Source organism: Hyphomicrobiales bacterium, assembly GCA_002869065.1.
Taxonomy (GTDB): Bacteria; Pseudomonadota; Alphaproteobacteria; order Rhizobiales; family Rhodobiaceae; genus Rhodobium.
On sequence record PKTR01000002.1, the window covers coordinates 1268776 to 1382973 of the forward strand.

Sequence of the window (114198 nt, forward strand, 5' to 3'; positions counted from 1 at the left end):
TGCGGTTCGCCGAAACGTTCGCGATCGATGCCGCGGTCCTGCAGACAGCGGTCAAGTTCGCTCAAGGCCCCCGAAACGATGGTCGCGTGCGCGGTCATTCCTCGTCGATCCGACCTCCTGCCGATATGCCCCTGCCGGCGGTGCTGATTTGTCCGAAATGTCAGTCCGTTTGAGCGCTGGTGCGAACGCCATTATGTTGCTGCCGCATTTTTCGGCAGACAAGGCCATTGTTCGCTGATTGTGCAAATTCGGCAAAATCTGTCGAGAAATGCGCTCTCCCCGCGTCGTTTACTCTTTGCGACATTCCGCCACAGGCATGATCTTCGGCGAAATTCGGCAGCCGGTCAATTGCCTCACTGTGCGGGTGCGAAGAGGGGAAATCGCGGGGTTTGTCGCATGGGCGCGACCGGACGGGACGCAAACGCGTTCGATATCGGTGTTGTGGGAGGTGGACCGGCGGGGTCATTCGCCGCGCTCCTCTTTGCGCGCGCCGGCCGGTCGGTGGTGCTGATCGATAGCGATACGGCAAAGCCGCGCATCGAGGGTCTGTCACCGCGCGTCGCCGCCCTCTTCGCCCGCCACGGCCTCGACCCGCAGGCGCTCGGTATCGGGCCGCGGGTGACGCGGCGTTCCTTCTGGAGCGGCACCGCGGAAACCGGTAATGGCGAGCATCTGGTCGAGCGACAGGCCTTCGACCGGGCGCTGCGGTCGGCGGCGTCACAGGCTGGCGCGCATTTCATTGCCGCACAGGTGAAGACCATCGAGACCGGCAATGAGGGCTGGCGGGTTCTTTGTCTCGACGATGGTGAACAGATTGCGGTCCGCCGGGCGATCGACGCGCGCGGCCGCCGCGCCCCGATGGCGTCGGAACGGGTGCGCGGGCCGGCGACGCTGACGGTCGGCGGCTGGCTTTCCTCGGACGCGGCATCGGCTGCGACGACGACGGTGCCGTGCCGCGACGGCTGGTTGTGGCATGCCGATTTCGGCGACGGCCGGGCCTGGCTGCAGGCCTCGTTCGACGGCAAGGCGGAAGCCGGCGGCGTCGACCTTGCGGCCCGTGTCGAGGCCATGCTCGGCAGCGACGAAGCGCGTGCCGCCTTCGGCCGTCGTCTCTCCTGTCCCGCCGATCTTCTGGCGCGCAACGCCGACACGGTGCTTGCCGCGCCTGAACTCGATCCCTCGCATATCCGTATCGGCGATGCCGCCGTCGGCCTCGACCCGCTGTCGGGCCACGGCATGTTCTGGGCGATCTCGTCGGCGCTCGCCGCCGTGCCGGTGATCGCTGCGCTCGACGAAGGCACGCCCGAGGCCATCGATCTTGCCAAACGCTTCTACGCCGAACGCATCGCCGACACGTTCTGGCGCCAGGCGCGGGTCGGGCGCGATTTCTACCGGCTCGAGGAGCGCTTCGCCGATGCGCCGTACTGGGCGGCTCGGCGGGCGTTCCCCGACGATCTGCCGTCGCACGCGGAGGGCGCGGGGCTCAGCATCGGCCGCGCCGTCATCGTCGAGAACAACCGGCTTTGCGAGCGCGCGGTGGTGCGCACCGAACAGAACCCGGCCGGGGTCGCCTTCGTCGCCGGCATCCCGATCGTTCCGGTGATCGAGGAGATTGGCCGGCGCGGCGCGTGCGGCGCGGGGCTCGAAGATTTGCAGAAAACCTGTTTCCCCGAGGCGTCGCGCGATCAGGCGGCGGCTCTTTTCGGTTGGCTCGACAGCCAGGGATTGATCGCAAGGAATTCGGATCACTCATGAACGGAGGGCGTGAGGAATGAAAGAACTGAAGAGTTTGACTGCAGGGGCCGGCCGGCCCGGCTTCGCCCGCTGGGCGGGGGCGGTGCTCGGCGGCGCCTTGCTGCTGGCCTTGCCGGCGGCACCGGCGAGCGCCGAGGACGGGTTGCTCAACCGGCTGTGCGCGGGCTGCCACGAGGCCGATGCCAATGGCGGGCTGTCGCGCATCAAGGGGCAGCGCAAGACGCCGGAAGGCTGGCTGATGACCATCGTGCGCATGCGCCTGTTCCACGGCCTCGACATCACCGGCGATGAACAGCGCCAGCTGGTGCGGGAATTGTCGGAGACCAATGGTCTGGCGCCGTCGGAAACGGCGGATTTCCGCTATATCCTCGAACGCAATCCCTCGACGGTCGAAGCGCTCGACCAGCAGATGGGCGAGATGTGCGCGCGCTGTCACTCCGGTGCGCGCGTCGCCCTGCAGCGGCGCACGGCGGAAGAATGGTCGCTGCATGTCGACTTCCATGTCGGGCAGTGGCCGACCATCGAATATCAGGCGCTCGGCCGCGACCGCGAATGGTTCAAGATCGCCAAGACCGAAGTCGCGCCGAAACTCGCCGAAGCCTATCCGTTCGAAACGGATGCCTGGACGGCCTGGAAGATGGCGCCGCGGGCCGATGTGCGCGGCGACTGGGTGTTCACCACGCGCCTGCCGGGTGTCGGGGAAACCTATGGCCGCATGACGGTGTCGGGCGATGCCGAGCCCTATACGGTGATCGGTTCGGTCGTCGGGGCAAACGGCAACTGGACGCCGATGCAGGGCAAGGTGTCGGTCTACACGGGCTATGAATGGCGCGCGGCCGTCACCATCGCCGGCGAGAAGTTCTCGCAGGTGTTGATGCTCGGCGACAAGGGCGGCAGCCTCACGGGCCGGCAATTCCTGACCGATGAGGATCCGCTCGGCGGCAGCTTCCAGGCGGCCAAGGTTGGCGCCGGTTCGCGCGTGCTTGGTATCGTGCCGTCGGCGGTGCGCTCGGGCGGCACGGCGACCGTACAGGTGGTCGGCGCCGATCTCGCCAATCCGACGGTGACGGGTCCGGTGCAGCCGGCCGGTATCGGCTTCAACAATTTCGGCTTCGCGCTCAATCTGCAGTCGGCGCCGGGCGCGAACGCCAAGGTGGCGGTCTCGGGCGCGGGCTGGACGACGGACCTCGCGGTCTATGGCAAGGCCGACGTGATCAAGGTCGAGCCGGGCTACACGATCGCGCGCGTCGGCGGTGGCGGCGGACGTACCCCGCCGGTCAAGGCGATGTTCATGGCGGTTGGCTACTGGGCCGGGCCGGATGGACAGCCGGGCACGCCGGACGACATCCGCATCGGCGAAGTGCCGGCGAACTGGGCGGTCGAACCGTTCGACGCGACGGCGGAAGAGCTCAAGGACGTGAAGTATGCCGGCACCATGGACGCGGTCTCGGGCATCTTCACGCCGGGTCCCGCCGGTCCCAATCCCGAGCGGCCGTTCTCGACCAACAATGCGGGCAATCTGAAGATCGTGGCCGACAGTGGCGGCATGCGTGGCGAGGGACAACTCATCGTCACCGTGCAGCGCTGGAACGATCCGCCGATCCGCTAGGGAGAATGCATCCATGGGCATGCTTGTCTTTCAACCCCAGAACGCGCATCGCGTGAATGTGGACGGCCGTGACCTGCTGTTCCACGTTCCCACGACGTCGCTGTTCGAGATCGACGCCCTCGACGGACAGGTCCTCGACCTGCTTGCCGAGCGCGGATCGGTCAGCCAGGGAGATGTGCGCGACCGCTTTGCCGACCGCGCCGATCCCGGCACGGTCGCGGAACGGCTGCGTTCGTTCCTCGACCTCGACATCGTCACCGACGGACGGCCGCCAAGCGCGGAACGCCCGCCGGTGACCATCGAGAACTTCCCGCTGACGACCATCGTTCTCAACGTCAACACGGGCTGCAATCTGTCCTGCACCTATTGTTACAAGGAGGATCTCGACACGCCGAGCGCCGGCAGGCGGATGGCGTTCGAGACGGCGAAGAAGTCGATCGAGCTGCTGCTCAAGGAGAGCCCGGACCGGGACCGCTACAACGTCGTGTTCTTCGGCGGCGAACCGCTGTCCAATCTCGGGCTGATCCGCGAGGTCGTCGCCTTTGCCGAGGAGCGCTTCGGTGATCTCGGCAAGAAGGTCGACTTCACGCTGACCACCAACGCCACGCTGCTGACGCCGGAGATCGTCGACTGGCTCGACGCGCACCGCTTCGGGCTGACCATCTCGATGGACGGGCCGAAGGCGCTGCACGACAAGAACCGTAAGACGGTCGGCGGCAAGGGCACCTATGACGTGGTGGCGGCGAAGGCGCGGATGCTGCTGGAGCGCTACAGCTCACGCCCGGTCGGGGCGCGGGTGACGCTGACCCACGGGGTCACCGACGTGATCGCGATCTGGGATCACCTGAAGAACGGGCTCGGCTTCGCCGAGGTCGGCTTCTCGCCGGTGACGTCGGGCCCGATGTCGGCCTTCAACCTGACGGGCGACGAGCTGAGCGATGTGTTCGAGCGCATGAAGGCGCTTGGGCGGATCTATCGCGATGCCGCGCTCGAAGGGCGCAATATCGGCTTTTCCAACATGCACCAGCTGATGACCGACCTCTATGAGGGCCGGTCGAAGGCGCTGCCCTGCGGCGCCGGGCTTGGCATGCTGGCGGTCGATCACGCGGGCGAACTCAACCTCTGCCACCGTTTCACCGGCTCCGACATGGAGACCTACGGCTCGGTGGACGAGGGGATCGCCAAGGCGCGGCTGTCGCGGTTCCTGGAGGATCGGGCGGAGCGCGGCGACAAGGGCTGCGAGACGTGCCGCATCCGCAATCTGTGCGCGGGGGGCTGCTATCACGAGTCCTACGCTCACTTCTCGGACCCGACCAAGCCGACCTACCACTATTGCGACCTGATGCGCGACTGGATCGATTTCGGCATCGAGGTCTACGGCGATCTGATTGCCGGCAATCCGGCTTTCTTTACCGACACCATCATGCCGCGGAGGGCTTTTGGCAAATGAAACACCTGAAGGCACTGAACCAGAAAGCCGACCGCGTCAAAAAGGCGGTCGAAGAAGAGAAGATGGACGAAGTGCGCGCGATGCAGACCATCGTCGCGGGCTGCGCCTCGACGCTCGATCCGGGCTGGGAGGTCGATCCGTTCGGCGGTGTGGCCGCGCTCTGCCAGCCGATGGAGGCCGATCTGTATGGCTGTTCCGATCCGTGCTGGTGGCCGGCGCAGGTGCCCGACACCATCAACTCCTATCCGGACTGGAACGCCAAGGCCGACAACGCCGCCAAGGACTGGCGCGCGCTCGGCACGGTGTTCCCGGACGACAGCGACGTTTGAGCGGCAAGGAGATATCCATGAAACTTGTGAAAACCCTGTTCCTTGCCGCCTCCACGCTCGCCGTGGCGGTGCTGCCGGCGGCGGCCAAGGACTACCTCGTCACCATCACCAAGCCGGGCAATCTCTATGTCATCGACGCAGCCGACCGCTCGGTGACCAAGGAGTGCAAGCTCGACTTCAACGTCATCCCGGCGATCATCGCGATGTCGCCGGACAACAGCATCGCCTACATCCTCGGCGATCGCTGGGGCGGCGTGTTCGGCGTCAACATCGACAGTTGCGAGACGGTGTTCTCGGCCAACCAGTCGTATGACGACGTGCGCTCGCGGGTGATCGGTTCGCTCGCCGTCTCCAAGGACGGCAAGGAGATCTACACGATCCGCAACCGGACCCGCATTCTGGTCGACCGCTATGAGGTGCTCGATCCGGAACTGGTGGTCTACGATTCCTCGGCCGGACTCGACGCCAAGCCGATCCGGACTTTCCCGGCGCCGCGCCGCATGACGATCATGGCGACCGACCGCAAGGGCAAGCTCTATGTCGGCGGTCACGAGCTCTACGAGATCGATCCGGCAACCGGCGCGACCTCGGTGAAGATCGCCAATGCGTCGTGGGATCGGCCGACCTATTCGCCGCCGGATGTGCTCGCCTTCTGGCCGGTCGGCACGCAGAACGACGAGTTCCTGCTGCTGTATTCCGCGGCGAAGTTCGCCAACGACAAGCGTGAGGAAATCGCCGACTTCGTGTGGGGCTACGAGAGCGTCAACCTGACCACCGGGGAATCGCAGATCGCCGACTTCGCGAGCTTCGAGGTGATCATGTTCTCGGCGGTGCGCAATCCGAAGGCGCCGAACGAGCTCTATGGCGTCTATACCCAGCTCTCCAAGCACGATCTCGAGAAGAACGAGTTGGTGAAGCGGGTCGACCTGCCGCACACCTACTACTGCGTCAACATCTCGTCCGACGGCAAGGAGATCTACGTCGGCGGCACCAATGACGACATCGGCGTCTACGACGCGTCGACGCTGGAGCGGATCGGCGAAGTGCGCCTGCCGTCGGGCGGCGACATGGCGGCCGGCACGATGCATGTGATCTCGCGCGGCGGGTAGAATCGCTGTGAGACGACAAGGGGCGGTGCCGCGACATGCGGTGCCGCCCTTTTTCGCGCCTGAAACGGCGCTGATACCATGCCGTTTTCCGTTTTTCCCCGCGTGCTTTATCCTCCGTACATGACTGCATCGGCTTCCCCTTCCGGCCAATCGACGGCCTCGCCCGGTTCCGGTTTCCTCGGAACGGTGCTTGCCGTGCTGTTCGGGTGGCCGGCGGCCACCTGGCTGACACCGCTGATGCGGCCCTATCTCGGCGCGCTCGGTTTTCTCTTCGCGCTGGCCGTTGTCTCGGCGCTTGCCGCGCTGGTGCCGCCCTATCTCACCAAGCTCGTCATTGACGAGGGGCTGATGGCGCGCGACGCCGAAAAGCTCATCCAGTGGTCGGCGGCGTTCTTCGTTTTCGGTCTTGCGGCGATGGGGCTCGGTGCCGCCAACAGCATTCTGCACATGCGGTTCTCGGTGCGCATGCTGGCCGATATCCGCAGCGCCGTGCTCGACAATATCCTCGCCCAATCGCCGCGCTGGCATGCCGGGCGGCGGATCGGCGAGACGCTCAGCCGGTTCGATGCCGATGCCGGCGAGGTGCAGCAATTCGCCTTCAATGCGCTCTTGAGCGGCACCGGCAATGTGCTGCGGCTGATTGGCGGGGCGGCGATGCTGTTCGTGCTCGAATGGCGGCTGGCGGTGATTGCGCTTCTACTCGCACCGCTCGAATTCCTGTTCTTTTCCTGGGCACGTCCGAAGACGCAGGAGCGCGCCCGCGAGGTGCGCGCCGCGCGCGGTACGCTGGCGAGCCGGGTTGCCGAAACCGTCGCCGGTCTGCCGGTGCTGCAGGCGTTTCGCGGCGAGGATCAGGCGCGCGCGGCCTTTCATGGCGAGCAGGGACGGCTGATCGACGCGCTGCAGCGTTCGCAGGTTTGGGGCGAGGCGACGCGGGCCGTGCCGACCGTGCTGACCGCGTTGGTGCGGGCGGCTGTTTTCATTCTCGGCGGGCTTTGGGTGATCGCCGGCGATTGGCCGCTCGGCTCGCTGATCGCCTTTTCCGCCTATCTCGGTTTCCTCATTGGGCCGATGCAGGCGTTGATCGGGCTGTGGCACGCGCAGGCGCGGATGACCGCGAGCCTTGAGCGGCTGATGGCGCTGGCGATCGCGCCGGCCGACATCGTCGACCCGGCTCTGCCCGTGCCGCTGCCGGACGGACCGGGCGAGCTTCGTCTCGAAGTGGTCTCGGCAATGGTGCCGGGGCGCGAGCGGCCGCTGTTCCACGATCTCGACGTCACGTTCCCGGCCGGCGCGCGCATTCATCTGACCGGGCGCTCCGGTGTTGGCAAGTCGACGTTGATCGCGCTTTTTCAGCGCCATCTCGATCCGAGCGAAGGACGGGTGACGCTCGACGGCGCCGATCTTCGAACGCTCGCTCTTGCCGAGTTGCGGTCGGCGATCGCGGTCGTGCCGCAGGCCGGTTTTGTTTTTCACGGAACGGTTGCGGAAAATCTGCGCATCGGTTCGCCGGACGCTTCCGACGATGCCCTGTGGGAAGCTTTGCGGGCGGTCGAACTCGCTGACGCAGTCGAATCCCGGGGAGGGCTTTTGGCGCCGATCGGCGAGCGCGGTCTCGACCTTTCCGGCGGCCAGCGGCAGAGGCTTTCGCTGGCGCGGGCGTGGTTGCGGCCGTTTCGGGTCCTCGTTCTCGACGAGAGCCTGTCGGAGGTCGATACCACCACGGCTGCACGCATAGTTGCGAATTTCGACGTGCGCTTCGTAGACAGAACCCGGATCATCGTGACTCATGGCCCGGTCGACGGCTACGGGGGCTTTGACCGAATCGTCGATCTGGATGTTCTTGCCGGGGTTACGAACTGATGACTGCTACGGTCACCGTCGGGCTTATCGACGGGGCGATGGAGGAAGACTCTCCCGCCCTTATTGGACAGCACTGGATTATCGAGGAAACGCGCGAGGGCCACGGGCCGGCGCACGCCGAGGCGCTGGCGCAGACGATCCGCTACCACGCCTCGTCGGTGCGCTTCATCAACGCGGTGGTGTTCGGTGGCGGGCTGACCTGCAAGCGCGCCGACGTGATCGCGGCGATCGACAAGCTGCTCGAGGACCCGCCGCGCATCATCCATTGCAGCTTCGGGCTGGCGGAAAGCGACGACGAACTCGCGGCTGCCTTCGCCCGCGCGGTGAAGGCCTGCGACGCGGTCGTCGCCTCGGTTCCGGCGCGCGGGGAAAAGACTTTCCCAGCGGCCTATCCTGGCGTCATCGCGGTGCAGGGCGATGCGCGCTGCGGACCGCGCGAACTCTCCTATCTGGCGACCGACCGGGCCGGTTTCGGCGCCCATGTGGTTGCCGTCGGCAACGAAATCGTGCGCGGATCGAGCGCCGCCGCCGCCCATGTCACTGGCAAGATCGCGGCGATGCTGGCCGCTGGCGCCGACATTCGCGACACGCTCGACACGCTACGCCTGACGGCGGCCTATGTCGGTCCGGAACGGCGGAGCTGACGTCCTTTTTATCTGTTGACGCTTCCCCTTCGCCGCGGCTTGACCTAACAAGTTGGCAGGGGCGGATCGTGCGGTAGATGCCGCAAGACCGGGAGAGCGCGATGGGCAAAAGTTCGTATCCTCAAGGGTCGGACGGTGTCGGCGCAGGCGGCGGCCTATGGTCGTTCGCGGCGCGCGCAACGGCCATGCTCATCGTTTTTCTCGCCCGTCTGGTCACCGGCGTTCAGGCCAACTGGATTGGCACGCGGCCGGATCCCTGCCGGCGGGTCTATTTCGCCAATCACACCAGTCATGGCGACTTCGTGCTGATCTGGACGGTGCTGCCGCCGGCTCTGCGCGATCGTACGCGGCCGGTCTCCGGCGCCGATTACTGGCAGACCTCGGCGCTGCGCCGCTTCATCGGTACGGACGTGTTTCGCGCTGTGCTCATCGAGCGCAACCGTGGCGCGGTGCGCGGCGATCCGATCGGCCAGATGGCGGCGACGCTCGATGCCGGCGACTCTCTGATCCTGTTTCCTGAAGGCACCCGCAACATGAGCGACGAACCGCTGCTGCCGTTCAAGTCGGGGCTGTTCCGGCTCGCCACCGCCCGCCCCGAGATCGAGATGGTGCCGGTGTGGATCGACAATATCTCGCGGGTGATGCCGAAGGGTGAGTTGCTGCCGATCCCGATCCTGTGCGGGGTGACCTTCGGCACGCCGTTGACGTTGTCGCCGGATGAGGAAAAGAGCGAATTCCTCGACCGGGCACGCGACGCGCTGCTCGCGCTTGCGCCGCATTACGGGGAGGACAACGTATGAGCGCCGCGTCCCAGACGCTCGCCCTCTTTGGCGGCATCTTCGCCCTTCTGGTGATCGCCTCGGCGGTCGGTTTCTGGCTCGATCGGCGCCATGACGGCCCCGATCCGGTCGTCGACAATCTGAACGCCCGCATCCGTGCCTGGTGGATCATGGTGGCGACCATCGGCATTGCCTTCCTGTTCGGCGCCGGCGGTGTGGTGTTCCTGTTCTTCTTCGCCTCGCTGACGGCGCTGCGCGAATTCGTGACGCTGACGCGCACACGGCGAAGCGATCATTGGGCGCTGGCGGTCGCCTTTTTCGTCATCCTGCCGCTGCAGTTCTGGCTCATCTATATCGAGTGGTACGGGCTCTATTCGGTGATGATTCCGGTCTATGCCTTCCTGCTGCTGCCGATCCTTGCGGCACTGCGCGGCGAGACAACCCATTTCCTGGAACGCATCGCGGAGACGCAATGGGCGTTGATGATCGCCGTGTTCTGCGTGTCGCATGTGCCGGCGCTGGCGACCCTCACGATCCCCGGTTACGAGGGCCGCGAACTCTTGCTGATCGCCTATCTGGTGCTCGTCGTGCAGATCAGCGATGTACTGCAATATGTCTGGGGCAAGCTACTCGGCAAGCGCCGCATCGCGCCGAGCCTGTCGCCGTCGAAGACCTGGGAAGGCTTTGCGGGCGGGGTGGCGAGTGCCGTCGTCATCGGCACGCTGTTGTGGTGGATCACGCCGTTCTCGCCGATGCAGTCGGCCGGGATGGCGCTGATCATCACGCTGATGGGGTTCTTCGGCGGGCTCGTCATGTCGGCGATCAAGCGCGACCGCGGCGTCAAGGACTGGGGCCGGCTGATCGAGGGCCACGGCGGCATGCTCGACCGGCTCGACTCGGTCGTCTTCGCCGCGCCGGTGTTCTTCCACGTCACCCGATATTTCTTCGCGCTCTAGATTCACGCGTATCCTTGTCCGAAAACCGGTTCCCACTTTTCGGGGATACGCTTTGTCCTCCTCACGACGACAGTGCATGAAAAGTGTCGCTGCGATCCACCCTTGCGGGCTCGCGTGTGGCCCCGTAAACCTGATGGCGGATTTTTCAGGGCTCCGTTCGGCCCGATATTTGATGACGACATGAGGCGTGGCATGACGAAATCGGTTTTGGGCGTGATCGGCGGATCGGGCATTTACGAGCTTCCCGGGCTCGAAAACGCGCATTGGAAAAACGTCGAGAGCCCGTGGGGGACGCCGTCCGACGAGCTGCGCATCGGCGAGATCGACGGCATGACCGTCGTCTTCCTGCCGCGCCACGGACGCGGTCACCGCTATTCGCCGAGCGACATCAACTACCGCGCCAATATCGACGTGCTGAAGCGTGTCGGCGTCACCGACATCATCTCGGTGTCGGCCTGCGGCTCGCTGAAGGAGGAGCTGGCGCCCGGCACCTTCGTGCTCGTCGACCAGTTCATCGACCGCACCTTCGCGCGCAACAAGAGCTTCTTCGGCAAGGGCTGCGTCGCCCATGTCTCGATGGCCAATCCGATCAGCCCGGGGCTCGCCGACCGGATCGAGGAAGCGGCCAAGGCGGAAAACCTCAGCTACACGCGCGGCGGCACCTATCTGGTGATGGAAGGGCCGCAGTTCTCGTCGCTGGCCGAAAGCCACCTCTATCGCTCGTGGGGCTGCGACGTCATCGGCATGACCAACATGCCGGAAGCCAAGCTCGCCCGCGAAGCGGAGATCTGCTACGCCTCCGTCGCGATGGTGACGGACTACGATTCCTGGCATCCCGACCACGGCGAGGTCGACGTCACCGCGATCATCAAGGTGCTGCACGACAATGCCGATCACGCCCGCCAGCTGGTGGCGCGGGTGGCGCGCGATTTCCCGCGCGAGCATCCGGCCTGCCCGATCGGCTCGGACACGGCGCTCGAATACGCCATCATGACGGCACCGGAGATGCGCGATCCCGAATTGCTCGCCAAGCTCGACGCGGTCGCCGGCCGGGTTCTGCATCAGCGCGGCTAGATTTGGCCGCACCCTTCCTCGTCATTCGAAATCAATCTGCCAAAATCTGGAGTACGGAAGCATGGAACTGCGGCGCGGTCTGGACCTGAAGGCGCTCGTGCGCACCATTCCCGACTATCCGAAGGCGGGCGTGATGTTCCGCGACATCACCACACTGCTCGCCGATCCGGCGGGCCTGCGGGCGGCCGTCGACGAGCTGGTGTGGCCGTTCTTCAAGGCCAAGGCGCAGATCGACATGATCGTCGGTATCGAGGCGCGCGGCTTTATCCTCGGCGGCGCGGTGGCGCACGAAATGGGCCGTGGATTCGTGCCGATCCGCAAGAAGGGCAAGCTGCCGCACAAGACCATCGGGCAGGACTACGAGCTCGAATACGGCGTCGACACGATCGAGATCCATGCCGACGCGATCCAGCCGGGCGACCGGGTGCTTTTGATCGACGATCTGATCGCCACCGGTGGCACGGCGGTCGCGGCCATCGACCTGATCCACCAGTCGGGCGGCGAGATCGTCGCGGCGGCCTTCGTCATCGACCTGCCGGATCTCGGCGGCGCGGCGCGCCTGCGCGACAAGGGCGTCGCTGTCCACACGCTGATGGAATTCGAAGGCGACTAAACCCCAAGTCCCTCACGCCGCGGTTTCGGCCGGGGCGTCGGGTTCTTTTGCTTCCGACTTCTTGCAGCGCTTGCCGAAGCCGGCCGGGCGGAAACGGTCCGGGACCAGGCAGGCGATCTTGTCGACTGCGCGCAGCGCACGCTGGCCGCGGTTCAGTTCGCGGTCGAGCGCCGCCATGGTCTTCGGCAGGTCCGGGTCTTCCTCATCGAGCCACACAGCGACCACACGGGCGAAGCCGACGGCAAGGCCCTGCGCCTTGATCAGGCCGCTGGTGCCGGAGGAGTCGATCCCGGCGGCAGCCAGCATCCAGCCCTGCGAGACGACGGCAATGCGGTTGAAGGCTGCGGCCAGCATCGGGTCGCGCTTGGCCGCGCACATCAGGTTGCGCAGTGCGTCGCGATAGGGCGCGAGGTGATCGAGGCGGGTCATCAGCACGTCGAACAGGCGGTCGCGAGCCGGCTCCCCGGCCATGTCGTCGGAGCCCTGTTTCAGAACCGCGGTGTCGATGCGCCGGGCGAAATCCTCGACGATCTTGATGCGGCCGTCATAGGCATCGCGCAGCGTGGCGAGATCGACGCCGGCTGCTTCGGCGACGACCGGCAGGGTCATCTCGTCCCAGCTTTTCGCGGCGGCGAGCGTCATGAAGGATTCGACGATTTTCTTGCGGGTCTTCTCGGTGGCCATGCTCGGTCTCCCTTTCGCACTCTCGATAGAAGATAGGGCGCGAAAGGGGCAAGCAAAAGGCACGGAACCGTGAACGGGCTCCGCGCTGCAATCATGGTTTGCGAGAGATTATTCGGCCGGCTGGTCTGCCGGCTGGCGCGAGAAGATGAAGACGCGCAGGCCGAGATAGCGCCGCGTCACCCAGTAAAGCGCGGTTGCCTCGAACACCATGGAGAAGGCGGTGGCGACGGCGGCGCCCATCAGCCCGAAGATCGGGATCAGGATGAAGCACAGCGTCGCGTTGAGCAGGAACGTGCCGCCGTACACCGAGGCGGCATAGTTCTGCAGATGCGCCATGGTCAGCAGCGATTCCACGGGTCCAAGCGAGGCGCGGGCCAGAATGCCGATGACCAGCACGAACAGGAGCATGTAGCCGTCGGTGAAGCCGGCGCCGAACAGCGACAGCAGCGGCTTGCCGGCGACCATCAGCATGGCGGCGAGCGCCAGCGAGGGCCAGAAGGTCCACGACACGGAATCGCGCACCATGCGGGCGAGCCCGGCCGTGTCGCCGGAATGGTAGAGCTTCGAGAAGCGATGGGCGGTTGCGACGCGGACCGAATAGTGGACGAAATGTACCAGCGCCAGCGTCTTTGCAGCAGCAAAGTAGACGGCGACCTGATCGTGCGAGACGAGCTGGCCGAGGATGACCACGTCGGTGCTGGTCAAGAGGATGAAGAAGCCTTCGACGAACAGGATCGGCACCGAGATGCGGATCCATTCCATCGCGTGATACTCGCGCGGGCCGGGGTCGATCTGCTCGCGGGTGCGGCCGCGCAGCATGAGAAGCTGGGCGACGGCTGTGAACCAGGTCGCGCCGATGGCGGCGACGCAGGCCGTGGTGGCATCGAGGTCGGCGCCCATGAGGCCGGCCACGAACATCAGCGACAGGATCAGAACCGGACGCCAGAGATAGGTCGGCGCGAGCGCCAGATCGGTCCAGTTGAAGGCGCGGCAGATGCCGTCCTGCACTTCGCTCAGCGTGAACAGCGGCAGGCAGACCGCGGCGAGATAGACCGGCAGCACGTAGTGACTGGAGATCACGTTCTCGAACAGGTAGGCGCCGAGGATGCCAAGTCCGGCGACGACGGTCGCGAACAGCACGGCGATGACCCGGCTGCCGACGAGCAGGCCGCGCAACTGGGAGAGTTTCTCGGTGGCGAGAAATTCCGGAATGAGCCGGATCACCGAGGTGGCAAAGCCGAGATGGACGAGGGCGCCAAGAATGAGCACCCAGGTCCAGACCACGACGAAGATGCCGTATTCGAAGCTGCCCATCCAGCGGGCGAGGAAGATCTGCGAGAGGTAGGCGATGGCCGCGCTGGCCACGCGCACGGAAAAGGCGACGAGCGCCATGCGCCCGGCTGCCGACCGGTCGTCGGTGTCCGGCGACGTCGGTTTGATCACTTGCAGGAGCGGAGCGATGCGCTCCAGCACAGGCGAAGGGATCAACCGGCCTGCCGCAGCAGCCAGCGATGAACGCATTCCGAGCTCCTCATGGCCTCCCGTTGTCGAGGGGACCATCCCATAGAACCTTTAAGATTCCGTGCGCGGATTGTTTCTGAAAATTCAGCCTATTGCGGCCAGTCGCCGCTACAGGACGCCGGGCAGACGGTGGAGCGGAATGCGGCCGAGCGGGATGATGCCGAGCGAGACCGCGCCGTCGACGACCTTCACGGGCAGCTCGACCTGGGTTTTCCCGGCAACCTCCGAACGCTTGCCGAAACCGCTCACGGCGCCGGCGATGCTCTTGGCGAGCGGGCTGTCGGGCGGCAGCAGGCGCGCGAGAAGGGGGGCGAGATGGTCCGGGTCCTCGACGATCAGGTCCAGTTCGCCATTGACGCCTGTCGCGGCATCGGCCGTGAGCGTGCCGCTCACCGACAGGCGCGTCGTGCCGTCGGTCAGGGTCGCGCGCTCGATGGTGAGTTCGCGCGGCTCGGCGGTCAGCATCAATGGTGTGCCTCCGGCCCGTTCCGGGTCGGCGAGCCTGATCAGCACTTCACCATCGAGCGGGAATCCGTCGTCGCCGGGGCTGAGTTCTTTGGCGACCAAAGCGACATCGCGGCGGCGGTTGGCGCCTTCGCCGACGTAGCGGGTGTGCGCCTCAAGGACTTTCGACGTCAGATCGGCGTTGAGGCCGAGCGCGGCGAAGCCGTCCAGATGGGGGTTCTCCAGTGCGACGGAGACGGCATGGGGATCCTCGACGCCGAGTTTGATGCTCGCCTGGGCGAGTTTCCATTCCGCCCGGCCGTCGGGCGTCAGTCCCAGCGGATTGATCGTGGCGGGACCATCGGCTTCAGCGATGATGTGCTGCGGCTGATAGATCAGGGCGACGGCGCGGGCGGCCTTCAGCGACAGGCGGCTGCCGTCGGGGCGGGCGATCTCAAGCGGTGCACAGGCGACGCGGATCTTGAACGGCCAGCCGCCGATCGAGCGGTTGCCGCAGGTGATCGTCGTTCCTTCGGCCGCCTGGCGGGCGATGACATCGTCGAAACCGGCGTCGACAAGATCGGCGCTTATCCACCAGAAGGCCGACCAGCCGGCAACCACGACAACGATGGCGATCAGAAGCCCGCGCATGCCGCGCGCGCTCTTGGCCGGCTTTTCGGTTTCGCTGTCGGTCACGTCTGTTCTCCTGGCGGTTCTGGCCGTCTATCGCGATTTGCATATCCCGTTCGGGCATCGGGGGATAGCATTTCCCGGTCCGCATGGTCTATGACGTGGCCGTCACGAAACGGGTGCGGGCATGCAGGATTTGTGGGTTTTCGGATACGGGTCGCTGATGTGGCGGCCGGGATTTGCCTTTGAAGAGGCGGTTCCCGCGCGCGTGCACGGCCTGCATCGCAGCCTCTGTGTCTATTCGTTCCACCATCGCGGCACGCCGGAAAAGCCCGGCCTCGTGCTCGGTCTCGATCAGGGCGGTTCGTGCCGCGGGCTGGCGTTCCGTGTCGCGCCGAAAGATCGCGAGGAAACCATCGCCTATCTGCGCGAGCGCGAGCAGGTCACCATGGTTTATCGCGAGGTCGAGCGCCGCGCCCGGCTCGACGATGGCAGCGGGCGGGCGATCACCGTGCTGACCTATGTGGTCAATCACGGCCACGAGCAATATGCCGGCGTGTTGCCGCTCGAGCGGCTGGTCGAGATGGTGGCGCGCAGCGCCGGCCAGTCAGGGCCGAACCGCGATTATGTGTTGAACACCGCGGCGCATCTCGACGAACTCGGCATCCACGATCCGACCTTGTCGGCGGTCGCGAAGCACCTGCCGGAATAATCCGCTGCAAGCGTTGGATTAGCCTTCCGACTTGCCGCCTTCGAGCTTGGCGAGGCGTTCTTCGAGTGCCGCAACGCGTTCGGCAAGGTCGGAGGCTTCGGCGCGGGCGTTGGCGGCGAGTTCCTTGACGGCCTCGAAATCCTCGCGCGGCACCAGATCCATGTCGGCGACGAAGCGTTCGAACTGGCTGCGCGCCATGGTGCCCGCCTCGCGCTTCATGCCCTGGGCGACGCCGGCGGCATCGTTCATCAGCTTGGCGAATTCATCGAACAGGCGATTGCTGGTCTGGGTCATCGTCGGTCTCCCGGTCGGGTCGAGCCGGCTTGGAGCCCGGCCGCGACCGCTTCGTTTGTCCCCGCAGATCAAACCGTGCGGGCTCGCAGAACAGGTAAGCCGGTTGCCGGCGAATTTCAACCAAGGCGGTTTGTCGCCGAGGCTTGACGGACGCCGGCCCTGCGGCCAAGGTCGCCGCGGTTTTCAAGAGGTCGCCGATGCCAACCGCCATCCTGCCCTATCCGGCCATCGATCCGGTGCTGATCGAGATCGGCCCGCTGGCGCTCCGCTGGTACGCGCTCGCCTATATCGCCGGCATCATGATCGGCTGGTGGTATGCGCGCCGGCTGGTGATGAACGATCGTCTGTGGGGGGCGGTCAAGCGGCCTACGGTTCTGCAGATCGACGACTTCGTGTTGTGGGCGACCATCGGCATCGTGTTCGGCGGCCGGCTCGGCTATGTGCTGCTCTACAAGCCGGCCTACTACGCGGCGAACCCGCTCGACATCGTCAAGGTCTGGGAAGGCGGCATGGCGTTCCATGGCGGTATTCTCGGCGTCACGGTTGCGATGACCCTGTTTTCGCGGCTGCGCGGGCTCACCGCCTGGACGCTGTTCGACGTCATCTCTGCCGTCGTGCCGATCGGCCTTTTCTTCGGGCGCATCGCCAATTTCGTCAATGCCGAACTCTATGGCCGGCCAAGCGATGTTTCCTGGGCGATGGTGTTCCCGACCGACCCGCTCGGTCTGCCGCGCCACCCGAGCCAGCTCTACGAGGCCGCGCTCGAGGGGCTTTTGTTGTTCGCCTTTCTCGCCGTGCTGACCCATATGCTGTTGCGGTTTCGCCGGCCCGGTTTCGTCACCGGCGCCTTCGTTGCCGGATACGGCGTGGCGCGCATCGTCGCCGAGCTGTTCCGCATGCCCGACGACCATCTCGGCTTCCTCGCCGGCGCTCTGACCATGGGCATGGTGCTGTCGATCCCGATGGTGATCGTCGGTGCCGCCGTCATGTTTTTCGCCGCCCGCCGGGGCGGCCAGTCGTAAATACGGGAGCTTCCCAAAATGTCCGCACCGCTCAGCGTTCGTATCAGTACCCAGATCCGCGCCGCCGGGCCGATGTCGATTGCCGCATATATGGCGATCTGTCTCGGCGATCCGGAGGAGGGCTACTACATGAGCGGCGATCCGTTCGGCAAGGAGGGCGATTTCGTCACCGCGCCGGAAGTGAGCCAGATGTTCGGCGAGCTGATCGGCCTGTGGAGCGTCACCAACTGGCTGGCCATCGACAGCCCGTCGCCGGTCAATGTGGTGGAGCTGGGACCCGGCCGTGGTACGCTAATGGCCGACTTTCTGCGCGCCGCCTCGCTGCGCCCGGATTTCATCAACGCCGCCGACGTGCACATGGTCGAGATGAGCCCGGCGCTGAAGGAGATGCAGCAGCGCACGCTCGACGGCGCGCCGATTCCGCCGCGCTGGCACGAGAATTTTGACGACGTCCCGGACGGGCCGCTGGTGCTGGTCGCCAACGAGTTCTTCGATGCGCTGCCGATCCATCAGTACGAGATGCGCGACGGTGTCTGGCGGGAACGGGTCGTCGGCTTCGATGATGAGGGCGAACTGGCCTTCGGGCTCGGTGCCGGCACACTCGATGCCGCAGATGTGCCGCCGCTGCGCGGTCCGGTCGGCGAGGGCAGCGTCATCGAGACGCGCCCGGCGGGGACGGCCATCATGCAGCAGATCGCCGCGCGCATCGTCGCCCATGGCGGCCTTGCGCTGATCATCGACTATGGCCACGCGGAAAGCGCGCCGGGCAACACGCTGCAGGCGGTTGGCGAGCATGAATACGCCGATCCGCTGGAAAAGCCGGGCGAGGTGGACCTCACCGCGCATGTGGATTTCGGCGCGCTGAAGCGGGCGGCGGAAGCCGCCGGTGCCGCCGTGCACGGACCGCTGGTGCAGGGCGAGTTCCTGCTTCGCCTCGGGTTGCTGGAGCGTGCCGGTTCGCTCGGCGCGAAACAGGAGGAAGAAGTGCAGAACAAGCTGCGCGCCGAAGTCGAGCGGCTTGCCGGCAGCGAGCAGATGGGCACGCTGTTCAAGGTCATGGCCGTTTCGCGGCCCGGTCTTGCGCTGCAGCCGTTTGGCGGCTAGTCGCCTGAAAGAAGCGCGCGGGACGGCAGGCTTTGCGTAACCCGCGCGAGGGGAGAACCGATTTGATCACCGCATCCGAACTGGCCGCGCTTGCCGGCGTCCGGCACGGCTTCTTCACCCGCGATGGCGGCGTGTCCGAGGGGCTTTATGGCAGTCTCAATATCGGCCTTGCCTCGAACGACGAGCCGGCGAATGTTGCGGAAAACCGGCGCCGCGTGGCAGCCGCGCTCGGTGTCGAGGCCGAACGGCTGGTGATGCCCAATCAGGTGCATTCGCCCGATGTCGCGGTCGTCGATGCTCCGTGGGCCGAGGGTGAGAAGCCAAAGGCGGATGCGGTGGTGACGGCAACGCCCGGTCTTGCCATCGGGGTGACCACGGCGGATTGCGGACCGGTGCTCTTTGCCGATGAAAAGGCGCGCGTCGTCGGTGCGGCGCATGCCGGCTGGCGCGGTGCGGTCGGCGGGGTGCTTGAAGCGACCATCGAGGCGATGGAAAGTCTTGGCGCCAAACGGGCGCGCATCGTTGCCGTGCTCGGGCCGACGATCTCTGGACCGGCTTATGAGGTCGGGACGGAGTTCCTCGACCGGTTCCTTGCCGAGAGCCCGCTCAATCTGCGCTACTTCAAGCGCGGCGAGCAACAGGGCCGCAGCCTGTTCGATCTGCCGCGTTACATCGTCGACCGGCTGACCAATGTGGGCGTTCAGGGATCGAGCCTTGGCCTGTGCACCTATGGTGACGAGGCACGCTTCTTCTCCTACCGCCGCATGACGCATCGCGGTGAGGCGGACTATGGCAGGCTTGCCTCGGCCATCGCTCTCAATGACGAGACGCGATAGACTTTTTCAAACATCATTTTCAGGAGGCACAGATGGCACTGCATTTTTCGCCAGAGGAATTCGCCGCACGCCGTGCAAAGGTCGAGGCAGAGATGGCCGAGCGCGGTCTCGATGCGTTGCTCGTCTTTGCTCAGGAGAGCATGTACTGGCTCACCGGCTTCGACAGTTTCGGCTTCTGTTTCTTCCAGTGTCTGGTGGTGCGCCGCGACGGCAAGCACGTGCTGGTGACCCGGGCGCCGGATCTGCGCCAGGCGCAGCACACCTCCAACATCGCCGATATCCGGGTGTGGTCGGATCGCGGCAGCGCCAATCCGGTCGACAGCCTGAAGGACGTGCTGCACGAGCTCGACCTGCTCGGCGAAACCCTCGGCGTCGAATACAACACGCACGGGCTGACGGCGCATAATGGCCGCCTGCTCGATACGGGTTTGGCGAGTTTCGCGAAGCTGACGGACGCGTCCGACCTGATCCCCACGTTGCGCACGATCAAGTCGCCGGCGGAAGTCACCTATGCCCGCGAGGCCGCGCGCCTTGCCGACAACGCGTACGAAGCCGGCCTTGCCGAAATCCGCGAAGGCGGCGACGAGGGCCGCATTCTTGCGGCGATGCAGAGCGCCGTGTTTGTCGGCGGCGGCGACTATTCCGGCAACGAATTCATCATCGGCTCTGGACCGGACGCGTTGTTGTGCCGGTCGAAATCGGGACGGCGATCGCTGTCGGCCAGCGACCAGATCACGCTCGAATTCGCCGGCGCCTATCGGCGCTACCATGCCGCCTTGATGCGCACCGTCATCATCGGCGACCCGACCGACCGTCACCTCGAACTGCACGAAGCGGCGGTCGCCGCGCTCGCCGAGGTGGAAGGTGCCATGCGGCCGGGCAACACGTTCGGCGATGTCTTCGAGGCGCATGCGCGGGTGTTCGATCAGCGTGGGCTGGCGGCGCACCGGCTCAATGCCTGCGGCTATTCGCTTGGCGCGCGCTACGCGCCGTCGTGGATGGATGCGCCGATGTTCTATCGCGATAACAAGACGCCGATCGAGCCGAACATGACGCTGTTCACGCACATGATCCTGGCGGATTCCGACAGCGGTACGGCGATGACGCTCGGCCGTACCTATCTGACCGGCGAGGGCGCGCCGGAACCGCTGTCGCGTCTCGATCTCGATCTGACCGTGCGATAGGGGCAGAGGCCGCCCGGCGCGGCGGCTTTGTGGATTTGGCAACCTATATTGGCTAGAAGAAAAGCGGGGCCGGTCCGAAATTGCCGTAGGTTTTCGGCATCGCGGGCGTTGTGGAAGGACGGGACATGACGGAATTCACGGCACAGCTTGGCTTGCACCGGTCGCGTGCGCGGCGCGCGGCGGGGATCGTGCTTGCCGTCGTCTCCCTGGGATTGCTGGCGGCCAGTTGTTCGGGCGGCTGAACGCCGAGCCCGGCGGGTCTGTCGGGCATGAACCGGCCGGTCACCGTGCGGCCGAGCGTGTCGGCGGCGGATGCGACGTTTGCCTTCGAGCCTTTTGTCGGCGTGCCGGGCAATACCGCTGACGAGCTGTCCCGCTCGATCGGCGAGAAGGCCAAGATCGAGGGGCTGAACCTCGTTCGCCGGCTCGACGCGGAGGCGACCTATCGGGTGCGCGGCTATCTGACGGCGGCCGGCAGCGATGGTTACACCACGGTTGCCTATGTGTTTGACGTGTTTTCCGGCGAGCAGCGGCTCTACCGTTTCAGCGGTCAGGAGACGGCCGACGGCTCGCGCGGCGACCCGTGGGCAAATGTCGACGATGCGGTGCTGGCAAACATCGCGACGCGCGCCGTTCTCGCGCTCAAGGCCTGGCTCGGGCGCTGATGCCGTCCAGCGGGCCACGCCGCGGGCGCCGGTAACCGAGCTTCATGGGAAATCGCGGCGTGCTATTGTGCACGCCGTGCGTCGTTGCTAATACCGGGACGCCGCGCGGGGCGGGCTCTGGTTGCCGTGGCCGGTCGCTCTTCCCTGTTTTGGATCCGAACCCCTTCAGCAAGAGACGCGTAGCCCCATGAAGATCGTCGCCGGAAACTCCAACCGCGCGTTGGCCGAGGAAATCTCCGCCTATCTCGAGGTGCCCCTTTCGAAGTGCCACGTTCGGCGGTTCGCCGATCAGGAAATCTATGTCGAGATCATGGAAAACGTCCGCGGTGAGGATGTCTTCGTGGTCCAGTCGACGAGTTATCCGGCCAACGACCATCTGATGGAACTGCTGATCATCATCGACGCGCTGCGGCGGGCCTCGGCGCGGCGGATCACGGCGGTGCTGCCCTATTTCGGCTACGCCCGTCAGGATCGCAAGCAGGGGCCGCGCACGCCGATCTCGGCCAAGCTGGTGGCCAATCTGATCACGCGCGCCGGTGCCGACCGGGTGCTGACCATCGACCTGCATGCCGGTCAGATCCAGGGCTTCTTCGATATTCCGACCGACAACCTCTATGCCGCGCCCGTGATTACCCGCGACATCAAGGAGCGCTACAACTGTGCGAACCTGATGGTCGTGTCGCCGGATGTCGGCGGCGTGGTGCGCGCCCGCGCGCTCGCCAAGCGGATCGACGCGCAGCTGGCCATCGTCGACAAGCGGCGCGAGCGGCCGGGCGAGTCGGAGGTCATGAACATCATTGGCGACGTCAACGGACGCGACTGCATTCTGATCGACGACATCGTCGATTCCGGCGGCACGCTGTGCAACGCCGCCGACGCGCTTCTGAACAAGGGCGCGGAATCGGTCACCGCCTACATCACCCATGGCGTGTTGTCGGGTGGCGCGGTGGCGCGGATCACGGCTTCCAAGCTGAAGGAGCTGGTGATCTCGAACTCGATCCAGTCAACGGCGGCGATCGAGGCGGCGCCCAATATCCGCGTGCTGTCGATCGCGCCGCTGATCGCGGAGGCGATCAACCGCACGGCGCACGAGCAGTCGGTATCGAGCCTGTTCGATTGATCTGCCGGCCGGACCTCGCGTCCGGTGCCCGAACAAAAACGGCGCCTGCGAGAGACCCGCAGGCGCCGTTTTTTGTTGTTCGCCCGGTGTGATCAGGCGGCGTTTTTCGACGCGGCCGTCTGCACGAATTTCAGGCTGCCAAGGCCGACTCCGCGCTCGTTGTTCCACACCACGGTAGCGCGATAGAGGTTGCCGTTCTCGCGTTCCAGCGTGACGTTGAGGCCCGGGGCGAGCCCGGGGACCGGACGCAGCCCGACTCCCTCGTCGGAGGTGTCGGTGATGGCGACGTCGTAGACGTTGTCTCCGGCGGTCAGGCGGGCCGGCTCGTCGCCGGCGCTGCGCCGCAATGCCCGGCGGCGTTCCTCGACATCGCGGGTCATGTCGGAGAGGAAGTCCTCGACCGTCTTCGAAAGTTTTTCGGCAACCGCCTTCACGTCGCGCGACATTCCGTCGACGGAGCGCGCTTCCTCGAGCGTCTGGCGGATGGCGTCGCTGACACTGGCCACGTTGGACGAGGCCTGTTCGGCACCGCTCGCCGCGCGCACGATGCTTTCGCTGATTTCGCGGGTCGCCGTGCTTTGCTCGTTGACGGCAACGGTGATCGCGGTGGTGACGTCGCGGACATCGCCGATCGAGCTGGAGATATTGCGGATCGAGTTGACCGCGTTTTCCGTCAGGCCCTGAACGGCGTTGATCTGGTTGGCGATCTCTTCGGTTGCCTTGGCGGTCTGGTCGGACAGCTCCTTGACCTCGGAGGCGACGACGGAGAAGCCGCGCCCGGCTTCGCCGGCCCGTGCGGCCTCGATGGTGGCGTTCAGCGCGAGCAGATTGGTCTGCTCGGCGATGTCGCGGATGATCTCGACCACCGCGCCGATCTTCTCGGCGGCCTGGGCGAGGCTCGAGACGTTGGCGTCGGTTTCTTCAGCGACCTTGGTCGCGGAGGAAATGATCGACGTCGCGCGATCCGAGTGGTTGAGGATTTCGTTGATGGCGCTCGCGAGTTCTTCGGCGGCGGCGGCGACCGTCTGGACGTTGTCGGCGGTCGAATCCGATGCCGAGTGGGCGGTGTCGCTGGCGTCGGACGCCATCGCCGAGATTTCGGTCATGCGTTCGGCGCTCTGGGTGAGGCCGTTGGTCTTGTCGTCGACCGCGGCACTGACCTCTTCGATCATGCGGCGGAACCCGGCGATGATCTTCTCGACATGGTGCTGACGCAGCCCCTCCTTCTCGCGTTCCTTGTCGGCGCCTTCCTCCAGCACGGCGCGGCGGCGGGCGTTTTCCTGGAAGACAAGACCGGCGCGGGCAAGGTCACCGATCTCGTCCGGACGCTCGGTCATGGGGATGACGGTGTCGGTGCGGTCCTGGGCGATCAGGGTGAGGTTGTTGCGCAGGGTGCGCAGGGCGCAGATGATGCTGCGGACCTGCCAGGCGACAATTGCCAGTGTGATCGCGACGATGGCAATGACTTCGCCGATGATCCAGGCCATGTCGGTGCGGGCGGCGGAGATCAGCGACTGGATTTCGGCCTCGGCGCGCTCCAGCAAGCCAAGTGAGGCATTGCGGATCAGGTTGAGGCGCTTGGTTGCGGCGGCAAACCAGACCGAACCGTCGATGCCCTTGCCGTCGCGGGTCTCGGGCAGCTTGGCAAGCACGTCGCGCCAGGCCATGACCTGATCGACGTCGGCGCCCTGTACGGTTTTGTCGTAGAGCACGACCTGCTCCGCCTTGGCGGCGCTGCGAAAACCGGTCAGAAAGGCGGACTCGGCGGCGAGCCGGTCGTGATATTTCAGGAACAGCGGGAAGTCGAACTCGCCGGCGGCGGCAGAGGTGAACAGCTTGGCACCGATGGCGCGCTCCAGGCCGCCGGCTTCCTTGGCTTCGGTCAGCGAGATGAAGGGGAGCATCTCGGCGACGACGCTCTCGGCGCCGGCCGTTTCGGCAACTACGTTGACGAGATGAAGCAGATGGCGGATCCGGGCGGAATAGAACGCCAGATTGGCGCCACCGGCAACATTGCGTCCATCGACGGCGGACCGATGGGCGTCTATGCCGCCGAGATCGGCGAGCGTGTTCTCGACGTCTTCCTGCAGGCGCGGATTGGCGAGCGTCAGCGTGGCGCCGAATTCCTTGATCGCGGCGAGTTCCACGTTGGAGAGCTCGCGTTGCGCGGCAACCTTGGCGACGGGTGCATCGGCGTAGCCGGTGGCGATGACGATGCCGGTAAGGCCGCGTTCCTTCTGCAATTCGTGGATGACCTTTTCGGCGAGCCCGGCAAGCTGTGCCAGCGGTGCGAGATCCGAAAGCCGGTTCAGTTCGGCGTTTTTCTGCCCGAGTGCGATCACGTTCGAGATTACGATTGCAAGGAGCGGGATGATGGCAAGCAACAGGATTTGTCTGCGGATCGAGTTCAACATCTTTGTACCGGTCTCTGGAGGCCTCTATGCTTTGCGTCTAGAATCTCCCCGTTCGGTTACCCATTTCTTAAACTCCGTGTTTCGTGCAAGTATTCCCAATTGTTTGCATGAATTTATTCTCTTTTCGTAGTGTGACCCCCGAAATTTTGGGGGTATTTGACTGTGTATTCGGAAATAAATACGTATGCGCACTGTTTCTTACGAAACTTCCTCTACGTAATTGCGGGGTGCGCGGCGGGTTTGAGGCGGCATCGGTCAACTCGGCGAATGTGTCCTGGCGCACCTGAAACGAAAACGGCGCCTGCAGGTGTCCTGCAAGCGCCGTTCATTGTCTGTCGTGATGACGGGGGTCAGGCGGCGCGCACGTCCGCGAGGAACCGCTCCACCTTCGCCTTCAGTTCGTCGGCCTTCATGTTGAGGTCGCCGGCGACGCTGGTGACCTGCGAGGCCGCCGCGCCGGTTTCACTCGCCGCATGGGTGACCTCAACGATGTTGGTCGAAACCTCCTGCGTTCCGATCGATGCCTGCTCGACATTGCGGGCGATCTCACCGGTCGCCGCGCTCTGCTCCTCGACGGCGGCGGCGATGCCCGCGGCGATGTCGTTGACTTCCTTGATGATGGTGCCGATCGACTGGATCGCGGTCACGGCTTCAAGGGTTTCCGACTGGATGCTGCCGACCTGCTGGCTGATTTCCTCGGTCGCCTTGGCGGTCTGGGTGGCCAGGTTCTTGACCTCGGAGGCGACGACGGCGAAGCCCCTTCCCGCCTCGCCCGCGCGGGCGGCCTCGATGGTGGCGTTCAGCGCCAGCAGATTGGTCTGTTCGGCGATGGCGGAGATCAGGCTGACCACCTCGCCGATGCGCTGGGCGGCATCGGCCAGGCCGCGCACCTGACCGTCGGTCTGCTCGGCCTGGGTGACCGCGCGGCCGGCGATTTCGGCCGACTGGCTGACCTGCCGGCTGATCTCGTGGATCGATCCGGTCAGTTCCTCTGTTGCCGAAGCGACCGTCTGAACGTTGGTCGAGGCTTCCTCGGCGGCGCTGGCAACCGTCGTTGCCCGGTGGTTGGTGTCGTTGGCAATCGTCGACATCGAACTGGCGGTGTTTTCCATTTCGGTGGAGGCGCTGGCGACGGCGCTGAGCAGTTCGGAGACGCCCGAATCGAAATCCGACGTCAGCGCTTCGATACGCTTTGCCCGCGCATCGCGAATGCCCGCTTCGCGGGTTTCGCGCTCGGCCATCTCGTCGGCCTTGATCATGTTTTCCTTGAACACCTGAACCGCGCTTGCCATGGCGCCGATCTCGTCCTTGCGGTCGAGGCCGGGTATCGCGGTGCTCTTGTCGCCGCCGGCGAGCGTTTTCATTGCTCTGGTGATCATCTGGACCGGCCCGGAGATGCCGGCTCCGATCAGCCATGCGGCCAGAATGCCGAGCACAAGGCTGATCCCGGCGGCACCGGCGGTGATATAGACCGCGTTCTCCATCGCTGCGCTTGCCTGCGGGCCAAGCGTATCCTGTTCTTGTTTGATGGCGAGCTTGAGCTCTTCCATCTCCGCGGCGATCTTCGGACCGATCGTCGAGAGCGTGCCGTGGTAGATGGTGTTTTCCTCGACGACCGAGGTGTACACGCTTTCATAGGTCTGGAAGTAGGAGGCAAGCAGCATGTCGACCTTGTTCAGGGCTTGCTGGTCTTCCGGATTCTGGAGCTTTTCGCCGAGATCTTCGATGTGTTTGGTTGCGGCTTCTTCTTCCTTGAGTACTTTCGCGTGCACGTCCGGGTCGTTTTCGCGGATGAAGCGGCTGATGTGGAGGCGCATGATCATCAGGCTTTGCAGCACTTCGGCCGTGTGGAAGGCGGTTGTCATGTCGCCTCGCGCCTCGGCGCCGGACATGATGCCGTTGAGCGTCTTGACGATACCGGGGCCGATCTTGTTCAGGCCCGTCTTCACGAGTTCGGTGCGCTCGGCACGAAGCTTGGTCAGCTGATCGAAGGCCTTGAGGTACTCGCCGAGTTCCTCTTCAGCGTTGGCGACGATCGCCTTCTTTTCCGGGCTGTTGACCATTGCGGAAAGTGCTTCGGCGAGTTTGAGTGTCGTCTCGCCGCGTTCGGTAACCGCTGTGACCGCGTCCTGCGAACCTTCCTGCATGAACTTCATTGCGGCAAGCCGGGCCTCGAGAAGGTTCGCCTGCACCTCGCCAGCCTGATTGGTCTGCAGTGCGATCGCCCGATAGCGTTTGAAATCGGTGTTGCCGTTGTTCAGGTTGAGCCCGCCTGTCAGGCTGATCACGATCAGCAGCAGCAGTACGATGCCGAAGCCGCCGAATATCTTGGCGGAAATCCTTGCGTCTTTGAAGAAATGCATAAGGCGCTCCTGCGTCTTTCTTCCCGGCCGCTGTGCGCGCTGACTCAAGGTTAGCCGGGTAAGAATAGAGCCTTTAAAACTATGGCGGTCAGAGGAATTTCTTCACATGACCGCCCATTGCTTCAGTACGATCTGATTAATTCGGGTAATAATTGGTTAAAGCCATGTGCTTCGAGTAATAATGCGGATTGCGTGCCATTGTCGCAGGCGTGAGCTTGCAACGGTCCTGCGTCGCGTGCCGGCGGATGCGGGATGCGGGCGGCGGATCGAAACCCCGGCTGCTCCCCGCGTTTCCGGCGGTTTGCCGCGCCGAACGGCTTGTTTGATCGACCAAGTTCCCTTATAAGCCTGCCACGGCGTCCGCACCCCTGGAGGGGGCGCCGGTTGAAGGCGTGCGTTGAGCCGCCTTTTTTGATGCCGATCCGCCGGATGTCGGAATACTCCAGCCGACCTTGAACCCGGCGATCGTTTTTGACCTATCGGAGCACCTTTCAGCGGCCATACCGGGCCGACGGTGCTTCCCTATCAGGAGAGAGTTTCATGGCCGAGACCTATACCATTGTGGCCACGAAGCGCGACCGGGTTGGCAAGGGGGCCGCTCGTGCGTTGCGTCGTGAAAGCAAAACACCCGCCGTTATCTATGGCGACAAGAAGCCGCCGCTGCCGATCGCAGTGGACACCAAGGAAATGTTCCTGAAGCTGCATGCCGGCGGCTTCCTGACCAGTGTTGCGAACATCGAGGTGGACGGCGAATCCATTTCCGTGCTGCCGCGCGACTATCAGCTCGACCCGGTGCGCGACTTCCTCGTGCATATCGACTTCCTGCGGGTTTCGAAGGGCGCGCGCATCACCGTCGAAGTTCCGGTGCACTTCGAGAACGAAGAAGCCTCGCCGGGCATCAAGCGCGGCGGCGTGCTCAACATCGTGCGCCACTCGGTCGAACTGGATTGCCCGTACGACGCGATCCCGGATGCGCTGATCGTCGACCTGACCGGTAGCGACATCGGCGACTCGATCCATATTTCCGCGATCAAGCTGCCGGAAAACGTGGTGACGACGATCACCGACCGCGACTTCACCGTCGCCACGATTGCCGCGCCGGCCGTTCTCAAGGAGACGGGCGACGAAGGCGAGGAAGCGGAAGCCGCAGCAACCGAGACTTCCGAAGAGGAATAATCGGCGCTTTGGCGACAACACGGGATCAGAGCCATGCTTCTTGTCGTGGGCCTCGGCAATCCCGGCGCGAAATACGCGCATAACCGCCACAACATCGGCTTCATGGCGGTTGACGCCATTCACCGCCGCCACGGTTTCGGACCGTGGCGGCGGAAATTTCAGGCCGATATCGCCGACGGTACGCTCGGCGGCGAGAAAGCCCTCCTTATCAAGCCCCAGACCTTCATGAACGAGTCCGGCCGCTCGGTCGGCGAAGCCGTGCGGTTCTACAAGCTGGAGCCGGGCGATGTCGTCGTGCTGCACGACGAACTCGATCTGCCGGCGGCCAAGATCCGCATGAAGAGCGGTGGCGGGCATGGCGGTCACAACGGCCTGCGCTCGATTTCAGCACATATCGGCGACGGCTACCGGCGCATGCGGCTCGGCATCGGGCATCCCGGCAACAAGGCGATGGTGCACCACTATGTGCTGTCGGATTTCGCCAAGGTCGATGCGGACTGGCTGGAGCCGCTGCTCGATGCGGTCGGCCAGTACGCCGACCTGCTCGGCGACGGCAAGGACTCGACCTTTGCCAACAAGGTTCATCTGGCGGTGACGCCGGAAAAGGCGACGACGCCGAAGAAGAAAAAGCCGGCGGCGGAACCCGCTGCCGAGAAACAGGGCGATGCCGCGCCGGAGGCGGAGAGTGGCTCCGAGGCGCCGGTAAAAGCCGCACATGGCGGTCCGCTGGCCGAAGCGCTCGCGCGGCTGTTTCCAAAACGAAAGACCTGACCCATGGGATTCAAATGCGGGATCGTCGGACTGCCGAATGTCGGCAAGTCGACCTTGTTCAACGCGCTGACCAAGACGGCGGCGGCGCAGGCGGCCAACTATCCGTTCTGCACCATCGAGCCGAACACCGGCGAAGTGGCGGTGCCGGATACGCGGCTCGACCGGATCGCCGAGTTCGCCGGTTCGGCCAACATCGTGCCGACGCGCATCACCTTCGTCGATATCGCCGGCCTGGTGCGCGGCGCCTCGAAGGGTGAGGGGCTCGGCAACCAGTTCCTTGCCAACATCCGCGAGGTCGACGCCATCATCCAGGTGCTGCGCTGCTTCGAGGATGACGACATCACCCATGTCGAGGGCCGGGTCGATCCGCTGGCCGATGCCGACACGATCGAGACCGAGCTGATGCTCGCCGATCTGGAGAGCCTTGAGCGCCGCGTCGTGCCGCTGCGCAAGAAGGCGGCCACCGGCGACAAGGACGCCAAGGCGCTGCTGCCGGTGATGGAGGGCGCGCTGGCGCTGTTGAAAGACGGCAAGCCGGCACGCCTGCTCGAGGTCGACAAGGAGGACCAGAAGTCCTTCGAAATGCTCAACCTGCTGACCTCGAAGCCGGTCCTCTATGTCTGCAATGTGGATGAGGGATCGGCTGCGACCGGCAACGAGTTTTCCGACAAGGTGATGGAAAAGGCCAAGGCGGATGGCGCCGAGGCGGTGGTGATTTCGGCTGCGATCGAGGCCGAGATCGCACAGCTCTCACCGTCGGAACAGGGCGAGTTCCTGGAGACGCTGGAGCTCGAGGAACCGGGTCTCGACAAGCTGATCCGCGCCGGCTACGCGCTGTTGCACCTGATCACCTTCTTCACCGCCGGTCCGAAGGAAGCGCGGGCCTGGACGGTCTTCAAGGGTGCCAGGGCGCCGCAGGCGGCGGGTGTCATCCATACCGACTTCGAGAAGGGCTTCATCCGTGCCCAGACGATCGCCTTCGACGACTTCGTCGCGTGCAAGGGCGAGCAGGGCGCCAAGGAAGCCGGCAAGGCGCGTGACGAAGGCAAGGAATACGTCGTCAACGATGGCGACGTGATGTTGTTCAAGTTCAACGTCTGAGCGTTGCTGCGGTCGCCTTTTCAGGGCGACGGGCTGCAGCGAAACATGGCGGCAGGCCCCGGGGGTCTGCCGCCATTTTTGTCTCATCGCCGGAGTGGCGTCTGCTTTACGCCGCAAATGCCGCGTGCGATCGTAGCGCCAGCCCGGCATGGCCTTCATGGTACCAGGCGACGGTTGCCGCATGCTGCATGCCCGCCGGATCGGTGACCGTAACGGCCGTGCCGGCTTCGAGCGGGACATTGATATCGACGCCGAAGCCGTCCGTCGTGCGGTCGGTCAGCAGGGCCTCGATGGTCTGCCCGTCGATGCGCAGCTTGACGGACTGGCGTTTTGTCGGCTCGCGCTGGGCGGACCGGTGCTCGACGAAGTCCTGCGAGACATCGTCGAGGAAGTGCTCGACGGTGGTCGAGAGCTTTTCGACGACGGTCAGCAACTCGTCGGCGACCGAGTGGACCAGATCCGCCTCGTGATTGGTCTCGGCGATCGAGTCGGTAACCTGCTGCACATTGTCGGCGACCCGGATCGTGTCGTCGGAGGCATAGGTGATGCTCTGGGTGATTTCCGTCGTTGCCGTGTTCTGTTCCTCGACCGCAGAGGCAATCGCGACGGTCACCTCGTTGACCCGGTCGATCGAGGCGGCAATGCGCTGGATGGAGGTGACGGCGGTCTGGGTCAGAGCCTGAACGCCGTCAATCTGGGTGGCGATTTCCTCGGTCGCCTTGGCGGTTTGGCTGGACAGTGTCTTGACCTCCGAGGCGACCACGGCAAAGCCGCGTCCGGCGTCGCCGGCGCGCGCGGCCTCAATGGTTGCATTGAGCGCGAGCAGGTTGGTTTGTTCGGCGATGTCGCGGATCATGTCGACGACACGGCCGATATTGGTGGCGGCTTCGACGAGACCCGAGACGTCGGCGTTGGTCGTCTCCGCGATCCGTGTCGCTTCTTCGACGATATCGCTTGCGCGGTTCGACTGGATCGCGATTTCGTGGATCGATGCCGTCATTTCCTCGGCCGCGGCGGCAACCGACTGGACGTTGTTGGACGAGTTCGAAGCCGCGTCGCGGGCGCCCGCGGCCTGGCCGGTCGCCAAAGTGGCGGCGCTGTCGAGACGTTTGGCGCTTTGCGTCATTTTCTCCGAGTCGCTGCCGACCCGTGCGAGCACCTCCGAAACATGGGAGCGGAACCCGGCAATGATCGATTCCAGACGGGACTGGCGCTGACGCTCCCGGTCGCGTTCGGTCAACGCATGCATTTCCAGCTCGTTGCGCCGTTTGGCATTGTTCAGGAAGACCTGACCGGCGCGGGCAAGATCGCCGAGCTCGTCGCCGCGTTCCAGCATCGGCAGGGTCGTTTCGAGGCGACCGTCGGCGATGCTGGCAAGGCTTTTCGTGATCGCGCGGAGCCGGCCGGTCAGCGAACGGACTTCCTTGACGATGACGATGATCGTGAGCAGCAGCGTGAGCGTGGTGACGGCGGCAAGAACGAGGATTTCGTTGCGCTCGCCGGTTGCTTCGGCGCGGGTCGCGGTCAGCGCCCGGTCAAGCAGGGAATCCGACGTGGCCTTGATCAGATCGAGGCGCTCGGTCGCGGTGGCGAACCACAGGTCGCCGGTCAGCTCGGCCGGGGCCTGCGCGCGCGGCAGGTTGCGCAGTACTTCGCGCCATGCCTTGACCTTGTCGACGGCGGGACCGGTCACGGTATCCGCAAGCATCTGCGATTGCTGCGGGCTGGCGAGGCGCCTGAACTGCAGCAGAAACGCCTCTTCCTCGCCGAGCTTGCCAAGATACTTCAGATAGATCGGAAACGGCAGATCGCCCGTCGCGGTGGTGTTGAGAAGGGCCGCGCCCGTCGCCCGTTCCAGCCCGCCGGCCTCCTTGGCCTGAACCAGCTCGAAGAACGGCATGAGTTCGACGGTTGCCGCCTCCGACGGGCTTGATTCGATGATGCGGCCGATCAGACGGGCAAGAACTTCAATCGTCGCGGTGTAGCGCTTGACGGTGTTGGCGACCGCCTCGGCCGGCGTGCCCTGCCGTTTTGCGTCGATGTCGCCGCGGATCTGGCCGATCGCACCGAGCCTGACGCGGGCGTCGGTGAACTCCGCTGAAAGGATCGTCTGCTCTGCGGCGAACGCGGTGAATGCCGTATCGAGCGCGGCGATGGCGTCGTCGGAAAGCGTGCGGATGGATGCCAGGCGTTTGCCGTTTTCGGCGCTGTAGCCGCTCGATATCAGGCCGACGCTGGTGCCGCGCTCCTTCTGCAATTCGTGGATGACGGATTCGATGCCGCCGGCAATGTCGGTGAGCGGCTCCATGACGGTCAGTTGCCGATAGGCATCGTAGCGTTCGTGCAGTGTGAAACCGCTGAAACCGAGAAGTCCGATTAGTGGAACGAGGGCAAGTGCGATGATTTGGGCGCGGACCGTGGAGAACATGACTTTTCCAGTTTTTTCATTGGCTTGCAGTAGGTGCCATGGAAAAACGGTAGATCATATACTCTTTACTGAACGTTACGGAAAACGCAAAAACCCCCTGCTGCGGATGGCGGCAGGGGGCTCGTTTGTGCGGCCTTTCGGCGCAGAAAATCAGGCGGCGCGGATGACGTCGATGAAGCGGGTCACTTCGGCCTGCAGAACCTCGGACTGGCCGGCGAGTTCGGTGGCCGCGGTGTGCACGTTGGTCGATTCGCTTTCGGCATCCTGGGTCGCGCGGGTCACGCCGATAATGCTCTCGGCGACGGTGCGGGTGCCTTCCGAGGCCTCGTTGACGTTGCGGGCGATTTCCTGGGTGGCCGCGTCCTGTTCCTCGACCGCCGAGGCGATCGCGGTGGTGACGTGGTTCATGTTCTTGATCATCTCGGCGATGCGGTGGATGGCGCCGACGGCGAGGTCGGTCGCGCCCTGGATCGCGTTGATCTGCGCGGAGATGTCGGAGGTTGCCTTGGCGGTCTGGTTGGCGAGCGCCTTGACCTCGGAGGCGACGACGGCGAAGCCCTTGCCGGCCTCGCCGGCGCGGGCTGCCTCGATGGTCGCGTTCAGCGCCAGAAGATTGGTCTGGTCGGCAATGTCGTTGATCAGGTTGACGATCTCGCCGACGGTCTGGGCGGTCGAGGACAGCGACTGAACCGTCGAATTGGTTTCCTCGGCTTCCTTCACCGCTTCCTCGGACATGCGATGAGAATCGGCGATCTGACGCGCGATCTCCTGCACCGAGGCGGCGAGTTCCTCGGTGGCGCTTGCCACGGTCTGGACGTTGGCGGTGGCCAGTTCCGACGCCGAGGAGACGGTTGCCGACTTGGCGGAGGTTTCTTCCGCCGACGAGGTCAGGTTGCGCGAGGCGCCCTGAAGCTGCTGCGCGGTCGCATAGACCGAGGAGACGATGCCGCTGACCTTGGAGTCGAAGGTGCTGGCCAGCGTTTCAAGCGTTTCGTGGCGCTTGCGCTCGGCGGCCTGCAGGTAAATGTCGATGACGATGTCCATGTCGAGCAGCGCGGCGCGGGTGATCGCGGCCTGCAGCTTGGCGAGCTTCTCGCGGTTGTCCTTGCCGAACATACCGGAGCGCGCGCGCTTCATGATCTCCTCGTTGATCGCCGAGATCAGAAAGCTGTAGCCGCCGATATAACAATGCGTGTTCAGTTCGATGCGGTAATGGGTTTCGCCAATAATGTTGGCGGATTTCGCATAGGACTCGTCGAACGTGCCGTTGGCGATGATGCCCCAATGGCGGACCTGCATTTCCTTGGCATGGCGCATATGCGCCTCGTCGCGGAAGTATCTCGCGGTTTCCGGGAAACGGGCGACGTGTTCGTAGAACTTGTCGAGAACGGGCGGCATCATTTCGAGAATGACGGCCTTGGATTCCCGCAGCGTTGCGCAGGTTTCTTCATCGAGCTGGTAATAATTCAGGCGGTTCCGCAGCGTTTCAACGTTCGACATTTTTGATTCCCGGTTTCGAAATAATCGGCCGTTTTTTTGCATAAATTTTCGGCATGGACCGTCTCCGGTTATCCGGGATATTCCTTAAAGGAATGTTGCGCTTGTCGTAAAATGATTAGCAAAATTATTTTTGATTGTTTCCAAATTTCAAAAGTATGAACAATGAGTTAATGCACATGATCCGGGCAGGCCTGCCTAATTCGATGGCACATTTCTGCGGGGCGCGGCGTCGTGGCGGTAAGGGTTGCGCCAGAACGGAGCGATCCCGGTTTCCAGCCCGCCCGACCCTTCGCCGGATTGTCGAGGGTGCGCGCAGCGGAACCGGCTCGCCGCGCGGAATGAGGGCCGATCCGGCATGGGCGTTCGGCGACGGCGCGCAGGGGGCGCGCAGGCGGGCATTCCGTAAATTAGTAGATACTACATTAGCATTTGCTACTATATGCCGCGGAAGGTTTTGATTTCGTTCAAGGTCGCTTTCGATTTCTTGCGATCACACTCGCTCAGTTTCAAATTGGTTGCGGTCCTCGCGTCGTACCCGATGGATATGCCGCAAAAGGGCTGCTCCAGACGTTATGGAGCTTGTCATGAGTGGTGAAAAACCCTCCCTATTTAAACGGGCGCTGACCGCCCAATGGTCGTTCTTCTGGGCCGGTGTCGCATTCGGTGTGGCCCAGATCATCTATATGCTCGGACTCGCGCTGCCGAAGATCCTCGACGGCAAGTCGGCCGGCTGGACGCCGATCACGGTGACCACCGATCTCGGCAAGATGTTTCGCGGGCTCGAACTGGCGTTCTACAATCTCTTCGCGCTGCCCGATTTCCAGCTCTACGGGCATTCGGTCGACGGTGTCGCCTCGGGCGGCGCGTTCGTGCCCGGCGTTGGCTGGCCGATCGTCGGCATGGCAATCGGTGGCTGGCTTGTGGCGCGCGTCGAGCGGGAAAGCCGCACCTGGGCGTACTATCCAACCAAGGTGCTGGTGATCTCGTTCTTCGGCGGCATGCTGTTCAGCTACGGCACCCGGCTTTCCGGCGGCTGCACGCTGAACCATCTGCTCGGCGGTATTCCGCTGATGAACATCCATTCCTTCGTCACCGTCATTTTCATGGCGATCGGCGGCGCGCTCGCCTTCATGCTGTTGTCGAAAACCGGCATGGCGTCCTACTTCAAGCATCAGGAGACGCTGGCCTATGCCAAGGCCAACGATGCCGGAGAGTCGCTGACCTACCGGGCCGGCTACAATCCGATGCGTCGCGTGATCTACTGGATCTCGCTACTGTTTGCGGTGTCGATGTTCGGCGTTGCGGTTTTCGGCGGTCTGTTCAATCCCGAAAGCCTGCAGCACATGAAGAACGGCGACCTGATGGCGTTCGGCAAGTCGATCGCCGAACGCGGCTGGTTCTACTTCCTGCTGACGCTGATCGCCGGCATCATCGGCGGCTTCGGCATGGCCAAGAGCGGCTTCGGTACCGAATGCGCGCTGGTTTCGGCGGAAGTCGGCCAGACGATGAAGAACAACGATTCCCGGTTTGCGGCGATCGGCGTTCCGCGCATCACCCGCACGCTGATGCGCTCCTATCTGCCGCTGATCGGCATCACCGCCTCGTGGGTGGTCATGCTTTCCTTCATCGTGGTGATGTGGGTGCTGTTCGACATCGGCCCGAAATTCTCGGGCGACATCAAGTACCAGACCACCGCCGGCAATCTGATCGGCGGTCTGTTCCTTGGCGCCGGCGCGGTCATGCTGATCGGCTGCGAGATCCGCTCCTACATGCGGATCGGCCTTGGCTATCTGAACACCTGGGTCGGCTTCATGGGCTTTGCCATCGGCTATCTGCCCTTCACCCTGTTCTACGATGCCCACAAGGCGTTCTTCAAAGCCACGCTGATGGTCGAAACCTATCACTGGTACGAACTGTTCTCGCCTGACAGCGTCACCGGGCAGAAGGTGATCCTGGTGCTGTGGCTGGTCGTGCTCATCGCCGCGCTGACCTTCTTCGTCAAGCTTGGCGCGCGCACCACGGGTGCTTCGGCGAGCAGCATCGTCTACAAGAACACCGAGGATCTGCAGGCCGAGATCGATGCCGGCGGCCGCGAGGCCAAGGGCTTCTATCATGGCGTGAACGTGCCGATGCCGGTGAAAGGCGCGGTGCCGGCCGAATAGGACGGGCTGGCGCACATATCGACGTCATCAAGGGCGGCCGGTCTCCACACGGGGATCGGCCGCCCCCCCTTTTCGGCCCGGCTGAGGCAGCGGCATTTGGTGGCTCGCGAAGCAGGTGACAACTCCTGCCGACGGCCCTAAGACTGCGCCATGAGCACCATTCGCACCTTCGACGATTTTCACACAGGGCAGCATTTCGACATTGGCAGCTACGTGCTGAGCAAGGACGAGATCGTCGCCTTCGCGCGCGAATACGACCCCCAGCCGTTTCATCTCGACGAGGCGGCGGGCAAGGCCTCGTTGCTCGGCGGGCTGTGCGCCAGCGGTTGGCATGGCTGCGCCATCCTCATGCGCATGCTGTGCGACGGGCTGCTGAACGAGACCGCCTCCAAGGGATCGGGCGGCATCGAGCAGGTGCGCTGGCTGCGGCCGATCTTTCCCGGAACATTGCGCGCCGAAATGGACGTCGTTTCGACGCGGGCATCGCGATCGCGCGACGATCTCGGGTTCGTCAATGCACGCTTCCGGCTGCTCAATGAGGGCGGCGAGGTGCTGATGGTGATGGAGGCGGCGTTGATGCAGGGGCGTCGGCCCGGGGCCGCAGCGGGCGATGTCATCGAGGACGGGGAAGCCGCACAATGATCGCCTACGAGGACGCGCAGGTCGGTCACGCGATCGATCTCGGGCAGCACACCTTTGACGCAGACGACATCAAGCGCTTCGCCGGGGCCTATGATCCACAACCGTTCCATCTCGATGAGGCGGCGGCCGATGCCGGGCCGTTCGGCGGGCTGTGCGCGAGCGGTTGGCATACGGCGGCGGTCTGGATGAGCCTGATGGTACGCCATATCGGCGCCCGCATGGCGGAGGCGGAAGCGCGCGGCGAGGCGCCGCTGGCGCTCGGGCCGTCTCCCGGCTTCGAGAATTTGCGCTGGACGCGGCCGGTCTATGCCGGCGACATGATCCATTATTCGAGCACGATTGCCGACAAGCGGCGCTCGGCGACGCGGTCCGAATGGGGGCTGCTGACGCTCGACTCGAAGGCCGTCAATCAGGACGGCATCACGGTCATGACCTTCCGTTCGCGGGTTTTCGTGCCCGTGCGCAGGAACGATGAAAACGGGACGGACGGACAATGAGCGGAACGCACGACACGCCGGCGGAGACGATCTCCTTCGATGACTTTCTGAAAGTGGATATCCGTGCTGGCACGATCGTCGAGGCCGAACCGTTTCCCGAGGCACGCAAGCCGGCGATCAAGCTGCGCGTCGATTTCGGCCCCGAGATCGGTATCAAGAAGAGTTCGGCGCAGATCACCAAGTACTACACGCCGGATGCGCTGATCGGGCGGCAGGTGATGGCGGTGGTCAATTTCCCGCCGCGCCAGATCGGCAAGTTCATGTCGGAAGTGCTCGTGCTCGGCTTTCCCGATGAAGAGGGCGCGGTGGTGCTTGCTGCCATTGATCTGAAAGTGCCGGACGGCGGCCGGTTGTTCTGAGCGTTCGCGCGTAATTCCAGCAATCAGGTCGGGATGCGGATGACGGCGCGCAGGCCGCCGATCGGCGAGTCTGCAAGCGTGATGTCGCCGCCATGGCCGCGGGCGATGTCGCGGGCGATCGCCAGACCGAGGCCGGTGCCGATGCGGTCCTGATTGCGCGCCGTATCGAGCCGGTAGAACGGGCGAAACACGGCCTCGCGCTCGTCGGCGGGGATGCCCGGGCCGTCGTCGTCGACGGTGAGCGTCAGCCAGCGATCGCTGTGGTCGGCGGTGATCTCGACGTGATCGCCGTAGCTTGCCGCGTTCGAAACCAGATTGAGCAGCAGCCGCTTGAAGGCGTTCGGCTTTACGGTGGCGATCGGGTCGCCGCTCAGGCGGACCTTCGTCTCGGCGTCGCGGACCTCGGCCTCGGCTTCGGCCTCCTCGATCATCAGCGCGATATCGACCGGTTGCGGAGCCTCGTCGCGGTCGCCCTTGGCAAAGGTCAGATAGGCTTCCAGCATCGCCTGCATGTCGTCGACGTCGCGGGTCAGCGCCTCGATCTCCGGGCCTTCGCCTATCAGCGCCAGTTCGAGGCGGAAGCGGGTGAGGATGGTGCGGAGGTCGTGGCTGACGCCGGCCAGCATCACGGTGCGCTGTTCGATCTGACGCTCGATACGATGGCTCATTTCGACGAAGGCTTCGGTCGCAAGCCGGATTTCGCGCGAGCCGCGCGGTGTCAGATCGGCGACCGGGTGGCCGCGGCCGAAACTCTCGGCGGCATCGGCAAGTCGCTGGATCGGGCGGATCTGGTTGCGCAGGAACAGCACGGCGACGCCGACGAGGACGAGCGAAGAGCCGAGCATCCAGACAACGAAGATATGCGAATTGGACGCGTAGGTCTGCGAGCGGCGGGCGAAGACGCGCAACACCACATCGGTAAGCTGGATGCGGATCTCGACCAGATCCGAGCGGCCGACCGTGTCGATCCAGAACGGCTTGCCGATGCGCTGGGAGATCTCTCCGCTGAGCGCCCGGTCGAGCAGCGAGAAGAACGGCTTCGGCGCCGGCGGCGGCAGCGGCTCGCCGGGCAGGATGCTGACCGCCAGTTCGAGGTCGCGGCGGGCGATCTCGATGACCTCGGCATAGTCGTCGCCATGCGGATAGGTCTCGATGACGGAGATGATGGCGGCGATGTCGCGGGTCGTTGCCTGCGACAGGCGGTTGGTCACCGTCTGCCAGTGGCGTTCCATGAAGACGAAGGCGATGACCGATTGCAGCAGCACGATCGGGGTGAGGATGATCAACAGCGCCCGGCCGTAGAGACCGCGCGGCATGAGGTCGTGGAGCAGGCGGGCAAGGCTGCGATAGGGCAGGGTGATGAACGACAGGAGCCGGCGGAGCGGGTGCCGGTCTGTCGTCGTGCTGTCGCCGTTCGCCCCGCCCATGAACGCCGCCCTATTCGTCGGCCATCAGGCGATAGCCGATGCCGCGCACGGTCTGCAGATAGACCGGGTTGGCCGGGTCGGGCTCGATCTTGCGGCGCAGCCGGTTGATCTGCACGTCGGCGGTGCGTTCGCCAAGGTTGCCGTCCTCGCCGACGAGCAGATGGCGGGCGATGGTCTCGCCGGGGCTTTCGGCGAAGATCTTCAGCAATTGCCGCTCGCGGTCGGTCAGGCGCACCGGGCGGTCGCCCTGTTTCAGTTCGAGCCGCTCGACCTGGAAGGTGAAGGGGCCGAAACGGATTTCGCGGCCGCTGGCGGCCGGGGCGCGAAGGGTGCCGCGGCGCAGGAGATTGCCGATGCGCAACAGCAGTTCGCGCGGCTCGAAGGGTTTGCCGAGATAGTCGCCGCCGCCGAGTTCGAGCCCCTGGATGCGGTCCTCGGGGTCGGATTTGGCGGTCAGGAAGAGGATCGGTGCCTCGAGATTGTCCTTCAGCGAGGCGGCAAGTTCGAAGCCGGTTTCGTCGGGCATCATCACGTCGAGGATGAGCATGTCGAAACTCAGTCCCGACAGCTTGCGGCGGGCGTCGGCGGCGGAGGCCGCAACCGTCACCCGGTAGCCGTTGGTGCCGAGATAGCGCGACAGCAGATCGCGAATGCGACGGTCGTCATCAACCACCAGCAAATGCGGAGCGTCGTCGGGTAGCGTGTCTGTCACCGGATCGGTCTCCCTCACCGTCATGTGCGATGGCCGTTCGAGGCCGGCGGATCTGCATGGGTCGGGGCGGTCTAGAGCTTTCCGGCCCGCGAACCCGCTTCGTCGCGGTCGCCGGGATTGATGAGGTGAAGCAGGAAATCGCGGGCGACGTCGCGGCTTCCCGGCGGCAGTTCCCGCAATGCGTCGTGAATGCGGCGGGATTGCGGTTCGGCGAGGCGCAGCGCCAGCGAGCGGCCCTTTTCGGTGGCATAAAGCAGGCGCTGGCGGCGGTCGGCCCGGCCCGGGCGCTGCTCGATGTAACCGGTGTCGACGAGCTGCTTGAGAACGCGGCCGAGGCTCTGCTTGGTGATGCGCAGGATATCGAGAAGTTCGGTCACCCGCATGCCGGGATTGCGGTTGACGAAATGCAGTACCCGGTGATGGGCGCGTCCGAAGCCGTATTCGGCAAGGATGTCGTCGGGATCGCGGGTAAAGTCGCGATAGGCGAAGAACAGCAATTCGATCAGATCATAGGGCGGCGTTTCGGCTTCGCTTGCCTGGGTCGGCGCGGCGGCGGAAGACGCGTTTCGGGAGGGTTTTTCCGCCTGCCGGGTATTTATGTCAGCCATATTGACACATTTCCGTTCGATTGTTACCGGTACTGCGGCTTCAACGAAATGATCAGTCCGTGGTTGCCGTGCTCGGGGAGTTCATTCACCCCTTCGAACACGCCGCCGACGATCAGGCAAGATATCGGCACTTTTGTTGAGACGCAAAACCCGCGAGCCGGCGCAAATGAACGACGCCGCTGCGGCACAATAGCGAAGTATTAGTGTGGAGAAACCCCATGGCTGGAATTGCGTTCGATCAGCGTGACGGCGAGATCTGGTATGACGGCGCGTTCGTGCCGTGGAAAGACGCGAAGCTGCACGTGCTGACCCACGGTCTGCATTATGCGAGCGCGGTGTTCGAAGGCGAGCGCGCCTATGGCGGCAAGATCTTCAAGCTCGAGGAACACACCGAGCGGCTACACGCGTCGGCCGAACTGCTCGGCTTCACCATTCCCTATTCGAGCGCGGTCATCAACGAGGCCTGCGAGGCGCTGATCGAGCGGCACGGTCTGGTCGATGCCTATGTGCGTCCAATCGCCTGGCGCGGCAGCGAGATGATGGGCGTGTCCGCCCAGCACAACACCATTCACTGCGCCATCGCGGTGTGGGAATGGCCGTCCTATTTCGATCCCGAGCAGCGGCTGAAGGGCATTCGCCTCGACATGGCCGAATATCGCCGCCCGGATCCGCGCACCGCGCCGTCGAAGTCGAAGGCGGCCGGCCTCTACATGATCTGCACGCTGTCGAAGCACGCCGCCGAGGGCAAGGGCTATGCCGATGCGCTGATGCTCGACTGGCGCGGACAGGTGGCGGAAGCGACCGGCGCCAACGTGTTCTTCGTCAAGGATGGCGTGATCCATACCCCGACGCCTGACTGCTTCCTCGACGGCATCACCCGGCGCACCGTGATCGGCCTTGCCAAGGCGCGCGGCGTCGAGGTCGTCGAGCGGGTGATCATGCCGGAAGAAATGACCGACTTCGAACAGTGCTTCCTGACGGGCACGGCGGCGGAAGTGACGCCGGTCTCCGAAATCGGCCCGTACAACTTCGTCGTCGGCGACATCACCAAGGCGCTGATGGACGACTACGCGGCCGCGGTGCAGCCTGCGGGGAAGTAATGCCAATGGGCGAAGATGCTGACGCATCCGCCCATTGTGTCACTCGTGGATTTCCCATTTGCATCAATGGCATGGGAAATCCATGATCGGAATACCAAGGGTCATTTTCAATACCCTTGGTATAGCCGCCTTCACCGCGATCTCGAACGAAATGAAAAACCCCGCGCCATCGACGCGGGGTTTTTGTTGGCAAAACGGTAGAGGGTGATCAGCCGGCCAGTTCGCGCGAGCGCCGCGTGGCGGCGGCGACGGCTTTGGTCATCAGCTCCTCGAGACCGCCGTCGGCCATCAGCACGGCGAGGCCCTCAGCGGTGGTGCCGCCGGGCGAGGTGACGTTCTTGCGCAGCGTTGCGGCATCAAGGTCCGACTGGTGCAGCAATTCGCCGGCGCCGCTCACGGTCTGACGGGTGAGCTGCATGGCAAGCTCGTCGTTGAGGCCGGCGGCGCGGGCGGCAGCCGCCATGCATTCGACCATGTAGAAGACATAGGCGGGCCCCGAGCCGGAGACGCCGGTGACGGCGTCGATGTCGGCCTCGTCGTCGATCCAGGCGACGGCGCCGACGGCGGTCATCAGCGCGTCGACGATGGCGCGGTCCTCGGCGGAGATATCGCCGGCTGAAACGGCGACGGACATGCCGCGGCCGACCTGGGCCGGGGTATTGGGCATGACGCGCACGATGGTGCCGCCACCAAGGCCGTCGGCAAGCGTTGCGATGGTGGTGCCGGCGGCGACCGAGACGACGAGGGTTTCCCCGCCGACGAGGCTGCGCAGCGCGGGCAGCACCGCGTCCATCGACTGCGGCTTGACGGCGATCACAAGCACCCGCGCGGTCAGGCCTTCGGGCGCGGCGGCGGCCTGGCCGATGCCTTTTTTGGCGGCCAGTGCCTGCATCTCGGGGGCCGGGTTCGGGTCGAGGATGGTGACGCCGGCCGGATCGAGGCCGTTGCCGAGCCAGCCGGCCAGCATCGCACCGCCCATCTTGCCGGCGCCGACGAGGACGAGCGGCAGGGCCTTTGCAAGGTCGTTGGTGTGCGATGCGGACATTGGATCAGGCCTCCCCTGCGGTCTCGAACAGGGCCGTGCTGACCGCTTCGGAAGCGCTCTTGCCGGCCCAGACGACGAACTGGAACGCCTGATAATAGCGCTCGCAGGCCTCGAGCGCATTGCCGAGCATGCCTTCGATCTGGGCATTGGTGGCTTCCGCGCCGCCGGCCAGTAGCAGCGACTGACGGAAGATCACCACACCTTCGGTGGTCCACAGGTCGAAATGGCCCATCCACAGTCGCTCATTGGCGATCGCCATCAGTCTCAGCACCTCGGTGCGGCGTTGTTCGCCGACCTTGAGATCGAAAGCGCAGGCGAGATGCAGCGCCTCGAGATCATCAAGCCAGGAAAACGAGACATGATAGTCGCACCATTTGCCGTCGACGGAGATCGTAATCTCGTCGTCCCCGGTGCGCTCGAACGCCCAGTCATGAAAGGTGGCGATCTGCTCGATGGTATCGACCGGATTGCCATGCCGTTCGATATCGAGGTCGAGGAGGGTCATGGTGATCCTCGTGGCTGGTGTATTCGCGAACGCAGGTGAGGTACTTAAGCGCCGCTGGACACGCGGCTGTGCAAGCGCACGGGAAGACGCCAGACGGAAAAGCCGAACAATTCGAGTCACTTCCCGATACTACGGTCGGTGCCCGCCCGGCTGGCGCGAATCTCCCTTACGAATCAATATATACGCGCGACTCCCGCGAACGATAGTCCCGCCCGAGGGCCGGCACGAAGCGAGCTGTGGAAAGCCGGTGCGTCGCCCGGCGCAAGCGCGGAAATCCGCCGCTTTGCGGGGCTGAAAAGGATGGGGAAAACGCGATGAGCGGAGATCGCGCGTGCCCGGCGTCCGGGGAAGGGCGGGCAAAGACAAACGCGCCCGCGGGGGTGCCGCGGGCGCGTGCGTTCAGGACGGTGTTGCCGGCTGGGCGACAGTCGCTTGTCGCTTTTTCCTATCCAAAAAGTCTGTCAACTTTTCGCTGACGCGGACCTTCGGTTTGGGAAAGCGCGCTACTTGCCGAAGTGGTAGTTCATGCCGACGCGGACGATATGGCCGCTGTATTTGGTGTCGATCGGAGGCAGCACGTTCGAGACCCGATAGCGCTTCTCGTTCAGATCGACGTACAGGTATTCGCCCTTGATGCTGAACTTGTCGTTGATGTTGAACTCGGTGCCGGCACCGACGGTCCAACCGACATGAATGTTCTCATCATGACCCGGCGGGCGGCCGAAGGCGTCCGGACCGCGCTCCATGCGGATGCCGGCAACGGCGAGACCGCCTGTGGCGTAGAACACGGCATCCTCGACCGGCAGACCGATGCGGCCGCGCAGCGTGGCGAGCCAGCTCATGTTGGTCTCGTTCTCGGCACCGAAGCTGTCGTTCGTGTCGTGATGGATCGAGGCGAGCGAGGCGTCGGCTTCGACACCGACCATGTAGCCGTCGCCATAGTGGTCGTAACCGATCTGGGCGCCGACGAGCGGGCCGGTGCCGCGATAGGGCGGATCGGGCAGCGTCACGACGGTGATGTCGTAGGTGCTCGACGAATAGCCGCCGCTGAGACCGACATGGAAACCGCCACGCAGCACGGGGGCCTCATAGGCCGGGGCCGGAATGACGGTCGGTTCGGGGGCGTAAAGGTCGGCCGCATGGGCTAGCGGAGTGCTCGCGCACAGCGCCGCGACGGCCAGGGAAAGTTTCCGGAAGTGCATGGCAATCCTCATCCACGGGCATCAAACTTCTCCCCTAGGAAAGCGCGTTAACCTTAAGACCGGGTAAACGTGGAGGTTTTCAGGGATAAATGCGCCGGTTGCGGCGAGGGGGCATGGCGGCGTACACAAGGCCCGAACATGGTCGCGTCGCGAAAGGCGGTGTGGCCGACGATGAATGCCGCCTTGTGAGGATTGACCATGGCCGTGACGCCGGATGCGCTATTCGCCTTTCTCGCCGAGTTGGGTATCGAGACGAAGACCATCGAGCATCCGCCGCTGTTCACGGTGGAGGAGTCGCAGTCGCTGCGTGGCGAGATCCCCGGCGCCCATTGCAAGAACCTGTTCGTGAAGGACAAGAAGGGCCGGGTTTTCCTGATCGTTGCCGAGGAAGAGGCAACGATCGACCTGAAGCAGGTGCACACGATCATCGGCGGAAGCGGTCGGGTGAGCTTCGGCAAGGCCGACCTGCTCGGCGAGCTGCTCGGTGTCGAACCGGGCTCGGTGACGCCGTTCGGGGTGATCAACGATACCGAACAGCGCGTGTCGGTGGTGCTCGATGCGGCAATGATGGCTGAGCCGGTCGTCAACTACCATCCGCTGATCAATACGATGACGACGACGATCGCGAGCGGCGACCTCGTCAAATTCATCCAGGCGACGGGACACGAGCCGCAGATCCTGGCGGTCAGCGCCGAATCGCAGGCGATGGCCTGAGGCGCAGATATCCGCGGCCGTCGCGACGTGACGCGGCCGGTTGACGCGTCGAAATTGAAATCGACGGGCGGCTTTGCCAATTTAGAGGCTGCGAATATACGATTGTGAAAACTGCCGAACGGGCAAGAGGCCTATATTCGGCAGAACGCAATGATGATAGAAATCCGCTGGTTCTGACGGCCAGACAACAACACCGATGCGCGACAGATCGGGGAGAACGAAATGACCCAGCCCAACATTCTTTTCGGCGGTGGCGCCGGCGGCGGCAACGATGGCGGCAACGGTTCCGGCGGCGGGATTGCCAAGGATATCACCACCCAGTCGTTCATGGCCGACGTGATCGAGGCATCGAAGACGGTCCCCGTGCTGGTCGATTTCTGGGCGCCGTGGTGCGGTCCGTGCCGGCAGCTCGCGCCGGCGCTGGAAAAGGTCGTGCTCGGCAGCCAGGGGCGGGTCAAGCTGACCAAGATGAACATCGACGACCATCCGGAAGTCGCCGGCCAGCTCGGCATCCAGTCGATCCCGGCCGTGGTCGCCTTCAAGGACGGCCGTCCGGTCGATGCCTTCATGGGCGCGGTGCCGGAATCGCAGATCCAGGCGTTCATCGACAAGGTTGCCGGTCCCGTCGACGCGAGCCCGGCCGATCAGGCGCTCGATGCTGCTGAAGCGGCGCGCGCCGCGAAGGACTGGAACGGCGCGGCGCAGCTCTATGCGGCGGTTCTGGCCGAGGACGCGGCGAACGTTACTGCGATTGCCGGCCTTGCGCAGTGCTATGCCGGTGTCGGCGAGCTGGATCAGGCGCGCCAGACGCTCGAGTCGGTGCCCGAAGAGGGCAAGAACGATCCGGCAGTGGCGGCTGCGCGCGCGGCGATCGATCTCGCGACGCAGGCCGAAGCGCTCGGCGATACGGCGGAGTTGGAAGAAAAGGTCGCGGCCAATCCGGACGACCATCAGGCCCGCTTCGATCTGGCGCTGGCGCTCAATGCGCGCGACGCCCGGCACGCGGCGGTCGACCACCTGCTTCAGATCGTGCGGCGCGATCGCGAATGGAACGAGGACGGCGCGCGCAAGCAGTTGCTGCAGCTGTTCGAGGCCTGGGGAGCGACCGATCCGATGACGGTCGAGGGCCGTCGCAAGCTGGCATCGGTGCTGTTTTCCTGAGTCGGCGAAGGGATTTGCGGTTTTTCGGCAGGCTTCCCGGCGGTGCATTCACTGTTTCGCCGGGAATGCAAAAAATGGGCTTGCGCCCGGAAACGATTTGCGCAATACAGAGCCCGCCGGTCGGGACCTGTTCCGCCGGACGGAGCGTGCGGGTGTAGCTCAGGGGTAGAGCACAACCTTGCCAAGGTTGGGGTCGTGGGTTCGAATCCCATCGCCCGCTCCAGTCTCCCTCAAGCGGAAACGCTTACTCGACGGCCCTTCGGGGCCGTTTTGTTTTTCAGATCAATTTTTTGGATTTCTTGTCGCAGAGCCGGTGGCGCTGCTGACTTTGCGCGTCAGTCCTTGCGACCTGTCTCGCGCGGCTCGGCAGACACAGTCTCGGGCGCGAGGTGCTCGCGCGGCGGGGACGGGCGGGTCAGCACGAAGGTTGCAGTGGCCGCGAGCACGGTGACCTGCAGCACCAGCGCATAGGCGGGCGCGCCGGCGGCGAGCGCAATCAGGAAGGCGGCGATCATGGCGGTTGCCGCGAGCACCTTGCCGCGCCGTGAGATGGCACCATGGCGGTTCCAGTCGGCGATCACCGGGCCGAAGCGCGGATGTGTGACGAGCCAGTCATGCAATCGGTCGGAGCCGCGCGAGAAACAGAATGCGGCGAGGATGAGGAACGGCGTCGTCGGCAACAGCGGCAGGGGAATGCCGATGAGCGCCAGGACCAGCGACGTTACGCCAGCCGCTTGCCACCACAGGCGGGCTGCCTTGCGATGCATAGGTTCATCCTCAAGCCACGCGGTTCGCACAAGATCAACTGCGCGCCATGCAGGGCTTTTCGGCGCAGCAATCCTTGCAGAACATATCATACACGACGTCGATGACGGTGCGTACCCGCTCGTCGGCAATGCTGTAATAGACGTTCTTGCCCTCGCGACGACCGGTGACGGCCTTTTCCGTGCGCATGCGGGCGAGATGCTGCGACAGGGCGGCCTGGCGGATATCGAGCTGGTCTTCGAGGTCGCTCACCGTCTTTTCGCCCTGCGCGAGAAGATAGAGGATCTGCAGCCGGTTCTGGTTGGCGAACAGCTTCAGGAACTCGCAGGCATCGCTGCCGACGCCGAGAAGACGGTCGAAGTCGGGTGAGGCCGGACGGCCGCGCGGCGAGGAGACCGGGCGCCGGTCCACGGTCGGGCCGGACGGGCGGCCAACGGGCATCTGAACACCGTCGGCCTTGCGGGCGGTCGCGGAAGTGTCGCTCGTCGTCATTGTCATCGTTCAACTGTCCTTGCTCAAACCTCCCCGAACCACGCTTCCTGGAAGCCGTCGGCGCGGGGGTCATGCCGGCTGGGAATGCGAATATCGGTCTTGCCGGTTGGAGGATGCCGGCGGCCGCTGCCCTAGGATGGGGAAATGGTGCAGCGCGGATAATAATCAACATATTTGCGAATGATTAGCAATAGCGCTTACCGATGGATCGGCTTCTGCGTTCATCGGTCGCGGTCGTCGGGTGCGTGTGAAATGCGGGCATCGGCGGGCAGGGCGTCGCCGTTCAGAGCGCGATGTCGGTCAGGTAGCGGGTGGCGCGGGAAAACAGTTCGGCCTGCGAGACGATGCCGAGCTTGGCGTAGGCGTGGCGGCGATGAACCTTGACGGTGCCTTCGGCAATACCCAGGACGGCGGCGGCCGATGGCGTCGAATGACCCTGCAGGATGAGCTGGACGATTTCCATCTCGCGCGGACTGAGGAGGTCGCTGCCGAACGACTTCAGACGCTCGGGCAGATTGGCGCCGATTGCGGCGGGGGCTTCGCCCTCCGGTTTCCAATGGGCGAGAACGGCAGCCGACACCACCGGGAAGACATCGTTCACGGCTGCGATGTCATCGGCGGAGAATTTCGGCCGGCGTACCCGGCGGGCGAGCGACATGACCAGCCAGCGGCCCGGATCTTTGTGCGAAGGCGTGCTGCCGGGAGCGGGGGGCTCGGCGCGCATGATCAGGCCGAGCTCGTCGGACAGCCGGATGCGGCGATAGAAGGTCCGATAATATTCCGACTTGAAAAACGCGTCAGGGGCGAGGTCGATCAGGCGGTAGGCGCCGGGTCTGATGCGGTCGCGGCCGGCGAGGAAGAACGGGTCGAGCAGATAGGGGCCGGACTCGTAGAACGAGATGTTGATCGCGGCCTGAACGTCGTCGAAGTCGTGGTAGAGGGACAGTGGACGCGCGGCCTCTGAATAGGCGGTCACGACCATGGAGTCGAAAGCGCAGACGGCGCCGATCGCATCACGCAAGGCGTCCGTGAAGCGCGGCGTATGAAGCGCCGAAACCAGTGCGGCCAGGGCCTGCATCGGCCCGGCTGCAGCCGGCATCGGATGCACTGCGTTGCCGCCCGTATCGTCTCTTCCGGCCACCGAAACCTACCCCTTTAGGCATACCCCGTTCGGCAAGTTTACGTCAGTGCCGCTGTCCGTCCACACTTTTTGACATCCAGGACATGCGACAGGAGCGGTCATGACGGACGCATCAGACGTCTTATCGGCGCCAGGTGATCTCGCGTTCACCCGAGAAAACAATCGGGGAACGGTGGCGGAGGCGTCCTATGCGGGCGCGCTCAGTTTCATGCGGCGGCGTTTCACCCGCGATCTCGAAGGCGTCGACGTTGCCGTTCTCGGTATTCCCTTCGACCTCGCCGTGACCGACCGGCCGGGCACCCGCTTCGGGCCGCGGGCGATCCGCGCCGCCTCGAGCCATATCGCCTGGTCGAACCCGTGGCCGTGGCCGACGGATCCGTTCGAGACGCTCAACGTGGTCGATTTCGGCGATTGCCCGTTCGATCGCGGCCGTCCGTCGGTGATCCCGGGCGAGATCACCGAGACGGTGCGGGCGATCCTAGATGCCGGCTGTGCGACCCTGTCGCTCGGTGGCGATCATTTCGTCACCTATCCGATCCTGAAGGCCTATGCGGAAATGTACGGGCCCATCAGCCTCATTCATTTCGATGCGCACACCGACACGTGGACCGGGCGCGAGGACGAGATCGATCACGGCACCATGCTGTGGCATGCGGTGCGCGAGGGGATCGTCGATCCCGCGACCTCGGTACAGATCGGCATCCGCACCCACAATCCCGATCCGCTCGGTTTCACCATCATCGACGCGATCGAGGTGCAGCGGCTCGGGCCTGCGGCGGTGGCGGCGCGTATCCGCGACGTCGTCGACGACAAGAGCTGCTACGTCACCTTCGACATCGATGCGCTCGACCCTTCCGCCGCACCCGGTACGGGAACGCCGGTGGTCGGCGGGCTGACGACCTACCAGGCGCAGGAGATCCTGCGCGGCATCGAAGGCGTCAACGTGGTCGGGATGGATGTGGTGGAGGTGTCGCCGCCCTACGACAACGCCGAAATCACGGCGCTTGCCGCCGCCGCGCTTGCCAACGATCTGCTTTGCCTTTTTGCTGCCGCCCACAAGGGACGGTAGCGCGTCGATATGTAAAACAAGGGGAACATAGGATGACGCATCGTTCGAAATATACTGCCGCTTTGGCCGCCGCCGGTCTGCTCTTTGCCTCGGTAGCCTCGGCGTCAGCCGAGGAATTGCGGATCTTCAACTGGGCCGATTATTTCGGTGCCGACACCGTTGCCAATTTCCAGACCGAAACCGGCATCGACGTGTCGCTCGACTACTATGATTCCAACGAGGTTCTGGAAACCAAGCTGCTCGCCGGCGGCAGCGGCTACGATCTGGTTTTCCCGGCGACCTCGAATGCGGTGCGCGAATTCCAGGCCGGGGCGCTGGCCGAGATCGACACCTCGAAGCTTTCGAACTACGGCAATCTCAACCCGAAGATCCTGGCGTCGCTCGATCAGGTTCCCGGCGGCCGCAAGATCGGCGTGCCCTACACCTGGGGCACGGTCGGCATTGCCTATAACGCCAAGCTCGTTGCCGAGCGTATCGGCGATCAGCCGCTCAATTCGCTCGACGTGATCTTCAAGCCGGAGATCGCGGAAAAGCTGAAGGATTGCGGCATCGCGGTGCTCGACTCGCCGTTCGAGATCAGCTCAGTCGCGCTCAACTATCTCGGCGCCGATCCCTATACGAACAATGCCGACGATCTGAAGAAGGCCGAGGATCTGCTGGCGACGGCGGCGAAATCGGTTCGCTACTTCCACAATCAGCGGGCAACCAACGATCTGGCGAGCGGCGATATCTGCGTGGCGCTGATCTATAGCGGCGATGCCGGCATCGCGGCGATGCGCGCGGAAGAGGCCGGCAACGGCGTCGAAGTCGGCTACGCCATTCCGCAGGAAGGCACGCTGATGTGGATCGACCTGATGGCGATCCCGGCGGATGCACCGAACGCGGCGGCGGCCTACAAGTTCATCGACTACATGCTGAAGCCCGAGGTTGTCGCCGAGGTCACCAATCTGGTGTACTTCGCCAACGCCAACAAAGAGGCGGATGCCCATGTCGATCCGGCGATCCTCGGCGATGAAAATGTCTATCCCGGAGACGAGGTGATGGGCCGTCTGTTCCCGGACAAGACGCTCGGCGCCAAGGAACAGCGGCTGCGTACCCGGCTCTGGACCAAGGTCAAGACGGGCCAGTAAGCCTCGGGCCAGCAGGCTTCACGCCACGCCAACCCAATGCATGAAAAAAACCCACCGCCGGCCTGGGGAGCCGGCGGTGGGTTTGTCTTTTTCAGCGCCGCGGTTTGCGGCAACCGATGTCGCTTAGGCGGAGACCGAGTTGCGCACGCGCAGGAAGCGGATGGCGCGCTGGGCATCGGCCTCGGAGAGCTTCTGATAGAGCTCCAGCTCGTGCTTGGCGTCGAGCGAGGTGCGCTGCAGGCGCTTGCGGCGCAGATCGGCGACCGACTTGAAGGCGTCGTCCGACACCGAGAGATAGCGGCACAGCACGGCGATCGGGCCTGCCTCGTCGCGGAACATGACGCGCGAGACGTCGACGTCCTTGAGGTCGGCGAGTTCGCGCAGCAGCATGGCGATGTCGAGGGCGCGATTGTCTTGTGCCAGCGCGACGATCATGTCGTTGAGCTGACGCTTGCCCTGCTTGATTTCGGAAACGATGACCCGCAGCTCGAGGCGCGACTGCTGCGCCTTGCGCAACTCGTCCTCGACGCGGGCGGCGGTGGCGCGGGCCAGTTCGTTGAGGTCGCCGGAATCGGCGGCGCCGGCGATCTGGCCGAGCTTGGCCTTGAGTTCGTCCTCGAGGAACGGGACCAGCTGACGGGCGTTCTTCTGCGGCAGGTCCTGGCGTTCGACCAGATTGGCCTGCAGCGTGCGGTCGTGGGTCGCGCGGGCGGCCAGCGTGTCGAAGCCGACGTCGGAGAAGCGGGCACCCTGGTTGCTCGACACCTTGTGCAGAACGCCCTGGTCGCCACGGCGCACCAGCACGTCGGTGACGACTTCCGACAGGGTTTCACGATGCGAGATCGCGAGCAGGTGATCCTGGGAGTGATTTTCGGCGATGTGCTTGAGGTCGTGGTCGGTCAGCGCGGTCGAGTTCTGCAGCACCGGCGAGGCGACGGAAATCTCGTCCTGCGCCAGTTTCAGCATCAGTTCGCGCGGCGACAGATCCTCATGCGACAGACGCTCGGAAACCTCGGCGCGGATTTCCACCGTCACTTCATCGATGACGCGGGACACGACATCGCCGAACAGATCCTGATTGGTCTTCTTGGCGTCGTCGGAACCGGACTGGAAGAGATCCGTCAGTGCGCGCAGCAGGTCTCGCCGCCGCTCGCCCGAGGATTCTCGAGCCATATTCGTGAGGTCTTCGAGGAGATTGGACTGCACTGCTTGTTCCGCCCGCTTACTACCCAATGGTCAGCAATACTGTGCGGGAAGAAGTTTGATATTGTGTTAGCTCGACTTGGAAAATTGTCTCAATACAGATTTCCTTCCTGATTTCAGGGCTTTGTCCGATCGGCATATTGGCGATGCCGAGCGCGGATCAGCGCCATTTGCCGCCCGACCGGTCGCCATCGGCGGCCTGTGGCGGTTCGTGCTGCAATGCATCAACGAATTGGCTTCGTCACCTGTCGAGACGGGCGTATAATCGCCGGACCAAGCGACTCGCGGGAGGAAACGCGATGACGATGGAACGAGGCCTGAACATCCTGATGTTCGCTGTCGTATTCACCTTCGTGGTGGGTGTTGCGCTCGGAACAATCTGAAAAAGAACAGCTTGGAAGCGCAGCCTTCGGGCAACACGATGAGAGATATTTGAGCGCCGGCCTGCCTTTCGCGGGGAAAGAGGGCGCGTTTATCTGATGCTTGCCGTCTTCGACGAGACGGGAAAGCAGGGGTTTTCTTTTGCTCCTGGCGTTTTCCATTGCTCTTGGCCGGGCCATTCTCTACAACGGCGCGAAATCCTTCAACAAAGATGCGGAGTCGGGGCTGAGCCATGGCGCGGCAGTTCATCTACCATATGCACGGCCTGTCGAAGGCCTATAGCGGCAAGCGCGTTCTCGAGAACATCAACCTGTCCTTCTATCCCGATGCCAAGATCGGCGTGCTCGGCGTCAACGGTTCGGGCAAGTCGACGCTGTTGCGGATCATGGCCGGGATCGACAAGGAGTTCACCGGCGAAGCCTGGCTCGCCGAGGGCGCGACCGTCGGCTATCTGCCGCAGGAGCCGCAGCTCGATGAATCCAAGGACGTGCTCGGCAACGTCATGGACGGCGTGAAGGCAAAGAAGGCGCTGGTCGATCAGTACACCGAAGTCTCCATGAAGCTGGCGGAAGATTATTCCGACGAGCTGATGGAAGAGATGACGGCGCTGCAGGACAAGATCGACGCGCAGAACCTGTGGGATCTCGACAGCCAGATCGAAATGGCGATGGACGCGCTGCGCTGCCCGCCGGGCGATGCGGGCGTCGAAAATCTGTCGGGCGGTGAACGCCGCCGCGTCGCACTGTGCCGGCTGCTTCTCGAGGAGCCCGATTTGATCCTGCTCGACGAACCGACCAACCATCTCGACGCCGAGACGGTGGCGTGGCTCGAAAAGCACCTGCGCGAATACAAGGGCTCGGTGCTGATCATCACCCATGACCGCTACTTCCTCGACAATGTCACGGGCTGGATTCTCGAGCTCGATCGCGGCCGCGGCATTCCCTACGAGGGCAACTATTCGGTCTATCTGGAAAAGAAGGCGAAGCGCTACGCGCAGGAGCAGCGCGAGGATGTTGCGCGCCAGAATGTGCTCGACCGCGAGCGCGAATGGATCGCCGCCAGCCCGAAGGCGCGGCAGGCGAAGTCGAAGGCGCGTATCCGGGCCTATGACGAACTCGTCCAGCGCAACGCGGACCGTGTGCCGAGCGCGACGCAGATCGTCATTCCGGCCGGCCAGCGGCTCGGCCAGAACGTCATCGATGTGGAACATCTGTCGAAGGGCTATGGCGACCGGCTGCTGATTGACGATCTGTCGTTCAAGCTGCCGCCGGGTGGCATCGTCGGCGTGATCGGTCCGAACGGTGTCGGTAAGTCGACCCTGTTCCGCATGATCACCGAGCAGGAAAAGCCGGATGCCGGCTCGATCGCCATCGGCGACAGCGTCGATCTCGGCTATGTCGACCAGTCGCGCGACGCGCTCGACGGTAACAAGACCGTCTGGGAAGAAATTTCCGAAGGCAACGAGATCATCTATCTCGGCAAGAAAGAGATCAATTCGCGGGCCTATTGCTCGTCGTTCAACTTCAAGGGCGGCGACCAGCAGCAGAAGGTCGGCTCGCTGTCGGGCGGCCAGCGCAACCGCGTGCATCTCGCCAAGATCCTGAAGTCGGGCGCCAACGTGCTGCTGCTCGACGAACCGACCAACGATCTCGACACCGAAACGCTTGCCGCGCTCGAAGACGCGCTTGAGGATTTCGCCGGCTGCGCCGTGGTCATCAGCCACGATCGTATGTTCCTCGACCGCCTTGCCACGCACATTCTCGCCTTCGAGGGCGACAGCCATGTGGAGTGGTTCGAAGGCAACTTCGAGGACTACGAGAAGGACAAGGTGCGCCGGCTCGGTGCCGATGCGGCCAACCCGCACCGGATCAAGTACAAGCCGCTGAAGCGGTAACCTTTTCCGACATGTGAAATGACGAACGCCGCCCTTTTCGGGCGGCGTTTTTATTTCTAGGCGCTCTGACGTTTACGTAAGAGTCCGGTTCGTGCGCGGGCCTACTGCTCGCATCCCCAGACGCGCACGGCGCAGCTTCCGCCGCCCTGGTTGCGGCAGGCTTCAACGGCTTTCTTCTGGGCGGCTTCGGCGTTGCCATCAAGGCCAACGCCCTGTGCGCCGCCGGGGCAGTTGGCATAGGCCGCGCAGCCCTTGGAGAAATTGGCGACGACTGTGCACTTGGCGCCGCAGCTCGCGATAGCGGCCTTGTCGGCGTCGGCCTTGGTTGCCATGCCGTAGGAGTAACCGTAGCTGCCGCTCATGCGGTCCGCGGCGAGCGCGCCTTCGGCATGCGCCGAGGACAGCGATGCGGCAAGCGTGCCGGCGACAAAGGCTGCGACGAGGAACGGGCGGGCGGCGAGAATTCGGGGAAGCATACGTGTATCCTTCATTGGCGCGTCACGCTGCACCAGGACATGCCGGAGCAGGGCGCGCGGGGTTCCGCCTCTCAAATATCCATGGCTCAGCATGGACAGCCTGAAGTCTGCCACGGCGAAGGACGCGCGGCGCTGTGGGCCGTTGTCGCTGGCAAACAGTCAGGAAGGGTGCGTTACTTGTCAGCGAAGGCGGAATCGTTGCTGGCGAACCAGGGCTTCACGTCGACGATCGGGGTGCCGTCGAGGCAGTCGATGCCGCGGATCTCGATGCGGCCGGCGTCGATGTCGAGATTGAGGATCTCGACGCGGGCAAGCGCGATCGGGTTCGGCCGCACCGGCGAGCGCAGGGAGAAGACGCCGCGCAGGCCCGGCTTGTGGTTGGGGGTCTGGACGATCAGATCGCGGCGGGCGTGGTGCATCCAGTAAAGTACGAAGAGATGGCTGGCCTCGTCCAGCCCCTGCAGGCCGGGCCGGTAGGGCTCGTCAATCTCGAGCGTTTGTGTTGTACCGCTTGCAAGCGAGGTCTCGGTGTTGCGCGGGCAGTCCTTGCGCTCGCTCCACGGCGTGCGAACACGACCGATGAAGACGACGCCGGCGTCGGGGGTCAGCTCGGCGGGATCGAAGTCGAGGGTGATTTCGCCGGGGCGGGCAGGATCGGTCATGGCAAGGCTCGCTGATTGCGGAAACGGCACCGCCACCCGCAAGGGCGACGATATCGAGAGTCGCCACATTACAGCATTTGCCGGCGCACGGCTGCCTTGCGCCAGAACAAATGGCGGGGCCGCCGCCCCGCCTTTGCGTCGCTAAATCACAAGCCGTTCGCCACCGATCGGCTGTTCGGTGCGCATGCCGAACTCATGGCCGGCATCGGCGAGAAGGCACCACAGATAGTCGGCCATCGACCAGCGGATATAGAGGTCGAAGGCCGGCTTTGGCGTGCCGCTGCGCATGTGGATGACCGCCTGGGCCTTGGCGAACACGGTGCCGCGCACTTCGCCTTCCTTGAAGGCGCGCTCGTGCATATCAAGCGCGGTCAGCTTGGCCAGCGCCTCGCGGGCGTGGCTGCCGCCAATCTCGATCACCGTGTAATAGTCGCTGACAGCGACCACCTGGTGCGGCTTGCCGGCAAGCGCCTCCTCGATGCGGGCCGCGAGATCGGCTTCCGCGTTCGGCGCGGTGACGATCATCCACTCGTCCGGGCCGAGCCAGAGAACGGTGAGCTCATCCGTCGCTGTGGTCTGCGGTGACGCGTGCGGCAGCGCGGTGCCGAGCACCGGTTCGAGCGCGGCGGCGTCGGCGGGGTCGCAACGCAGGACGAGCTTGCCGAGGAACGGGCGTTCACCGATGCAGCAGGTGCAATCCGGGGTCAGCAGCGGCGAGCGGTGGGAGAGCGGCGAGCGGCGGGTCAACTCAACCATTGGCCTTGTCCTCCGTCATGCCCAGAAAGTCGGTTTCGGTGATGGTGGCGGGCAGCGGCGCCTTGCCGTTTCGGGCGATATAGACCGTCTCGCCCATGCGCGCGCCACCCGATTTGACCACGCCCATGGCAATCGAGCGGCCGAGATTGGGGCTCATATAGCTCGATGTGACGTGGCCGAGCATGGGCACTGGCGGGGCCGGCTCATGCGGCGTGCCGATGATCTGCGCGCCTTCCATCAGCACCTCGTTCGGGTCCTCGGTGAGAAGGCCGACGAGCTGCTTGCGGTCGGTGCGGACGGTGTCGGTCCGGCTCAGAGAGCGCTTGCCGATGAAGTCGCCCTTCTTCTGGCTGACGATCCAGTCCATGCGGAGATCGCCCGGCGTCATCGTGCCGTCGGTCTCCTGTCCGACGATGATGAAGCCCTTTTCGGCGCGCAACAGGTGCATGGTCTCGGTGCCGTAGGGCGTGAGGCCCATCGGCCAGCCGATATCCAGAATATGCTCCCACAGCGCCAGGCCATAGGTCGCCGGGATGTTGATCTCGAACGAGGTCTCGCCGGTAAACGAGATGTGGAACACGCGCACCGGGATGCCGCCGACATGAGCCGTCGTCCAGCTCATGAAGGGCAAGGTCTCGGGATCGAAGTCGTCGCAGACGGCGGCGACGATGTCGGCCGCTTTCGGACCGGAAATCGAGGCGACTGCCCATTCCTCGGTGACGCTGGTCAGATAGACGTCGAGGTCGGGCCATTCGGTCTGCAGATAGTCCTCAAGCCAGGTCAGCACGCGGGCGGCGCCGCCGGTCGTCGTCGTCATGTGGAAGTGATCGTCGGCGATGCAGGAGGTGACGCCGTCGTCGAACACCATGCCGTCCTCGCCGAGCATCAGGCCGTAGCGGCAGCGACCCGGGGCGAGCTTCGACCAGGCGTTGGTGTAGACGCGGTTGAGGAAGGTGCGGGCGTCCTTGCCGCGAATGTCGATCTTGCCCAGCGTCGAGGCATCGAGCACGCCGGCGGTGCGACGGGTCGCCTTCGATTCCCGCTGCACGGCGTCGTGGAAGCTCTCGCCGGGCTGCGGATAGGCGCGGGCGCGCAACCAATCTCCGACCGGCTCGAAGGTCGCATTGGCCTTGCGATGCCACTCATGCATCGGCGTGGTGCGGCGCGGTTGGAAATGGCCGCCGACATGCTGGCCGGCAAGGGCGCCGAAGGCGATCGGCTTCCAGGGTTGGCGGAAGGTGGTGGTGCCGACTTCCGGGATCGTCTTGCCGAGGGCATCGGCGATGATGCCGAAGGCGTTCAGATTCGAGATCTTGCCCTGGTCATTGCCCATGCCCATCGTCGTGTAGCGCTTGGCGTGTTCGACCGAGGCATAGCCTTCGCGCACGGCGAGTTGCAGGTCGGCGACCTTGACGTCGTCCTGCAGGTCGACAAACGCCTTGGTCTTGCCGGGGGGCTCGTCATGCGGCGCGAACCACAACGCTTCGATGCCGCGCGGTTCGGGTTCCATGTGGGCGATGCCGGGAATGGCGGCCGGTTCGATGGAAAAACCGGCGCGCGTTGCGGCGGCCGCACCGACCTCGGCGCCTTCGAGCAGGCAGCCGGCAAGCGTCGCCGTGCCGTTGGCGCTGCCGGCCGAGGTGGCCTTCTGCCACGACGTGCCGGGCCGGAAGGACGCCATCTCGTCGTCCCAGCGCAGCTGGCCGCGCGACTGGGCGAACAGGGCGACATTTGGCGACCAGCCGCTCGACATTGCGAGCAGGTCGGCTTCGATGGATTCAAGGATCGGGCCGATGCCCTTGCCCTTGCGGCGGGCAACCACGAGGTCGGTGATGCGGTGGCGGCCGTTGGTGTCGACGACGACGCTGTTCATGCGCGTCGGGATGTTGCGCTTCGCCGCCATTTCCATGAGCTCGGGGGCGCAGGCCTCGCGGGAATCGACGATGGCCGCAACGCGGGCACCGGCATCGTGCAGGTCGAAGGCGGTCGCCCAGGCGGAATCGTTGTTCGTGAAGATGACCGGGTTCTGGCCGGGCATTGCCGCATAGCGGTGCATATAGGTGCGCACGGCGCTTGCCAGCATGACGCCGGGGCGGTCGTTCTTGTGGAACACCATGGCGCGCTCGATACCGCCGGTCGCCAGCACCACTTCCTTGGCACGGATGCGCCACAGGCGCTGGCGCGGCTGCGAGCTCAGACGGGCGCCGGGGGCGAGATGGTCGCTGACCTTCTCCCAAAGGGCGACGAAGTTCTGCGCGTAGTAGCCGATTGCCGCGGTGCGGGTGAGCACGGTTGCTTCTGGATGCTCGGCGAGTTCGGCGCGGGCCTTTTCGACCCACTCCGTCGGCTTCATGCCGTCGAGGGACAGCGCATCGGGGCCGTCGGCGGGCAAACTCAGGAGACGTCCGCCAAGCGCCGCGGTTTCTTCGGCGAGGATGACGCGGGCGCCGGAACGTGCGGCGGACAGCGCGGCCATCAGGCCGGCCGGGCCGGCGCCGATCACGAGAACGTCGCAATGGCGGTTTGTCGACTCGTAGCTGTCCGGATCGGGGCCGTCAGGCGCCACGCCCATGCCGGCGGAATTGCGCACGAGCGGCTCGAAAGTCTCCCAGGATCCCGGAGGGCCGATGAATGTCTTGTAGTAAAAACCTGCTGAAAAGAAACGGGAAAACCAGTCGTTTACAGCGTATACATCGTATTTAAGGGACGGCCAGCAGTTCTGCGGGAAGGCTTCCAGACCATCCCATATTTCCTGCTCCGTGACCCGCGTGTCGGGGTCGGTTTCCGCGCCACGTCCGATCTGGACGAGACCCGCCGGGTCTTCCGGGCCGGCGCCGACGATGCCGCGCGGGCGGTGATATTTGAACGAGCGGGCGACGAAATGGACGCCGTTGGCGATCAGCGCGGAAGCAAGCGTGTCGCCGGCACAGCCCTGATACTCGGTGCCGTCGAAGCGGAAGCGCACCGGCGTGCCGCGGTCGATGATGCCGCCATGGGCGAGGCGAAAAGGTTCGGTCGTCATGCGCCCTCTCCCATGATGCCGGTCGGAGCCTTGGGGGCGGCGTCGGCGATCGTCCGGGTGCTTTCGATCTTCACGGCGTCGTTGCCGGAGCCGATCAGTTCGCCGCAGGGCGTCGCCGGGTTCGCGGCGTCGATCGCCGGCGGTTTGGCACCCATTTCGTAGACGGCGAGGAATTCGTCGGTCGCGGTGTTGCGCAGCGCGTTGAAGTAGCGCCGGCAGCCGGCGGCGTGGTTCCAGCGCTCGGCGAACACGCCCTTGGTGTTTGTGCGCAGGAAGACGAAGTCGGCCCATTCCTCGTCGCTGAGCTTTTCGGGCTCTTTCGGACGGGCGATATGCGCTTCGCCGGCATAGGCGAACTCGGTCTGGTCGCGCGGGCCGCAATAGGGGCAGGTGATGACAAACATGGCGGGCTGTTCCCTAGTGTGCGACGGCGGCGGCGCCGTGCTCGGCGACGAGGGCGCCGGAATAGAAGCGGTCGAGGGTGAAGGGCGCTGCAATGGCGTTCGGCTCGTCATTGGCGATAAGGTCGGCGAAGACGTGGCCGGAGCCGGGCGTCGCCTTCCAGCCGCCGGTGCCCCAGCCGCCATTGACGTAGAAACCCTTCACCGGCGTCTTGGTGATGATCGGGCTCGCATCCGGGCAGACGTCGACGATACCGCCCCATTGGCGCATCATTCTGAGCCGCGAGAAGATCGGGAACATCTCGATCATCGACCCCATCTGATGCTCGATGATGTCGAGCGAACCGCGCTGGGTGTAGCTCAGATGCGCGTCGATGCCGGCGCCGATGACGAGTTCGCCCTTGTCCGACTGCGAGCAATAGGCGTGCACCGCGTTCGACATGACGACGCAGGGGTTCACGGGTTTGAGCGGTTCGGAAACCAGCGCCTGCAGCGGGTGGCTCTCGATCGGCAGGCGGATGCCGGCCATCTTCGCGACGACGCTGGTGTGGCCGGCGGTGACGCTGGCGATCTTCGGCGTGTGGATCGTGCCGCGCGTCGTCTCCAGACCGGTGACGCGTCCTTCCTCGATCTTCAGCCCGGTGACTTCGCAGTTCTGGATGACGTCGACGCCAAGCTTGTCGGCGGCGCGGGCATAGCCCCAGACGACGCCGTCGTGGCGATTGGTGCCGCCGGAGCGCTGCAGGGTGGCACCGATCACCGGATAGCGGATGTCCGGCGAGATGTTGAGGATCGGGCAGAATTCCTTGACCTGCTTGGGGTCGAGCCATTCGGCGTCGACGCCGTTCAGCCGGTTGGCCTCGACGCGCCGCTTCAACTGGCGCGCCTCGCCCTCGTCATGGGCGAGGTTGAGGACGCCGCGATGGCTCATCATGATGTTGTAGTTGAGTTCCTGGGCAAGCGTCTTCCAAAGGTCCAGCGCGTGGTCGTAGATCGCGGCCGATTCGTCGTAGAGATAGTTAGAGCGGATGATCGTGGTGTTGCGCCCGGCATTGCCGCCGCCGATCCAGCCCTTTTCGATCACGGCGATGTCGGTCATGCCGTGTTCCTTGGCGAGATAATAGGCGGTTGCGAGCCCATGTCCGCCGCCGCCGATGATGACGGCATCGTAGGAGGCCTTGGGTTCCGGCGCGCGCCAGGCGGGCTGCCACCCGGTATGTCCCCGCAACCCCTCACGCAGCAAAGAGAAAAGCGAATATTCGGCCATGCGGCCCACCCTCGATCAGACGGAAGATTGCCGGCGTCATGCCAGCACTGGAAATCGCAGGCTAGCGCCTAACTGCCGTCAAATCGAGCCGCAAGAGGACATTGACGTTTCCGATTGCGACATTGGCGGGAAAGGCGCGGCGGATCGAGGTGACGTTGCGCCGCGCCGTGCCGGTTATGCCATGGCGTTGAACAGCAATCCGAGCGCCAGCGAGCCGATCAGCGCGAACGCCAGATAGGTGAGAAACACCGGCAGCCGGGCGAGTGCGAAGACGGCGATCGCGGCTGGGATCGAGGTCACGCCGCCGGCCAGCAGGAACGCCATGCCGGCGCCGGGCGCCATGCCCTGATCGATCAGCCCGGAGACCAGCGGCAAGGCGGCATAGCCGTTCAGATAGGCCGGCACGCCGACGAGGGTGGCGAGGATGATCGGCATGATGCTCTCGCCGCCGACCAGAGACACGACCATGTCGGCGGGCACATAGGCGACCATGAGGCTTTCGAGGAAGAAGGCGAGGGTCAGCCATTTGCCGAGGAAATTGAGATTCTGCAGGGCGTTCTGGCGGAATTTCGTGCGGCGGTCCGGTTCGTTCCAGAACTGCCAGTGCACTTCGCTCGGATTGCGCACGGCGGAGGCGCCGCAGCCGCCATTGCCGACGCCTTCGCGCAGCGGGGTCGCGAACGCGCCGGACGACAGCAGGGCCCAGGTGCCGTAGCCGCCGATCATGCCCATGGCGACGGCCGCGAAGGTCTTGAAGAGCGCGAAAGTGGTGCCAAGCGTGCCGACGGTCAGCACGAACATGGACGGATCCATGATCGGCGAGGCGAGCCAGAAGGCCATCACGGCGGGTAGCGGCACGCCCATCGACAGCAGTGCCGCGATCAGCGGAATGACGCCGCAGGAGCAGAACGGCGACAGGGCGCCCATCAGCGAGGCGGCGACGATCATCCAGGCCGGGTGGCCGGAAAAGGCGCGGGCGATCAGATTGTCGGCGCCCGAGGCCTTGGCGTAGGCCGCAACGCCGATCGAAAGCAGCAGGAAGGGCGACACGCCGATCAGCGCGCGAATGGTGAACTCGATCGACTTTGCCGCCTGGGTGGAGTCGATCGCCGCCAGCACGGCGAAGGCAAGAGCGAGGAACACCCAGACCCGATCGATCTTCGGCAGGGACGACAACACGCCCGCGCGTTCAACCCGTTCATTCGCCATGCTGTTCTTCCTTATTTCGATATCACCGGTTTTATCGGTGTATTTGCGCAAAAAATTTTCAGGCGACGTCGTCGACCGCATCGTCGGCGAAGCCACAGCAGCATTCCTCGACGAGAAACGCGCTGAGGGTCTGGATCGCGTCATAGTCGGCGACGCTGATCACTTCGCGGCCCTGCCTTTCCTGGGTGATAAGCTCTGCCCGGTGCAGGCTCGCCAGATGATGGGCGAGCGTGGAGGCCGGAATTGAGAGGCGCTTCTGAAGGTCGCCGACATTCATACCGCCGCGGCCGGCCTTCACCAGCACGCGGAACAGGCGCAGGCGGGTCCGGTTGCCCAGAGCGGCAAGCGCGTCGGCGGCGGTGTCTTCGGTCAGTCGCGGCATCACATCAGTCCGTAGTTCCAGTCCGATATATCTATAAAACCAGTTTTCTAGTTATGTCAATCCCGACAACCGAAAACGCCCCGGCGGAGAGGCCGGGGCGTTGTCAGATGTTTGCAAAGGAAGCGGCCTTCTGTTGGCCCCTCGCAGAGAGGTCAGAACAGGCCTTCGATCTGGCCGTCGGCGTCGAGGCCGATCGCTTCGGCGGACGGGTGCCGCGGCAGGCCGGGCATGGTCATGATCTCCCCGCAGATGACGACGATGAAGCCGGCGCCGGCGGAAAGTCGGACCTCGCGGATCGGCACGCCGTGGCCGGTCGGGGCGCCGCGCAGGTTCGGGTCGGTCGAGAAGCTGTACTGGGTCTTGGCCATGCAGATCGGCAAATCGCCGTGGCCCTGCTCCTCCCAGGCGCGCAGCTGGTCGCGGATCTTCTTGTCGGCGAGCACTTCGCTGGCGCGGTAGATGCGGGTGGCGATGTCCTCGATCTTGGCGAACAGGCCCATCTTGTCGTTGTAGAGCGGGGCGAACTGGGCAGCGCCGGAATCGGCGATTTCGGCCACCCGGCGGGCGAGATCTTCGGTGCCGGCCGAGCCGTCGGCCCAGTGGCGGCACAGGATCGCTTCCGCGCTGTGTTCCTCGCAATAGGTCTTCACCGCCTCGATTTCGGCTTCGGTGTCGGCGCTGAAATGGTTGATGGCGACGACGACCGGCACGCCGAACTGCTTCACATTGGCGATGTGGCGGCCGAGGTTCTCGCAGCCGGCGACGACCGCTTCGACGTTCTCGGGGCCGAGGTCGGCTCTCGCGACGCCGCCGTTCATCTTCAGTGCGCGGATGGTGGCGACGATGACGGCGGCATCGGGCTTCAGGTCGCCCTTGCGGCACTTGATGTCGAAGAACTTTTCAGCGCCGAGGTCAGCGCCGAAGCCGGCTTCGGTGACGACGTAGTCGGCGAGTTTCAGCGCTGTCTTCGTCGCGACCAAAGAGTTGCAGCCATGGGCGATGTTGGCAAACGGGCCGCCATGGATGAAGGCGGGGTTGTTTTCCAGCGTCTGAACGAGGTTCGGCTGCATGGCCTGCTGCAACAGCACGGTCATGGCGCCGTCGGCCTTGATGTCGCGGCAGGTGACCGGCGTCTTGTCGCTGCGGGCGCCGACGACGATGTTGCCGAGCCGCTCCTGCAGGTCGGCGAGGTCGCGCGACAGGCACAGGATCGCCATGATCTCGGAGGCGACCGTGATGTCGAAACCGGCCTCGCGCGGATAGCCGTTGGCGACGCCGCCAAGCGCGGACACGATCTGGCGCAGCGAGCGGTCGTTCATGTCCATCACGCGGCGCCAGGTCACCCGGCGCGGGTCGATGCCGAGTTCGTTGCCCCAGTGGATGTGGTTGTCGATCATCGCGGCGAGCAAATTGTGCGCGGCGGTGATGGCGTGGAAGTCGCCGGTGAAATGCAGGTTGATGTCTTCCATCGGCACGACCTGGGCATGGCCGCCGCCGGCCGCGCCGCCCTTCATGCCGAAGCAGGGGCCAAGCGAGGGCTCGCGCAGGCAGATCATCGCCTTCTTGCCGATACGGTTGAGGCCGTCGCCGAGGCCGACCGTTGTCGTCGTCTTGCCTTCGCCGGCGGGCGTCGGGCTGATCGCGGTGACGAGAATGAGCTTGCCGTCAGGGCGGCCGTCGAGCGAGGCGATGAAATCGGCGCTCACCTTGGCCTTGTCGTGGCCGAAGGGAATGAGGTGGTCGCTGTCGATGCCGAGATTCTCGCCAATCTCCCAGATCGGCTTCTTCTTCGCGGCGCGCGCAATCTCGATGTCGGACTGCGGTTTTTCGGCGGCGCCTGATGCCATGACCCTCTCCTCGCTGTCGTGCCGGGCTGTCGTGCCGGACGGCTGTTCGATCCGTGCCGACCATGACGACGAAACCCGAGCCGATCTCGGCTTTGGTCGACCAAACCTGTCTTATCTGCGACAGGGGCGGGACGAAAGGGGGCGAGGGGAGAGGAGCCGCAAACGTGTTGCGCGCGGGCAGCCGGATCGCTTGCCCGAGGCGCTTTCCGCGCGATGCGCGCGGATTTTTCGAAAGCGGTTAAGGCCGTTCAGATCACATTGAGAGCGGCTTTTGCCGAACTCATGACTTCCGGCTGATCCTCCATGCGGAAGCCGGCCTGCAGGAGCTCGGTGGTGTATTTCTTGTTGTAGATAAATGCCCAGACGATGTTGATGACGATGCCGAGGACGCCGGCGGAAATCAGCGAAAACAAGATCGAGGCAATGGTGATGCCGATCCCGACGCCGAGATCGCCACGGAAAATCGCCGGAATGCCTCCGAAGAAAAAGCTCGTCCAACTGAAGCCGTAATACCCTGTCTTCACAACGCCGGTGGTTGGATTGACCAGTCTGATTGCGTGAGCCATCGCTGCACCTCGAATTATCGCGCCTAGCGGCCGTGATCGTCGTTCCTGACTATCGACCAGATGCAGCGAAACAATCAATAGTTGTTTAAAAGAGATACACACCAAAAATGATATACCCTCGAGCGTGCAACGATGATGTCGAAGCTGCGACATATGTATTGCCCTCGCGTCATATCGCCCGCTAGTGTGCCGGTTGGCACTGCTTCACCGTGGCGCGCGGGCCAGGGGAGCCGGTGAGTGGCGAGGCGATTGCGCGGGGCAATCGACGGCGGGCGGAACGACGCGCATGGCGGCAGGCGACAAGAACGCGGCAACGCAGACGGGCGGCATCGAACCGGTTCGGCATTTCGTCTTCATTCTCATCCCCGATTTCACCCTTATGGCGTTCTCGTCGGCGGTCGAGCCGTTGCGCATGGCCAACCGCGTTCTGAAGAAGGAAGCCTATTCCTGGTCGGTGGTCACGCTCGACGGCCAGCCGGTGAAGGCCTCGAACGGGCTCAGCGTCGTTCCCGACGGGTCGCTTGCCGATCTGAAGACCGGGCGGCTCGGCTTTCACAGACCCGACATGGTGCTTGTCTGCTCCGGCGTGACGGTTGAACGGTTATCGAGCGCCGATCTGTTCGGCTATCTGCGCAGACTGCATGGGCAAGGGGTGCCGATCGGCGGCATGTGCACCAGTGCGTGGCTTCTGGCGCGCGCGGGACTTCTGGAAGACCGGCGCTGCGCGATTCACTGGGAGACGCTGCCCTCCTTCGCCGAGACCTTCCCGGATGTGGAAGTGCAGGCGGATCTGTTCGAGGTCGAGGACAATATCTACACCTGCGCCGGCGGCACCGCGGCGATCGACATGATGCTGCATCTGGTCGGTGAGCAACTCGGCCCGGCGGTTGCCGAACGGGTCAGCGAGCAGTGCATCATCGACCGGGTGCGCAAGCCGCAGGACCGCCAGCGGCTGCCGCTCAACGCCCGGGTCGGCGTGCACAATTCGAAGCTTCTGGCGATGATCGAGCTGATGGAAAGCCATCTCGCCGAGCCGCTGACGCTTGCGCAGATCGCCGATAAGACGGGGCTGTCGCGGCGCCATGTGGAACGGCTGTTCCGTCAGCTTCTTGGTCGCTCGCCGGCGCGTTATTATCTCGATCTCAGGCTCGATCGGGCGCGCCACCTGTTGCTGCAGTCTGATATGTCGATCGTCGAGGTGGCGATTGCGTGTGGCTTCGTCTCGGCGTCGCATTTCTCCAAATGCTACCGCGAGCTCTATGGCCGTTCGCCGCAGGCAGACCGGCGTCAGGCCGGCGGCAGCACGGCTCCCGATCTGATCAGCTAGCAGCCAGTCGGGAAGTTTCAGCCCAGATCGACGGAAAAGGCCGATCCGTTCCGCTTCATCTGGAAGCGGTTTTCGGCAACGGCCGACGCCCAGGCGGCGGACTTCGCGAACCCGCCGAAGGTGAACAGGTGCAGGCCGGTGATGCGCGACAGCGGGTCGGCGACGAGGGCTTCCGCGAGCGGGGCGATGACGTCGTCGGGCGCGCGTTCGGACGCCAGCTTGGTCAGCTTCAGGCCGCTCTTTGCCGCAAACCCGGCGGAGGCCCGCACGCCGCACATGGCGGCGAACTTGATCAGCGTTGCCGGCTTGGTCGGGCCGGCGAGGCCGACGCGGATCGGCAGCGTGTTGCCGGCGTCGCGCATTTCGCGCTCCCAGGCGAGGATGGTGCGGGCGGAGAAGGAGAACTGCGTGACGATCTCGACCGCGATACCGGTTTCGCGCGCGAAGGTGTTCTTCATCAGCAGGAAGTCGCGGGCGACGTCGCTCGGGATCGCCGGGTTCGGCTCGGGATGGCCGGCGACGAAGGCACGCTCGATGCCGTGGCGCTCCAGCAACCCGCTCTCCAGCACGTCGAGGCTGTTGGCGAACGGCCCGGCGGGCATCCCGGGATCGCCGGCGATGATCAGCACGTCGCGCACATCGGCGCATTCGCGCAGCCGGGCGAGCGTGTCGTCGAGTTCGGAGAAGCCGGACAGGCGGCGGGCGGCGAGATGCGGAACAGGGCGCATGCCGTCCTGGGCAAGCCGGACGGCGAGCGGAATGGTGTCGGCGAGCGAGGCGCCCGGCAGCAGCGGCAGGAACACTTCCGTGCCGGCGGTCATGATGTCGGAAAAGAACGGGATCTTGGCGGCGGCGACCGGCGCCAGTTCGAAAGACGATGACGCCGCCAACTGGCGGATCATGTCCTGCTGTGTCGGCTGGTAGGCAAGCTGGCCGGCGAGGTCGGCGGGCATTGCGGTGTCAAGAAGAGCGGTCTTCAGTTCCATGACCTGATATCCGGCTGGCGCGGCATCTGGCGCGATCCAAAGCATGATCGGTCCGGAACAACCGCCGATCTCCGGAAAATCTACGAGTTTTTTTGCGTTCTATTTTGTCTGGCTGCGACGTTGAGCGACGTGGCCAGACAATTCTCTTTGCAGGGCACTGGAAAACCGGCCCATCAGGAGCGTCGGCGGCGCGTTCGCGTGCGCGGTTCGCCGGCTTCCTTCGGCGGCGATACCAGCGGCCCGATGCGTGCGACGATGCTGTCCTGATCCGGCCGCGGGCGGTCGGCGCCCTCATTGGTGAGATACTCGTCGAGGGCGACGCGCATCGCCGCGACATGTTCCGGCGAGGTGCCGCAGCAGCCGCCGATGATGCGGGCGCCGGAGTCGGCGGCAAGCCGCACATAGTCGGCCATCAGTTCCGGCGTGCCGGAATAGACGATGTTTTCACCCTCGAAATGCGGCACGCCGCAATTGGCCTTGGCGATGACGATCGCTTGCGGGTCGGCTTCGGTCATGGCGAGCACCGAGACCAGCAGATCGGAGGCGCCGACGCCGCAATTGGCGCCGAAGGCGGCCGGGTGCGGCTCGAGCGTTTCGGCGAGCGTGTCGAGCGCGGCTGGCGCTAGCCCCATCATGGTGCGGCCAGCGGTGTCGAAACTTGCCGTCAGCGTATAGGGCATGCCGCAACGGGTGGCGGCTGCGGCTGCGGCGCGCATTTCTTCCGGCGCCGACATGGTCTCGATCCAGACGATATCGACGCCGCCGGCGGCAAGGCCTTCAATCTGTTCGGCGAAGGCGTCGACCGCGCCGTCATAGGAAAGGGAGCCAAGCGGTTCGAACAATTCGCCGGTCGGGCCGACCGAGCCGGCAACCACGACCGGGCGGCCTGCGGCTTCAGCCTCGGCGCGGGCGAGACGGGCGGCCTGTTCGTTGAGATCGACGACGCGATCTTCCAGTCCGTGCAGCTTCAACCGGTGGCGGTTGGCGCCGAAGGTGTTGGTGAGGATGATGTCGGAGCCCGCCTCGACAAAGGCGCGGTGCAGGGCGAGCACTTTCTCCGGCGCCTCGACGTTCCAGACGTCGGGCGCTTCGCCGGCTTCCAGCCCCATGGCGAAGAAGTTGGTGCCGGTGGCGCCGTCGGCCAAGAGGATGCGGCGTTCGGCAAGCAGGGTTTCGAAGAGAGACATGACGGCCTCGCAAGAAAATACGCGAGGGCAGGAACGTCCTGCCCTCGTCTCATATATGAACTGATTGCCCGGCGAGCGAGGGGATTAGCTCCGCAGGCGGGCGTTTTCCGGGTCGAACGGGCTCTCGGGAATGACCGTCGTCTTGTAGAGCTCGCCGAGGATCTTGATCTGCAGTTCGGTGCCTTCGGCGGACAGCGCCGGCGGCACCATGGCGAGCGCCAGCGACTTGCCGAGACGCCAGCCATAGCCGCCCGAGGTGGCGCGGCCGACGAGCTTGCCGTCGTGATAGATCGGTTCCGAGCCGCGCGGGTCGACGTCGGTGATGCCGTGCACTTCCATGGTGACGAACTGCCATTTCGGACCGGCTTCCTTGTCGGCCACCAGCGCGTCGCGGCCGATGAAGTCGTCCTTGTCGAGCCGCACGAAACGGTCGAGTCCGGAATCGAAGGCGGTGTATTCGATCGACAATTCGCGCGGGATCAGGCGGTAGGACTTCTCAAGGCGCATGGAATCCATGGCGCGGATGCCGAACGGCTTGATGTCGAATTCGGCGCCGGCCTCCATGACGAGGTCGAAGATGGTGTTCTGCATCTCGATCGGGTGATGCAGTTCGAAGCCGAGTTCGCCGACGAAATTGACGCGCAGCGTCTTGGCCTGGGCGTGTCCGATGCTGATCGTCTTGCCCGACAGCCACGGGAAGGCGCCGTGCGACAGATCGGTGTCGGTCAGCTTCTGCAACAGTTCGCGCGACCGCGGGCCGGCGATGACCAGCACGCCGTATTGCGAGGTGGTGCGGTGCATGCGCACCGAGCCGTCTGCCGGCAGCGCCTTTTCCAGATAGTCGTGATCGTGGCGCTCGAAGGCACCGGCCGAGACCAGGTAGTAGCGGTTCGGGGCTTCCTTGTAGATGGTGAACTCGGCACGCACGCCGCCGCGGCTCGTCAGCATGTGGCAGAGACCGACGCGGCCGACCTTCTTCGGAATGCGGTTGGCAACGAGACTTTCGAGCCAGGCTTCGGCGCCCGGGCCGACGATCTCGCATTTGGCGAAGGCCGACATGTCGAGAATGCCGACCTTTTCATGAACGTGGCGGCATTCGGCGCCGACGAATTCGAAGTAGTTCGAGCGGCGGAACGACCAGCGTTCGCGCACCTTGCCGGTGTGGTCGGCGGGGGCGTGATTGTGGTTGGTAATGACGTCGTCGACGTCGAGTTCCTCGGCCGGCACTTCGTAGCCTTCCGGCGCGAACCAGTTCGGCCGCTCCCAGCCATAGACGGAGCCGAACACGGCGCCAAGCGCTGCCATGCGGTCGTAGCAGGGTGCGCGTTTCAGCGGGCGGGCGGCGCTGCGTTCCTCGTCCGGGTAGTGCAGCGTGAAGACGTTGCGGTAGGCCTCTTCGTTCTTCTGGCGCAGATAGCCGCGCGCGGCGTAGGGGCCGAAGCGGCGCGGGTCGACGCCCATCATGTCGATGGAGGGCTCGCCCTCGACGATCCATTCGGCAAGCTGCCAGCCGGCGCCGCCGGCCGCCGTGATGCCGAACGAGTGGCCTTCATTGATCCAGAAATTCTTCAGGTCCCAGGCCGGGCCGATGATCGGCGAGCCGTCCGGCGTGTAGCAGATGGCGCCGTTGTAGACTTCCTTGACGCCGACCTCGCCGAAGGCCGGCACGCGGGCCATCGCCGTCTCGATGTGCGGGGCGAGGCGGTCGAGGTCTTCCTGGAACAGCTCGTATTCGCAATCCTCGGCCGGGCCGTCGACGTAGCAGCAGGGCGCGCCGACCTCGTAGGGGCCAAGCAGCAGGCCGCCATTTTCCTCGCGCATGTACCAGGAGGAATCGGATTCGCGCAGGACGCCCATTTCCGGCAGGCCCTGTTCCTGGCGCTTGAGGATTTCGGGGTGCGGCTCGGTGACGATGAACTGGTGCTCGACCTGGATCACCGGGATGTCGAGGCCGACCATCTCGCCGGTCTGGCGGGCGAAGTTGCCGGTTGCCGTCACGACATGCTCGCAGGTGATGTCGCCCTTGTCGGTGTGAACGACCCATTCGCCGTTCGGCTGCTGCTCGATGCCGGTGACGGTGGTGAAGCGGTAGATCTCGGCGCCGCCGTTGCGCGCGCCGCGGGCCAGCGCCTGGGTCAGGTCGGCAGGCTGGATGTAGCCGTCGCGCGGGTGCTGGATGGCGCCCAAAAGATCATCGGTCTCGCACAGCGGCCAGATTTCCTTGATCTCGTCGGGGGTGAGGAATTTGACGTCGACGCCGATGGTCTCGGCGACGCCGGCATAATAGTGGTACTCGTCCATCCGGGTCTTGGTTCGGGCGAGGCGGATATTGGAGACCTGCGAGAGGCCGGCGTTCATGCCGGTTTCCTCGCCGAGCGTCTCGTAGAGCGCGACCGAGTATTTATGGATCTGGCCGACCGAGTAGCTCATGTTGAACAGCGGCAGCAGACCGGCGGCATGCCAGGTCTAGCCGGAGGTCAGTTCCTTGCGTTCGATCAGGACGACGTCGGACCACCCCTTCTTGGTGAGGTGATAGAGCGTCGAGACGCCGACGACACCGCCGCCGATGACGACGACCCGCGCATGGGATTTCATGACTTCCACTCCCTGTCCGAATTCTGCTGATCGGCGGCCCGGTTCCGCGATGTTCGGGTTCCGCGATCTTTGGCCAAAAATGCCCGCCAATCCTACCGCTCGCTGATCAAATTGCGACCTTCGAGGGGTTGATGGCGACATGGCTTTGTGACGCGGCCCGACGCGGTGCGCCGATTGCCGGGTGCAAAGGAAAGATTGGCAGGTATGCGGAACGGGAAGAAGCGGGAAAACCCGGCCGGCACCGGGGGGCGACGATATGATGCCGGCCGGGTCCGAAGCGAAAGACGAAGGTTATCCGCCCTCGCGTCGAGAGGCTCCCGGAGTGGCGGCGCGCCGTCGTGGCGGCACCGCCGTGGGAATTCTGTGAAGAGGTGACCCGACCGGCACCGGGGGGCGACGATAAAGATGCCGGCCGGGTCCGAGGCGAAAGACGAAGGTTATCCGCCATCGCGTCGAAAGGTTCCCGGGATCGGCGGCACGCAATCGGTGAGGCGCCGCCGTGGGAATTCGTTGAAGAGGTGACCCGACCGGCACCGGGGGGCGACGATATGATGCCGGCCGGGTCCGAAGCGAAAGACGAAGGGTATCCGCCCTCGCATCGTTGGTATTCTTGGTCGCCGGCTCTTACTGGAACCAGCAGGTCTTCTTCATCACCACGATCTCGTTGCCGTAGCGGTCGTAGGCCGGGGTCTCGAGGTTCTGGCAGACGCGGTGGCGGGTCTGACCCGGGGCAACGCCGCCCTCGAGGACCGGGCCGCCGGTCTCTTCGTCATCGAGCATGCGCTGCACGTCGAGGAATTTGTCGTTGTACTTGCCGGCATAGGCCGAGCCCGAGGCGAGGGTGGTGGTCGCGATCGCCAAAGCGATGGCGGCGAAGGTGGCTTTCTTGAACATTGCCTTGCTCCTTGAATGTCGCCGGCGCCCCAGCGCCGTTTCCGTTGTTGATGATTGAAGATTAGAACGGCCGCCGGAATGCCGTTGTGATGCGCATCACATTTTGTTCGCTTGCTCGAAAAGCCCTGAAAAACAAATATGATTCGCAGATGGCCGCCATTTTTCTCCCCTATGGGAAGATGCTAGAAAGCTACGCAGTTTTCCGCATACTCTATTTGCGGTATGCGGCCCGGCAGGGCGCGCGCGGGCGCCCGTTGCTCTGGACTGGAATGGAGGCGGGCGGTGTGTGCCTCCCACAGGCGCGAAGGAGAGATCGGACATGACCGGACCGGAATGCCGTTTCACGCAGCGGGTCGGAACCGACGCCGACGATGCGCGGCTCGATGGAGCCGCGTTTCACAGGAATCGCGAGCCGATCGGCGATGCTGTGGCCGATGCGCTCGGCGGCCGCAGCGGCGATGTGCTCGAGATCGGCAGTGGCACCGGCCAGCATGTCGTGGCGCTGGCCGAGCGCTTTTCCGCCAACACATGGTGGCCGACCGACTATGAGCCGAAGCACGTGGAGAGCGTCGAGGCGTGGCGGCTTCATGCGGGCCTCGACAATATCCGTCAGGCGGTGCAGCTCGATGCGGCGGCCGAGCACTGGGCGGCGGGGCCAGGGGCCGAAACGGAGGCGGCAGGTGGGGCGGTCGAGGGCGATCTCGCCGGCATCCTCGTCGTCAATGTGCTGCACATTTCGCCGTTTGTGGTGACGCGCGGCATCACGGCGGGTGCCGGGCGTCGGCTGGCGCCGGGCGGGAGGCTGATGATCTACGGGCCGTTCATGCGCGACGGCCATCATACCGCCGACAGCAACCGCCGCTTCGACCAGTCGCTGAAAAGCCAGAACCCGGCCTGGGGGCTGCGCGACACCGGTGTCGTCACCGTGATTGCGCAGGCAGCCGGCCTTGCGCTCGTCGATATCGTGCAGATGCCGTCGAACAATCTTTTCCTCGTCTTCGAAAAGGCCGCGAAACAAGCATAGGGGGGTCGCGCAATTGGCGGTTGCCGGACGGGCCTTGCCCCTGTAGACGGGCTTATGACCGATCCGACTTCGTCCCTCCTGTCACGCCTCGTTCCCGTGGTCTTCGTCCTGTTGTGGTCGACGGGCTATATCGGCGCGCGCATGGGGGCGCCTTGGTCTGAGCCGCTCTCCTTCCTCACTGTCCGCTTCGGCATCGTCGTCATTCTCATGGCTATCGTTGCTGCGGTGCTGCGCGCACCCTGGCCGCAAAGCCGGGCAGCCGCGTTTCATGCGGTCGTGGTCGGCGTGCTCGTGCACGGCTGCTATCTCGGCGGCGTCTTCTGGGGCATCGACCGGGGTATGCCGGCGGGCGTCGCGGCGCTGATCGTCGGCCTGCAACCGCTGTTGACGGCCTTTGCCGCGGGACCGGTGCTCGGCGAGAAGATCGGCGCCAAGGAGTGGATCGGGCTTGCAATCGGTCTTGTCGGCGTGTCGCTCGTGCTGGCGCCGAAGCTGAACGTCGCCGACGCCGGTATTTCTGTTGGCACCATCGTTCCCGTGCTGATCGGCACGGTGTCGATCACGCTTGGCACGCTCTATCAGAAGCGTTTCGCGACCGGCATCGATCTGCGCACTGGCGCGGTGCTGCAATATGTCGGCGGCGTTTCGGTCGTCGGCATCGGTGCGCTGATCTTCGAGAATTTCGAGATAACCTGGACGACGGAGTTCATCATCGCGCTCGCCTGGCTGGTGCTGGTTCTGTCGATCGGCGCGATCACGCTGTTAATGATGCTGATCCGCAAGGGCGCGGTGTCGCGCGTCGCTTCGCTGTTCTATCTGGTGCCGGTGCTGACCGCACTGGTCGCCTGGGGTCTGTTCGGCGAAACGCTCAACTGGATCCAGATCGCCGGCATGGCGGTGACGACTGTGGCGGTCGCCGTCGTCGCGCGGGCGCCGAAGGCCGGCTAGTCCTTCTTTTCGATACCTCTATCCTCATCCTGGCTCATGGTCGGATCGAGCGTCGGGCCGGCAGTGGCTTCCGCGTCCGGGATTTCTTTCGCGTTCTGCCAGTCGATGCGGCGAATGCCGGCACGCACCGCCCGGTAACGCAGGATGGCGGCGTTCAGTTCGCCGCCGAGGATGAACAGGGCGGCCACCAGATACAGGAACACCAGCGCGGTCATGGCGCCGGCGAGGCCGGCATAGGTCGAGACGTAGTTGGCGAAGGTCTCGAGATAGGCACCGAAAACCGCGCCAGCGATCAGCCACAGCACCAGCGTTGCCAGAATGCCTGGCCACAGCTGGGTGATGGGGCGCCGCCCGGCCGGCAGAAAGCCGTGGCTGACAAACAGGCCGACAAGCAGGATGACGCTGGCTGCGCCGATCCGCACCAGGGTGAACTTGCCGGCGAAGGGGGCGAGCCAGGGCATCCATTTCACCGCCGTCGCCCAGCCGAGCGGGGCCAGCACGACGAGGAAGGCGAGCGCGAGCACGCCGCCGGCGCCGAGCAGTACGAAGATGATGCTCTGGGTACGCAGCAGGAAGACCGAGCGGGTTTCCTTCATGCGGTAGGCGCGGTTGAGCGCGGTGCGCAGCGCCTCGACGCCGTTCGAGGCGAACCAGATGGCGAGCAGGATACCGACGGTGAGAAGGTCGCCGCGCGGCACGGTCAGCACGGTGTGGATCTCGGTCGCCAGCGACAGTGCGATGCGTTCGGGCAGGGTTTCGAGCAGGATGCGCGCGACTTCCTCGGCAAGCTCGGTGGTGCCCATCGTCATGGCGGCGAGCGCGGAGACGAAGATCAGGAACGGGAACATCGCCATCAGCGAGGTCAGCGCGACGTGGCTCGCAATCGCCCAGCCGTCGTCATTATAGAAATGGCCGAACGCGTCGGCGAGGATACGTCGCGCCGCGACATAGGCTCGCATGGCCATCGCCGTTTTCCCTCCCCGCGGGTCAAATCACCCCTTCAGGCGCCAGCTTACCTCATTTTCACAAAGCTGAATGCGTCCAAAGGCGGATTGCGCCAAACAGGCAATTTGCCAAAGTGTGCACCGCATCATAAACCATCGATAGAACAGCTTTGTCGCAAGTCCGGGGATGAAATGTCATGAGTGCCGCTGAAACCGAAACCGTTCTCGATGCCGCCACGCTGGGCGCCCGCGCCGAAAGCGCCGTTGCCGCGCTCACGGTGCTTCTGGACAAGGCGCGCTCAGCCATTGCCGCGCGGGTCCGCGTCGATGGTCGGATTTCAAGCCGCAAGGTCGAGGAAGAGCAGCGCGCCACACACGGCCTTGCCTGGTTCGCGACCTATGTGGAATCGCTGAAGGAAATGCGCGGCTATGTCGACCGGTTGGCCGACCATGGCGTTTACGGTGAGATCGAGGCGCTGATCGTCGAGATCGCCTTTGGCGAATATCTGGCGCAGTGCATCGGCGGCATTCCGATGAGCCAGGGCGAAATCGTGCGCCCGTCCGACATCGGTCTTGGCGCGGAGGACGTCACGTCGCTGGCCGGCAACGAGGCGGTCGTGTGGTTCCTCGACAATGGCAACACGCCGGCGAAGCGCGCCCGCCTGGTCGAGCTGATGCAGCACACCGAAGGTTCGACGACCATCGGCAACGCCGCGCTCGACGAGACCTTCGAGGCGTTCCGTGAGGAAATGCGCCGCTTCGCCGAGGCCGAAGTGCTGCCGCATGCCCATGAATGGCATCTGAAGAACGACTACATCCCGCTCGACGTAGTCGCCAAGATGGCCGAACTCGGCGTCTTCGGCCTGACGATCCCGGAGGAATATGGCGGCCTCGGCCTGCCGAAGGAATCCATGTGCGTGGTCTCGGAAGAGTTGAGCCGGGCCTATATCGGTGTCGGCTCGCTCGGCACGCGTTCCGAAATCGCGGCCGAGTTGATCCTCGGCGGCGGTACGGAAGAGCAGAAGCAGAAATGGCTGCCGCTGATCGCGTCGGGCGAAGTGCTGCCGACGGCGGTGTTCACCGAGCCGAACACCGGCTCCGACCTCGCCAGCCTGAAGACCCGTGCGGTCAAGGATGGCGACGTCTACAAGGTGACCGGCAACAAGACCTGGATCACCCATCCGGTCCGCGCCGACCTGATGACGCTTTTGGTGCGCACCAATCCGGACGAGCCCGGCTACAAGGGCCTCTCCATGCTCTTGGCCGAAAAGCCGCGCGGCGACGACGAGACCCCGTTCCCGGCCGACGGCATGTCGGGCGGCGAGATCGAGGTGCTCGGCTATCGCGGCATGAAGGAATTCGAGATCGGCTTCGACGGCTTCGAGGTGAAGGGCGAAAACCTGCTCGGCGGCGAGGAAGGCCAGGGCTTCAAGCAGCTCATGCAGACGTTTGAATCGGCCCGCATCCAGACCGCGGCGCGCGCCACCGGCGTAGCCCAGTCGGCGCTCGATCTCGGCCTGCGTTATGCGCAGGAGCGCATCCAGTTCGGCAAGCCGCTGATCTCGTTCCCGCGCGTTGCCGACAAGCTGGCGATGATGGCGGTGGAAGTCATGATCGCCCGCCAGATGACCTATTTCTCGGCGCGCGAGAAGGATTCCGGTCTGCGCTGCGACCTCGAGGCCGGCATGGCCAAGCTGCTTGGCGCCCGCATCGCCTGGGCGAATGCCGACAACGCGCTGCAGATCCACGGCGGCAACGGCTTCGCGCTCGAATATCCGATCAGCCGCGTCCTGTGCGACGCCCGCATCCTCAACATCTTCGAGGGCGCGGCGGAAATTCAGGCGCAGGTCATCGCGCGGCGCTTGCTGGAAACGGCCGCGTAGGGGCTGGCTGAGGAGGCGCACCCTTCTATTGCGGGTGGTCGGCAAGGGGCGGTCTTCGCGCGCTCCTGGCGCGCAACTCCCCATCGTCATCCTCCGGCTTGACCGGAGGATCGTCCTCCATTGCGCACGGGCGCTGTAAATTGCAGCGCCCTTCGCGGCTATTAATGCCAACCCACCACTGCCTACCTCGTTGTGGCCCGATCCTCCGGTCAAGCCGGAGGATGACGGGAGATGGTGGTGAGGCGCCGGCATCCTCACCCCTCCGTCGTCATGCCGGACAAGCGGCGACGCCGCGGGATCCGGCATCCATTGGCCGTGGCGCTGCGAAAATACGGTTGTGAGTGGGGCGGTGACGCGCGCCGCCACGGGGGGTGCCTCTCCGAAAGGGGCAATAGACCCCGGGTCAAGCCCGGGGTGTCGGGGAGCGGAGGGGGCTGCGGCACTGCGCTTTGTAAACCTCGCCGAAGAAAGGTCCGCGATCTCTATGGGTTTATCCGGCGCGACGGCGTGCCGGCTTATGCTGCGGTGCGAAGCGGCGTAGACTCCGCCGCGAACAGTCGCGTCGAAGGGTGACCCCATCATGGTCCGCAACAAGCAGGGTTTCCGCTCGCTGGTGGCGTTTCTCGTCACCTGGGCGTTCGTCGTCCTGACCGTCACCGGCATCGTGCTTTACATCGTGCCGCAGGGGCGGATCGCCTATTGGACGCATTGGGTGCTGGCCGGACTCGAAAAGGAAGAGTGGGCGGCGGTCCACATGATCTTCGGCGGGTTGTTCATCGCGACCGGCGTCTTGCACCTCTATTTCAACTGGAAGCCGTTCAAGAAGTACCTCGCCGAGCGGGTGAAAGGGCATCTGGAGTTCTCCCGCGAGGTCTATCTGTCGTTGGCGATCACGGTGGCGCTGATTGCGCTGACGGTTTTCAACCTGCCGCCGGCAAGCTGGGTGCTCGATCTCAATACGATCGCCAAGGACGCCTGGGTGACGAAGGATCTCGAGCCGCCGTTCGGCCATGCCGAGGAGTTCTCGCTCGCCGGCCTGTCGAAGCGGATGGACATCGATGTCGACAAGGCGATGGCGGCGCTGAAGGAAAAGGGCATTGCCTTTGCGGGGCCGAACGAGTCGCTGGAGAAGATCGCGCGGGCGAACGGCATCACGCCGAAGGACATCTATGCGGTGATGCGGGTGTTCGAGGAACAGCCGGCGCCGGTTGGCGATGCGGCGCTGACGGGCGCGGACGTCGAGGCGCGGTTTGCCGGCAAGGGCGTCGGACGCAAGTCGCTTGCCGAGGTGTCCGTGATGACCGGCGTTGCACTCGAGACGGCGATTGCCCGGCTGAAGGCGAACGACATCGCGGCCAAAGCAGAGGACACCATGCGCGGGCTTGCCGAGGCGAACGGGACAAGCCCGATCGACGTCATGAAGGTGATCCTGATCGACGGGCACACGCTTTGACGCGGCGTCTCTGATACGGTGCCTTGTCCGGCTTTCGGGATGGCGCCATGACGCATGCTGGGTGAGGCGAAATCGCATTCCTCGCGGGGTGGCTTTGCTCCTATAGTCGGCGCTTCATCCTTCTCGCGAGTTCCTCGTCATGCCCATCCTCGATCCCGTCACCTCATCGGAAAAGCTGCCGTCCTCGGTCGACGTCGCCATTGTCGGCGGCGGCATCGTCGGCGCGGCCGCGGCCTACTATCTGGCGCGCGCAGGCGTGCCCGTGGCGCTGTTCGAGAAAGGCGAGATCGGCGGCGAGCAATCGAGCCGCAACTGGGGTTTCGTTCGCAGCCAGGGGCGCGACCCGCGCGAGATCCCGTTGATGCTTGCCTCGCTCGATCTGTGGCGTGGGCTCAATGCCGAGATCGGCATGGAGACGGGGTTCCGGCAGTCGGGCATTCTCTATCTCGCCGACACGGACGCGAAGCTTGCCGAATTCGAGGCCTGGCTGAAGGTCGGCAAGGGCTTTCCGATCGAGACGCGGTTGCTTGGTGCGAAAGAAGCGGCCGACCTCATTCCCGGCGCGACGCAGCGTTTCGCCGGCGGGCTGTACACGCCGAGCGACGGGCGGGCCGAACCCTCGATGGCAGCACCGGCGCTGGCCCGCGCGGCGCAGGCAAACGGCGGTGGCGTTTTTACCAATTGCGCGGTGCGCGGCGTCGAGACATCTGCCGGGCGGGTGTCCGGCGTCGTCACGGAAAAAGGCACGGTCAAGGCGTCGACCGTGGTGGTTGCCGGTGGGGCGTGGTCGTCGCTTTTCGTGCGCCGGCTCGGGCTTCGCCTGCCGCAATTGAAGGTGCTCGGTTCGGTGATGCGCACCGCGCCGCTGCCGGAGGTCTATGGCGGTGGCGTCTGGGGGCCCGGGTTCTCGTTCCGCCGTCGGCTCGATGGCGGCTATTCGCTGGCGCCGAGCCACGCCGAACTGGTCGAGATCGTGCCGGACAGTTTCCGTTTCTTCTTCGATTTCCTGCCCGGTCTGAAAAGTGAGATCGGCAGCATGCATCTGCGCTTGCGCGGCTCGTTCCTCAAGGAGCTCGGCTGGACCCTGTCGGGCGGCACCGACCGGCCCGGCCCCTATGAGGCGGTCAGGACCTACGATCCGGCGCCGGAAGCGGCCTGGCTCAAAAGCCTCGCGGAGAAACTGGCGCGCGCTCATCCGGCGTTCAAGGAGATGCAGATCGTCGAGCGCTGGGCCGGTGGCATCGACGTGACGCCGGACGCGGTGCCGGTGATCGGGCCGGTCGACAGCATTCCGGGTCTCATTCTGGCGACAGGCTTTTCCGGCCATGGCTTCGGCATCGGGCCGGGCGCGGGGCATCTGGTGGCGGATATCGCGCGCGGGGCGACGCCACTGGTCGATCCGGCGCCGTTTTCCTGGACCCGATTCATCGACGGCAGCAAGCTCGCGCCGTTTGCGGCGGTGTGAGTGTTCATTGACTGTTAACCTGACAAAATGGCAAATACTTGCGGAATCTGCATGACATTTTGTCACTGGTTCAGGAATGCCTAACCATGCTTGGATAGCCGGAATCCAAAATACGGATTTATTTCCGTTTTATTGAGAAAAATCATTGCCTGTCTAAGCAGATAAGCTAGCGATAGGGCAATGTTTTCAGGATGGGGACGGAGAGCATGGAGTCAGAACAGACGGTCAATCCGATCGAGGGCGCCGATACCGCGGCGACCGCGGAAGAACGTGCGCCGGAGCAGGACGTGACGGCGGCGAGCGAGATCGAGGCAGCGGTGGAGTCGATCGCCAAGGAGGTCGATGCGGCGCCGAAGAAGGCGAAACCCTCGAAGAAGAAGAACGGCAAGAAAGCCGAGGAGCCCGGCGTGGCTACCCATCAGCTTGCCGAGATGCGTCACGATCCGTACGAGATCCAGCGCATCTTCGAGACGGGCGAATATCCGTACAAGACCAAGATGCGGCGTGAGCCGTACGAGAAGCAGAAGGCCGCGCTGCAGGTCGAGCTGCTCAAGGTGCAGCGCTGGGTCGAAGAGACCAACCAGAAGATCGTGCTCCTGTTCGAAGGCCGTGACGCGGCCGGCAAGGGCGGTACGATCAAGCGCTACATGGAGCACCTCAATCCGCGTGCCGCGCGCGTCGTTGCGCTGCCCAAGCCGACCGATCGCGAAAAGACCCAGTGGTATTTCCAGCGCTATATCGAGCATCTGCCGGCCGACGGCGAAATCGTGATGTTCGACCGCTCCTGGTACAACCGGGCGGGCGTCGAACGGGTCATGGGTTTCTGCACGCCGAACGAATATCTCGAGTTCATGCGCACCTGCCCGGATCTGGAGCGGATGCTGGTCCGCTCGGGCATTCGCATGTTCAAATACTGGTTCTCGGTCACGCAGGAAGAGCAGCGCCGCCGCTTCACCTCGCGCGAGCATGATCCGCTGAAGCAGTGGAAGCTGTCGCCGGTGGACAAGGCCTCGCTCGACAAGTGGTCAGACTACACCGAGGCCAAGGAAGCGATGTTCTTCTACACCGACACCGCCGATGCGCCGTGGACGGTGATCAAGTCGAACGACAAGAAGCGCGCGCGGCTGAACTGCATGCAGCACTTCCTGTCGACCCTGCCCTATCCGAACAAGGACTACTCCGTTGTTCGTGGGCCGGATCCGCTGATTGTCGGTTCGAGCGCCCATGTGATTGGCGGCGACGACCACATTCTCGGCAAGACGCTGCATCCGGAAAAGAAGCGCTAGGCGTCTTCCCGGAGTGACGACATTCGAAGCCGGCCGTGCAGCGATGCGCGGCCGGTTTTGCTTTCTCTTGGCGGCAAAGGGGGGTATTCCCGAGGGACGGCGACGGTTTTACTCCGTCGTTCAATGAAAACAGATGCGACGTCCGTGTCGCGCCGGGAGGTCCGCTATGCTGTCTGCTGTTGCGCTTGCGCGTGAAATCGAAACCGGGGCTGCAACCGCTGCCGACATCATCGACCGCTGCAAGGCAGCCATCGACGACCAGGAGTCGCTGATCGGAGCGTTCGAAACGCTGGACCTCGACGCCGCGCGGTTCAACGCGGAAAAGGCCGAGGGTCCGCTCTTCGGCCTGCCGGTCGGCGTCAAGGACATCATCGACACCGCGGATTTGCCGACGCGCAGCGGTTCGCCGATCTATCTGCAGAACCAGCCGGCAACCGACGCGGCGATCGTGTCGCTGGTGAAGCGCGCCGGCGGCGTGGTCGCCGGCAAGACGGTGACCACCGAATTCGCCTTTTTCCAGCCGGGCAAGACGCGCAATCCGCGTGTTCCCGGGCATACGCCGGGCGGCTCGTCGTCGGGCTCGGCGGCTGCGGTGGCAGCCGGCATGCTGCCGCTTGCCATCGGTACCCAGACCGGCGGCTCAGTGATTAGGCCGGCGAGTTTTTGCGGCGTTGCCGGCTACAAGCCGACCTTCACCATGCTGCCGACGGTCGGCATGAAGACGTTCTCCTGGACCCTCGATACGATGGGTCTGTTCGGGGCGGGCGTTGCCGACGCGGCGTTCTTTGCCGCGGCGCTGACCGGCCGCGATCTGCGCGTCGACGGGACCGAGCTGAAGGCGCCGCGGATCGGTATCGCCCAGACCCATATCTGGCACGAGGCCTCCGGCGAGATGCGGGTGGCTGTCGAGACGGCGGCGCGGCTGGCGGAAAAGGCCGGCGCGAGTATCCGCGAAGTCACGCTGGCGCGGTCGTTCTCCGATGCTTTTGCCGCGCATCAGACGATCCAGGACTACGAGGTCAATCAGGCGCTCGCCTTCGAGCGCGACCGGCACGGCGAAGCGCTCAGCCTCATCCTGCGCGACACGCTCGATGCCGGCCGGGCGATTGCGCCGGAAGATTACGATCACGCGCTGGCGCAGGCCGGCAAGGGGCGGCACGCCCTCGGCGAAGCCTTCGCCGATGTCGACGTGCTGCTGACGCCGTCTGCACCGGGCGCGGCGCCGGAAGGCCTCGCCTCGACCGGCTCGTCGATTTTCAACCGGCTGTGGACGTTGATGGGAACGCCGACGGTCAATGTGCCGGGCCTTGCCAACGGTCGGGGACTGCCGCTTGGGGTGCAGATCGTCGCGCCGCGCGGCAAGGACCGCCGCGCTCTTGAAGCGGCTGCCTGGCTCGAAGGGGTTCTGGCCGGCGCGCCGGCCATCTGAGTCGGCCGGCTTTCACCGCTTCAAGCGCACAAATAAAGATGCCCGGCATAGATGCCGGGCATCGCTGTTCAAGGAGTGCGGTGCGCCCTCAATAGTAAGGCGAGATGCACGGTTTCCGCGGCCCTTCAAAGGGCTGATAGCTGTTGTCCGAGGCGCGATAGGATTTGTACTTGTTCTCGCACCAGCGGTAATGCTCGGCGCTCAGCCCTTTCGGCTGGGCGGCATAGTTGCCGCCGATGATTACTGCGCTGAGGCCGAACGCGGCCAGCGGGTACCAGTAGCCATTGTGATAGCGGTAGCCGGGCTTCTGGTAGGGGTAGCCGGGATAGCCGCCATAGTAGGGCGGTTTGCCGGGCCTGCCCGGTTTCCCAGGCTTTCCTGGTTTGCCATAGCCGGGTTTGCCCGGTTTTCCGGGCCTGCCCGCACCCGGCCGTCCCGACGGTGGCCGCTTGCGGACCTGCCGCGTCGGCGTGCCCCGGCGGAGCTGAACTTTCTCGATGGATGATTGCGTCACGCTCTCCGGCGCCGGCGCCGTGAAGGTCGCGGCCGCGGTCGGTGCGATCAGGCTGGCGAGGAAGAGGGCGGCGGTGGCAGAGGCGGTTAGAGGTCGACGTGTCATGTGTCCTTGTCCTCCCGATCAGGTTCGCAAATGCCCCTTGCGGTTGTCCTTACTTATGTGGTCTCGCATCGTGACGAAAACACGTTCGTTTGGTTCAAATTCAATTCTAGGCATGTCCTGCAGGCTTCCCGCTATTTCGCAGTGTGTCCATGCGTGCCGTCAATCGGACGGCTCGATTGCGCCGCTGCTTCGCGTTTTGTCGCAAACGGATCGCTCTGATTTGCCGTGAGGGCGGCGATGAACCCTTCGCGGCGAATATCGTGACGAGTTGTCCGGCCGACATGCGTTGGATCATTGTTGCAGCGCAAAACTTCGGGTATCGTGGTTGCGTTCAAGAGCGATCCCGGCTTGGAGCGGCGTCCTCTCACCGCTTCTTTCGTTTGTTTGCTTTTTGTATTGCGTCCGAGTTTGCGGACAGCCGGTGCCGGGAATCCGTTCGAGGCCATAGAGCGAAAGCGGGTGCCAATGCACATGGGTTCTCTCCTCTATCGGCTGGATGCGGACGGGCCGGACCGGCTCCTTCGTCTCCTCCAGCAACTCGGGTTTTCGGTCGTCGCGCCACGATCGGAAGACGGGGCGATTGTCCTTGCCACATATGAAACCGGTGAGAAACTGCCGCGCGGTCTGAGCGACCGTCAGGCGGGCGGGCATTACCGCCTCGTCGAGCGCGGCGACGGCAAGCTGTTCGACTACACGCTCGGGCCGCAGGGCTTCAAACGCTTCCTGTGGCCGCCGCATCAGGTGTTGTGGACGGCGGAGAAGACCGAGGATGGCTTCGTCGTCACCGAGCCGCCGCTTGATACGACGCGGCTGGCGTTGTTCGCGGCGCGGGCCTGCGAGCTCGATGCGCTCTCCGCCCTCGACGACGTGTTCGACAATGGCGACTACGCCGACCCCGCCTACAAGGCGCGGCGCGAAAACGCCTTCGTCGTCGCGGTCGAGTGCACACGCTCGGGCGACACCTGTTTCTGTTCATCAATGAACAGCGGCCCCGGCGCCGAGGAGGGTTACGATATTGCGCTGACCGAGATCTTCGAAGATGGCGCGCACTGGTTCCTGGCGCGGGCCGGCAGCGAGGAAGGCGCCGAGGTGCTGACCAGGCTCTCGCCTGAACCGGCGCCCGGAGACGGGGAATCCCGGCGCAAGACGATCCTTGCCGCCGTCGCCTCGAGCCAGCAGCGCACGATGCGCTCCGACGCCGAGCCGCTGTTGAAGGCGAACCGGGAGCACCCGCATTGGGACGATGTTGCCGCGCGCTGCCTTGCCTGCGGTAACTGCACCTCGGTCTGTCCGACCTGCTTCTGCACCACGACGGTCGATCACACGGATCTGACCGCGACCAAAGCCAGCCGCGAGCGGCGCTGGGATTTCTGTTTTACCGTCGACTATTCCTACATTCACGGCGGGGCTATCCGCCGCTCGGCGAAGGCGCGCTACCGGCAATGGATGATGCACAAGCTGGCGTTCTGGCATGACCAGTTCGACCGATCGGGCTGTGTCGGCTGTGGGCGCTGCATCACCTGGTGTCCGGTCGGAATCGACATCGTCGAAGAGACGGCAGCAATCGCCGCGGCAAGCGAGGGAGGAAACAATGGTTGAGCTTCAAAACATGGAGACCCTCCTGAAGGAGCTGGCGTTCTTCCAGGAATTCGATGAGTCCACCGTCGCGCTGCTTGCCGGCTGCGCCTCCAACGTGGTGTTCGAGGCGGGGTCCTATGTGGCGCGCGCCCATGACGAGGCGAACAAGTTCTTCTTCCTGCGCCATGGCGACGTCGCGCTCGAACTCGACGTGCCGACGCGCGATCCGCTGGTGGTCGAAACGCTGCATCCGGGCGATGCGCTCGGCTGGTCGTGGATCACCGCGCCGCATCGCTGGAGCTTCGATGCCCGCGCGGTGACGCTGGTGCGCGCGCTTGCCTTCGATGCCACCTGCCTGCGCGGCAAGATGGATGCGAACCACGAGGTCGGCTACCAGTTGATGCGGCGCTTCATTCCGGTGATCGCCAAGCGCCTCGAAGGGGCGCGGCTGCAGCTCGCGGATCTTTATGCGGCCGAGGCGCGATCATAATGGCTGGGCAAAACGCGGCGGCGAGCACCCGCCATGCCCTCGACCCGATGACGCCGCGCCCGTTCCGGGTGATCAATCGCGTCGAGGAAACATCCGATACGGTCACGATAGAACTCGTCGCGGAGGACGGTGCGCCGTTCGCTTTCGCACCGGGCCAGTTCAACATGCTTTACGTGTTCGGCGTCGGCGAGTCGGCGATCTCGATCTCCGGCGATCCGGCCGATCCGAGCCGGCTCGTGCACACCATCCGCTCCGTCGGCAAGGTGTCGGATGCGCTGTGCAATGCCGGTCCCGGCACTGTGATCGGCGTGCGCGGTCCGTTCGGGCGGCCCTGGCCGGTCGAACAGGCGACCGGGCAGGACGTCATCTTCGTCGCCGGCGGCGTCGGTCTCGCACCGCTGCGGCCTGCCATCTACCACGCGATCAACAATCGCGGTCGCTATGGCCGGGTGATCGTGCTCTACGGTGCGCGTTCGCCGGAAGACATGCTCTACGAACCGCTGCTGCATGAATGGCGCGGTTCGTTCTGGATGGACGTGGACGCGACCGTCGATAGGGCGACCGGCGGCTGGCTCGGCCGGGTCGGCGTTGTCACCAAGCTGATCGATGGGGCGGCGTTCGATCCGACGGCGGCGACCGCGATGGTCTGCGGCCCGGAAGTGATGATGCGGTTCTCGGTCGAGGCGCTGCGGCAGCGCGGTCTGCGCGACAACCAGATCTACGTGTCGATGGAACGCAGCATGAAATGCGCGCTCGGCTTCTGTGGCCACTGTCAGTGGGGCGGGGCCTTCGTGTGCCGCGACGGGCCGGTGTTCCGGCACGACGAGATTGCCGACCTCAACCAGGTGCGGGAGTTGTGACGATGACCGACAAGCCGAAACTGGCGGTATGGAAGTTCTCCTCCTGCGATGGCTGTCAGCTCAGCCTGCTCGACTGCGAGGACGAGTTGCTGCCGGTCGCCGAAACCATCGAGATCGCCGAGTTCCTCGAGGCGACGCGGGCGCAGGTTGATGGCCCCTATGACGTTTCGCTGGTCGAGGGATCGATCTCCAATCTGCACGACCTCGAGCGGCTGCAGCGTATCCGCGAGCAGTCGGCGGTGGTGATCGCAATCGGGGCTTGCGCGACGGCGGGTGGCATTCAGGCGCTGCGCAATGGGCGCGATGTCGGCGAGTTCGTGCGCACCGTCTACGCGCACCCGGAATATATCGACACGCTGGCCAATTCGACGCCGATCGCCGACCACATCACGGTCGATTTCGAACTGCGCGGCTGTCCGATCAACAAGCATCAGCTGCTCGAGGTGATCTCGGCCTTCCTTGCCGGCCGCCAGCCGCTGACGCCGGCGCATTCGGAATGCATCGAATGCAAGATGCGCGGCACGGTCTGCGTGATGGTCGCCAAGGGCGAACCCTGCCTCGGTCCGGTCACCCATACCGGCTGCGGCAATCTCTGCCCGAGCTCCAACCGGGGCTGCTATGGCTGCTTCGGGCCGAAGGAGACGCCGAATACGGCAAGCCTCGCCGACCGCTTTGCCACCGGCTGCGGCGTCGAGGAGCGGCGGCTTGCGGAAATGTTCCGCGGCTTTACCGCGGGTGCCGAAGCCTTTGCCAGGGAGGCCGAACGCCATGACCGGTCATGAAATCCGCAATCCGGCGGTCGACGGGCCGGGCCGGGTGATCAAGGTCGATGCGCTGGCGCGCGTCGAGGGCGAGGGCGCGCTCTATGTCCGCGTCAAGGACGACGTCATCGAGGACATCAAGTTCCGCATCTTCGAGCCGCCGCGGTTCTTCGAGGCCCTGTTGCGCGGCCGGCCCTATTCGGATGCGCCGGACATAACCGCGCGCATCTGCGGTATCTGCCCGATCGCGTATATGCTCGGCGCCTCGAAGGCGATGGAGGACGCGCTCGGCGTCACCGTCGACGGGGTGCTGGAGGATTTGCGGCGGCTGATCTATTGCGGCGAGTGGATCGAAAGCCATGTGCTGCACGCGGCGATGCTGCACGCGCCGGACTTCCTCAAGATGCCGGACGCGTTTGCCTTTGCGCGACAGAACGCGGATGCCGTCAAGGCTGCACTGCGGCTGAAGAAGCTCGGAAACACGATCCTCGAGACGGTTGGCGGGCGGGCGATCCACCCGGTCAATCTGAAGGTCGGCGGCTTCTATTCGGCGCCGAAGAAGCGCGATATCCGCGCGCTGATCCCGGAGCTTGAATTCGGGCTCGAAGCGTCGGCCATGCTGGCGCGCGCTTTTGCCGGGTTCGACTTTCCGGACTTCACCTACGACTACACCTGCGTGTCGATGCGCCACCCGTCCGAGTATCCGCTGCAGGCCGGCGATCTCGTCTCCAATCGCGGGCTCGACATCAAGGTGCAAGCGTTCCCGGAGCATTTCTTCGAGGAGCATGTGGCGCATTCGAACGCGCTGCACGGGCGGATGCGCGATGGCTCGGCCTATCTGGTCGGTCCGAACGCGCGCTACAACAACAATTTCGCCCAGCTGTCATCGGCCTCGCAGGGGCTGGCGCGGGAGATCGGGCTCGGCGCGACGGTCGACAATCCGTTCCTGTCGATCCTTGTTCGCATGGTCGAGACCTATTACGCCTGCGAAGAAGCGCTGCGCATCGCCAAGTCCTATGAAGTGCCGGACGAGCCGAGCGTTGCCATCGAGCCGCGGGCCGGCAAGGGCGCCGGCGTGACGGAAGCGCCACGCGGCATCTGCTGGCACGAATACGAACTCGACGATGAGGGTCGCATCCTCAACGCGGTGATCGTGCCGCCGACCTCGCAGAACCAGCCGCAGATCGAGACCGATCTCGCCGGCGTGGTCGGCGCCAATCTCGATCTCGACGACGAGGCGCTGAAATGGCGCTGCGAGCAGACGATCCGCAATTACGATCCGTGCATCTCTTGCGCGACGCATTTCCTCGATCTCACCATCGAGCGGGAATGACGGGCACGGGGTCATGCTGATCGTCGGTGTCGGCAACCGGATGCGCGGCGACGATGCGGCGGGGCCGCTCGTTGCCGAACGGCTTGCCGCGCACGGCTTCGAGACGCGCGTGATCGAGGCCGATGGGGCGCATCTGATCGAGGCCTTCGAGGGCCGCGACGCGGTCGTCGTGATCGATGCGATGCGCTCGGGCGCTGAGCCGGGCACGGTTTGCCGTTTCGAGGCTGAGGCCGACACGCTGCCGGCCGATCTCTTCCACTATTCGAGCCATGCCTTCGGGGTCGCCGAAGCAATCGAGACGGCGCGGGCGCTCGACTTCCTGCCGGCGTCCGTCATGGTCTACGGCATCGAGGGCGCGCAGTTCACGGCCGGCGCCGAGCCTTCGCCCGAGGTGGCGAAGGCGATCGATGAGGTGGTTGCGGAAATCGTGGCCAGCCGGGAACCCGACTGAGAGTTATTCGCCGGGCGCCAGAGCTGCGCTCTCGCCGAGGCCCGTTGCGGCCGTGCCGGTCTCGAAGGTGTGGCCGACGTGGTCGATCCAGCCGCCGCCGAGCACGCGGGCAACGCCTTCGGGCGCATCGTAGAAGACGCAGGCCTGACCCGGCGCGACGCCGTATTCGGCCTCGGTCAGCTCGACGATCACGTTACCGTCCTCGACGCTGAGCAGCGCCGGCGTCGGCGGGCGGGTCGAGCGCACGCGGGCGTAAATCTCAAGACCGCCGTCGGGCAACTCGGCAAGCGTGCCGCCGCCGATCCAGTTGGTGTCGCGCAGATACAGCCGCCGCGTCGTCAGCGCTTCGCGCGGGCCGACGACGACGCGGTGATTGTCGGCATCGAGATGGACCACATAGAGCGGCTCGCCGACGGCGACGCCGATGCCGCGGCGCTGGCCGATCGTGTAGTGGATGATGCCGTCATGGCGGCCGAGCACGCGGCCGTCGACATGGACGATCTCGCCGGTTTCGGCTGCGCCCGGCTTCAGCCGTTCGATGACTTCCGAATAACGCCCGGTCGGGACGAAGCAGATGTCCTGGCTGTCCGACTTGTCGGCGATCTCAAGGCCGAGTTCGCGGGCCGCCTCGCGGGTCTCCGCCTTCGACATGTTGCCGAGCGGGAAACGCAGGAAGTCGAGCTGCTCCTGCGTGGTTGCGAAAAGGAAATAGCTCTGGTCGCGCTCGTCGTCGACGGGACGGAACAGGGCACGGTGATTGCCGACCGTCTTGGTGCGGACATAGTGGCCGGTTGCGAGCGCCGCGGCGCCGAGGTCGCGCGCGGTGTCCAAGAGGTCGTGGAACTTGACGGTCTGATTGCAGGCAACGCAGGGCACCGGGGTTTCGCCGGCGATATAGCTCGCGGCGAACTGATCGATAACGGCCTCGCGGAAACGGTCCTCGTAGTCGAGCACGTAATGGGGAATGCCGAGCTTCTCGGCGACCCGGCGAGCGTCGTAGATGTCCTGGCCGGCGCAGCAGGCGCCCTTGCGGTGGACCGCTTCGCCGTGATCGTAGAGCTGCAGCGTGATGCCGACGACGTCGTAGCCTGCCCGCTTCAACAGGCCCGCGGCAACGGACGAGTCGACGCCGCCAGACATGGCGACGACGATGCGGGTGTCCTCAGGACGTCCGGGCAGATCGAGAGTGTCGAACATCGCTTCCAACCATCACGGGGACTGCGGCCAGCGCGCGCGGTCCCGAACCGTTCGATTCAACAGGACAAGGCGGCGGGGATGCAATCCCTCGAAAACGCCCAAACCACCATCCGACCGTTCCGGGAGGCACCGGCTCGGTTCGTCTTGCGGCCAATTTCGGTGCGCATGTCCGCGCCCGTCGTGTGGGCTTCGTGGGCAAGCGCTTCCAAACCGTCTTTATAGGTCGTCGCGGCGGGTTTCGCCACATCGAGGTGGGCAGCTTCTGCCGGGCAGGCAAGGCTTTCCCGCACAGGCGGCTCGCGAGGGACCATGGGCGGTTTCATATCACTCTGAAAACATTGCTGTTTTCTATTTCTGCGACTTGGCCCCCGGATTGCATCCTTTGGTCCACTAAGGCCTGTTCGCGTTTGGGAGCCAGTGTATCGTGATCGATTTGACGTTGCGTACGGACAGTTACGGCAAGGCGGATCTGCTGTCGGGGACGGCGGTGAAGGCCGACGGCCGTGTCGGTTTCGAGAGCTTCCTGCCGGCCAACGATGCGCCGGTGGCGCGCGATGCGCCGCCGCGTGACAGCCGTTCCGAACGCGTTTCTTCCACCAGAGCAACAGATGCGGACAGCACGCGGACCCGTCGCGACGCGAGCGCGGATCGCGCCGAGCGGGCGGCGGCTGACCGCAGTGCGGCGGACCGGGCCTTGAGTGCCGACAAGGCGTCGCGCGCGGAACAGGTGGCAGCGGACAATGCGGCGGCTAAGAGCGACGCAGCCGAAAAGGCGCGCGAGGCAGCGGCAGCCGTGCGGGATGCGAATGCTCGTGGCGTGACCGCGCTTCAGGAAGAGGACGCGACCCGCTCCGTTGCGGAGCAGGACGGCAAGACCAGGGCTGCGGCTGCGGACAAGGCAAGCAAGACGGCGCACGACGCTCCGGTGAAAGAGACGAATGCGACGGCTGCCGAGACGGGCACTGTCGCCGACGATACCGCCGCGACCGGCAACGATGCGAACGGCAAGACGGACGCGCCTGTGGTTACGGCGCCGGTCGTCGAGTCGGCGCCGACGGAGACGGTTGCTGACGCCGACGGCGACGTGGCGGCCCCGACCGAGGGCGCCGAGACTGTTGGCGACAGCGATGCGACGGCCTCTAGCGAAGACGACAACGCGGAAACGGTTGCCGCGGCCACGACCCCGGAAGCAACCGTGGTCGGCGCGGTCGGTCCGACTCCGTCTGTCACGGGGGCTGACGCAACTGACGTGACCGGAACGGATGCGGACGCCGAGGCGGTTGATGCTGCAACGGCGCCGTCGGGCGATGACGATGCCGCGCCCGAGAGCGATGGCACGGCGGAAGTGAATGCGTTGCTGGCGCAGCTGATCGAGCAGCTGCAGACGCTGGCCGGCGGCGAAGCGACGGCCCCGGCCGAGGGCGAGGCGCCGACGACGGAAGATCTCATCGCAACTCTGACGACGCTTCTCGACAAGATCGACGCGCAGAGCGCCGGTTCGGCAACGGATCGCCAGGTGATCGGCGCCGATGTGCGCCGGCTGCAGCAGGGCCTCAACGCCGTGGTGCAGAATGGTGACCTGCCGGAGCTCATCGCGCTTGCGGGCCGCACGGGTAATCCGACCGCAGCTGCGGTGACGGGTGCTGTCGAGAACACGACGGCGAGTGGCGCGCAGGCGAGAACTGCGACCGGTGCGGTCGCGACCGATCTGGCGACGGCCGGCGCATCTGCGACTGTGCCGGCTGACGGCAAGGCGGATGAGGCGAAGCTCGGCAATCTGCTTGCTTCGTTGCGCCGCATCGCCGGCGATGCCGCCAACAGTGAAACGGCGGTGAAGACCGCGACCCTCACGACGTCTCAGACCACGCAGGCCCAGGCCACGCAGGCCCAGGCGACGCAGGCCCAGGCGACGCAGGCAACGGCGACCCAGGCGCAAGCCGCGCAGGCGCCGGGCGTACAGGTGCGGGCGGCTCAGAAGCCGGCAGCGACTGCGCCCGCCACGGAATCCGCGACGAATACCGACGCCGATGGTCCGACGACGAACACAATCGTCAACAAAGCCGCTGTGACCGCGACGAACCGCGAGGCCGCGCCGCAGACCGGCACTTCGGGTCAGCAGGCTTCGAGCGAGACTGCAGACACGACCCGTCCGACAATCGGCGGCACGGCGAGCGCGACGGCTGCTGAAACGGCTGTAGCCGCGAAGACAGCTGCGGGCACGCAGTCGTCGACGGCCACGTCAGCCGCGCAGACCGCAGCCAAGACTGCCGCGACGGCGCAGGCCGCTGCTGCTCCGGTTACGGCGGACACGCCGATGCCAGCCGGCGTGAAGGACTTTGGCGACAGCCTGATCCTGCTGCAGAGCGAATTCAAACCGGGCAGCGAGTCGATGCTCGCGCAGGCGCGCCCGTCGGTGACGGTGCCGCGCGGCATGCCGCTTGCGACCGGTGTCGCCGCCGAGATCGCCCGTTTCGCGACGCGCGGCGACAGCCGCTTCGAAATTCGCCTCGATCCGCCGGAGCTCGGCCGCGTCGACGTCAAGCTGAAGGTCAGCGACGACGGCACGGTGCGGGCTCACCTCGTGGTCGAGCGCTCCGAGACCCTCGACATGTTCACGCGCGATCAGCGCTCGCTGGAACGCACGCTGGAACAGGCCGGGCTGAAGACCGACAGCGGCAGCCTCGAATTCTCGCTGCGTTCGGGAAATGACGACACGCCGCAGCAGGACGGAAACGGCGGACGCGGCCTCGCCTCGTCCGAGGGCGATGCGGATGCGGTTGAAGTCGAGCGGATGTCGGCGGTCTATTCGTCGGCGCGGGCCGATGGACGGCTCGATATCCGGGTATGACGCGACGCTTTGAGACTGGCTTAGAGCCGGGAGAACGATGATGGACGTTACAGGCACCACTTCCTCGACCGCGGCGACAACGTCGAAAACGGGACTTTCGGAACAGGCGCTTGCCCAGAACTACGACATGTTCCTGGAACTGTTGACGGTGCAGATCAAGAACCAGAATCCGCTCGAACCGATGGATGCGGACAAGTTCACCGATCAGCTCACCCAGTTTTCGTCGGTTGAGCAGCAGATCACCACCAACAAGAATCTTGAGACGCTGATCTCGACCATGGCGGCGTCCAATCTCGGGACGGTGGTCAGCTATATCGGCAAGGAAGTCGAAGCCGCCGGCGAGACGGCCATTCTGGAAAACGGCGCCGCGAACTGGTCGGCGACGGTGACCGAGGCGGCGACCGCGACCGTGACGATCAAGAACTCCGCCGGCGCGACGATCTATACCGAGCCGGTGACCTTGAACAAGGGCACCAACAGCTATCAGTGGGACGGACGGGCGCTGACAGGTGGCACGGCGCCGGACGGGCAATACACGATCTCGTTCTCGGCGCAGAATTCGACCGGCAAGGCCGTGGCCGTCGACACCGCATTTCAGGGTGTCGTGGACGAAGTGGACTTCGCCGATGGTGAGCCGATCCTGAAGGTTGGCGGGATCCGGGTGCCGCTGTCGTCGGTGCAGACGATCCGCTCGGCCGGCTGAGCGCGGGAGACCCTTTCGGGACGCAAGGAATTTTGATTTTTCGCAGTGTTTTTTTTCGCCGCTCCGGTCCGAAGTTTCCGGGGCGGCCTTCCGCGTTGGCGGGTCGCTGAACGTTCTTCCAAATATAATCGATTGAAATATATAGAAAAAATGTATTCCCGCATGTTCGCGAGATGTTTCGAAGCTGTTCCCGGAAAGGTGGCAATTCTTACCGAATTGTTGCTTGCGGCTTAGGCAAATTTTAAAAACAGGCAGGTACTCTCACAAGCTGAAGGTCAGGTAGAGTGTGAGAGTACAATGACCGACCGGGTAAGACCGCGAGTTAAATATGTCATCGGCCCCGATGGGAGCCCGCTAACGATTGCCGATCTGCCGCCGGAGAATACCCGGCGTTGGGTGATCCGCCGCAAGGCCGAAGTCGTAGCCGCCGTGCGTGGAGGTTTGCTTTCCCTGGAGGAGGCATGCCAGCGCTATACGTTAACAGTTGAAGAGTTTCTGTCGTGGCAGAGCTCGATCGACCAGCACGGCCTTGCCGGCCTGAGAGCGACGCGCATTCAGCAATATCGCGGTTGACGTTTCCCTTCCTCTTTGATGATCGCATGACGGGCTCGGGCCAGCTTTTCCGGACTCGTTACGGGTGGCCGGCTCCCCGCCGGCTGGTGCCGATCATCATCATGCCATGAATTGTTTCGGGCAGTGCGGCTTTCGCCGCTGAACGCTGCGGCTTTTGCCGGCGGCGCGATGGCGCGTGACAAAGCGCTCAGCTTTGCGGCGGCGAGCGGAACCTCGTCACGATCCAGTCGATGACGACCCGTGCGGCCGGTTCGTCGATCAGATGGGGCTGGATCAGGAGCCAGACCTCGCGCCGTGTCTTCAGAGGCGTCGCGATCAGTCGTTCATCGCTGAGCAGCTCGGCCGCCATATGGCGCGGAAGAATGCCGATGGCGCTGCCTGTCGCGACGAGCGCGTGGATGATGCGGACGTTGCTGGTTCGCAGCCGGACCGGCCCGGCAATGCCAACTTCCGCAAGCTCCCGCATCTCCGGCGTCCTCGCCAGTTCCTGAGGATAGGCGCAGAGGATCTCGCTGCCGTCCGGGCTGGCAGGCGTCGCCGGACGAAACAGATACAGCGGCACCTCGGTCAGTTTGCGGATGACGAACGCGCCACGCTCGGGCTTACCCAGCCGGATCGCAAGGTCGGCCTCCCAGCGTGAGAAATTGAGGTTTGCGTCCGACGTCTTGATCTCGACGGCGAGGCCGGGAAAGTCATTGAGCAGGTCTGCGAGGCCCGGCGCCAGAACGGTTTCGGCGACCGATGCGGTGGAGGCGATGCGGATGGAGCCGGTCGGGCCGCCGCCCTCGTCCTTCAACGCGCCGATCGCACTGGCTCTGGTTGCCATTTCATCGATCAGGGCGAGCGCCTCGGCGCCCTGGCGGGTTGGCTTGCGAACGCCGTCGACGGCATCGAACAGGCGGAAACCGAGCGCTTCCTGAAGACGGGCCAGCCGCCGGGCCACAGTCGTTTCATCGATACGCAACTCTTCGCTGGCGCCTGCATAGGTGCCCCGATTGCGCACGGCCGCAATGATCCGCAAATCGTCCCAGTTCATGGGCCAAGTCTAGCACGTCGCCTCATCCTGCAAAATTGCAATCCACAGCCGCAATATTCCTGCGTGATTGCCGGTCTCGGCTTCCCTATTGCGGAAGTGTCCCGCGTGTCGCGGGTTCATGCTGATCAAATGCCGCGACGCGCGCGAGGACAAGGACGAGGGAACAGGAGACGCTTTGATGTCCGGACCGATGACACTTTTCCAGCTTGCAGGTGCCGATCAGACGCCGCCGGCGCTTGCCGACGCGCAGCTGGTGCTGATCGACATGCAGAACGAATATCTCGAGGGGCCGCTCGCGGTTTCCGGTGTCGGGGACGCCGTCGCCCACACGGCGGATCTGCTGGCGGCCGCGCGACAGGTCGGGGCCGGCATCATTCATGTCGTCCACAAGGGATACCCCGGCAGCCTGTTCGATCGCGAGGCGCCGCGCGGGCAGATCATTGATGCCCTTGCACCGCTCGCCGGTGAAGAGGTGATCGAAAAGGCACTGCCCAATGCATTTGCCGGAACCGGACTTGGCGATCTGCTGCGCGCGCGTGGCGCGAAGGAGCTGATCGTGGTCGGCTTCATGAGCCATATGTGCGTCAGCTCGACCGTGCGCGCGGCGCTTGACGAAGGTTTCAGGGTCACGGTCGACGCCGATGGCTGCGGTAGTCGCGATTTGCCGGATGGGCGCGGAGGCGTGGTGGTCGCCGATGTCGTCAGCGATGTGGCGCTGGTCGAACTTTCCGATCGTTTCGCCGTCGTCGTTCGCGATCACGCCTGGCGGTGACGAGTTCGGACTGCCGGTCGGCGATGTTCGCGTCGTCGGCCGGTGGGACGGTTTTTCGTCCGAAGCGGCGGCGTTTCGCTCGATGCGATCCGCATTCGTTAACGTTTGCCCCTGATTTGTTAACCCACCCGGCAAAAATGACCCGCTCACTTTGCAAAATGCACGAAGAAATCCGCGGTTTTCCGCGAGCCGGCCGAAAGGGTGAAAATTCGTTAACTCCCTGTTTACCAGATGGCGGGAAATATTTGCCTACCAGGTCCACCCGGGGGGCGTCCTTGTCATCCCTCATCCCTCAGTCTCCCGGGTGCCTGGTGGCAAAAGGCCGCCGATAGCAGCAGCGACAGACGGCCGAATCGGATTTCCTTCAGCGGGTGCGGGCCACCGGTCTTATCCGCTCCACCGGGCGCCAGGCGCCCAAGAAGTACGGGTCGGTCGGTAACGTGGGTGGCGCATTCGCTCTTCTGAAAGCTCTCGGACCGGCGCGACTGGCAGCCATGGGCGCCGTCGCGGCCATTTTGGTCGGCTTCTTCGCTTTCCTGATGATCCGGTTTTCCTCGGTGCAGATGGTGCCGCTCTACGCCGAGCTCGACTTCAAGGACACCACCGCGATCGTCAAGGAACTCGACGGGTTGGCCGTTCCCTACGAGGTCGTCAATCGCGGCGGTGGCGTGCTCGTGCCGACCGAGGAGCTTTTGCGGGTGCGCATGGCGCTGGCCGAAAAGGGCCTGCCGAACGGCGGCTCCGTCGGCTATGAGATCTTCGACAAGACGGACACGCTCGGCACCACCAGCTTCGTGCAGTCGATCAACCACATCCGCGCGCTCGAGGGCGAGCTGGCGCGCACCATCCGCGCAATCGACCAAGTGGCGATGGCGCGGGTGCATCTCGTGCTGCCCGAACGCCAGCTCTTCCAGCGCAACAAGACGGCGCCGTCCGCTTCCATCGTGCTGCAGGTGCGCGGCGTCCTCGAGCAAAGCCAGATCCGCGCGATCCAGCACATCACCGCGTCGGCGGTCGAGGGGCTGAAGCCGCAGGATGTCTCGATCGTCGATGAGGGCGGCCGGCTGCTCGCCGCCGGCGGCGAGAACGCGGAAGAATTCATGACCGGCGCGATCCACGAACGCACCGCGTCCTACGAACACACGCTGCGCGAACGGATCGAGGACATCGTGTCCGAGGTGGTCGGGCCGGGCCGCGCGCGGGTTCAGGTGTCGGCCGAGCTCGACTTCAACCGCATCACCCAGACCTCCGAGACCTACGATCCGGAAGGCCAGGTCGTGCGTTCGACGCAGACCAAGGAAGAGACCTCGGCGACGACCAACAAGCGCGAAGGTGTTTCCGCCGGCAATCAGATCCCCGACGCGAATGCCAATGACGGTGGCGACAGCACGCTCGACCAGTCGAACTCGACCGCCGAAACGGTCAATTACGAGATCTCGCGCACCCAGCGCACCGAGGTCATCGAGGCTGGCCGGATCAAGCGGATCTCGGTCGCCGTGCTGGTCGACGGCGTCTATTCGCAGACGCCGGAAGGCGAGCTGAACTACGCCGAGCGCCCGGAAGACGAGATGACCCGGATTTCCGCGCTGGTGCGTTCGGCGATGGGCTATGACGAGGGCCGCGGCGACCAGATCGAGGTGGTCAATCTGCGCTTTGCCAATGCGCCGAACAGCCTGGCGCTTGCGAGCGGCGAAGAGAGCCTGTTCGATTTCTCCAAGCGCGACATCTTCTACTTCGTCGAACTTGGCGTGATCGTCGTGTTGTCGCTCCTGACCCTGCTGTTCGCGGTGCGGCCGCTGATCAAGCGCATCCTGACGCCGGACGAGCCGGAAGTGCCGGAAATCCCGGAAGGCATGCAGATGGTGGTTGGCCCGGATGGCCAGCCGATGGCGTTGCCGTCGCCGGAGGGCGGCGAAGGCGAGGGCGAGCACGACTGGATATCGGTCGCCCAGGCCGAAGGCGAATTGCAGGCCGGATCCATCGAGCGCGTCGGCGAGATGATCAAGAGCTATCCGACGGAAGCCGTGACCATCGTCCGCAACGGGCTGCAGGAGGCGCCGGCGTAAGATGGATACCGGAGTCGCCAGAGCACCTCAGCTAACAATCAGCGCCGATGAGCAGGAACGCGACCTCGTCGGTGTCGAGCGCGCGGCCGTGCTGCTGCTCGCGCTCGGCCACGAGCATGGCGCCGGCATCTGGGAGCAACTCGACGAAATCGAGATCAAGCAGATCTCGCTGGCGATGGCCAAGCTCGGCCCGGTGACGCCGGACATGCTCAACAACCTGTTCAAGGATTTCGTCAAGAAGCTGTCGGCAAAGGGCGCGCTGCTCGGCAACTACGATTCGACCGAACGGGTTCTGGCCGCTGTTCTGCCGGCCGAAAAGGTCGCCTCCATCATGGAGGAAATCCGCGGTCCGGCCGGTCGCAACATGTGGGAGAAGCTCTCCAACGTGCAGGAGAACGTTCTCGCCAACTACCTCAAGAACGAATATCCGCAGACCGTCGCCGTGGTGTTGTCGAAGATCCGCTCCGACCACGCCTCGCGGGTGCTGACCATCCTGCCGGAAGAGTTCGCGATGGAAGTGGTGCACCGGATGCTGCGCATCGAATCGGTGCAGAAGGAAATCCTCGACAAGGTCGAGCAGACGCTGCGCGTCGAGTTCATGTCGAACCTGACGTCGACGCAGCGTCGCGACTCGCACGAGCTGATGGCCGATATCTTCAACAGCTTCGACCGCCAGACCGAGGCGCGCTTCATGACGGCACTGGAAGAAGACAGCCGCGAGTCGGCGGAGCGCATCAAGAACCTGATGTTCACCTTCGACGATCTCGCCAAGCTCGACGCCGGCAGCATCCAGACGCTCCTGCGCTACGTCGAAAAGGATCGCCTGGCGACGGCTCTGAAGGGTGCCAACGAAACGATGCGGGACTTCTTCTTCGCCAACATGTCGCAGCGCGCGGCCAAGATGATGCGCGACGACATGGAGGCGATGGGCCCGGTGCGGCTGCGCGATGTCGACGAGGCGCAGGCCGGCATGGTGGCGACCGCCAAGGACCTCGCCGCCAAGGGCGAGATGATGATTTCGAAGAACAAGGGAGAGGACGAGCTGGTCTACTAGAGCATCGTGCAGCCAATTGAGACAATTGGCGTCGACATAGATGCGGCTAGACAAAGGGATGGAGCTTTTCGGCGTTTCAACTCGAACGCAGAATGCTCCAGGCAAGACCGGACCGTTGAACGAGGGTACGCGAACACGATGGCAATGCCGGCACGGTTTCTCTTCGATACCGATTTTTCCCGCCCCGCGGTGGAAGAGGTGGTGCCGGTCAGCGAAGGCGCGCCGGTCGATGTGCATGTGCGGTTGCTGGCAAATGCGGCGGAGGAGGCCTATCAGCGCGGTCTCGCCGAGGGACGCGCGGCAGCCGAGGCGCAGGCGGCGCGCCGTGTGGCCGATGAGGCCGGCCGTCTGGTTTCGGCCGCGCAGAGCATTCTCGGCGCGCTCGACGCCGACCGCGAACGCATCGAACGCGATGCCGCGACGCTCGCCTTTGCAGCGGCGCGTAAGCTGGCGGCAACGCTTGTCGCGCGCGAGCCGACGGCGGAGATCGAGACGCTGATTGCCGAATGTCTCGGGCCGCTGCGCCAGGCGCCGCATATCGTCATCCGGGTCGATGAACGCGATGTCGAGGCGATCAAGGCGGAGGCCGATCGGATCGCGCATGAGCGTGGCTTCATGGGCCGGCTGGTGGTTCTGGGCGAGCCGGATCTTGCCCGTGGCGATTGCCGCATCGAATGGGCCGATGGCGGCATCGTGCGCAACATGGATGAGGTTGCCGGCGAAGCCGAAGCCGCGATCGAACGCTATTTCGCGGCCCGGGCCGCAGATCCGTCGCATCCGGATCGCGCCGGGGCCGTCAGTGACGAAGTGGTGCCGGTGGCACCTGAGGAGAACACGAGATGACGGACGATATCGACGTCAAGACCGCCGTCAAGGACGCCGATGGCGAAATGGGAAAGCCGCCGCTGGTCTCCTTCGACGAGCCGCACGACAACCCGCAGATGCGGCCCGAGCCCGACGACGAGGATCCGAACGTGCAACGTACGGCCGCCGACCTGGAGGCGGTGTTCGACGTTCCGGTCAAGGTGTCGGCGGTGCTCGGGCGCTCGCGCATGCAGGTCGCGGATCTGTTGAAGCTGTCGAGCGGCACGGTGCTCGAACTGGACCGCAAGGTCGGCGAGGCAATCGACATCTACGTCAACAATCGGCTTGTGGCGCGCGGCGAAGTCGTGCTGGTCGAGGACAAACTCGGCGTGACCATGACGGAAATCATCAAGGCGGAGAAGTAGGCCCTTCCGGGCGCCGCCTTTTGAAGGAGACAAGCCATGCGCTTGCTGATCGTTGGAACGCTGCAGGGTCAGCTCACCATTGCCACCAAGATCGCGATGGAGCGGGGCGCGAGCGTCACCCATGCGGACAATGGGGCGATGGCGCTGAACGTTTTGCGCGGCAGCGGCGCCGACCTGATCATGGTCGACGTGGCGGTCGATATCGGCGACCTGATCGTACGGATGGAAAACGAGCGCATCCATGCGCCGGTGATCGCCTGCGGTACGGATACGGATGCGCGCGCCGCCGTCAATGCGATCCGCGCCGGAGCGAAAGAATATGTGCCGCTGCCGCCCGATCCGGAACTGATCGCGGCGGTGCTTTCCGCGGTCGCCGAAGACTCGAGCGATCTCATCTATCGCGACGATGCGACGGCGCGGGTGGTGCAGCTCGCCGAGCAGGTGGCGAAGTCGGAAGCCTCGATCCTGATCACCGGCGAATCCGGCACCGGCAAGGAGGTGCTGGCGCGCCACGTTCACCGCAAGTCGAATCGGGCCAACAAGCCGTTCATTTCGGTCAATTGCGCGGCGATCCCGGACAATCTGCTCGAATCAGAACTGTTCGGCCACGAGAAGGGTGCGTTCACCGGCGCGGTGGCGCGGCGTATCGGCAAGTTCGAGGAGGCCGACGGCGGCACGCTGCTGCTCGATGAAATCTCGGAGATGGATATCCGGCTGCAGGCCAAGCTCCTTCGCGCCCTGCAGGAGCGGGTGATCGACCGGGTCGGCGGCAGCCGTCCGGTGCCGGTCAACATCCGTATCCTCGCGACCTCCAACCGCGATCTCGGCGAGGCCGTGCGCGACGGCATCTTCCGCGAGGACCTGCTCTACCGCCTCAACGTGGTCAATCTGAAGATCCCGCCGCTGCGCGAGCGGCCGCAGGACATTCTGGAACTCGCGCAGCATTTCGTGGCGAAATATTCCGACGCCAACGGGATTACGCCGAAACCGATCGCGGCCGAAGCGCGGCGTCAGCTTCTCGCCAATCGCTGGCCGGGCAATGTGCGCGAGCTGGAGAACACGCTGCATCGCGCGGTGCTGCTGGCGACGGGTGAGGAGATCGACACCGACGCGATCCGCATGCCGGACGGCAGCAGCCTGACATCCGGGCCGGAAGGGCCGGCGGCGCGGGCCGCGATGACGGCGGAAGCGGTCACCCGCTCGCTGGTCGGTCTGACGGTTGCCGAAGTCGAGCGCGATCTGATCCTCGACACGCTCGACCATTGCCTCGGCAACCGGACGCACGCGGCGAAGATCCTCGGCATCTCGATCCGCACCCTGCGCAACAAGCTCAACCAGTACACCGACGAGGGGCTCGACATCCCCGGTCCCGGCGAGGTCCGCCAGGCAGGGTAGAGCTGGTTCGGGCTTACTCGAATTCCATCTCGGCGAAGACGGCCTGCGCGTTGCGGCCGGCGAGCGCGTCGAACTGGGCGAGGCCGGAAAAGGCCGACTGGTCGACCTTCGGCGCGCCGATCATGTCGCCGCCGGATTCCAGATGCTCGCCAATGCGGGCGCGCAAATTCTTGAGATAGTCGTAGGTCTCGGCGCGCGCCTTTTCGAGCGTGGTCGGATGGCCGTGGCCGGGCACGACATGGGCCGGGTCGAGCGCTGCAAAGGCATCGAAGGCCTCGATCCAGCCCTTGCTGGAGGAATGATCCATGACGCCGAGCAGGCGGTCGACATAGACGATGTCGCCGGTGAAGACGATGTTCTCGGCCGGTAGCCAGACGAAGCTGTCGCCCGGCGTGTGGGCCGGGGCGGGGTGGTGGATCTCGATGGTCGTGCCGCCGAGCGTCAGCGTGTGATTTTCGGCAAAGGTGGTGTCGGCGTAGGCCGCCTCGGTGCCGGCGAGTTCGCCGCCGAGCAACTGGGTCAGCATGGTGAACTGCATCGACACGCGGTCGTGCTGATCGGCAATGGCGGCGTCGGACGCAATGATCGTGGCGCCTTTCGCGCGCCAATAACCGTTGCCGAGCCAGCGGTGGTCCTGGCCGCCGGTGTCGATGACGATCTTCACCGGCTGATCGGTTACCGCGCCGACCGCCTTGTCGAGTTCTTCCGCACCTTTCCAGCTTCCGCCCGGATCGACCAGCACCGCGCCGTCAGCCGTCACGATGAGGCCGAAGGTGGCGTTGTTGCCAAAGTTGGTCGGTGAGCGCTGCCCCAACTCGCCGACGAAGGCGTAGACATTGTCGGCGACCTTGACGGTCTCGAGCGCAAGGGCCTCAGCCGGCACAAAGGCGAGCGCGGCAACAAGGGCGAGAGTGGTTTTCATGGATGGCGTTCCCCGGTTCGCTGTCGTTTCTTGCGAACGACATGTCGGTCCATGGTGGACGGGGAACGGTCCTACTTGCAATAGCGGTAGCCACCCTTTGCCGCGCGGCGGGCGAGGTCGAGGTGGAAATGGGTGCGGTGGTAGTCGTCGCCCTCGGGGCCGATGACTGTGAAGAAATGCTCGCAGGAGCCCTTGTGCACGGCGCGCAGGAACGCCTGCTCGTCGTCCTTGCCGGACCATCCCTCAGTGACGGTGATGGTGCGACCGTCGGCCAACTCGAAGCTCGCGATATCGATGGCGTTGGCGAAGGCATGCTCTGAAATGCGCGCGCCCTTCTGGTTGTTGCGGCCACGGCAGACATAGGATGCGGCGACGTTCAGCCGTTTGACCGGCTGGTCGAAGGTCGCTTCGGCGGCGGGCTGCACGATCGTCGCCATCCAGCGATCGAGCGCCGGGATCATCGGGCAGGAGAGGGTGGCGGCGGGGCTGAGCGCCGTGCCGACAACCGGCAGGGCGGTGACTTCGAAGGGATGCTCTGTGCCGCAGATGCCGTTCGGGCCTTCAAGGGCGTCCACGGCTTTGAGCGTCGCGGTTTCCTTCGGCGGGGTTTCGGCGAGGCATTGCGCTTCGGCCTCGGCCCGCCACTGGGTGCGGTTCGGGTCTTCCTCGGCAAACAGCGAGCCCGGCCCGGTGCAGCCGACAAGGCCGGTCGCAACGAGGAGGCCGGCAAGGACCGCGGTCCCGGCGAAGGTCGCCGGGAAGCGTGTGCTCTGTCCGCGATGTCGGTGTGCCGCCACCGGTCCGGTCAGGCGGCGTTTTCGGGCGCGGCGTGCTCGGGAACCATCTCCTCGCCCTTGGCGGCGCGGACGTGGTTGAGGAAACGGGTGAACAAATAGTGGCTGTCCTGCGGGCCGGGCGAGGCTTCCGGATGGTACTGGACGGAGAACACCGGCCGGTCCTTCAGGCGGATGCCGCAGTTGGAGCCGTCGAACAGCGAGACATGGGTCTCTTCGACGCTGTCGGGCAGCGAGTCCGAATCGACCGCGAAGCCATGGTTCATCGAGGTGATCTCGACCTTTGCCGTGGTGTGGTCCTTGACCGGATGGTTGGCGCCGTGGTGGCCCTGATGCATCTTCTTGGTCGTCGCGCCGAGCGCCAGCGACAGCATCTGGTGGCCGAGGCAAATGCCGAAGATCGGCTTGCCGGAGTCGACCAGCTTTTTGATTTCCGGCACGGCGTATTCGCCGGTCGCGGCCGGGTCGCCCGGGCCGTTCGACAGGAAGATGCCGTCCGGGTCCATGGCGAGGATGTCCTCGGCCTTGGTGGTCGGCGGTACGACGGTCAGCTCGCAGCCCTGGTCGGCCAACAGGCGCAGGATGTTGCGCTTGATGCCGTAGTCGACGGCGACGACCTTGTAGTGCGGGGCTTCCTGGCGGCCGTAGCCCTTGCCAAGCTGCCAGGTGGTCTCATCCCAGTCGTAGCGCTGGGTGGTGGCGACCATCGGCACCAGGTCCATGCCGAGCAGGCCCGGCCAGCCGGCGGCCTCGGCCTTCAATTTCTCGACGTCGAAATTGCCGTTCGGGTCGTGCGCGATGACGGCGTTCGGCATGCCCTTTTCGCGGATCAGCGCGGTCAGCGCCCGGGTGTCGATGTCGCAGAGACCGACGATGTCGCGGGCCTTCAGCCACTTGTCGAGGTGCTTCATGGCGCGCCAGTTCGACGGATCGGTGATCGGCGTCTTGAAGACGCAGCCGCGCACGCCGGACGAGGCGGCCATGTTGACCGTCTCGATGTCTTCGTCATTGGTGCCGACATTGCCGACATGCGGGAAGGTGAAGGTGATGATCTGGCCGGCGTAGGAGGGATCGGTGAGGATCTCCTGGTAACCGGTCATCGCCGTGTTGAAGCACACTTCGCCGACCGAGGTTCCGAGCGCGCCGAAGCCTCGCCCCTCGATCACGGTTCCATCGGCGAGGACAAGGAGGCCGGTCGGCCGCGGCTCTTCCCAGGGCTGGGTCATGGCGTGCTTCCAATGGTGGTTGTCGACGTTTGCGAGCGCCATTTGCACGCGCCGGAACGGTCCGGGTGCACAGCGCTTTCCAGCGGGCGAGACTATGCCAAGACGGCTTATAGGTCAATCTTTGCTGGGGAAAAATTCCCTATATTTTTCAATGTTTTATTGATTTCTTGCGGTTGCTTCTGGCGCGCTTGGGGGGTAATCTTGCAAGTTCCTGCGACTACGAGGTGGCGAATGCGAGAAGCGATCAACAGCGCCCTGAAGGCGGCAACCAAGGCGCAAGAGAAACGCCGGATGTCGACCCTGCGGCTGATCAACGCCGCAATCAAGGATCGCGAAATTGCCGTGCGCGGCCAGGGCAAGGACGGAATCGGCGACGACGAAATCCTGCAGATTCTCGCCAAGATGGTGAAGCAGCGCGACGAGTCGGCGGCGACCTATGAGGAAGCCGGGCGGCTCGAGCTGGCCGAAGGCGAGCGCGAGGAAATCGCGATCATCCAGGAATTCCTGCCCAAGCAGCTCGATGACGAGGCGGTCAAGGTGGCCTGCGCCGAGGTGGTTGCGGAAATCGGCGCGCAGGGCCTACGCGACATGGGTCGCACCATGGCGGTTCTGAAGGAGCGTTACCCGGGCCAGATGGATTTCGGCCGGGCGAGCGGCTTCGTCAAGGAACTGTTGCAGTCGGCCTGAGCGACAACACTACCGATGCCGGGAGATCAGCCGTCGCGCTCAGCCGAGCGCGGGGTGTTTGCGCGTGAAGCGTTGCTCGCTCACCTGCGATCCCCAGCGCATGCCCGGTTCGTCATAAACACAGGTAAAGCCGGCGGCCTCATAGAGCGCGCGGGCGGCATCGAGGCCGCGGAAGGTCCACAACTCGACTTCCGGGAAGCGCTTTCCGTCGCAGAACTCGACGGCGCGTGCCAGCAGTTGCCGGCCGATGCCGCTGCCGCGCAGATGATCCTCAAGAATGAAGAAGCGCAGATGCGCGGGGCGTTCGGGCGAGATGTCGCCCTCGATCATGATCGTGCCGACGATGCGGCCGCTGTCGATGGCGGCCCAGGCGCCGTTTGCCGGATTGTCGAGACGGGCGACCAGATCGGCGGTCTCGTGCGCGATCTTGGCCTCGAAGGCGCAGCCGAAACCGACGGTTCTCGCGTAGTAGCGGGCGTGCAGCTCGGTGCAGCGGGCGATGAGGCCCGGCCGATAGCCGGCTTCGATATGAATTGATCGATCGCTTGCAAGGCGCCCGGCTTCGGCGCGGCCGGCCGACAGGGCATCGGCGTAGTTTGCCAGCCCGGTCGCAACGGTCTCGCGGATCTCGGTGCCGAGGTGCATGAGCGCCGACGAAACCTGACTCTGGCCGAACGTGTTGATCGCGGCAAGGACGGCCTGCCCCTGTTCCGTCAGGGTCAGGGTTTTCGCCCGACTGTCGGTCTTTGACGGGGTTTCAGCGATGTCGCCGGCCTCGATGCGTTTGCGCAAAAGGCGGCTGACCGTCGACTTCTCGAGGTTGAGGCGTTCGGCGAGGTCGCGGGCGGTCAGCTCTGGCGTGCTGCCGACTTCCAGAATGGCGTGCACGGCAGAGATCGGCAGATCGGTGTCCGCGAGCGTCGGTTTCATGAAGCCGAGCTCGCGAACGAGCCGGCGCGACGCCTGGCGGACGGCGGCGACGATCTCGTCTGAGGGCTCTGAGGAATGTTCTTTTGCCATGATAGTTGCATCATACAACTGATTTGAATCCGTGTCGAGCGGTGAGTGGGGAGGTGGCGGGAAGCCCATGCCGAGTTGCCGGGATTGGGCGATGACGCTGGAATCCGGCCCTGATTTCCGCCATTGGCGGCTTGCTGATAGACTGTCCGCGTGACTGAACGACCGCAGAGGAGGGGCGGAATGTTGTTACGGGTCTTTTTGGCTGCAGGGATCGTCGCCGCATCGGTGGCGTCTGCCTCGGCGATGAGCATGAGTTTTTCCTGGGGGCCGACGAAAAAGTGTTTCGATAGCAAGTCGCCGCCGATCAGTATGCGCGGGGTGCCGAAGGGGACGGCGAAGCTGCGGTTCCGGATGATCGACCAGGACGCACCGAACTATCCGCATGGCGGCGGCACGGTGAAATGGACCGGCAAGGGTTCGCTGCCCTATGGCGCGTTCCGCTACAAGGGACCCTGCCCGCCACGTCCGCACACCTACCAGATCACGGTGGAAGCACTCGACAAGTCGAACAAGGTGTTGGCCAAGGCGCGGGCGAAACGCCGCTTCCCGTGAGCGTGTGATTTGACGCCATCGTAGTACGGCAACAACGCGCTTGCAGCATTGGGCGGGACCGGATGCGTGTCCGGCACGGCAGCCAGCGCCGTTTCGGCGCCCGCTTTCGCTCGCACGCGGGTCATTGATGTGCCCCGCACCGGCTTTTCTTGCGCAAAGTCCATTGCCAATCAATGCAGGCGTCATGCATAATAATGCGCGCTAACTCCCGGAAAACCGGGGTGCGGCGATGCGGACCTTTGCGGTTTTGCGTTCGTCGGCTACCCTTTTCAGGTACAAACCAGGGGAAAATTGCGCGATGGATAAAATCACTGACTTGATCGAGAAACGCTCCGAAGCCCATTCCCGCTTTCTCCGGCGGGGGTCGAAGGTCTACGAAGCCTTTCTTCAAATGCAGAACGCGGCCTTTTCCGAAGGGGTGCTCGCCAGCAAGACCAAGGAGTTGATTGCCATCGGCATTGCCATTCACACCAATTGCGAATCCTGCATGCAGTGGCATATCGAAAACGCCGCCAAGGTCGGTGCGACCGAAGACGAGGTCTTCGAGGCGATCGAGATCGCCATCGAGATGGGCGGCGGTCCGGCCACGGTGTCGGCGCGGTTTGCGCTCACGGTGATGGACAACGTGTTCGGCCCGGCCTGAGGCCTTCCGGCGTGAATGCCCGGGGCAGGGTCTTCGAGGTAGGGAACTGAACGACGGCGGGTGCGGGAGGCTTCCTTGCACGACGATGTGGCATATCGGATCGGCGAGACGGCTCTATCGGTGATCGTCGCGGACATCACCACGCTCGCTGTCGATGCCATCGTCAACGCTGCCAACGAAAGCCTGCTCGGCGGTGGCGGTGTCGACGGGGCCATCCACCGTGCCGCGGGGCCGGGCCTTCTGGCGGAGTGTCGTCGGATAGGCGGGTGTCCGACGGGCGAAGCGCGGATCACCGCCGGCTACGATCTCCCCGCCCGCCATGTCATCCACACGGTCGGGCCGGTCTGGCACGGCGGGTCGTCGGGCGAGCCGGCGCTGCTGGCATCCGCCTACCGGAACTCTCTTTCGCTCGCGTTTGAGTACGGTCTGGCGACCGTCGCCTTCCCGGCCATTTCGACCGGCGTTTACGGCTATCCGGGCGATGCGGTGGCGCGGATCGCGGCGGCGAGCGTGATCGATATGGCCCGCGCGAATCCGGGCGCCTTTTCAGCTGTCATTTTCTGCTGCTTCTCGCAGCCGAGCGCCGCGTATCATCACGCCGCACTTGCCTCTCTGATCGGCTGATCGAGGCTATTTTCCCTGACAAAACAGGTCGAGTCCCGGCAATTTGCCTGACATTTTGTCGGCTATCCGTCCGATATACGGAATTTTCCGGATTTTTCGCGGGAGGGCCATTTACAAAGCCCGAAAGTTGATCTCACAATGGCTGCGACAATCCGCCGCGCGCACTTTTGACGCGATGTGGCGGGCACAGGGGGAACCGCTCAAAGGGCCGTGCGCGCCGTCGCTGCCGAGGCAGAAACGGGAGTGCGAATGAAGCAACAAGGCACCGGAGCGATCCGAAGGAAGTTTGAGGAACGCTCGAGAGAGGGATGACGATGGCTGAAAGCGAGACGATGGCGCAGTCTGACGGAAACACGCCCGCGGTTCGTCCGAAGGATCCGGAGATCCGCACTATTGAAGTCAAGGATATCGGCGAGGTTCTCGCCGCCGGTTTCCGCGATTTCCAGGCCGCGCCAATGTACGGCATCTTTTTCGGCGGCATCTATGCGATCGGCGGCATGGCGATCCTGCTCACCGCGTTCGCCTTCGGCATGGGCTATCTCAGCTATCCGCTGGCCGCGGGCTTTGCGCTGATCGGACCGTTCATCGCCACCGGCCTCTACGAGGTCAGCCGTCGCCGCCAGGTCGGCGAACCGCTCGGTTTCGGCTCGGTGATCGGCGTCATCTTCCAGCAGAGCCGGCGCGAGCTGAGCTGGATGGCTTTCGTCACGATCTTCCTCCTGATTATCTACATGTATCAGGTGCGCCTGCTGCTCGCGATCTTCCTCGGGCTGAAGAGCTTCACCTCGATGGAAGAGTTCATCGACGTGCTGGTGTCGACGCCGGAAGGCCTGCTGTTCCTGCTGGTCGCCAACTCGATCGGCTTCATCGTTTCCTTCGTGCTGTTCGCGCTGACGGTGGTGTCGTTCCCGCTGCTGCTCGATCGCGACATCGATTTCGTTACGGCGATGATCACCTCGGTGCGGGCGGTGATGGCCAATCCGCGGGCGATGTTCGTGTGGGCCGCCACCATCTTCTTCTATCTCGTGGTCGCCATGCTGCCGGCATTCCTCGGCCTCATCGTCGTGCTGCCCGTACTCGGCCACGCGACCTGGCATCTCTATTGCCGCGTGGTGGTACGCGAGGAGAGCTGACGGCCAGGCCCGTCTCGGGTCGCCGCAGATTAAAGAAACAACCGGTGCGCCGGGGCGGGACGAGGGGTCCGCTCCGGCGTTTCATTTGACCGGTCCGCCGGTTTCATTCGCGGCGTAAGGCGGCCAGAAGCGGCTTTTGATTGACGGGCCTTGCGGAAATCCCTATATCTCGCCCGTTTTCGCGTCATGCGTGACTGATAAACCGCCGACCGGGACCGGATCCCGGAGGTCAACACCCGTCAGCGAGGTTTCGCCCACGGGTGCCGTCATGCTTTGCGCACGAACGCAATTTGCCGTTGGCGCCGACGAGGGTGCCTGAGGCGCCGATCAGGGAGAGTGCTCCGCGCACGGACCAAAGAGACATGTTCGACAACTTGTCAGATCGCCTGTCCGGAATTTTCGACAAGCTCACCAAGCGCGGTGCGCTGTCCGAGAAGGACGTCAACGAGGCGCTGCGTGAGGTTCGCCGGGCGCTGATCGAGGCCGACGTTGCGCTCGATGTTGTGCGCTCCTTCACCGACAAGGTGCGCACGCGCGCGGTCGGTGCCGACGTCATCAAGTCGGTGACGCCGGGCCAGATGGTGGTCAAGATCGTCCATGACGAGCTGATCGCCATGCTCGGTGCCGATGCGCAGCCGATCGACCTCAACGCGCCGGCGCCGGTTGCGATCATGATGGTCGGCCTGCAGGGCTCGGGCAAGACGACGACGACGGCGAAGATCGCCCGCCGCCTGACCCGCCGCGACAAGCGCAAGGTCCTGATGGCCTCGCTCGACACCCGCCGTCCGGCGGCGCAGGAGCAGCTGCGCGTGCTCGGCGAGCAGAACGAGATCGAAACGCTGCCGATCGTTGCCGGCGAGAGCCCGGTGCAGATCGCCAAGCGCTCGATGACGGCGGCGCGCCTCGGCGGCTACGACGTGGTCATTCTCGACACCGCCGGCCGCACCCATATCGACGAGCCGTTGATGCTCGAAATGGCCGAGATCAAGGCCAACGCCGACCCGCACGAAATCCTGCTCGTCGCCGACTCGCTGACCGGTCAGGACGCGGTCAATCTGGCGCGCAATTTCGACGAACGCGTCGGCGTTTCCGGCATCGTGCTGACCCGTATGGACGGCGACGGCCGTGGCGGTGCGGCGCTGTCGATGCGCGCGGTCACCGGCAAGCCGATCAAGCTGATCGGTACCGGCGAAAAGGCCGATGCGCTCGAGGATTTCCATCCCTCGCGGATCGCCGACCGTATCCTCGGCATGGGCGATATCGTCAGCCTGGTCGAAAAGGCGTCCGAGGCGTTCGATGCGGAAAAAGCCGCGTCGATGGCCAAGAAGATGCAGAAGGGGGCCTTCGATCTGGAGGACCTCGCCGAGCAGCTTCGACAGATGCAGAAGATCGGCGGCATGTCCGGCATCCTCGGGTTGATGCCCGGCATCGGCAAGCTGAAGAAGCAGATCGAGGGCGCCAATCTCGACGACTCCATTCTCAAGCGCCAGCTCGCTCTCATTTCGTCGATGACGAAGAAAGAGCGCCGCAACCCGAAGCTCCTCAACGCCAGCCGCAAGAAACGCATCGCGGCCGGTTCCGGCACCGACGTGCAGGACATCAACAAGCTTCTCAAGATGCACCGCCAGATGGCGGACATGATGAAGAAGATGGGCAAGAAGGGCGGCATGTTGAGCAAGATGATGGGCGGGGGCGGCATGCCCGAAGTCGATCCGGCCGAGCTCGAAAAGATGGCCAAGAGCGGCAAGCTGCCCGGCGGCATGCCGTCAATGCCCGGCGGGTTGCCGGGTGGTCTTCCCGGTGGCCTGCCCACCGGCCTTCCGGGTCTCGGCGGCAAGATCCCAGGACTTGGCGGCCTGCCCGGCCTGCCCGGCGCAAAGGGCAAGAAACGATGAAGCTCCGCCGTATTTCGCTTTCGCGCTCCGGCAAGGCGGCACCGACCGCCGGCCCGCGCGCACCTCACCCGACCGGCGCTGTCCGGTCTTCTCATACGGGTCTTTGACCCGGAAACACGACACGACTACCAAGAAGGACCTTACGTTCATGTCGCTGAAAATTCGCCTTGCCCGCGGTGGCACCAAGAAGCGCCCGTTCTACCGTATCGTGATCGCCGACGTGCGTTCGCCGCGCGACGGCCGTTTCATCGAGCGCGTCGGCACCTACAACCCGATGCTGCCGAAGGATTCGGAAGAGCGCGTTTCGCTGAAGCAGGACCGCATCCAGCATTGGCTCGACAATGGCGCCCAGCCGACCGACCGCGTGCTGCGCTTCCTCGACGCTGCCGGCATGGCGACCCGCCCGGCCCGCAACAACCCGAAGAAGGCACTGCCGGGCAAGAAGGCTCAGGAGCGTATCGACGAAGCCCGCCAGGCCGAGGAAGACGCGAAGGCTGCTGCCGCCGAGGCCGCTGCCGCCGCTGCCGCTGCCGCCGAAGCCCCGGCTGAAGAGGCTCCGGCCGAAGAAGCCGCGAGCGAGTAAGCCCGACATTGTGGCCGGCCCCGGCCAGATGTTCGGGGCCAGCCCTGCAATCGGATGGGCCTTGCCGTGACCGATACCCGCCTCCTTCTCGGCCAGCTTGGCGCCGCGCATGGCGTGCGCGGCGAGGTGCGGCTGAAGAGCTTCACCGAGCCGGGCGAGGCGATCGCGGACTACGGCCCGTTCACGCTCCCGGACGGCCGCAGCATCGATATTTTGTCGCTGCGTCCGGTCAAGGGCGGCATGTTCGTCGCCCGGCTTTCCGGTATCAATGACCGCAACGCCGCCGAGGCGCTGACCAATGCGGAACTCGCCGTCGACCGGGATCAATTGCCCGAGCCCGACGAGGACGAGTTCTACCACGCCGACCTGATCGGTCTGACCGCGGTCGGTGAGGATGGCACGGTTCTCGGCACCATCATTGCCGTGCCCGATTTCGGTGCGGGCGATCTCGTCGAGATTTCGCCTCCGCAAGGACCGAGCGTCTATCTCCCGTTCACCCGCGACGTGGTTCCCGACATCGATCTGGCCAATGGCCGCGCCGTTGTCCGTCCGCCCGAAGGCACCTTCGGCGGCGAGGATGACGACGAGCCAGCCGCGGAGGAAGCGGGCGAGGCGTCATGAGCGAGCCGTGGCGCGCCAGCGTGCTCACCCTCTATCCCGAAATGTTTCCCGGCCCCTTGGGCGTTTCGCTTGCCGGCCGTGCACTTGAGGCGGGCACCTGGGCGCTCGACCCGGTCCAGATCCGCGACTTCGCCACCGACAAGCACCGCTCCGTCGACGACACGCCGGCGGGCGGCGGTCCGGGCATGGTGATGCGCTGCGATGTGCTCGCATCCGCGCTTGATGCCACGGCACCTGCCGATGATCCCCGGCCGCGCCTGTTGATGAGCCCGCGCGGCAAACCACTGACGCAGGCGCGCGTGCGCGATCTTGCCGATGGCCCGGGCGTCGTCATTCTGTGCGGCAGGTTCGAGGGCGTCGACCAGCGGCTCATCGAGGCGCGTGGCCTCGAAGAAGTGTCGATCGGTGACTATGTGCTGTCGGGCGGCGAGATCGCGGCGCTCACGCTGATGGATGCGGTGGTGCGCCTGCTGCCCGGTGTCATGGGTGCGGAGGCCTCCGGCCACGATGAGAGCTTCGAGGACGGGCTGCTCGAATATCCGCACTATACCCGCCCGCAGGAGTGGGAAGGCCTGCCCATCCCCGAGGTGCTGACGTCGGGCCATCACGGTCGCATCGCCGAATGGCGTCGGGCGGAGAGCGAACGGCTCACCCGCGAACGCCGGCCCGACCTGTGGGATGCGTATTCCAAGAAGAAGGGGTGAGGGGGAGTTGCCTCACTTACGATTGAGCGCCGACCTCTGCCTCACTCACTCCCCGTCACCCCGCACATGATGCGGGGTCCATTGCCCCTCTCTGCACGGTATGCAGGTCGCGGGCTGGCACGGACTTAACACTTGCACCACGTCATCCTCCGGCTTGACCGGAGGATCGGCCGGCAACGAGCGCGGCGCAGGCGCATTCCGCCTCGGCCGGCGTCGCTTGGCTTGTCTTCTCTACGGCGATGTCGTCCGTGCTGAGAGCGATCCTCCGGTCGAGCCGGAGGATGACGTGGGAGTATGTTTCGGAGGATGACGACGGAGGAGGCGAAGCGCGTGGTCTCGCCGTGCTGTTGGCGACGGCGGCGCTATGTTGCCCTCCTCAACCCTCGACGCTGTCGAGCGCCTCGCTGACACCGTCCCAGAAGGCAATGCGGGCGGCGACGGCTTCGCGGGCTGCCGTTTCGGCCTCTGCGAATTTCGCCGGATCGTTGTCACACAACGCGTTCAGCAGCTTCAGCGACAGCGGCGCGTGGAAGTCCTCGTCGAGATGGATGTGGCGGTTCAGGTAGAAGTGGAACACCGGCGCCTCGTCGGGACCGATCCTCATGTCGGAGAGGAAATCGCGGAACATCGCCGGGATGATGTGTTCGCGACCGAGCGCCAGAGCCGCAGCGACCCGGTGCAGCTTGCCGGAGTTGATGAAATCGAAGGTCAGCGTGGTGAAGCGGCGCGAGGGTTCCGGGGCAAGACTGGAGGCAAGCGCGGCCTCGATGCCGTCGGTTGAGGCGATCTTGACGAAACGCAGGGCCGGTTCGGGATCCGCGCCGACCTCGCGCATGGCGTGGCAATAGAGCTCGAAGTGGCTCGAAAAACCCTCACCCTGGCCGGGTGCGGTTTCGTCGGATTCCTCTTCCAGCACCAGCTCGTTGATGAAGCGGCGCACCGAGCCGTCGCCGCGCGGCGCCCAGGGGACGGTGGTCGGCGCGATCGCGGCCTGCAGGGTCTTGATCAGCGACATGAAATCCCACACCGAATAGATGTGGTGTTCCATGAAACGGGCGAGCCTTGCGCGTGACGACACCGCGCCATAGACCTTGTGGCCGTCGAGGGCGGTACGGGTTTCGGCGATGATTTCGGCGGAAATCTCTTTGGCGGCGAGCGGTGCGTTCATCCGGGGCTCCCGTTTTCTGGCGCGTTCGCGAGAACTGTTCGCGCCGGTATATAGGGTCAATCGCCGGACTGTCAGGGGCCGCATCGTCGCGGAAGCGGACGGAATCGCGTTTTCCCATTGCTGCAAAGCGGGAAAATCGCCATTCGGGTATCGACAAAGGAAATCGATCAGTGTATGGACGGCCACTGATTTTCCGACACGTGACGCGCGGTTGGGTCCGGCGCCGGTTTTGGCGCGGGTGGAATGCCCGGACATGCGCGACGATGAGATGAAAAGGGTGTGACCGTGAACAT

107 protein-coding genes, 1 tRNA gene and 1 pseudogene (2 of these 109 cut by a window edge) are annotated in these 114198 nt (G+C 64.6%); 66 read left to right on the plus strand and 43 right to left on the minus strand.

All coding sequences use genetic code 11. From position 1 onward, the window contains the following. Window positions 1-98, minus strand: the 5' portion of a protein-coding gene (locus tag C0606_09540; protein ID PLX38436.1) for an AraC family transcriptional regulator. It extends 913 nt beyond the left edge of the window; 98 of the gene's 1011 nt are visible here — the first part of the coding sequence; its start codon is at window positions 96-98; its stop codon lies beyond the left edge, outside the window. Between the two features lie 298 nt (window positions 99-396). Here C0606_09540 and C0606_09545 point away from each other — a divergent pair, with 298 nt between their 5' ends. The 11 genes from C0606_09545 (at window position 397) to C0606_09595 (ending at window position 12181) form a co-directional block, all read left to right on the plus strand. Continuing rightward, entirely contained in the window at window positions 397-1755 is a 1359-nt protein-coding gene (locus C0606_09545; GenBank protein PLX38437.1) for a pilus assembly protein CpaE, read from the plus strand. 16 nt (window positions 1756-1771) lie between these two features. Beyond that, window positions 1772-3364 carry a quinohemoprotein amine dehydrogenase subunit alpha gene (gene peaA / locus C0606_09550; protein PLX38438.1) on the plus strand — a complete coding sequence of 531 codons (1593 nt, stop codon included), beginning with the start codon at window positions 1772-1774 and terminating at the stop codon, window positions 3362-3364. A 13-nt stretch (window positions 3365-3377) separates the two neighbouring features. Then, window positions 3378-4814: a quinohemoprotein amine dehydrogenase maturation protein gene (gene peaB, locus C0606_09555; protein ID PLX38439.1), complete on the plus strand. Its 1437-nt coding sequence runs from the start codon at window positions 3378-3380 to the stop codon at window positions 4812-4814. Then, window positions 4811-5143: a quinohemoprotein amine dehydrogenase gene (locus C0606_09560; protein PLX38440.1), complete on the plus strand. Its 333-nt coding sequence runs from the start codon at window positions 4811-4813 to the stop codon at window positions 5141-5143. The genes peaB and C0606_09560 overlap by 4 nt, the downstream gene beginning before the upstream one ends. Window positions 5144-5160: 17 nt before the next feature. Then, window positions 5161-6252: a quinohemoprotein amine dehydrogenase subunit beta gene (gene peaD / locus C0606_09565; GenBank protein PLX38441.1), complete on the plus strand. Its 1092-nt coding sequence runs from the start codon at window positions 5161-5163 to the stop codon at window positions 6250-6252. A gap of 78 nt (window positions 6253-6330) precedes the next feature. After that, the gene (locus C0606_09570) at window positions 6331-8115 is read left to right on the plus strand and encodes an ABC transporter ATP-binding protein (GenBank protein ID PLX38442.1); all 1785 of its coding nucleotides are present in this window, start codon (window positions 6331-6333) and stop codon (window positions 8113-8115) included. Further along, a complete protein-coding gene (locus tag C0606_09575) occupies window positions 8115-8759 on the plus strand; it encodes a hypothetical protein (protein ID PLX38443.1) in 645 nt (214 codons plus the stop codon). Before C0606_09570 ends, C0606_09575 begins: the two co-directional genes overlap by 1 nt. Window positions 8760-8860: 101 nt before the next feature. Continuing rightward, window positions 8861-9559 (plus strand): 1-acyl-sn-glycerol-3-phosphate acyltransferase, encoded by a 699-nt coding sequence (locus tag C0606_09580; GenBank protein PLX38444.1) that lies wholly within the window; start codon window positions 8861-8863, stop codon window positions 9557-9559. Then, complete coding sequence (locus C0606_09585; GenBank protein PLX38445.1) at window positions 9556-10494, plus strand: phosphatidate cytidylyltransferase; 939 nt, start codon at window positions 9556-9558, stop codon at window positions 10492-10494. The genes C0606_09580 and C0606_09585 overlap by 4 nt, the downstream gene beginning before the upstream one ends. 192 nt (window positions 10495-10686) lie before the next feature. Further along, complete coding sequence (locus C0606_09590) at window positions 10687-11568, plus strand: S-methyl-5'-thioadenosine phosphorylase (protein ID PLX38446.1); 882 nt, start codon at window positions 10687-10689, stop codon at window positions 11566-11568. Window positions 11569-11629: 61 nt separating this feature from the next. Further along, entirely contained in the window at window positions 11630-12181 is a 552-nt protein-coding gene (locus C0606_09595; GenBank protein ID PLX38447.1) for an adenine phosphoribosyltransferase, read from the plus strand. 12 nt (window positions 12182-12193) lie between these two features. Here the strand turns inward: C0606_09595 and C0606_09600 are convergent, their stop codons facing one another. From C0606_09600 to C0606_09610, 3 genes are all read right to left on the minus strand, one after another. Then, a complete protein-coding gene (locus C0606_09600) occupies window positions 12194-12865 on the minus strand; it encodes a TetR family transcriptional regulator (GenBank protein ID PLX38448.1) in 672 nt (223 codons plus the stop codon). A 108-nt stretch (window positions 12866-12973) separates the two neighbouring features. After that, window positions 12974-14425 carry a multi antimicrobial extrusion protein MatE gene (locus C0606_09605; GenBank protein PLX38449.1) on the minus strand — a complete coding sequence of 484 codons (1452 nt, stop codon included), beginning with the start codon at window positions 14423-14425 and terminating at the stop codon, window positions 12974-12976. Window positions 14426-14494: 69 nt separating this feature from the next. Continuing rightward, the gene (locus tag C0606_09610; protein ID PLX38450.1) at window positions 14495-15526 is read right to left on the minus strand and encodes a hypothetical protein; all 1032 of its coding nucleotides are present in this window, start codon (window positions 15524-15526) and stop codon (window positions 14495-14497) included. Window positions 15527-15647: 121 nt separating this feature from the next. Here C0606_09610 and C0606_09615 point away from each other — a divergent pair, with 121 nt between their 5' ends. After that, window positions 15648-16172: a gamma-glutamylcyclotransferase gene (locus C0606_09615; protein ID PLX38451.1), complete on the plus strand. Its 525-nt coding sequence runs from the start codon at window positions 15648-15650 to the stop codon at window positions 16170-16172. Between the two features lie 18 nt (window positions 16173-16190). On the opposite strand, the gene C0606_09620 is transcribed toward C0606_09615, so the two are convergent. Further along, a complete protein-coding gene (locus tag C0606_09620; GenBank protein ID PLX38452.1) occupies window positions 16191-16466 on the minus strand; it encodes a hypothetical protein in 276 nt (91 codons plus the stop codon). A gap of 197 nt (window positions 16467-16663) precedes the next feature. On the opposite strand from C0606_09620, the gene C0606_09625 reads away from it, so the two are divergent. The 6 genes from C0606_09625 (at window position 16664) to C0606_09650 (ending at window position 22397) form a co-directional block, all read left to right on the plus strand. Continuing rightward, the gene (locus C0606_09625; GenBank protein PLX38777.1) at window positions 16664-17488 is read left to right on the plus strand and encodes a prolipoprotein diacylglyceryl transferase; all 825 of its coding nucleotides are present in this window, start codon (window positions 16664-16666) and stop codon (window positions 17486-17488) included. An 18-nt stretch (window positions 17489-17506) separates the two neighbouring features. Then, window positions 17507-18592 carry a methyltransferase gene (locus C0606_09630; protein ID PLX38453.1) on the plus strand — a complete coding sequence of 362 codons (1086 nt, stop codon included), beginning with the start codon at window positions 17507-17509 and terminating at the stop codon, window positions 18590-18592. 62 nt (window positions 18593-18654) lie between these two features. Further along, on the plus strand, window positions 18655-19428 hold the full coding sequence (locus C0606_09635; protein PLX38454.1) for a peptidoglycan editing factor PgeF: 774 nt from the start codon (window positions 18655-18657) through the stop codon (window positions 19426-19428). 32 nt (window positions 19429-19460) lie between these two features. Next, entirely contained in the window at window positions 19461-20612 is a 1152-nt protein-coding gene (locus tag C0606_09640; GenBank protein PLX38455.1) for a Xaa-Pro dipeptidase, read from the plus strand. Window positions 20613-20881: 269 nt separating this feature from the next. Then, a complete protein-coding gene (locus C0606_09645) occupies window positions 20882-21277 on the plus strand; it encodes a hypothetical protein (protein PLX38456.1) in 396 nt (131 codons plus the stop codon). Window positions 21278-21464: 187 nt separating this feature from the next. Next, the gene (locus C0606_09650) at window positions 21465-22397 is read left to right on the plus strand and encodes a phosphoribosylpyrophosphate synthetase (GenBank protein ID PLX38457.1); all 933 of its coding nucleotides are present in this window, start codon (window positions 21465-21467) and stop codon (window positions 22395-22397) included. Window positions 22398-22489: 92 nt separating this feature from the next. On the opposite strand, the gene C0606_09655 is transcribed toward C0606_09650, so the two are convergent. Then, on the minus strand, window positions 22490-24811 hold the full coding sequence (locus tag C0606_09655) for a nitrate sensor protein (GenBank protein PLX38458.1): 2322 nt from the start codon (window positions 24809-24811) through the stop codon (window positions 22490-22492). Window positions 24812-25161: 350 nt separating this feature from the next. Beyond that, the gene (locus tag C0606_09660; protein ID PLX38459.1) at window positions 25162-27174 is read right to left on the minus strand and encodes a methyl-accepting chemotaxis protein; all 2013 of its coding nucleotides are present in this window, start codon (window positions 27172-27174) and stop codon (window positions 25162-25164) included. Window positions 27175-27714: 540 nt separating this feature from the next. Here C0606_09660 and C0606_09665 point away from each other — a divergent pair. From C0606_09665 to C0606_09675, 3 genes are read left to right on the plus strand one after another with little or no spacing between them, the layout of a single operon-like run. Then, complete coding sequence (locus C0606_09665; protein PLX38460.1) at window positions 27715-28350, plus strand: 50S ribosomal protein L25; 636 nt, start codon at window positions 27715-27717, stop codon at window positions 28348-28350. A 33-nt stretch (window positions 28351-28383) separates the two neighbouring features. Further along, window positions 28384-29121: an aminoacyl-tRNA hydrolase gene (locus C0606_09670; GenBank protein ID PLX38461.1), complete on the plus strand. Its 738-nt coding sequence runs from the start codon at window positions 28384-28386 to the stop codon at window positions 29119-29121. A gap of 3 nt (window positions 29122-29124) precedes the next feature. Continuing rightward, complete coding sequence (locus C0606_09675; protein PLX38462.1) at window positions 29125-30222, plus strand: redox-regulated ATPase YchF; 1098 nt, start codon at window positions 29125-29127, stop codon at window positions 30220-30222. A gap of 106 nt (window positions 30223-30328) precedes the next feature. On the opposite strand, the gene C0606_09680 is transcribed toward C0606_09675, so the two are convergent. Next, window positions 30329-32650 carry a nitrate sensor protein gene (locus C0606_09680; protein PLX38463.1) on the minus strand — a complete coding sequence of 774 codons (2322 nt, stop codon included), beginning with the start codon at window positions 32648-32650 and terminating at the stop codon, window positions 30329-30331. Between the two features lie 150 nt (window positions 32651-32800). Continuing rightward, entirely contained in the window at window positions 32801-34192 is a 1392-nt protein-coding gene (locus tag C0606_09685) for a chemotaxis protein (GenBank protein PLX38464.1), read from the minus strand. Window positions 34193-34722: 530 nt separating this feature from the next. Between C0606_09685 and C0606_09690 the strand changes: the two genes are divergently transcribed. The 4 genes from C0606_09690 to C0606_09705 all read left to right on the plus strand — a co-directional run bounded on the left by C0606_09690 (window position 34723) and on the right by C0606_09705 (window position 37810). Next, window positions 34723-36312 (plus strand): hypothetical protein, encoded by a 1590-nt coding sequence (locus C0606_09690; protein PLX38465.1) that lies wholly within the window; start codon window positions 34723-34725, stop codon window positions 36310-36312. Window positions 36313-36471: 159 nt separating this feature from the next. After that, window positions 36472-36954, plus strand: coding sequence for a hypothetical protein (locus C0606_09695; protein PLX38778.1), 483 nt, complete (start codon window positions 36472-36474; stop codon window positions 36952-36954). Next, window positions 36951-37451, plus strand: coding sequence for a dehydratase (locus tag C0606_09700; GenBank protein ID PLX38466.1), 501 nt, complete (start codon window positions 36951-36953; stop codon window positions 37449-37451). The genes C0606_09695 and C0606_09700 overlap by 4 nt, the downstream gene beginning before the upstream one ends. Continuing rightward, window positions 37448-37810 (plus strand): tRNA-binding protein, encoded by a 363-nt coding sequence (locus tag C0606_09705; GenBank protein ID PLX38467.1) that lies wholly within the window; start codon window positions 37448-37450, stop codon window positions 37808-37810. The genes C0606_09700 and C0606_09705 overlap by 4 nt, the downstream gene beginning before the upstream one ends. A gap of 23 nt (window positions 37811-37833) precedes the next feature. Here the strand turns inward: C0606_09705 and C0606_09710 are convergent, their stop codons facing one another. The 3 genes from C0606_09710 to C0606_09720 are packed head-to-tail and all read right to left on the minus strand — an operon-like array spanning window position 37834 to window position 40557. After that, the gene (locus tag C0606_09710; GenBank protein PLX38468.1) at window positions 37834-39237 is read right to left on the minus strand and encodes a two-component sensor histidine kinase; all 1404 of its coding nucleotides are present in this window, start codon (window positions 39235-39237) and stop codon (window positions 37834-37836) included. A gap of 10 nt (window positions 39238-39247) precedes the next feature. Further along, window positions 39248-39973, minus strand: coding sequence for a DNA-binding response regulator (locus C0606_09715; protein ID PLX38469.1), 726 nt, complete (start codon window positions 39971-39973; stop codon window positions 39248-39250). Between the two features lie 47 nt (window positions 39974-40020). Continuing rightward, entirely contained in the window at window positions 40021-40557 is a 537-nt protein-coding gene (locus C0606_09720; protein PLX38470.1) for a MarR family transcriptional regulator, read from the minus strand. A gap of 218 nt (window positions 40558-40775) precedes the next feature. Here C0606_09720 and C0606_09725 point away from each other — a divergent pair, with 218 nt between their 5' ends. Next, the gene (locus C0606_09725) at window positions 40776-41657 is read left to right on the plus strand and encodes a branched-chain amino acid aminotransferase (GenBank protein ID PLX38471.1); all 882 of its coding nucleotides are present in this window, start codon (window positions 40776-40778) and stop codon (window positions 41655-41657) included. Between the two features lie 208 nt (window positions 41658-41865). Here C0606_09725 and C0606_09730 read toward each other — a convergent pair whose 3' ends face one another. From C0606_09730 to C0606_09740, 3 genes are all read right to left on the minus strand, one after another. Beyond that, window positions 41866-42702 (minus strand): pyrroline-5-carboxylate reductase, encoded by an 837-nt coding sequence (locus C0606_09730; protein PLX38472.1) that lies wholly within the window; start codon window positions 42700-42702, stop codon window positions 41866-41868. 4 nt (window positions 42703-42706) lie between these two features. Then, complete coding sequence (locus C0606_09735) at window positions 42707-43207, minus strand: hypothetical protein (GenBank protein ID PLX38473.1); 501 nt, start codon at window positions 43205-43207, stop codon at window positions 42707-42709. A 503-nt stretch (window positions 43208-43710) separates the two neighbouring features. Beyond that, complete coding sequence (locus tag C0606_09740; GenBank protein ID PLX38474.1) at window positions 43711-44421, minus strand: hypothetical protein; 711 nt, start codon at window positions 44419-44421, stop codon at window positions 43711-43713. A 186-nt stretch (window positions 44422-44607) separates the two neighbouring features. On the opposite strand from C0606_09740, the gene C0606_09745 reads away from it, so the two are divergent. The 3 genes from C0606_09745 (at window position 44608) to C0606_09755 (ending at window position 46507) form a co-directional block, all read left to right on the plus strand. Beyond that, window positions 44608-45123 carry a DNA-binding protein gene (locus tag C0606_09745; protein ID PLX38475.1) on the plus strand — a complete coding sequence of 172 codons (516 nt, stop codon included), beginning with the start codon at window positions 44608-44610 and terminating at the stop codon, window positions 45121-45123. 222 nt (window positions 45124-45345) lie between these two features. Further along, complete coding sequence (gene trxA, locus C0606_09750) at window positions 45346-46284, plus strand: thioredoxin (protein PLX38476.1); 939 nt, start codon at window positions 45346-45348, stop codon at window positions 46282-46284. 148 nt (window positions 46285-46432) lie between these two features. After that, window positions 46433-46507: transfer RNA gene (locus C0606_09755), tRNA-Gly, on the plus strand. A 112-nt stretch (window positions 46508-46619) separates the two neighbouring features. Here the strand turns inward: C0606_09755 and C0606_09760 are convergent. The 3 genes from C0606_09760 to C0606_09770 all read right to left on the minus strand — a co-directional run bounded on the left by C0606_09760 (window position 46620) and on the right by C0606_09770 (window position 48640). Next, the gene (locus C0606_09760) at window positions 46620-47051 is read right to left on the minus strand and encodes a DUF454 domain-containing protein (protein PLX38477.1); all 432 of its coding nucleotides are present in this window, start codon (window positions 47049-47051) and stop codon (window positions 46620-46622) included. Between the two features lie 34 nt (window positions 47052-47085). Further along, on the minus strand, window positions 47086-47490 hold the full coding sequence (locus C0606_09765) for a transcriptional regulator (GenBank protein ID PLX38779.1): 405 nt from the start codon (window positions 47488-47490) through the stop codon (window positions 47086-47088). Between the two features lie 334 nt (window positions 47491-47824). Next, window positions 47825-48640 (minus strand): LuxR family transcriptional regulator, encoded by an 816-nt coding sequence (locus C0606_09770; protein PLX38478.1) that lies wholly within the window; start codon window positions 48638-48640, stop codon window positions 47825-47827. 142 nt (window positions 48641-48782) lie between these two features. On the opposite strand from C0606_09770, the gene speB reads away from it, so the two are divergent. Both speB and C0606_09780 read left to right on the plus strand, forming a co-directional pair. After that, a complete protein-coding gene (gene speB / locus C0606_09775) occupies window positions 48783-49751 on the plus strand; it encodes an agmatinase (protein PLX38479.1) in 969 nt (322 codons plus the stop codon). A 32-nt stretch (window positions 49752-49783) separates the two neighbouring features. Next, the gene (locus tag C0606_09780) at window positions 49784-50881 is read left to right on the plus strand and encodes a spermidine/putrescine ABC transporter substrate-binding protein PotF (GenBank protein ID PLX38480.1); all 1098 of its coding nucleotides are present in this window, start codon (window positions 49784-49786) and stop codon (window positions 50879-50881) included. Window positions 50882-51004: 123 nt separating this feature from the next. Here C0606_09780 and C0606_09785 read toward each other — a convergent pair whose 3' ends face one another. After that, a complete protein-coding gene (locus C0606_09785) occupies window positions 51005-52087 on the minus strand; it encodes a hypothetical protein (GenBank protein ID PLX38481.1) in 1083 nt (360 codons plus the stop codon). Window positions 52088-52697: 610 nt separating this feature from the next. On the opposite strand from C0606_09785, the gene C0606_09790 reads away from it, so the two are divergent. Continuing rightward, complete coding sequence (locus C0606_09790) at window positions 52698-54359, plus strand: energy-dependent translational throttle protein EttA (protein PLX38482.1); 1662 nt, start codon at window positions 52698-52700, stop codon at window positions 54357-54359. Window positions 54360-54460: 101 nt separating this feature from the next. On the opposite strand, the gene C0606_09795 is transcribed toward C0606_09790, so the two are convergent. The 10 genes from C0606_09795 to C0606_09840 all read right to left on the minus strand — a co-directional run bounded on the left by C0606_09795 (window position 54461) and on the right by C0606_09840 (window position 64947). Then, on the minus strand, window positions 54461-54928 hold the full coding sequence (locus tag C0606_09795; protein PLX38483.1) for a hypothetical protein: 468 nt from the start codon (window positions 54926-54928) through the stop codon (window positions 54461-54463). 80 nt (window positions 54929-55008) lie between these two features. Beyond that, window positions 55009-55497, minus strand: coding sequence for a tRNA (N6-threonylcarbamoyladenosine(37)-N6)-methyltransferase TrmO (gene tsaA / locus C0606_09800; GenBank protein PLX38484.1), 489 nt, complete (start codon window positions 55495-55497; stop codon window positions 55009-55011). Window positions 55498-55638: 141 nt separating this feature from the next. Continuing rightward, complete coding sequence (locus tag C0606_09805; GenBank protein PLX38485.1) at window positions 55639-56253, minus strand: sarcosine oxidase subunit gamma; 615 nt, start codon at window positions 56251-56253, stop codon at window positions 55639-55641. Further along, window positions 56246-59275: a sarcosine oxidase subunit alpha gene (locus C0606_09810; GenBank protein PLX38486.1), complete on the minus strand. Its 3030-nt coding sequence runs from the start codon at window positions 59273-59275 to the stop codon at window positions 56246-56248. The genes C0606_09805 and C0606_09810 overlap by 8 nt, the downstream gene beginning before the upstream one ends. Beyond that, entirely contained in the window at window positions 59272-59679 is a 408-nt protein-coding gene (locus C0606_09815) for a sarcosine oxidase subunit delta family protein (protein ID PLX38487.1), read from the minus strand. Before C0606_09815 ends, C0606_09810 begins: the two co-directional genes overlap by 4 nt. Window positions 59680-59692: 13 nt before the next feature. Beyond that, complete coding sequence (locus tag C0606_09820; protein PLX38488.1) at window positions 59693-60943, minus strand: sarcosine oxidase subunit beta; 1251 nt, start codon at window positions 60941-60943, stop codon at window positions 59693-59695. Between the two features lie 174 nt (window positions 60944-61117). Beyond that, the gene (locus C0606_09825) at window positions 61118-62152 is read right to left on the minus strand and encodes a permease (protein PLX38780.1); all 1035 of its coding nucleotides are present in this window, start codon (window positions 62150-62152) and stop codon (window positions 61118-61120) included. Between the two features lie 58 nt (window positions 62153-62210). Beyond that, window positions 62211-62534 (minus strand): transcriptional regulator, encoded by a 324-nt coding sequence (locus tag C0606_09830; GenBank protein PLX38489.1) that lies wholly within the window; start codon window positions 62532-62534, stop codon window positions 62211-62213. Between the two features lie 152 nt (window positions 62535-62686). Further along, entirely contained in the window at window positions 62687-64381 is a 1695-nt protein-coding gene (locus tag C0606_09835) for a formate--tetrahydrofolate ligase (GenBank protein PLX38490.1), read from the minus strand. 248 nt (window positions 64382-64629) lie between these two features. Beyond that, window positions 64630-64947: a hypothetical protein gene (locus C0606_09840; GenBank protein ID PLX38491.1), complete on the minus strand. Its 318-nt coding sequence runs from the start codon at window positions 64945-64947 to the stop codon at window positions 64630-64632. Between the two features lie 286 nt (window positions 64948-65233). On the opposite strand from C0606_09840, the gene C0606_09845 reads away from it, so the two are divergent. Beyond that, window positions 65234-66274 (plus strand): AraC family transcriptional regulator, encoded by a 1041-nt coding sequence (locus C0606_09845; GenBank protein PLX38492.1) that lies wholly within the window; start codon window positions 65234-65236, stop codon window positions 66272-66274. A gap of 17 nt (window positions 66275-66291) precedes the next feature. Here C0606_09845 and C0606_09850 read toward each other — a convergent pair whose 3' ends face one another. From C0606_09850 to C0606_09865, 4 genes and pseudogenes are all read right to left on the minus strand, one after another. Next, window positions 66292-67260, minus strand: a complete 969-nt coding sequence (locus C0606_09850; GenBank protein ID PLX38493.1) for a metFprotein — start codon at window positions 67258-67260, stop codon at window positions 66292-66294. A 173-nt stretch (window positions 67261-67433) separates the two neighbouring features. Then, the gene (locus C0606_09855) at window positions 67434-68447 is read right to left on the minus strand and encodes a methionine synthase I (protein ID PLX38494.1); all 1014 of its coding nucleotides are present in this window, start codon (window positions 68445-68447) and stop codon (window positions 67434-67436) included. Between the two features lie 84 nt (window positions 68448-68531). Further along, window positions 68532-71042: pseudogene (locus tag C0606_09860) on the minus strand (dimethylglycine dehydrogenase). Between the two features lie 624 nt (window positions 71043-71666). Beyond that, window positions 71667-71936, minus strand: coding sequence for a hypothetical protein (locus C0606_09865; protein ID PLX38495.1), 270 nt, complete (start codon window positions 71934-71936; stop codon window positions 71667-71669). Window positions 71937-72255: 319 nt separating this feature from the next. On the opposite strand from C0606_09865, the gene C0606_09870 reads away from it, so the two are divergent. Both C0606_09870 and C0606_09875 read left to right on the plus strand, forming a co-directional pair. Further along, window positions 72256-72960: an SAM-dependent methyltransferase gene (locus C0606_09870; protein PLX38496.1), complete on the plus strand. Its 705-nt coding sequence runs from the start codon at window positions 72256-72258 to the stop codon at window positions 72958-72960. A 54-nt stretch (window positions 72961-73014) separates the two neighbouring features. Beyond that, a complete protein-coding gene (locus C0606_09875) occupies window positions 73015-73908 on the plus strand; it encodes a hypothetical protein (GenBank protein ID PLX38497.1) in 894 nt (297 codons plus the stop codon). Here C0606_09875 and C0606_09880 read toward each other — a convergent pair. After that, window positions 73905-74867 carry a hypothetical protein gene (locus C0606_09880; protein ID PLX38781.1) on the minus strand — a complete coding sequence of 321 codons (963 nt, stop codon included), beginning with the start codon at window positions 74865-74867 and terminating at the stop codon, window positions 73905-73907. The two genes, C0606_09875 and C0606_09880, sit on opposite strands and share 4 nt — an antisense overlap. Before the next feature lie 182 nt (window positions 74868-75049). Between C0606_09880 and C0606_09885 the strand changes: the two genes are divergently transcribed. From C0606_09885 to C0606_09905, 5 genes are all read left to right on the plus strand, one after another. Next, window positions 75050-76735 (plus strand): acyl-CoA dehydrogenase, encoded by a 1686-nt coding sequence (locus C0606_09885; GenBank protein ID PLX38498.1) that lies wholly within the window; start codon window positions 75050-75052, stop codon window positions 76733-76735. Between the two features lie 580 nt (window positions 76736-77315). Beyond that, on the plus strand, window positions 77316-78188 hold the full coding sequence (locus C0606_09890; GenBank protein ID PLX38499.1) for a hypothetical protein: 873 nt from the start codon (window positions 77316-77318) through the stop codon (window positions 78186-78188). Between the two features lie 139 nt (window positions 78189-78327). Continuing rightward, entirely contained in the window at window positions 78328-79653 is a 1326-nt protein-coding gene (locus C0606_09895; protein PLX38500.1) for a D-amino-acid oxidase, read from the plus strand. A gap of 206 nt (window positions 79654-79859) precedes the next feature. Next, on the plus strand, window positions 79860-80939 hold the full coding sequence (gene ppk2 / locus C0606_09900; GenBank protein PLX38501.1) for a polyphosphate kinase 2: 1080 nt from the start codon (window positions 79860-79862) through the stop codon (window positions 80937-80939). 133 nt (window positions 80940-81072) lie between these two features. Further along, window positions 81073-82368 carry an amidase gene (locus tag C0606_09905; protein ID PLX38502.1) on the plus strand — a complete coding sequence of 432 codons (1296 nt, stop codon included), beginning with the start codon at window positions 81073-81075 and terminating at the stop codon, window positions 82366-82368. 88 nt (window positions 82369-82456) lie between these two features. Here the strand turns inward: C0606_09905 and C0606_09910 are convergent, their stop codons facing one another. Further along, complete coding sequence (locus C0606_09910; protein ID PLX38503.1) at window positions 82457-82987, minus strand: BA14K family protein; 531 nt, start codon at window positions 82985-82987, stop codon at window positions 82457-82459. A gap of 465 nt (window positions 82988-83452) precedes the next feature. On the opposite strand from C0606_09910, the gene C0606_09915 reads away from it, so the two are divergent. Genes C0606_09915 through C0606_09940 form a run of 6 tightly spaced genes read left to right on the plus strand, consistent with a single transcriptional unit; the run spans window position 83453 to window position 88460 of the window. Beyond that, window positions 83453-84586, plus strand: a complete 1134-nt coding sequence (locus tag C0606_09915) for a sulfite reductase subunit A (GenBank protein PLX38504.1) — start codon at window positions 83453-83455, stop codon at window positions 84584-84586. Next, a complete protein-coding gene (locus C0606_09920; GenBank protein ID PLX38505.1) occupies window positions 84579-85055 on the plus strand; it encodes a Crp/Fnr family transcriptional regulator in 477 nt (158 codons plus the stop codon). Before C0606_09915 ends, C0606_09920 begins: the two co-directional genes overlap by 8 nt. After that, window positions 85055-85915 (plus strand): Ni/Fe hydrogenase subunit gamma, encoded by an 861-nt coding sequence (locus C0606_09925; GenBank protein ID PLX38506.1) that lies wholly within the window; start codon window positions 85055-85057, stop codon window positions 85913-85915. The genes C0606_09920 and C0606_09925 overlap by 1 nt, the downstream gene beginning before the upstream one ends. A gap of 2 nt (window positions 85916-85917) precedes the next feature. After that, complete coding sequence (locus C0606_09930; protein PLX38507.1) at window positions 85918-86697, plus strand: oxidoreductase; 780 nt, start codon at window positions 85918-85920, stop codon at window positions 86695-86697. Next, complete coding sequence (locus C0606_09935) at window positions 86684-88009, plus strand: Ni/Fe hydrogenase subunit alpha (protein ID PLX38508.1); 1326 nt, start codon at window positions 86684-86686, stop codon at window positions 88007-88009. Before C0606_09930 ends, C0606_09935 begins: the two co-directional genes overlap by 14 nt. A gap of 13 nt (window positions 88010-88022) precedes the next feature. Beyond that, a complete protein-coding gene (locus tag C0606_09940) occupies window positions 88023-88460 on the plus strand; it encodes a hydrogenase maturation protease (protein PLX38509.1) in 438 nt (145 codons plus the stop codon). A gap of 3 nt (window positions 88461-88463) precedes the next feature. On the opposite strand, the gene C0606_09945 is transcribed toward C0606_09940, so the two are convergent. Continuing rightward, the gene (locus tag C0606_09945) at window positions 88464-89657 is read right to left on the minus strand and encodes a tRNA 2-thiouridine(34) synthase MnmA (protein ID PLX38782.1); all 1194 of its coding nucleotides are present in this window, start codon (window positions 89655-89657) and stop codon (window positions 88464-88466) included. Window positions 89658-89713: 56 nt separating this feature from the next. After that, a complete protein-coding gene (locus C0606_09950) occupies window positions 89714-89980 on the minus strand; it encodes a hypothetical protein (protein ID PLX38510.1) in 267 nt (88 codons plus the stop codon). Between the two features lie 615 nt (window positions 89981-90595). Between C0606_09950 and C0606_09955 the strand changes: the two genes are divergently transcribed. The 4 genes from C0606_09955 to C0606_09970 all read left to right on the plus strand — a co-directional run bounded on the left by C0606_09955 (window position 90596) and on the right by C0606_09970 (window position 93781). Further along, complete coding sequence (locus C0606_09955) at window positions 90596-90910, plus strand: hypothetical protein (GenBank protein PLX38511.1); 315 nt, start codon at window positions 90596-90598, stop codon at window positions 90908-90910. Beyond that, window positions 90907-92505, plus strand: a complete 1599-nt coding sequence (locus C0606_09960) for a hypothetical protein (GenBank protein PLX38512.1) — start codon at window positions 90907-90909, stop codon at window positions 92503-92505. The genes C0606_09955 and C0606_09960 overlap by 4 nt, the downstream gene beginning before the upstream one ends. Window positions 92506-92545: 40 nt before the next feature. Further along, complete coding sequence (locus tag C0606_09965; protein ID PLX38513.1) at window positions 92546-93208, plus strand: flagellar hook capping protein; 663 nt, start codon at window positions 92546-92548, stop codon at window positions 93206-93208. Window positions 93209-93505: 297 nt separating this feature from the next. Then, a complete protein-coding gene (locus C0606_09970) occupies window positions 93506-93781 on the plus strand; it encodes a DUF1153 domain-containing protein (GenBank protein PLX38514.1) in 276 nt (91 codons plus the stop codon). A gap of 187 nt (window positions 93782-93968) precedes the next feature. Here C0606_09970 and C0606_09975 read toward each other — a convergent pair whose 3' ends face one another. Next, window positions 93969-94817, minus strand: coding sequence for a LysR family transcriptional regulator (locus tag C0606_09975; GenBank protein PLX38515.1), 849 nt, complete (start codon window positions 94815-94817; stop codon window positions 93969-93971). Between the two features lie 178 nt (window positions 94818-94995). On the opposite strand from C0606_09975, the gene C0606_09980 reads away from it, so the two are divergent. The 6 genes from C0606_09980 to C0606_10005 all read left to right on the plus strand — a co-directional run bounded on the left by C0606_09980 (window position 94996) and on the right by C0606_10005 (window position 101333). Beyond that, window positions 94996-95589 carry a cysteine hydrolase gene (locus C0606_09980; GenBank protein PLX38783.1) on the plus strand — a complete coding sequence of 198 codons (594 nt, stop codon included), beginning with the start codon at window positions 94996-94998 and terminating at the stop codon, window positions 95587-95589. 494 nt (window positions 95590-96083) lie between these two features. Next, the gene (fliF, locus tag C0606_09985) at window positions 96084-97655 is read left to right on the plus strand and encodes a flagellar M-ring protein FliF (GenBank protein ID PLX38516.1); all 1572 of its coding nucleotides are present in this window, start codon (window positions 96084-96086) and stop codon (window positions 97653-97655) included. 1 nt (window position 97656) lies between these two features. Then, the gene (locus C0606_09990) at window positions 97657-98709 is read left to right on the plus strand and encodes a flagellar motor switch protein FliG (GenBank protein ID PLX38517.1); all 1053 of its coding nucleotides are present in this window, start codon (window positions 97657-97659) and stop codon (window positions 98707-98709) included. 138 nt (window positions 98710-98847) lie between these two features. Next, a complete protein-coding gene (locus C0606_09995) occupies window positions 98848-99552 on the plus strand; it encodes a flagellar assembly protein FliH (protein ID PLX38518.1) in 705 nt (234 codons plus the stop codon). A 47-nt stretch (window positions 99553-99599) separates the two neighbouring features. Next, window positions 99600-99938: a flagellar motor switch protein FliN gene (gene fliN / locus C0606_10000; GenBank protein PLX38784.1), complete on the plus strand. Its 339-nt coding sequence runs from the start codon at window positions 99600-99602 to the stop codon at window positions 99936-99938. A 36-nt stretch (window positions 99939-99974) separates the two neighbouring features. After that, the gene (locus tag C0606_10005; GenBank protein PLX38519.1) at window positions 99975-101333 is read left to right on the plus strand and encodes a sigma-54-dependent Fis family transcriptional regulator; all 1359 of its coding nucleotides are present in this window, start codon (window positions 99975-99977) and stop codon (window positions 101331-101333) included. 13 nt (window positions 101334-101346) lie between these two features. Here C0606_10005 and C0606_10010 read toward each other — a convergent pair whose 3' ends face one another. The 3 genes from C0606_10010 to C0606_10020 form a co-directional block, all read right to left on the minus strand. Beyond that, the gene (locus C0606_10010) at window positions 101347-102255 is read right to left on the minus strand and encodes an MBL fold metallo-hydrolase (protein ID PLX38520.1); all 909 of its coding nucleotides are present in this window, start codon (window positions 102253-102255) and stop codon (window positions 101347-101349) included. 71 nt (window positions 102256-102326) lie between these two features. Continuing rightward, on the minus strand, window positions 102327-103052 hold the full coding sequence (locus C0606_10015) for an extensin (protein PLX38521.1): 726 nt from the start codon (window positions 103050-103052) through the stop codon (window positions 102327-102329). A gap of 8 nt (window positions 103053-103060) precedes the next feature. After that, window positions 103061-104275 (minus strand): carbamoyl phosphate synthase small subunit, encoded by a 1215-nt coding sequence (locus C0606_10020; GenBank protein PLX38785.1) that lies wholly within the window; start codon window positions 104273-104275, stop codon window positions 103061-103063. A gap of 231 nt (window positions 104276-104506) precedes the next feature. Between C0606_10020 and C0606_10025 the strand changes: the two genes are divergently transcribed. After that, on the plus strand, window positions 104507-104962 hold the full coding sequence (locus C0606_10025) for a glutamyl-tRNA amidotransferase (GenBank protein ID PLX38522.1): 456 nt from the start codon (window positions 104507-104509) through the stop codon (window positions 104960-104962). 39 nt (window positions 104963-105001) lie between these two features. Here the strand turns inward: C0606_10025 and C0606_10030 are convergent, their stop codons facing one another. Beyond that, window positions 105002-105982 (minus strand): MarR family transcriptional regulator, encoded by a 981-nt coding sequence (locus C0606_10030; protein PLX38523.1) that lies wholly within the window; start codon window positions 105980-105982, stop codon window positions 105002-105004. Window positions 105983-106231: 249 nt separating this feature from the next. Here C0606_10030 and C0606_10035 point away from each other — a divergent pair, with 249 nt between their 5' ends. From C0606_10035 to C0606_10070, 8 genes are all read left to right on the plus strand, one after another. Beyond that, on the plus strand, window positions 106232-106534 hold the full coding sequence (locus C0606_10035) for a phospholipid-binding protein (protein PLX38786.1): 303 nt from the start codon (window positions 106232-106234) through the stop codon (window positions 106532-106534). A 298-nt stretch (window positions 106535-106832) separates the two neighbouring features. After that, window positions 106833-107177 (plus strand): carboxymuconolactone decarboxylase family protein, encoded by a 345-nt coding sequence (locus C0606_10040; protein PLX38524.1) that lies wholly within the window; start codon window positions 106833-106835, stop codon window positions 107175-107177. Between the two features lie 87 nt (window positions 107178-107264). Next, window positions 107265-107801, plus strand: a complete 537-nt coding sequence (locus C0606_10045; GenBank protein PLX38787.1) for an O-acetyl-ADP-ribose deacetylase — start codon at window positions 107265-107267, stop codon at window positions 107799-107801. 332 nt (window positions 107802-108133) lie between these two features. After that, window positions 108134-108934, plus strand: a complete 801-nt coding sequence (locus C0606_10050; GenBank protein ID PLX38788.1) for a hypothetical protein — start codon at window positions 108134-108136, stop codon at window positions 108932-108934. Between the two features lie 362 nt (window positions 108935-109296). Further along, the gene (locus tag C0606_10055; GenBank protein ID PLX38525.1) at window positions 109297-110829 is read left to right on the plus strand and encodes a signal recognition particle protein; all 1533 of its coding nucleotides are present in this window, start codon (window positions 109297-109299) and stop codon (window positions 110827-110829) included. A 148-nt stretch (window positions 110830-110977) separates the two neighbouring features. Then, window positions 110978-111412: a 30S ribosomal protein S16 gene (locus C0606_10060; protein ID PLX38526.1), complete on the plus strand. Its 435-nt coding sequence runs from the start codon at window positions 110978-110980 to the stop codon at window positions 111410-111412. Between the two features lie 54 nt (window positions 111413-111466). Further along, a complete protein-coding gene (locus C0606_10065; protein PLX38527.1) occupies window positions 111467-112033 on the plus strand; it encodes a 16S rRNA processing protein RimM in 567 nt (188 codons plus the stop codon). Next, a complete protein-coding gene (locus C0606_10070) occupies window positions 112030-112737 on the plus strand; it encodes a tRNA (guanosine(37)-N1)-methyltransferase TrmD (protein ID PLX38528.1) in 708 nt (235 codons plus the stop codon). The genes C0606_10065 and C0606_10070 overlap by 4 nt, the downstream gene beginning before the upstream one ends. Before the next feature lie 376 nt (window positions 112738-113113). Here C0606_10070 and C0606_10075 read toward each other — a convergent pair whose 3' ends face one another. After that, window positions 113114-113905: a heme oxygenase gene (locus C0606_10075; GenBank protein PLX38529.1), complete on the minus strand. Its 792-nt coding sequence runs from the start codon at window positions 113903-113905 to the stop codon at window positions 113114-113116. A 285-nt stretch (window positions 113906-114190) separates the two neighbouring features. Here C0606_10075 and C0606_10080 point away from each other — a divergent pair, with 285 nt between their 5' ends. Beyond that, window positions 114191-114198, plus strand: partial view of a 50S ribosomal protein L19 gene (locus tag C0606_10080; protein ID PLX38789.1) — the 5' portion only. Its footprint extends 514 nt past the window's final position; the window shows 8 of its 522 coding nt (coding positions 1-8); it begins with the start codon at window positions 114191-114193; its stop codon lies beyond the right edge, outside the window.

Coding starts and splice junctions, on each gene's coding strand:
- C0606_09545 (PLX38437.1), top strand. CDS start 397: ATGGGCGCGACCGGACGGGACGCAAACGCGTTCGATATCGGTGTTGTG.
- peaA (PLX38438.1), top strand. CDS start 1,772: ATGAAAGAACTGAAGAGTTTGACTGCAGGGGCCGGCCGGCCCGGCTTC.
- peaB (PLX38439.1), top strand. CDS start 3,378: ATGGGCATGCTTGTCTTTCAACCCCAGAACGCGCATCGCGTGAATGTG.
- C0606_09560 (PLX38440.1), top strand. CDS start 4,811: ATGAAACACCTGAAGGCACTGAACCAGAAAGCCGACCGCGTCAAAAAG.
- peaD (PLX38441.1), top strand. CDS start 5,161: ATGAAACTTGTGAAAACCCTGTTCCTTGCCGCCTCCACGCTCGCCGTG.
- C0606_09570 (PLX38442.1), top strand. CDS start 6,331: ATGCCGTTTTCCGTTTTTCCCCGCGTGCTTTATCCTCCGTACATGACT.
- C0606_09575 (PLX38443.1), top strand. CDS start 8,115: ATGACTGCTACGGTCACCGTCGGGCTTATCGACGGGGCGATGGAGGAA.
- C0606_09580 (PLX38444.1), top strand. CDS start 8,861: ATGGGCAAAAGTTCGTATCCTCAAGGGTCGGACGGTGTCGGCGCAGGC.
- C0606_09585 (PLX38445.1), top strand. CDS start 9,556: ATGAGCGCCGCGTCCCAGACGCTCGCCCTCTTTGGCGGCATCTTCGCC.
- C0606_09590 (PLX38446.1), top strand. CDS start 10,687: ATGACGAAATCGGTTTTGGGCGTGATCGGCGGATCGGGCATTTACGAG.
- C0606_09595 (PLX38447.1), top strand. CDS start 11,630: ATGGAACTGCGGCGCGGTCTGGACCTGAAGGCGCTCGTGCGCACCATT.
- C0606_09600 (PLX38448.1), bottom strand. CDS start 12,865: ATGGCCACCGAGAAGACCCGCAAGAAAATCGTCGAATCCTTCATGACG.
- C0606_09605 (PLX38449.1), bottom strand. CDS start 14,425: ATGGTCCCCTCGACAACGGGAGGCCATGAGGAGCTCGGAATGCGTTCA.
- C0606_09615 (PLX38451.1), top strand. CDS start 15,648: ATGCAGGATTTGTGGGTTTTCGGATACGGGTCGCTGATGTGGCGGCCG.
- C0606_09620 (PLX38452.1), bottom strand. CDS start 16,466: ATGACCCAGACCAGCAATCGCCTGTTCGATGAATTCGCCAAGCTGATG.
- C0606_09625 (PLX38777.1), top strand. CDS start 16,664: ATGCCAACCGCCATCCTGCCCTATCCGGCCATCGATCCGGTGCTGATC.
- C0606_09630 (PLX38453.1), top strand. CDS start 17,507: ATGTCCGCACCGCTCAGCGTTCGTATCAGTACCCAGATCCGCGCCGCC.
- C0606_09640 (PLX38455.1), top strand. CDS start 19,461: ATGGCACTGCATTTTTCGCCAGAGGAATTCGCCGCACGCCGTGCAAAG.
- C0606_09645 (PLX38456.1), top strand. CDS start 20,882: ATGAACCGGCCGGTCACCGTGCGGCCGAGCGTGTCGGCGGCGGATGCG.
- C0606_09650 (PLX38457.1), top strand. CDS start 21,465: ATGAAGATCGTCGCCGGAAACTCCAACCGCGCGTTGGCCGAGGAAATC.
- C0606_09655 (PLX38458.1), bottom strand. CDS start 24,811: ATGTTGAACTCGATCCGCAGACAAATCCTGTTGCTTGCCATCATCCCG.
- C0606_09660 (PLX38459.1), bottom strand. CDS start 27,174: ATGCATTTCTTCAAAGACGCAAGGATTTCCGCCAAGATATTCGGCGGC.
- C0606_09665 (PLX38460.1), top strand. CDS start 27,715: ATGGCCGAGACCTATACCATTGTGGCCACGAAGCGCGACCGGGTTGGC.
- C0606_09670 (PLX38461.1), top strand. CDS start 28,384: ATGCTTCTTGTCGTGGGCCTCGGCAATCCCGGCGCGAAATACGCGCAT.
- C0606_09675 (PLX38462.1), top strand. CDS start 29,125: ATGGGATTCAAATGCGGGATCGTCGGACTGCCGAATGTCGGCAAGTCG.
- C0606_09680 (PLX38463.1), bottom strand. CDS start 32,650: ATGTTCTCCACGGTCCGCGCCCAAATCATCGCACTTGCCCTCGTTCCA.
- C0606_09685 (PLX38464.1), bottom strand. CDS start 34,192: ATGCAAAAAAACGGCCGATTATTTCGAAACCGGGAATCAAAAATGTCG.
- C0606_09690 (PLX38465.1), top strand. CDS start 34,723: ATGGAGCTTGTCATGAGTGGTGAAAAACCCTCCCTATTTAAACGGGCG.
- C0606_09700 (PLX38466.1), top strand. CDS start 36,951: ATGATCGCCTACGAGGACGCGCAGGTCGGTCACGCGATCGATCTCGGG.
- C0606_09705 (PLX38467.1), top strand. CDS start 37,448: ATGAGCGGAACGCACGACACGCCGGCGGAGACGATCTCCTTCGATGAC.
- C0606_09710 (PLX38468.1), bottom strand. CDS start 39,237: ATGGGCGGGGCGAACGGCGACAGCACGACGACAGACCGGCACCCGCTC.
- C0606_09715 (PLX38469.1), bottom strand. CDS start 39,973: ATGACGGTGAGGGAGACCGATCCGGTGACAGACACGCTACCCGACGAC.
- C0606_09720 (PLX38470.1), bottom strand. CDS start 40,557: ATGGCTGACATAAATACCCGGCAGGCGGAAAAACCCTCCCGAAACGCG.
- C0606_09725 (PLX38471.1), top strand. CDS start 40,776: ATGGCTGGAATTGCGTTCGATCAGCGTGACGGCGAGATCTGGTATGAC.
- C0606_09730 (PLX38472.1), bottom strand. CDS start 42,702: ATGTCCGCATCGCACACCAACGACCTTGCAAAGGCCCTGCCGCTCGTC.
- C0606_09735 (PLX38473.1), bottom strand. CDS start 43,207: ATGACCCTCCTCGACCTCGATATCGAACGGCATGGCAATCCGGTCGAT.
- C0606_09740 (PLX38474.1), bottom strand. CDS start 44,421: ATGAGGATTGCCATGCACTTCCGGAAACTTTCCCTGGCCGTCGCGGCG.
- C0606_09745 (PLX38475.1), top strand. CDS start 44,608: ATGGCCGTGACGCCGGATGCGCTATTCGCCTTTCTCGCCGAGTTGGGT.
- trxA (PLX38476.1), top strand. CDS start 45,346: ATGACCCAGCCCAACATTCTTTTCGGCGGTGGCGCCGGCGGCGGCAAC.
- C0606_09760 (PLX38477.1), bottom strand. CDS start 47,051: ATGCATCGCAAGGCAGCCCGCCTGTGGTGGCAAGCGGCTGGCGTAACG.
- C0606_09765 (PLX38779.1), bottom strand. CDS start 47,490: ATGCCCGTTGGCCGCCCGTCCGGCCCGACCGTGGACCGGCGCCCGGTC.
- C0606_09770 (PLX38478.1), bottom strand. CDS start 48,640: ATGCCGGCTGCAGCCGGGCCGATGCAGGCCCTGGCCGCACTGGTTTCG.
- speB (PLX38479.1), top strand. CDS start 48,783: ATGACGGACGCATCAGACGTCTTATCGGCGCCAGGTGATCTCGCGTTC.
- C0606_09780 (PLX38480.1), top strand. CDS start 49,784: ATGACGCATCGTTCGAAATATACTGCCGCTTTGGCCGCCGCCGGTCTG.
- C0606_09790 (PLX38482.1), top strand. CDS start 52,698: ATGGCGCGGCAGTTCATCTACCATATGCACGGCCTGTCGAAGGCCTAT.
- C0606_09795 (PLX38483.1), bottom strand. CDS start 54,928: ATGCTGAGCCATGGATATTTGAGAGGCGGAACCCCGCGCGCCCTGCTC.
- tsaA (PLX38484.1), bottom strand. CDS start 55,497: ATGACCGATCCTGCCCGCCCCGGCGAAATCACCCTCGACTTCGATCCC.
- C0606_09805 (PLX38485.1), bottom strand. CDS start 56,253: ATGGTTGAGTTGACCCGCCGCTCGCCGCTCTCCCACCGCTCGCCGCTG.
- C0606_09810 (PLX38486.1), bottom strand. CDS start 59,275: ATGACGACCGAACCTTTTCGCCTCGCCCATGGCGGCATCATCGACCGC.
- C0606_09815 (PLX38487.1), bottom strand. CDS start 59,679: ATGTTTGTCATCACCTGCCCCTATTGCGGCCCGCGCGACCAGACCGAG.
- C0606_09820 (PLX38488.1), bottom strand. CDS start 60,943: ATGGCCGAATATTCGCTTTTCTCTTTGCTGCGTGAGGGGTTGCGGGGA.
- C0606_09825 (PLX38780.1), bottom strand. CDS start 62,152: ATGGCGAATGAACGGGTTGAACGCGCGGGCGTGTTGTCGTCCCTGCCG.
- C0606_09830 (PLX38489.1), bottom strand. CDS start 62,534: ATGCCGCGACTGACCGAAGACACCGCCGCCGACGCGCTTGCCGCTCTG.
- C0606_09835 (PLX38490.1), bottom strand. CDS start 64,381: ATGGCATCAGGCGCCGCCGAAAAACCGCAGTCCGACATCGAGATTGCG.
- C0606_09840 (PLX38491.1), bottom strand. CDS start 64,947: ATGGCTCACGCAATCAGACTGGTCAATCCAACCACCGGCGTTGTGAAG.
- C0606_09845 (PLX38492.1), top strand. CDS start 65,234: ATGGCGGCAGGCGACAAGAACGCGGCAACGCAGACGGGCGGCATCGAA.
- C0606_09850 (PLX38493.1), bottom strand. CDS start 67,260: ATGGAACTGAAGACCGCTCTTCTTGACACCGCAATGCCCGCCGACCTC.
- C0606_09855 (PLX38494.1), bottom strand. CDS start 68,447: ATGTCTCTCTTCGAAACCCTGCTTGCCGAACGCCGCATCCTCTTGGCC.
- C0606_09865 (PLX38495.1), bottom strand. CDS start 71,936: ATGTTCAAGAAAGCCACCTTCGCCGCCATCGCTTTGGCGATCGCGACC.
- C0606_09870 (PLX38496.1), top strand. CDS start 72,256: ATGACCGGACCGGAATGCCGTTTCACGCAGCGGGTCGGAACCGACGCC.
- C0606_09875 (PLX38497.1), top strand. CDS start 73,015: ATGACCGATCCGACTTCGTCCCTCCTGTCACGCCTCGTTCCCGTGGTC.
- C0606_09880 (PLX38781.1), bottom strand. CDS start 74,867: ATGCGAGCCTATGTCGCGGCGCGACGTATCCTCGCCGACGCGTTCGGC.
- C0606_09885 (PLX38498.1), top strand. CDS start 75,050: ATGAGTGCCGCTGAAACCGAAACCGTTCTCGATGCCGCCACGCTGGGC.
- C0606_09890 (PLX38499.1), top strand. CDS start 77,316: ATGGTCCGCAACAAGCAGGGTTTCCGCTCGCTGGTGGCGTTTCTCGTC.
- C0606_09895 (PLX38500.1), top strand. CDS start 78,328: ATGCCCATCCTCGATCCCGTCACCTCATCGGAAAAGCTGCCGTCCTCG.
- ppk2 (PLX38501.1), top strand. CDS start 79,860: ATGGAGTCAGAACAGACGGTCAATCCGATCGAGGGCGCCGATACCGCG.
- C0606_09905 (PLX38502.1), top strand. CDS start 81,073: ATGCGACGTCCGTGTCGCGCCGGGAGGTCCGCTATGCTGTCTGCTGTT.
- C0606_09910 (PLX38503.1), bottom strand. CDS start 82,987: ATGACACGTCGACCTCTAACCGCCTCTGCCACCGCCGCCCTCTTCCTC.
- C0606_09915 (PLX38504.1), top strand. CDS start 83,453: ATGCACATGGGTTCTCTCCTCTATCGGCTGGATGCGGACGGGCCGGAC.
- C0606_09920 (PLX38505.1), top strand. CDS start 84,579: ATGGTTGAGCTTCAAAACATGGAGACCCTCCTGAAGGAGCTGGCGTTC.
- C0606_09925 (PLX38506.1), top strand. CDS start 85,055: ATGGCTGGGCAAAACGCGGCGGCGAGCACCCGCCATGCCCTCGACCCG.
- C0606_09930 (PLX38507.1), top strand. CDS start 85,918: ATGACCGACAAGCCGAAACTGGCGGTATGGAAGTTCTCCTCCTGCGAT.
- C0606_09935 (PLX38508.1), top strand. CDS start 86,684: ATGACCGGTCATGAAATCCGCAATCCGGCGGTCGACGGGCCGGGCCGG.
- C0606_09940 (PLX38509.1), top strand. CDS start 88,023: ATGCTGATCGTCGGTGTCGGCAACCGGATGCGCGGCGACGATGCGGCG.
- C0606_09945 (PLX38782.1), bottom strand. CDS start 89,657: ATGTTCGACACTCTCGATCTGCCCGGACGTCCTGAGGACACCCGCATC.
- C0606_09950 (PLX38510.1), bottom strand. CDS start 89,980: ATGAAACCGCCCATGGTCCCTCGCGAGCCGCCTGTGCGGGAAAGCCTT.
- C0606_09955 (PLX38511.1), top strand. CDS start 90,596: ATGCGACGGCTGCCGAGACGGGCACTGTCGCCGACGATACCGCCGCGA.
- C0606_09965 (PLX38513.1), top strand. CDS start 92,546: ATGGACGTTACAGGCACCACTTCCTCGACCGCGGCGACAACGTCGAAA.
- C0606_09970 (PLX38514.1), top strand. CDS start 93,506: ATGACCGACCGGGTAAGACCGCGAGTTAAATATGTCATCGGCCCCGAT.
- C0606_09975 (PLX38515.1), bottom strand. CDS start 94,817: ATGAACTGGGACGATTTGCGGATCATTGCGGCCGTGCGCAATCGGGGC.
- C0606_09980 (PLX38783.1), top strand. CDS start 94,996: ATGTCCGGACCGATGACACTTTTCCAGCTTGCAGGTGCCGATCAGACG.
- fliF (PLX38516.1), top strand. CDS start 96,084: ATGGGCGCCGTCGCGGCCATTTTGGTCGGCTTCTTCGCTTTCCTGATG.
- C0606_09990 (PLX38517.1), top strand. CDS start 97,657: ATGGATACCGGAGTCGCCAGAGCACCTCAGCTAACAATCAGCGCCGAT.
- C0606_09995 (PLX38518.1), top strand. CDS start 98,848: ATGGCAATGCCGGCACGGTTTCTCTTCGATACCGATTTTTCCCGCCCC.
- fliN (PLX38784.1), top strand. CDS start 99,600: ATGGGAAAGCCGCCGCTGGTCTCCTTCGACGAGCCGCACGACAACCCG.
- C0606_10005 (PLX38519.1), top strand. CDS start 99,975: ATGCGCTTGCTGATCGTTGGAACGCTGCAGGGTCAGCTCACCATTGCC.
- C0606_10010 (PLX38520.1), bottom strand. CDS start 102,255: ATGAAAACCACTCTCGCCCTTGTTGCCGCGCTCGCCTTTGTGCCGGCT.
- C0606_10020 (PLX38785.1), bottom strand. CDS start 104,275: ATGACCCAGCCCTGGGAAGAGCCGCGGCCGACCGGCCTCCTTGTCCTC.
- C0606_10025 (PLX38522.1), top strand. CDS start 104,507: ATGCGAGAAGCGATCAACAGCGCCCTGAAGGCGGCAACCAAGGCGCAA.
- C0606_10030 (PLX38523.1), bottom strand. CDS start 105,982: ATGGCAAAAGAACATTCCTCAGAGCCCTCAGACGAGATCGTCGCCGCC.
- C0606_10035 (PLX38786.1), top strand. CDS start 106,232: ATGAGTTTTTCCTGGGGGCCGACGAAAAAGTGTTTCGATAGCAAGTCG.
- C0606_10040 (PLX38524.1), top strand. CDS start 106,833: ATGGATAAAATCACTGACTTGATCGAGAAACGCTCCGAAGCCCATTCC.
- C0606_10050 (PLX38788.1), top strand. CDS start 108,134: ATGGCGCAGTCTGACGGAAACACGCCCGCGGTTCGTCCGAAGGATCCG.
- C0606_10055 (PLX38525.1), top strand. CDS start 109,297: ATGTTCGACAACTTGTCAGATCGCCTGTCCGGAATTTTCGACAAGCTC.
- C0606_10060 (PLX38526.1), top strand. CDS start 110,978: ATGTCGCTGAAAATTCGCCTTGCCCGCGGTGGCACCAAGAAGCGCCCG.
- C0606_10065 (PLX38527.1), top strand. CDS start 111,467: ATGGGCCTTGCCGTGACCGATACCCGCCTCCTTCTCGGCCAGCTTGGC.
- C0606_10070 (PLX38528.1), top strand. CDS start 112,030: ATGAGCGAGCCGTGGCGCGCCAGCGTGCTCACCCTCTATCCCGAAATG.
- C0606_10075 (PLX38529.1), bottom strand. CDS start 113,905: ATGAACGCACCGCTCGCCGCCAAAGAGATTTCCGCCGAAATCATCGCC.